Here is a 115,343-nt window from a genome sequence, read left to right on the forward strand (position 1 = left end):
AACCTTGGCTTATAAAGGCGAATATTTTGAAGGCTATATTGATCAGGTGGCCAACTTTTTTGATCCCGAAGAACGGGTGGTCAAAGCGCGTGTCAAGCTGCTCAACAAGGATTTAAGATTAAAACCGGGTATGAGCGTGGATGTATTGGTCGAGAAGGGAACCGCAGGGCAGAAGCAACACTTGCTGGCAATACCCAAAGATGCGGTTATCCTGCATAACAACCAGAATTATGTGGTGATCTATAGAAGCGACTGTGACCTGGCTGTAAAAGCTGTTGATATCGTTTCGGAAAACGAAACGTATGCTTTTGTCGAAACAGGGTTAGCGGCTGGAGACCGCGTGCTGACCGAAAATGAACTGATTGTATTTGATGAATTGATGAACAGATAGGGATGAAGAAAGTTGTACAAAATATCGTTTCATTTTCACTGAAACACTCTTTGCTGGTCCTGTTTTTTACGCTGGCCCTATTGTTCGGTGGAATTTACGCCTACCTGCATACACCGATTGAAGCTTTTCCGGACGTGACCAATACCCGCGTCCGGATCATTACGCAGTGGCCGGGGCGCAGTGCCGAAGAAATTGAGAAGTTTGTCACACTGCCGGTCACCAAGGAAATGAATACCATTCCGAAGAAGACCGACGTACGTTCCATCTCGCTTTTTGGGCTTTCTGTCGTAACGGTGCAGTTTGAGGAGGACGTGGAAGACTTCTATGCGCAGCAGTATGCGGGCAATAAGATGCGGTCCATTGATCTACCAGAGGGGGCCGAAAGTTCGATTGAACCGCCTTCGGGCGCTACAGGGGAAATCTTTCGCTATGTGGTCAAGAGCAATCTGCCCATTAAGGAGGTATCTGCCATTCAGGATTGGGTGATCGAACGGGAGCTGGTCGGGGTACCGGGGGTAGCGGATGTCGTGAGCTTTGGCGGTGAGGAAAAGATCTATGAAATCAAGATCAATCCAACGGAACTGGCCAATTATAACCTGTCTCCATTGGATGTATATGAGGCGGTATCGCGCTCAAATATCAATGTGGGTGGCGATGTAATACAAAAAGGAAATCAGGCCTATGTGGTACGTGGTGTGGGCTTGCTGGATAAAATAGAAGATATTGGCAATATTTTGATCAAAGTGGTGGGCAATACGCCCATCCTGGTCAAGCATGTGGCTGAGATCGAATTGGGGGCAAAACCACGGCTCGGACAGGTGGGGCTCAATCAGGAGGATGATCTGGTACAGGGTATCGTCATTATGCTCCGGGGTGAAAACCCATCGGCGGTAGTGACACGGCTGAAAGAAAAAATTGCGGAACTGAACGGTCGTATCTTGCCGGAAAATGTCAGGATCGAACCGGTAATTGACCGCACAAAATTGGTGAACAACACGGTGCATACGGTGTCGAAAAACCTGATTGAGGGTGTTATTCTGGTGTCAATCATCGTCTTTATCTTTTTGAACAACTGGAAGACAACTTTTATTGTCGCTTCGGTGATTCCATTGGCCTTTCTGTTTGCAATTATCTTATTGAAGATTCAAGGGCTGCCGGCAAATCTGATTTCCATGGGGGCATTGGACTTTGGTTTGCTGCTCGAAGGGACGCTGGTCATCGTGGAGACTGTTTTTGTCTCCTTGGAACGGGAGGCCCACCGGCTCGGAACAGCGCGTTTCAACAAGGTATCCAAACTCGGTATCATCAAAAAAAGTGCAGGTTCGGTAGCGGGATATATCTTTTTTGCGCTATTGATCCTGATTGTCGCACTGACACCTATTTTCTCTTTCCAAAAGGTGGAAGGGAAAATGTTTTCACCCTTGGCCTTTACCTTGGGCTACGCTTTATTGGGCTCCTTGATCCTGAGTCTGACCTACGTGCCGGCCATGTGTAAGTACCTGCTGAAAAAGAATATTAAAGAGGATGAAAATAAAATCACGAAAGTAAGCCGCAACGTTATTTTCAAAGGATTTAAAAAGGCCTTTGACCATCCAAAATGGACATTGGCAATTTTTGGATTGACCCTGATTGTTTGTATCGTGCGGTTTAGCCATTACGGTTCGGAATTTTTGCCCAAGCTCAACGAAGGTGCCATATACGTTCGTGCTACCTTACCCAATAGTGTCAACCTGGAGGAATCTGTTAAGTTGACAAAAACAATGAAAACAAAATTGATCGACCAATTTGATGAAATTGATTTTATTATGACGCAGACGGGCCGGCCCAATGACGGCACCGATCCCACTGGATTTTTCAATATTGAATTTAACATTGAGTTGAAACCTGAAGGGGCCTGGAAGCGGAAGATACCCAAGGAGAAATTGATCGCACAGATGCGGGATAGCCTGCAGACCTTTCCGGGGATCAATTTTGGTTTCAGCCAGCCGATCCAGGATAATGTGGAGGAGTATGTGGCCGGGGTGAAAAGCCCGCTGGTAATCAAGATTTTTGGTGAAAACCTGCAGGACCTGGAGAATAAAGCGAATAGTTTTGCGCAATCGCTCAAGAAGGTGGATGGCATCACGGATGTGAATGTATTTAAAAATATAGGCTTACCGGAACTACGGATTCAGCTGCACGATTCGAAGATGGCAAAATATGGTGTGTCCACCAAGGATGTTCAGTCGGTCATCGAGATGACCATAGGTGGGCAGTCTGTGACGCATTTTTACGACAATGAGCGGATCTTTGATGTGCGCCTACGCTTTCAGAAACAATATCGGGACAGCCCAGAAAAGATCGGAAACATCATTATTCCGACGATGAACGACCAGAAGGTGCCGCTGCGGGAAATTGCAACCATCGATTATCACACCGGACCGGCATTTATCTATCGCGACGGAAATTCACGTTACATCGGTGTTGGATTTAATATCGAAGGCCGGGATCTGGGGAGTACCATTGCGGATGCAAAAAAACAGATCGCAGCTGATGTTAAATTGCCTAAGTCCTACAAGGTTGTCTGGGCTGGTGAGTTCGAAAGTAAGGAAAGGGCCACCAAGCAGTTGATGAACGTGGTACCGGTGTCTCTGCTATTGATCTTGCTCTTGCTTTATGCCAATTTTGGTAACCTAAAAGATACCGCGATCTCCTCCCTGACGCTTGCGTTTGCATTTATCGGCGGGTTTGTCTCGCTATGGATTACGGGGACGACATTCGGCATTTCGGCGGGTATCGGTTTTATTATCCTCTTTGGCGTGGCCACGATCGACGGGATTGTTCTAATAGGTGTCATGAAAGAAAATCTGCTGCACAAAATGGGTTTGAAACCTGCTATTTATGAAGCCGTAAAAAGCCGGATCAGACCGATCTTAATGATTGCACTAATGGGGGCCATGGGTTTATTGCCTGCGGCTTTGTCCAATGGCATGGGCTCAGAAATTCAGAAACCGCTGGCCATTATGATTGTCGGTGGATTGATTATCTGTATGATCCTTTCCTTCTCCATTCTGCCCATCGTATTCTACTTGGCTTACAAAAAGGAAAATAAAGATTAAGCACCCATTTTTTATTCATTATATACTTGACAAAGGTTGCGGGCACGATTGTGCTGAGCAACCTTTGTTTTTGAATCGCTATTCGTTCAACTGGCTTTTTGTGCAGATTTAAAACTTTTTTCAATGCACTGGCGTTCTGTGAATATCAATCACCCCTGATCAGGGGTACTCATAAAATTAGGTAAAATGACAAGCAGCACGCTATGTTTCCCAGACTAGCGTGCTTTTTGTGCAAACTATTTACAGCTAGTTTTTGTTCTAAAGTTGATCCATTTTTAAGATAAGCTTCACGATAGGAGGTCGGTTTTTTCCCGACCTTTTTGCGTTTGTAAAAGCCCCGATGCAGATCGGGAATATATGTTAGCCATCAGACAGGAATGACTTGCGATGAAAAATTTTGCATGGGAACAAACCAAATGCAGACAGCCGACGTTTCTTTTATAAACTCAGCTATGGGTTACTTTTCATTTTTAGGTTAATATGACAAAGCATCCTAGACCCCTAATCTAGGATGCTTTCATGATGTATTATAATATTCTTTTTTCTTAGAACAGGATCCTCGCATAGTTGGCTTATGCATGTTATGCAATCAATCGAATCCCGCTGCGCTATTTAACTCCGTATTTCTCTTCGCATAAAGATATAATAGGACCAGGCAAAACAGATCATCATGGCGGCCGTGAGCCCGCTTACCTGCGGCCAGACCATTAAGAAACTTTCCCGAAACGAGAGCGGTGAAGGAATGGCACCTACCATCTGTTCCATGGCAATAGGACCAAGGCTGCGCACCGAAGGCATCAGTAGGGTCGTCGTGGCGTCGGTATAAAGTTGGCTTGGCGATAGCCGAAGAAGGTTTAGGATCAGCTCATTGTAAGCCAGGTACTCCTGCTCTGAGATATAATTTGGATTCGGTAAGAACGGTCGGATCGCCAGATTGACCAGGATCGGAAAAAATACAGTGAAAAATAGCCAGATCCCAATTGCCGTGAGTGCCGAAGTGGCCGGCTGACGAAAGCGGATCGACAACAGAATGGCCAGGCTCAGCCAGAAAGCTACATACAGTACACTAATTAAAGTGAATCCGAAGATCCGAAGCAGCTCCTGTGGCTCGATCCGTACGCCGGTGCCGAGCAGACCACCGCCGATCATCAGGAGCACGAGTGCAACAAATAAGGTGCCTACGACAATCAGTGGGGCCAAAAACTTGGCAAACAGCAGATTGTCGCGGTAGATGGGCTGGGCCATCAGGCGGGTGAGGGTACCATTGTTATACTCTGCATTGATGGCGTCAAAACCGAGTGCGATGCCCAGCAAAGGGGCCAGAAAATTCAGGAATACATGGAAAGGAGGAATCGAGTTGTCCGTTGTGGTCAGCAGCTTGAGGTACAGAAACGACTGGTCTGGATCACGCATATTGCTGACAGCGTCCTTCAGGCCCATGCTCGAAACGTATAAAGAGGCCCCAAAAGTGAGCACGATAAGCAGGATCAATATATTAAAACGCCAGCTGCGGATATGTGCGGCAATTTCTTTGCTGACCAATACCTGCATCGCGGCCGCGGGGTGGCTATTGATATCTTTTGAAGAAACCGTTGGATTTTTCATGTGCAGTGTTTGTTGTTATGCTATTCTCAAAATATGTATTATAGATATCGTCAAGCTTATAATCGTTACGGCTCACAGCGACGACATTGGCTCCGCTATTTACAAGCAGGCGCACAGCAGCAGCAGTGACATCGGCATCGGTTTGCAGCTCGATCGAATAGCCGGTTACGGTGAGCTTGCGGAATCCGGGCAGGGCTTTTAATGCTTCTTCAAAGCGTGCTGTATCGCCCAGGGGATCTTCCAGCGTGATCGCCGTGGTGACACCTTCCTGCTGCTGCAGGTTGTGAGCCAGGTGCTCGATCGATCCTTCGACCAGCAGCTTGCCGCCGACAAAGATGCCCACGCGGTCGCACACCCGTTGTACCTGATGGAGATGGTGTGAAGAGAGCAGTACCGTGAGATTATGCTCCTTGCTGAGCCGCTTGATAAGTTCGAGAAAATCGTCGACACCCTTGGGGTCGATACCGAGGGTAGGCTCGTCCAGAATGGCAACTTCGGGTGTTTTGATCAGCACTTCGGCCAAGCCTAGGCGCTGTTTCATCCCACGGGAAAAAGCACCTGTTTTTTTATGCATCTCCTGTTCGAGGCCGACGACATGCAGCATATCTTTGGCGCAGGCCTGTGCATAGGATTTTGTAAGCCCGTTTAACTCGGCAATAAAACAGAGGTTTTCCAATGCGGTCATTTCGGGATAGAAGCCCACACTGTCTGGCAGATAGCCTACTTTGCGTTTGACAGCTATCGGATTGCGGGTGGCATTATGGCCACAGACATAGGCCGTACCAGCCGTGGGTTCGGTCAGGCCAAGCATCATCAGAATGCTGGTCGTCTTGCCGGCACCATTGGGTCCGAGTAGGCCAAAGATTTCTCCGGGATAAATCTGCAGGTCCAACTTGTCTACGGCAGTTACTTTGCCATAGCTTTTGGTCAGACCCGTCAATTGAATGATAGGATCCTTCATAATGATAATCTTTTGTGTCCCCCTTATCTACGTCCGTATTTGCGGATGAGGTAATACACCAAACCAATGGCCAATACGATGACCAGCATGCCAATCCAACCCGATAACAGGGAAGTTTTGACGATCATGCGGAATGAAATGTCAGCATTGCTGTTGGAGGATTTGATCTCAAATTTAGCGGCATAGTCCCCTGCAATGGTTTTATCGGGAACCTTTAGGTTGACTTTGACGTCTACAGATTTGCCTGCTTCCAGCTGTTTGATGGTGCTGGGGCTGAAGGTGGCTTCCCATCTGCTGGGTAGCTGTGAACTGAGGTCCAATGCATTTAGGGGGAGTGTGCCTGTATTTTTAACTTTGAGCAGGATCTCCTTGCTGCCTCCGGATACCACTTCGTCGCTGAGCCTGCCGCTAGGCGTGGTCAGTTCAAGGGCATAAGAGCCTTTTACGACTGCCTCTAGATCGAGCTGCAGGGTATCTGTGGGCGAGATAGCCCGGACAGGAATTTTATATTTACTCGGTTTTGCGGTAAGGGGGCAGCTGATTTCAATACTGATCTCCTGGGCTTTATTTGGCTGCATCTGTAGTGAAGTCACCAATGAACCCTCTACCCGGTAGCTGATCTGCCAACCTTCGGGCAGCTGTGCATTGAGGCTGTAGTTGACTGTTTGTGCCGATCCATTTGTCAGGGTCGTGCTGTAACGAAAGGGCTCATTGCTGGGGGCTTCGATATTGATGAGCCTGGCCTCAAAATTGGATTTGAGGGGAGCAGCGGTTTGTCCCGATAAATAGAGACTGTTTGCCAGCACGATAAGTGCGATTAAAAATGGCCTGAAAGAAAAACGTCGTTCTGTGTTTGTAATTAGTAATTCTGTTAACATGATCCAATAACTAAAATTTATATTTAAATAGAATATTAGCTTTAAAAAATGTCGGTCTGGGTATCGCTACCTTGTTGAAAGCAAACCGCGCCCAAATTAAAAATCAATTTGATAAAAATCAAGAGTGAAATATAAAATGTATTGTAAAAAAAATGTTTTTCAAAGGTTATAAGGTGTTGCAATGGTTGTAAGGTGACCACTTGCTCCACGGAGGAGCAGGTTGGGTCAGTCGAAATTAACCGCCCTGAAAGTTTTCTTAATAATGATCTTCACGTTTTCTGCCAGCTCATCCAGTGTGCAATGAATTGATCTCAACTGTGTGTTTGATAAGCCTTGTTCACGAAGTAAAAGGTTGATGCGCAGTAACCGGTTGTCAGCAGGTTGGCTGCCGCCAACTAATTCGTCGAATAGTTCATGAACAATCTTTTCGCAGCTGCTCTGATCAAAATGAGCGATCGTCATGTAACGCTCCTGGCTGAACATCTGTATTTCAATATAATAATTTGACCGTTCCATAATACCAAGAATGAAAAATAGGTTAGCCTCCAATCGGAGTCTAACCCAGTTAAAGTTGCAATTTGGATCTTAAGATATCTCGATAAGCCGCGGTTCTTTTTGTTTGGCCTCTTCTTTTTTTGGTATGGTTAATCGTAGCATACCATTTTCATAACGCGCCTGAATGTTATCTTGATCGACGACATCTTTTTGAAGTTCAAAGCTACGTTGAAAAGATTGGTAGCTAAACTCGCGGCGTGTATAATTGTCTGTTTGCTCCTCATTTTTTTCTTCCTTAGCAGAAGAAATGGTCAACAGGTTGCCCTCAAGTGCTACCTTGAAATCGTCCTTTGCCATGCCGGGCGCTGCAACTTCAACTTCAAAGGTATCTCCGTTTTCCTTGATGTTGACCGCAGGGACGGTGGTGCTTGTTGATGAATAATTTTTGTTATCCCAGTTTAAAAGCTCGCGGTTAAAATTATCAAACATGGGCGAAAAAAGTGAAAAGTTGTTCCAATTTCTTTTTGCAAGTTTCATAGTAACCTCCTTTTAATGAAGTAAAACAATAATTTAAATCTATCAGCCGGCCGACTGTATTTAATATTGGACAAAAAGAATACCGAGCTGTAAAAACTGAAATTTTTGCACGAAAACTGCCAATTTTTACATGATAAATTGACAGGAAGCTGGAAGAGTTCAGTGAGACAGGGTCATTTTCAGTTTTTTCAAAACGATTTTCAAATAGGTTTTGTTTTTACAGTAATCCATATGATGGATAACTTAGTTATAAAAGGTCAGGGTGTTCAGATGTTCCTGACCTTTTCTTTTTTTGAAGGAAACTATCCGCTGTGATCTGTTGTTTATAAGATAGAAAAATGATCGCGATAGGTCTACATGCTTTCAGAGCTATCTGGGGATCTAAGCATGTTGATTGATTAGGTATTTAATTAAAAATTGATGTATGAGAAGGGAACAGATCGAAGAATGGATAGCACAAGGATATCATATCCTAGACCACAAAAAGCCGAAGGCCGTACAAGGAGATGTATGGGAATATTTAAATAAATGTGACGGACATGGTAGCGATGTGTATGCCTTGTCGGAGCTGGCAAAATGGTCGGATCGTGAACTTGCAGAATTGGAACTGCGTAAATATGCAAAGGAGTACGGACAACTGGGGGAGAAGCAATTCCTCCGCAATGAGGCTATCCGTACCAAAGATTTTGATAAATACGAAGCATTCTTAAGAATGTTTTATCCAGATCTCGTCGAAAAGGAGCTTGAGGAAGCTAACTTTTTGGCGCAACGGGTACAACGGCTCACCAAGGAAGAGATGGAACAATGGGTGGTGTCAAACAACATCAATGTGCTGTTGTCTGATTTGAATTGCCTCGAGGAAGGTGCTATCGTAACTGGGATGGTCATACCTTCTGATGAAGTAGTCAGCTATACCGATGGTGGCTTGCAGGATACGATGGACTGCCACGTAACGCCCATGGAATTTTTCAGCCATACGGATCACGTTGCTTACTGGATAGATCCAAAAATAAAAGCCTAGGTTTTGCACTGCCCCCAAAAAGTTGAACACTGTTTGGGGGCAGTCCATTTTTATGCTAGGCTTTTACATATAAATCCGCATTTTCACGGATTCTTAGGTCGAGTATCCGTAAATACCATGCGTCTACATCGTTTCTTACCAAACCTATTACCAATACTGTCAAAACATAGCTATGTCCGACTCCAGGTTGAGCTTGATTGCTTGACCTCGCTGGGTGTGCTTTTGCTTTTTGCTAAGGGTATCTTTCTGCGGATCTGGCTCCGCCAGTATTTTGCGCTGACTTTTACCGTTAAGGTTTAGAAGCCTGAAGTCAGCTATATTTTGCTGAACTCAGCGAATCGTAACTGGGCTCACACGGATATTAAAGCGGCCCTGCCTTGCGCAGCGTTATCCTTATCTTTATGGCAAAAGAGATTATAAAAGCGAAAATGAACAGAAAGATACTAAGGTTGCTGAGTCTGCTGATGTTGATATGCGGTACGGAGCATAGCCTATTTGCACAGAAATTCTATCCAAGAAATTTCATTCTTCTATATACAGATGAAGGGGTTCCGGAAAATAAAGTAGCTAAACTAAATGCGGCCTATCTGTTACCTACGGGATTCCAGCGGGTAAATGATAGCCTCTATATACATCCGCAGACGAAGGAAAGGCTGTCGCTGTCCACCAGACAGCAGGACAATAAGAATGAACTGCTGCTGACTTACCTTACCGCTGCTGATCTTAGCGTTTTTAGAGCGCGCTTGCTCGATTATGAGCCTAAGCTTGAGCAGATCGATGCGAATACCTATCAAGCTACATTTAACAATCCGGTGGTTAAGTATATGATCGCCGGGGATACCGTCATTGGCAATAAGCGGCTTCATACCATCCAATTTCAATTGATCTATGACAAAGGACAAAAATTTCCTTTTTCTTCGGACAACTATACCTTTCCGATTACAGAAACTTATCCGCTTCAGCAAACAACCTGGTATTTTACTGCCAAATACGAAAGATCGCCATCAAATTCGGAGTATAACGAGATGAGGCTAATATTTAGCAAAGAAAAGACGGACTACAAGATTAATTTTGTGGATGATATCAATTTTAAGATAACCTATACAGATCCGAAGAAAAAGACACATGTGTATCAGGGCGAATATCAGAACTACAACGCTGACATCTCTTTTTTTAACCGTCAGGGTGGATGGTCGGACAAGGATAAAACGGGAAGGGCGCTTGCAACCCCCGGCGAACAGTATATGGGTAAGGAGTCATTTTATGAAGATCCGAAAAAGTTTGCGGAGGCCGCAGGAACGGCCAGATACTTTCGATTTATCTTTTCAAATAACTACCAATCCATTTATCATCCTGATTTAGGTCTGATGGAATTGAGTAAACGGGAAGCTAAAGAGCAGGAAGACATTTTAAGTATGCCTAGGCAGGAGCGGTAAAATTGTAAAAATATGTATATTGAAGTCAATATTAATGTACATTATATAACCAAAATAGCAAATTATGAAAAGGATAGGTCTTTTAGTTTATGCCGCAGTAGCGGTATCCTGTCATCAGAATACAAGCACTGGAACCACTGAAACGTCAGCGACTGCATCTGAACCTACAGAGGAGGTAGCGGTGAATTTAGATTGGATCAACGGAAACTGGAAGCGGACAAATGATAATAAAGGAAAACAGACTTTTGAAAGCTGGAAAAAAATAAGCACAACCGAATATGCCGGCTTTTCCTTTACATTGCAAAAAGGGGATACCATAAGCCAGGAGCAGATGTCATTGATTGCACCGAATGGAAAGTGGAGTTTATTCGTTAAAACTCCGGATGAAAAAAGACCTATTGAATTTAAGCTGTCAGCGCTTAGAAGCAATGAGTTTGTTTTTACAAATGATTCGATAGATTTTCCGAAACAAATCCAGTATTGGACCGAAAGTGGAAAACTGAAAGCAAAAGTTTCTAATAAGGACATGGAAATTTCCTTTGAATTTGAGAAAATTCAATAATTTGGATTTTTATTAGGAATACGCCAAATGTGCCAGGTGATTCCAGATGATTGTATTTTTAAAATGAGAAGAGACAAACCTGCTGTTTAATGTATAATTGTATAAGTTTGGCATAATATCTGTTGCCATGGCAGCGTATATTAATATATTTAATCTTAAATCGAGAAAAGGACACGAACTAATGATGAAGAAGTTTTTTGCAGTTTTATTGCTTTGTATAGCGGCAGCATTTGTACAGGCTCAGTCAATGAAAATAACACCGAAGGATTTTGTCGATGCTGCTGACGAGTCAAAGAATTATGTCGTCTTGAATTTTGCAGGTAGATCGCAGCAAGATTTATATAAAGCTGCACTAAAGTATGTGAATTCCTATTATAATAATCCTGAGAAAGTAACGACGAAAATCGAAGGCGAGCAAATTGTGATCGATGCGATGGAGCAGAAGGCTGTTTATACGACCTACCTGGGTTCAAAAACGTACTATGATTTTTATTATAAGATTACCTTGGATTTCAAAGATTCGAAAATAAGGTTCGCACCGAATTACAAATATTTTGAGTCGCCGGGCGGAGCTGAATATCCGTTGAACGGCACCAATAATTTCATGTCAAAAAATGCGCTATATGGTAGCAATGGCAAAGTGGCCCGAAAAAGCTTGCAGGAAGGATTAGATGCATTCATTAATAAGTATATTGGTAATTTCTCCAAACATATCAATGATAGCAAGTCCAATGACAATTGGTAGAAAAAACCAGTTATCGCTGATGAAATACACGTATGAATTCGGGTATGCTGAATGCTAACGATTTGGGCACTGATCGTGCTATGTCCCAAATGCTTGTAGCTGAATTATACGATATGTCGCTGTTCCATAATGATGGTGGTGGCCTGTTGCAAATTGACAACTTCACCGATGACAATGATCGCCGGATGCCCGAGGCCATTCTCCCGACTAGCTCGCACAAGATCTTTTGCTTTACATAACACCTGCTTTTGTTGTGGTAGACTCGCGTGCTGTATAATGGCCGCGGGTGTATCTCCTTTGCCATAGAGCACATAAGTACGTGCAATCTCATCAAGTTTACGCATCCCCATATAAATCACCACAGTCGATTTGCTTTGGACAGCTAGTGGAAGGTCGGCTGATAGGCTGCCATCTTTTTTCATACCGGTCAATGCCCATACACCTTCGCTTACACCACGATGCGTGAGCGGGATGCTATTGAGCCCCGCACCTTGCATGCTGCTGATTCCTGGAATATAGATCGTATTGATATTTTGGTCTTTCACGGTAAGCCATTCTTCAAAACCACGTCCAAAAAGGTAGGGGTCACCGCCTTTCAAGCGCACCACATGGTCAAAATTTTGACAATAGTAAAGAATAAGGTCATTTATTTCTTCTTGTGGTACGTATTTGCCATATGGATGCTTGCCAACATAACGTTTTATACAGTTTTTGTCCGCTATACTGAGGATTTCCTCGTTGATTAAGTTGTCATATAGGATAACTTGCGCATTTTGTATCGCTTTATAGGCTTTAATGGTGAGTAATTCTGGGTCTCCTGGACCAGCTCCAACAATAAATAATGATTTTTCGGTTGATTTTTTCATGTTTTACCTGTTTTTACGCTGTTTATATATGTAAATGTATTAAAAATTATGATTAAAATCACAAAATATTCAATTGTTATAAGTTTTTCAATGAAAAAATATGATAAAAATCATCTTTTTGTTGATTATTTGATTTTTTATTTCATAAATTAGTGTTGTGAAATCATATAATTGATTTTTTAACAAAAAAAATAGACGCTATGGAAAGAAAAAATATTGTAATTATTGGAAATGGTATGGTGGGGAATAAGATTTGTGAAAAATTAAAACAAAAATCTTCCGATCTACAAATAACAGTGTTTGCAGAAGAGCCAATTCGTGCCTATGATCGTGTACATCTGACCGATTACTTTAAAATTTCATCGATTGATGAGCTTTTTCTTTCAAAAAACGACTGGTACGCTGAGAATAATATTAAAATTCATTTAAATGATCCCGTTGTTGATGTAGATTTAAGTAAAAAAGAGATTTGTTCATTAAAGGGCCAAGTTATTCATTATGACTACCTCATCTTTGCAACAGGCTCGGCTGCTTTCGTACCGCCAATTCCGGGGGTAGAAAAGCAAGGCGTATTTCTATACCGGACCATTGAAGATCTAGAATTGATCAAAGCTTATGCGGCGAAAGCTAAAAAAGGGACGGTTATGGGGGGGGGATTGCTGGGTTTGGAAGCGGCAAAAGCCCTCGTTGACTTGGGTATTGAAGAAACAGCAGTCATTGAATTTGCACCGCGATTGATGCCCAGGCAGATCGATGCAAGCGCGAGCGCCCTTTTAGAAGCTAAGTTGGCTGAATTGGGGTTAAGCTGCCTGTTACAAAAATCGACAAGCCAGCTACTCGGAGATGAACACCTTACCGGTATTGCTTTTAACGATGGTACGGTGCTCGAAACGGATATGCTGGTGATTTCTGCTGGTATCCGTCCGCGGGATGAGCTTGCAAAAAAAATTGGATTAGCAGTCGGAGAACGTGGCGGAATACTTGTCAATGCCCAGATGCAGACCTCCGACCCCACGGTGTATGCTATCGGGGAATGTGCGCTGGTCAATGAGATGATCTATGGTCTGGTTGCTCCAGGCTACGAAATGGCAGAAATTGCAGCTGCACACATCATCGGGGAAGAAAAGTCATTCAAAGGCTTTGATATGAGTACCAAATTAAAACTGATGGGGGTGGATGTGGCTAGCTTTGGTGACCCTTTTGTCAGCGAGCCTTATGCGCGGACGATCTTACTCGAAGATCGTAACAAGGGTATTTATAAGCGGTTGAATGTCAGTACGGACGGCACGCGCCTGCTCGGTGGAATTCTCGTGGGCGAGGCTACCAGTTACAACATGCTCCTGCAAATGGTCAACAATAGTATGCCTTTGGCTGAGCATCCCGAACTGCTGCTGTTTGGCGAACAGCGTGAGAGCAAATCGGCTTCTTCGGGATTGGAAGCCCTACCGGATCAGGCATTGATCTGCAGTTGTGAAGGAATTACCAAAGCGCAGATCTGTGATGCGGTGATCACACATAATTGCGAAAATGCGGAGGCTGTTAAAAAATGTACCAAAGCTGGTTCGGGTTGCGGTGGCTGTGTACCTATGGTAAAAGATCTGGTCAACTATACCATGAAACAACAGGGGAAATATATCCGTAATACAATATGTGAGCATTTTGACCTGAGCCGTCAGGAGCTGTACGACCTGATCAAAATTCACGAGCTAAAAAGTTATGATCACGTGCTGGATGCATTGGGTAGGGGACATGGTTGTGAAGTGTGCAAACCCCTGGTGTCTTCGTTAATCGCCAGTCTTTGGAATGAAATGATCTTGGGCAAGGGAAATGATGTGGCGCAGGATAGTAATGACCGCTACCTGGCCAATATTCAGAAAGGAGGGACGTATTCTGTCGTTCCGCGGATCCCAGGAGGTGAAATTACACCTGATAAATTGATCGTCATCGGTGAAGTGGCCAAAAAATATAATTTATATACAAAAATTACGGGGGGACAACGCATTGATTTGTTTGGTGCACACCTCAATGACCTCCCGTTTATTTGGGAGGAACTTATCGCAGCGGGTTTTGAGAGTGGACATGCTTATGGAAAGGCGCTGCGTACAGTGAAAAGCTGCGTGGGTAGTACCTGGTGCCGATTTGGTCTGCACGATAGTGTGTCCTTCGCGATACGGATAGAAGAGCGTTACCGCGGGTTACGTGCTCCGCATAAACTCAAGTCTGCCGTCAGTGGCTGTATCCGTGAGTGCGCCGAAGCACAGAGCAAGGACTTTGGTATCATCGCGACGGAAAAAGGCTGGAACCTCTATGTCTGTGGAAATGGTGGTAGCAAACCTCAGCATGCGCTACTTTTGGCGGCCGATGTTGATAGTGAAACCTGTATCCGGTATATTGACCGTTTTCTGATGTTCTATATCCGTACAGCGGACCCACTGACGCGTACTGCTCCTTGGCTCAATAAAATGGAAGGGGGGATTGACTATTTGCGGAATGTGGTGGTGGAGGATAGTCTCGGAATGGCAGAAGCTTGGGAACAGGATATGCAATTGCTTGTTGATAGCTACCGTTGTGAATGGAAGGCTGCAGTAGAGGATCCCAATATCCGGAAACGTTTTGTACATTTTGTAAACGCACCTGAGGAAAAGGACGATACGGTACAGTTTGACACGATGCGCGGACAGAAAAAAGCAGCCGACTGGAATCTAAAAACTATTTAAACATTATACAAAACCTTTTAAAGAGAATCATATGGAAACGCAACTAGACACACAATGGCTTCAAGCCTGTAAAATAGAAGATGCTATCGAGAATGGCGGGGTTTGTCTCAAGCTAAACAATCAACAGGTCGCGCTATTTTATTTTGCACGCCGCAATGAATGGTATGCTACCCAGAATGAATGTCCGCATAAACGGCAGATGATTTTAAGCAGGGGAATGTTGGGTTCGCTGGGGGATACGCCAAAGGTGGCTTGTCCATTCCATAAGAAAACCTTTGCGCTGGATACAGGGGAATGTCTCTCCGGTGATGAATGTGCAATTAAGACTTACCCTGTTAAAGTTGAAAACGGGAACGTGTATATCGGAATGATCGCTTAGGCCTTTCGCAGCTATTTAAATGGAAAACTTTTAACGTAAATAAATTATGGATTACATTAGCCCCAAAGAAGTGGCGGGAACAATGATGAATACCGCTGTCTACAAATCTTCCCTGCCGGTCCGGGATCTCCTGATCCGTGGTGCGCTTGCCGGTGCCTTATTGGCGATATCGGTGACGTTGGCCTTATTGGCGACTTCACAGACGGGCTTGAGCCTGATGGGTGCATTTGTCTTTCCGGTGGGATTTGTCATTATCGTCATCCTTGGATTGGAACTTGTGACGGGAAGTTTCTCCCTTGTGCCCTTGGCCTGGTTTGAAGGAAAAATTAGTTTTAGGGTGATGGCGAACAACCTGTTCTGGGTATTCTTGGGGAATCTCTTGGGAAGTGTCCTTTTTGCCCTGCTATTCTGGGCTGCAAGCACTGAAACCGGGCAGGTCAGCCAATTAGGTAATATTGAGCAGAGTCTGATCCTGATCAGTGAAAAGAAAACAATCGGCTATGGAGATCATGGGGCTGCGGGTTTATTTGCTGCTTTTGTCAAAGCGATTCTGTGTAATTGGATGGTCTGTATGGGGGTGGTGATGTCGATGACTTCCAAATCTACCTTGGGTAAGATTTTGGCTGCGGGCATTCCGATCTTTATATTCTTCGCGCTGGGCTATGAACATGCGGTGGTGAATATGTTTGTGATCCCTGCCGGAATGATGTTTGGTGCAAAAGTAAGCATCTCCGACTGGTGGCTTTACAATCAGCTTATCGTGACAGCTGGTAATATTGTTGGCGGTTTGTTGTTTACTGGAATGGCAATCTATTACACGTATAACAGAAAAGGACAAGTATCGACCTCGCAAAACTAAATAGTTATGGCTAAAATAAAACAAATCACAGCTGTGCTGATGCTGCATGTGCTCTCGTTGGCAGCCTACGGCCAACAAAACCCCGTAAAAGCCAGTTTGTTTGAGGGTATTTTAGTGGCGGGATATGCAGATCACGGTGCTTATATTAACTGTACAGGGCCTGCAGTGAAATATAATTTTGCTAAAAAGAGGGCTGTAATGCTCGGATTGCTACCTACGTTGAAATTAAAGGATGACAAGGTGGAAGAAGGGAAGCCAAAGAATTCTTGGATTACCCCCACGCTCGGGGTTGGTCTGACGCTGGTATCCGGACATATGGCCATCCAGTTGCCTGCTTTTTATAATGCAAAAACCAGTACTTCAGATGGGAAATGGAAATTGGGAATCGGAATGGGGTACAAATTTTAACGTTGACGTATAGATTGGGAAATATTTACGCCGGGGAGTACAAGATCATTCAAGTTGTTGGCTCCCCTTTTTTATACTCCTTGTTCAGAAGCTAATCTGTTTAGTTGCTGGAAATCTTTAATGAAAATTTTCTTTCCCTCAACCGTGATTGCCCCCATCTGTATAAGTTCGCCAAGCATCCGATAAAAGGTCTCATAGGTAGTCCCTACGTACGAAGCAAGGTCTTTTTTGCTCAGTGAAAGTCCTATATCTCCGTCCTCGGTCTCCCCACCAAAAATGCGGTGGAGCAGCAGTAGACTCCAGGCCAGCCGATTTTTGACAGAAAGTTGAGCCAGGTTAGCCATCTTTTGTTCTGAAAGATGTAATTCGTCGGCAAAAAATAACATCAAACGATAACTCAATTCCGGATTGATACGAAGCGTAGACAGGAAAAATGGTAATTCAACAAAACACACTTGGCTAACCTCAAGGGCAGTTGCCGAAACAGGATAAAAGGTCGGTTCTGAAGCGATGCCCCGATGTCCCACGATGTCGCCTTTTTTTGCAAAACGCACGATAGTTTCCTTATCTCCAAGATTGCGGTGCACTTTAACAAGCCCCGATTGCACAAAGTAGATACCCCGAACGGATTCTCCCTCAATAATAAACTGTTCCCCTTTTTTTAATTTAATATTTTTTCGTTGTAGGTCGATTTGCCCAAGCCAATCGCGTAAAACATAACGGCACATAAGGCAAGAGTGATCACAGGTATTTGCTTTCTTCAATTTCATCAAGGTCTGATTCGTATAGGGAACTGTCTACTGTTGTATGTTCAAAGGTATTATCTATTCCTTTAAATTCCTATTTGCTTGAAAGAAAAGCGTCTTAAATCGCAGTTTGCAGAAAAAAATCCTGTCGTATTACGTTATATCACGACAAAATAATACTGTTTTGTCGTTTAAACTGATTAACACGACATTTTTTTGTATTTTTGTCGTTTAAAAGTCGCGATATGGCAAAAAACTCAGGTAAGAAATACGAAATAGACCAACAGGTTTATCGCATTTTAGAAGTCCTTCGGCAATCACATAAAGGAGCTAGTCTAAATGAAATTAAGGCGGCCACTGGACTGGATTTGGAAACAAGGTCTTTGCAACGACGTTTGGAAAAACTCAAAGCGGAAGGAGCGGTCTACACATCCGGAAATGTGCGTTCAACATTGTACCATATCTCCTCGCTATTGGATAGGGGTAATACTGCAAACGAATCTTCAGTATATAAGAAACAACCCAATGAAATTCAGTTATCACCGGAAGGAAGGAAAATTGAATCTCTTGTGTCCCGGCCGGTGACTACTCGGATCCCTGTAGGGTACCAACCTGATTTTCTACTAAATTATCGCCCTAACATCGATATGTATTTAAGTGATGATGAAAAGCGTATGCTCGCTGAAATAGGTCAGACAAATACAAGCGACCAACCTGCAGGGACATACGCAAGATCGGTACTGGAAAGACTGCTGATAGATCTCTCTTGGAATTCAAGTCGGCTGGAAGGAAATACATATAGTCTTCTGGATACCCAATATTTAATCTCCCAAGGAAAGAAGGCTGACGATAAGAATGAGGCTGATACGCAAATGATCCTGAATCATAAAGAAGCAATAGAGTTTATTGTACAGGGGGCCGATGAGATCAATTTCAACAGCTATACCATCACCAATTTACATGCGCTTTTAGCTGATAATCTACTGCCTGACCCAGCTGCCGCTGGACGTCTGCGGACATTTGGTGTCGGTATTACCAATTCTGTGTTCACCCCCTTAGCCATGCCGCAGCTCATCGAAGATATGTTCAGAAGAATGCTTGATAAGCTGCTGGCTATTGCGGATCCTTTCGAACAGGCTTTCTTTATTATGGTACATTTGCCCTACTTGCAGCCCTTCGATGATGTGAACAAACGAGTTTCCCGCTTGGCAGCAAATATTCCTTTGAATAGACATAACCTATCCCCTATGGCATTTGTCGATGTACCGGAAGAGTTATATATCAAGGGATTGCTCGGGGTGTACGAACTGAATCGCATTGACTTATTGAAAGATGTTTTTCTCTGGTCTTATCGGCGTTCAGCACTCCGTTATGCTGCCATCAGGCAATCGTTGGGAGAGCCGGATACCTGGCGAATGCGCTATCGCGACGAAATCCGCCATATCGTTCGTGAGATTGTCGTTCAGACTATGAACCATCAGGAAGCATTAGCCGCCATTGGACAGTATTCTGAACGCATTGTTGGCAGCGACCGGCAAAAATTTATTGATGTCGTAGATATGGAACTACTGTCCCTGCATGAAGGGAACTTTGCGCGCTTCCGAATCAAACCATCCGAATTTAAAAGTTGGCATGAGCGCTGGAAAAATGCTTAAAGACTTCCCAATGGGACGTTCTGTGATATCATATTTTTGCTCCAATGCCACGAACTCCTCTGCTGAAAGAGCGCTTACAGATCCGTATGGCATGTTGATCTAAGGGCTATAATTCGCTAATGTCAATAGTTTGTGCGCATAGCGTTATATTTTTGATGCAACAATAACGTTAACAATATAACCGTGGGTTTTTACCAGCGAATTTTTACTTATATTTGAGCTACGTTTGATCAATTATAATAGCCTAGTGAAAGCGAGACAACTTATTCTTTTGTGCATTTTTGCATTAGCTTACTATACACCACTGCACGCGAACAAAGTAGATTCCTTATTGAAGGTACTGGATAAAGCAATCCATAATCGGGCTGTTTATTTAGCTGCCAAGATTCACCGGATTGACGCTATCAAAGGCCAATTGAAAAGCCACCCGGCAGCCATGAAACGGTACGAGATCCAGAATCAGCTAATTTTTGAATATCAGACGTTAAACTGTGACTCTTCATTGGCTTATATAGACGGCAATATTGCGATAGCCAACCAGCTTAACGATAAGATGCTCATGACAGAAAGCCAAGTCAAATTGGCTTTTGTTCTTTCCATCTCTGGATTGTTTACCCAGGCATGGGATGTACTGAAGCAAATCGATTATGATGGACTGCCTCAGCACCTGAAGGTCCTCTACCACTGGAGCACTATCCGTTATTATGAAAATTTGATCAAATACACTGACCACGATAATTACAATAGGGAATACGAAAGTGAAATTGCCAAATCCAGAAGCAGCCTTATGGGGCTGCTCGACCCAAACTCGGATATGTACCTCAAGGAAAAATCATTTAAGCTCAAAGCAGAGGGTATGTTCAAAGAGTCCGGGGATATCCAGCTGCATCTGTTCAAAAAGGAAAAAAGTGATACACATGGCTATGGGATGTCTGCAATGGGTATTGCGATGATCGCTAAAGAACTGGGAAAAGCGCAATTGACGGAAGAATATCTTATTATGGCCGCAATTACAGATGTCCGACTGGCGATTAAAGAAAACGAGTCATTATTGACCTTGGCGATTTACTTGAATAAAAAGGGTGATGTGAATAGAGCCTTTGCCTATATTCAGGCTGCTCTGGACGATGCCAACTATTACAATTCGCGCTTTCGCAATACTGTTATCGCACGCACACAACCTATTATTGAAGCGACCTATCTTGCCAAGATCGATCAACAGCGGAAAAATTTGCGTCTATATGCAATCGTAATCAGCATATTTGCGGTTATTTTAATCCTTACACTCTATTTCTTATTTAAGCAGATGAAGATCGTATCCCGTGCCCGAAAGAAACTCAATATGACTAACGGGCAGCTGATCCTCGTCAACCACAAATTGGACGAGGCTAATCTTGTACGTGAACGTTATATCGGCTATTACCTCAACCAATGTGCGGTATATCTGGAGAAACTGGATGATTTTAGAAAAAATGTGTACCGTAAGGTCAAAAGCCGCCAGCTGGATGACTTACAACAGCTGACTTCTTCCAATGAATCCCTGGAAAAATACGCGCAGGATCTTTACGCTGATTTTGATCGGACTTTTTTGGAGGTATATCCCAATTTTGTTGATGAATTTAACAACCTGCTCCGGCCGGATGAACAGTACCAGCTGAAAAAGGATAAACTCAATACCGAGCTCCGTATTTTTGCCCTGATTCGCCTTGGGATTTCTGATGTTAATCAGATTGCTATCTTTCTGCGCTATTCGATGCAAACCATCTATAATTATAAGAGCAAAGTAAAGAGTAAGGCTATTGATGATGCCCAGCATTTTGAAGAAAAAGTACGAAAATTGGGTGGAGTATCCACAAATCAATTCTAAATCATTTACCAAAACAGCTTACTTGATGTTTTGTAACTAATTGTCTGTTAGTTTATTGTTGTATTTTATTCGTTATAATCGTTTACTAAGAGCCCTACTCGCACATGCAAGTAGGGCTCTTGCGTTATACATTTGTTTTTAAGGAAATGCCGATAGAACCAATACCAATTTAATAAATCTATTTTTACGTTTTACCTATCGTCATCCTTGTACAACTTCAATCTTATGGGAAATTATTCTAGAAAAATCTTTTTGGCAGGATTTGCCGTTCTCCTGTCTTTGGGAACAGCTGTCCGGACTGTTGCGCAACAAATTTCACCTTTTAAGGATGGCGACCGCGTGGTCTTTTTGGGAAATAGTATTACGGATGGTGGGCATTATCATGCTTATATCTGGTTGTATTACCTGACGCGTTTTCCCGAAATGAAACTGAAGATGTTCAACGTGGGGATCGGTGGTGATCGGGTGGTCGATATGCTCAGAAGGTTGGATGGCGATGTGTTCAGCAAGCAGCCTACTGTATTGATCACTACTTTCGGTATGAACGATTCAGGCTATTTTGAATATAACGGTGATCAGCCAGAGGTTTTTGCTAATGCCAAGGTAAAAGAGTCATACGATGGCTATAAAGAAATGGAAAAACGATACAAAGGGTTGGTCGATACCCGCCTGGTATTGCTGGGAAGTACTCCTTATGATGAAAATGTGGTGATCAAGGATAATAAGCCCTTTAAAAATAAAAATAAGGCTATGAAACGTATTGTTGATTTTCAGCGTGAATCGGCCAAAAGCAATGGCTGGGAATTCTATGATTTCAATCAGCCGATCAGCGCAATCAATGCGAATTTTCAGCAAAAGGATCCGACCTTCACCATATCGGGAAGCGACCGCGTGCACCCAGATAATAACGGGCATATGGTCATGGCTTACTTATTTTTGAAAGCTCAGGGATTTGCCGGTCAGGGGGTAGCCACAGTGGGGATTGACGCGACAAAACAACGTGTGATAGAAGCAAAGAACTGTGGGGTTGAAAATGTCAAAAAGGCTGGAAATAACCTCAGTTTTGATTATCTCGCGGCGGCACTGCCTTATCCCATGGATACGGTCGCTAGAGGCTGGGGAGCTAAATATAGCCAGCACGATGCGGTTAATATTGTCCCTTTTATGGAAGAAATGAATCAGGAAATCTTGCAGGTAAAGGGACTTAAAGGAAACTACACCTTATGGATTGACGATCAGGAAATCGGTGTATGGTCTGCTGCGGATCTCGACAAAGGAATCAATCTGGCGAACCAGACACGGACACCCCAATATCAGCAGGCCTTGAAAGTGATGTTTCTCAATGAAGAACGCTGGGAGATTGAACGCCGTTTCCGGGATCTGGCCTGGGTGCAGTACAATTTTTTTCTCCCAAAAGGATTGTTGAATGCCGACAATCGCAAAGCCATCGAGGTCATGGACCAACATGTGGCCACAGATGGTTGGTTGCGCGCAAAAAGAGATCTCTATGCCAAAGCGATGTATCCTGAGGTTCGCGCGGCCTGGCAAAACCAGATTGATGATCTGCAGCAGCGGATGAATGAAGTTAATCAACCTATTAAACGGTCGGTGCGTCTTGTACAGCTGAAAAAATAACGGGATGGCGGGGTTGAAAAAAATAGCAATCATTTTGGGGCTTGCGTTGGTATCGGCCGCTGGACTGCAGGGGCAGCAGCAGGCTTATTTTGTCGATGGTTATCACGGCGGGGTTTACGGACACTACCCACTTTGGGTAACAACATTTATGCTCGACCAACTGGAAGGGGAGCCAAGCTGGCGAATTGGACTTGAGATCGAACCGGAGACCTGGGATACAGTCAAGGTTAAGGATCCTGCTGGCTATGCACGCATGAAGGAATGGGCGAAGGATCCACGCCTGGATTTCACAAATCCAACCTATGCGCAACCTTATCTGTATAATATCTCTGGTGAAAGTATCATTCGCCAATTTACTTATGGCATGGCGAAATATCAATCGCATTTTCCGGGTATTAATTTTACAACCTATGCTGTGGAAGAACCTTGTTTTACAAGCAGTCTACCCCAGGTCCTCCGGCAATTCGGATTTCAGTATGCGGTACTTAAATCTCCAAATACCTGCTGGGGAGGCTACATCAGGGCACATGGTGGTCAATTTCTGAATTGGGAAGGGCCCGATGGTACGGCAATACTTACGGTACCCCGTTATGCAAACGAGGCTTTTGAAAAAAACTCCACCTGGCAGACTACGGCCTGGGCCAATACAGTAGATTATTGGAAGAGTTGTTATGAAGCTGGAATTATGAATCCAGTCGGTATGTGCTATCAGGATGCCGGATGGAAAAATGGTCCGTGGATAGGAACGGGCGACCAGGTAAAAAATAATGTGCGTTACACCACCTGGACGGAATATTTTCGGTCGATCCCAGCTGGACGAGCTGTGCCAACCTGGAAAATGGGGCAGGAGGACATTTTGGTCAACTTAATGTGGGGTAGCCAAGTGCTGCAACGCATTGCACAACAGGTGCGCCAAGCGGAAAACAGGATACTGCAAGCTGAAAAAATCGGTGCCATGGCTTTTATGGATCATGGTTTTGTACCGGATGGTAAACGCCTTGACGAAGCCTGGCGAACGTTGATGATGGCCCAGCACCACGATTCCTGGATTGTACCTTACAATAAGTTGCATCAGGACCAGACTTGGGCGCAGGCGATCGAGAACTGGACCAACAATACCCTGAACATTGCGGATCAATTAATCCAGCAGGCAAATGCTTCTTATGCCACTTCCACGCGGAGTACTAATTCGGAATTGGGCTATATCCGGGTTTATAATACGCTAGCCCAACACCGAAAGGAATGGGTACAGGTGCGCTTACCTGAACATGTGGATGATGTCACCGTGTGGACTGGAAAACTGGAGAAATTGCCTGCACAGTGCTATCAAACCGATAAGGGTAAAGTCCTGGAATTTGAAGCAGAGGTGAATGGCTTTGGCTATGCTACCTATCAGCTTAGGGCAGCTCAGCCTATTAAGCTAGGGCAATCTAAATCGGATGAACCGAAAAAGATCGTTCGTTTTGACAACGAAGGCAACTGTATTCTCGAAAATGAATTGTACAAGATTGTGCTGGACAAAAAGCAGGGGGGAACAATCAAGAGTCTGATTGCCAAATATGCAAATCAAAAGGAATTTGCTACACAAGAGGAGGAGTATCGGATGGGGGAAATCGCAGGGCATTTTTATGAAGAGGGGAAATTTTATTCTTCAAAGGATAGCCCCGTAACGTTCACTGTCGTACAGGATGATGGGTTGAAAACAACGGTTAAAATAACAGGGAATATCAATGGGCATCCTTTTGTTCAGTTACTGTCGCTAGTGGCAGGACAGCAACGCATCGATATGGATCTGACGATAGACTGGAAAGGCAATGTTGGAATCGGTGAATATAAGCAACAACAGAAATGGACAGCTAATAGACGCGCTTTTACCGACGATCGCTATAAGTTGAAAGTCATGTTTCCATCAACTGTAAACAGGGGGAAAATAGCTAAAAATGCACCATTTGATGTCACAGAAAGTGGTCTGGAGGATACCTTTTTTGGTCAATGGGACCAGATTAAGAACAACGTTGTGTTGAACTGGGTAGACCTCTTTGACGAAAATAGCCAATATGGTCTCGCCGTACTGACCGACCATACGGGGTCCTATGTCCATGGCAAGGAATTTCCATTGAGTCTGACTGCACAATACTCCGGGTTGGGATTGTGGGGGATGGATTATAAGATTACGGGGCCATTACACATGCGCTATGCGTTGATACCTCATGAAAAAAACTGGAATATAGCGCGTATCGCAGACCGAAGCAATGCCTGGAACGAACCGCTATTAGCATCCTATCATCTCAATATCGAAGCCAGAGATCGACAGTTGATCGAACTCTCGGATGATAATTTGGAGATATCGGCCTTGCAGTTGGACCATGCACAACTTAACTTACGCCTGTTTAATACGGGTAATAAACAGGCTTCGTCAACTGTCACGATAAACTTCCCCGCGACTTCGCTACAGGAAGTCCTGCTGAATGGTGAGCACAAAGGGGATATTTCCTTTAGAAAGATGGCGAAGGATAGGAAAGCTTTTGTTGTGCAGCTGCCACAATTCGGAATCAGGACCTTTAAAGTCAATAAATAGAACCTTTAAAACGATAAATCAATATGAATAAATTATATGGACTGCTATCTTGTTTTGTTATCGCGCTAATCGTGTCTTCGACATCGTGTGCTAGTCGCCGATATCATCCTGTTCCCAGTCCAGCAGACTATGTCAATCCATTTATTGGTGCCAGTACAAGTGTTGGTGCCGCAGGTACTTATCATGGTTTGGGAAAGACTTTTCCGGGGGCAACGACACCCTATGGCATGGTGCAGGTGAGCCCTAACACGATTACAGGCGGTGACAACAGCCCAGGGTATAGTTACGAGCATCGCAGTATTGAAGGTTTTGCCTTCACGCAGATGAGTGGAGTAGGCTGGTACGGCGATCTCGGAAATTTTCTGGTGATGCCTACCATCGGTAAGTTGCATACCATTGCGGGTAAGGACGATGGTAGTGTGAGAGGCTACCGTTCGCCTTACAACAAGTCCAGTGAGGTCGCTCAGGCTGGATATTATGCAGTTGATCTTGAACGGTATCATATTCGCGTGGAGGCTACCGCTGCACCACATAGCGGTATGCTTCGTTTTACCTTTCCGCAAAGTAAGGAATCACGTATTCAGATTGACCTGGCGCGTCGCGTTGGCGGCACAGCGATACAGCAATATGTCCGAAAAGTAGATGACTATAGTATTCAGGGATGGATGCGCTGTACGCCTGAGGGGGGCGGCTGGGGCGATGGCGATGGTAAGGCGGATTATACGGTTTACTTTTATGCACGCTTCGATAAACCACTAAAAAAACATGGTATCTGGTCGGCAGAAATCCCTGACGACTGGAAGCGTAAGCGTGACGATGTACAGTCCATCGCTTACCAAAATCGGTTAGCTGAAGCGAAAGTGTGGCCCGGAAAAAATGAACTGGAAGGGAAACACCTTGGCGTGTTCTCCGAATTTGAAACCCGACAGGGCGAGCAGGTCAATCTACAGGTCGGAATTTCCTTCGTCGATATGCAGGGCGCCGAAAATAATTTTAAAAAGGAAATAGCAGGCAAAAATTTCGATCGTGTCCGTCGGGAAGCGAAAGAAATGTGGGATGCACAGCTATCAAAAATCGTTGTCAACGGCGGTACAAAGGATCAAAAAACGATCTTTTATACCTCAATGTACCATACCATGATTGATCCGCGCATTTTTACGGATGTCGATGGACGTTATACGGGCGGCGACAACAGGATCCGCCATAGTGAGGGCTTTACCAAACGGACAATTTTTAGCGGCTGGGATGTCTTCCGGTCACAATTTCCGTTACAAACTTTGATCAACCCCAGCTTAGTAAATGATGAGCTCAATTCATTGATCAGTCTGGCTGATGAATCTGGAAAGGGCTATTTTGAACGCTGGGAATTATTAAATGCGTATTCTGGCTGCATGATCGGTAATCCTGCGCTATCGGTATTGGCAGATGCTTATGCGAAAGGGATACGCAATTACGATGTATCCAAAGCATTAACCTACGCCATCAATACCTCCAAACGGTTTGGCAACGATTCGTTAGGATACACTCCGGGGGCATTGAGCATTTCGAATACGCTGGAATATGCATACACCGACTGGTGCATAGCACAACTGGCAAAAGGATTGAACAAGACGGAAACGGAACAAGTGTATTTGGACAAAAGTCAAGCTTACCGAAAGATATTTGATCCGGAAAAAGGCTGGTTCAGACCCCGGAAAAGTGACGGGTCATGGGAGGAATGGCCCGAGAATGCACGTACTAAAGAGTGGTATGGTACCATTGAAAGCAACCCCTATCAGCAGGGCTGGTTTGTGCCACATGATATTCCGGGCATGATCGAGTTGATGGGTGGGAAAGAAAAAACCTTAGCGGACCTAACAGATTTTTTTGAGAAGACGCCTGAAAATATGCTCTGGAACGACTATTATAATCATGCCAATGAGCCTGTACATTTAGTTCCGTTTTTGTTCAACCACCTGGATGCGGCCTACCTCACCCAAAAATGGACCCGTTACATCTGCGACAACGCGTATCGTAATGCCGTAGAGGGGATTGTGGGAAATGAGGATGTAGGACAGATGTCGGCTTGGTACGTGCTGGCTGCATCGGGAATACATCCCTCTTGTCCGGGCTCAACACGCTTTGAAATAACAAGCCCCATATTCCAGGAATTGTCTTTTCAGCTGGATCCTAATTATTTCTCGGGTAAAAGTTTTCGCATTGTCGCTCATGATAATTCGGCGGATAATATATATATCCAGCGGGCAGTCCTAAACGGAAAGCCCTATGCTAAAAATTACATTGACTTTAAAGATATGGTGGCCGGGGCAACTTTGGAGCTCTATATGGGGTCTAATCCAAACAAAGACTGGGGGATCGAATGAAAAAAAGACTGCTATATATGCTGCTATTCTTGCAGCTGGTACTTGTAGGTTATGGTCAAGTACGCGAGATTTCGCTCAATAGCGATAATCCTGCGATTCACTGGGAAATAAAGCCGCAATCGGATCTACCTTATTCGGGGCAGGAAATAGCACAACCCAATTTTCGGATCAAAGACTCCGTACGTGGTATTGTCCCAGGTGTCGTCTTTACGGCTTATGTGGATCAGGGACTTGTACCGGATCCCAATTTTGCAGACAACATCTACCGTGTGGATGAACAGTTATTCAACCGTCCGTTCTGGTACCGGACCTCTTTTCACCTGCCTGTAGACTATAAAAAAGGGCAGCGTGTATGGATTCATTTTGACAATACCAACCGCTATGCCGATTTTTTCTGCAATGGCGTGAAACTATCGGGTACAGCTGCCTCTACAAGAGATGTCAGTGGCCATATGTTGCGCAGCAAATTTGATATCACAGATCTCGTGCGTGTGGGGCAGGAAAATGCAATTGCGGTGTTGATTACCGATGCCGACCAGAAAAAAACACGTTCGGCAAAAGAACCTTTTGGCGTAACGGCAAGCCCAACGTATCTAGCGGCGGCTGGCTGGGACTGGATGCCTTATGTACCGGGACGCTTGGCTGGGATAACTGGCAATGTATCGTTACGCTTTGTTGGCGACGTCAGTATGGAAGACCCCTGGATGCGGTCCGAACTGGAAAGCAATGAGTTTGCCTACCTGGACTTTTCAACCGATCTAAGAAATGCGGGTGATCAACCCAAAGAAATAACGCTGGAAGGCATCATCAAGCCTGGAGATATCCGATTTTCTAAAAAAGTAAGGGTTGCCCCGCACAGTACACAAAAGGTATATATCACCCGCAAGGAGGTGAAGGAATTTTTGATCAAACAGCCTTTGCTCTGGTGGCCAAATGGTTATGGGGAGCCGAATTTGTACAGTTGTGCGCTTACCGCAAAAATTGGTGATGAGATCTCGGATCAGAAGCAGATCCAGTTTGGTATCCGTAAATACGAATACCATTATGTACGCAATAAAGCGGGATGGCCGGTGCTAAATTTCTATATCAACGGAAAAAAGATCTATCTCAAAGGGGGCAATTGGGGAATGAGTGAATACTTGCTCCGCTGCCAAGGGGAAGAGTACGGTCTCAAGGTCAAGTTGCATAAGGATATGAACTATAACATGATCCGCTTATGGACGGGCTCGATCACGGACGATGCTTTCTATGATTATTGCGATCGTTACGGGATGATGGTGTGGGACGATTTTTGGCTCTATGTGGCGTATAACGATGTGGCCAATGATGATGATTTTAAAGCAAATGCGCTCGATAAAATAAAACGATTGCGAAATCATGCCAGCATAGCGATCTGGTGCGGCGCCAATGAAACGCATCCAAAACCCGAACTGGATAATTATCTGCGTGCTATTGTGGCTTCGGAAGACCATAATGACCGGCTGTATAAGTCCAGCTCCAATCAGGATGGTCTTTCGGGAAGTGGATGGTGGGGTAACCAGCCGCCGCGGCACCATTTTGAAACTTCGGGAAGCAACCTGGCCTGGAACGATCCGCCTTACCCTTATAGCAGCGACTACGGTTATGGCCTACGTACGGAAATCGGAACGGCTACTTTCCCCAATTATGAAAGTATCGTGAAGTTTATCCCAAAGGACAAGCTCTGGCCATTGCCTACGGACGAACAGCTCAAATCGGAGGACGACAATGTGTGGAATAGGCATTTTTTTGGTAAGGAAGCTGCTAATGCCAGTCCTATACAGTATAAAGATGCGGTCAATAAACAGTATGGTGAATCGACGGATCTATCTGCATTTGCTGAAAAGGCGCAATACCTTAACCTTGAAGTGATGAAGGGCATGTATGAAGCCTGGAACGACAAGCTCTGGGACGACGCAGCAGGCATGCTGATCTGGATGAGCCAATCGGCCTACCCTTCATTTGTATGGCAGACATATGATTACTATTACGACGCAACGGGCGCCTATTGGGGAGCAAAAAAGGCCTGTGAGCCGGTACATATACAATGGAATGCATCCAACAACAGTGTCAAGGTCATCAATACAAGCTTAAAGAGCCTTGATTCGGTATGGATTTCGGCGCGGGTCTTTGATATGAGTGGCAAAGAGATCAAAAAATATAACCTGCAAACCAGCGCTACCGTACAGTCAAATGTGGCGGTGGAAGTCTTTCGGCTAAATTTTGATGGCGAACAAGGAGCTACAGCCTTGTCCGATCTACACTTCATCAAGCTTACCCTGAAGGATAGAAAGGGCGTTTTGCTGTCTGAAAATTTCTATTGGCGGAATGGTCGAAAAGAGCTGGATTATACCAGCCTGGCGAGTTTGCCGAAAGCCAAACTTGAATTTGACTATAAAAAAATAGGCAGTACCGACGGTGTTGTGCTCCGGGTTTTTAATCGTGGAACAACAGTATCATTTGGTAATCGCTTGCGTCTGGTCGATGCAGGAACAAATGAACGGATTTTGCCGCTCATGATCTCGGACAATTATTTTACCCTGATGCCGGGTGAGGAAAAGTTTCTTCGGCTTACGGAATCTCATGCACGGCAATTGAAGAATGCGAAGCTGCTATGGAAGCAATACGGTCATGCTGAAAAGGAAACATTGAAATTAAAGAATATCTTTTAAAGATGATACAAATTTAAATAGCTGTAATTATGAAACGAAGATTATGTATTTATCTGATCACGCTTTATGCGATATTAAATCAGGTGTATGCGCAGCAGGTAGACCTGGTAAAGTATGTGAATACCCTCCAAGGGACGGATTCTGAATGGAGCCTGTCTTATGGAAATACTTACCCTACGGTAGGATTGCCTTTTGCGGTACATTTCTTTTCGGCTCAAACGGGGAAAAATGGGGATGGCTGGAAATATCAATACAAAGCAAACAGCATACGGGGATTTCAGCAGGTTCACCAATGCAGCCCCTGGATGGGTGATTATATGGTTTTTTCGTTGATGCCGGGCCTTGGAAAACTGGAGGTCAATGAGGAGCGCCGGGCGCTCTCTTTTAAGCATGAAAATGAGATCGCCAAGCCACATTATTATGCGGTTAATTTTGATAATGGTATCAAGGCAGAATTGAGTCCAGTGGAAAGGGGGGCGCATATGCGCTTTAGCTTCCCGAAAAAGGAAAAAGCGTTCTTGGTATTGGATGGTTTTTTGGACGATAGCGAGATTAAGATCATACCCGAAGAACGCAAGATTGTCGGGTATGTACATAATGGTCGTTTTGTGCCCGAGCATATGAAAAATTATTTTGTGCTGACTTTCGATCAGGATTTTAAAGCTTACGGCACCTGGGAAAATGTGAAGGGCACAATCCAGGCTGGGCAGCAATATGATGCGGGGAAAGGTAAAGGGGGGTATTTGGAATTCCGCCCAGGGGCAAAAGTGGAAGTGAAAATCGCTTCATCCTATATCAGTCCGCAGCAGGCAAATCTTAATTTTAAACGCGAACTAGGTGGACACAATACTTTTGAGGTAAGTAAAAAGAAAGCCTTTGATACCTGGAATGCATTGCTGAATCGCGTGCGCGTTGAAGGGGGGACGGAAGCGGAGATGGCAACATTTTATTCCTGCATGTTCAGGGCCAATTTATTTTCACGTAAGTTCTATGAAATGGATCCGGAGGGAAATCCCTATTATTTCAGCCCATACGATGGGAAGATTCATAAGGGGTACATGTTTACGGATAATGGTTTTTGGGATACTTTTCGTGGGCAATTCCCCTTGAGCAATCTCTTGCATCCGGCCATGCAGGGGCGTTATATGCAGTCCTTGCTGGATGCGCAAAAGCAGGCCGGATTTTTTCCGACCTGGTCCAATCCTGGGATGTCGGGCGTGATGATCGGGAACCATGCGATCTCGCTATTGGCAGATGCCTGGGTGAAGGGGATCCGAACCTTCGATGCTGATAGTGCTTTGGCGGCCTATTACCATGAAGCGACCAATAAGGGAATGTGGGGTGGATCAAATGGGCGCGAAGGGTGGAAGGCGTATTTTACCAAAGGGTATGTCCCCTACGGCGATATTCACGAAAGTACGGCAAAAACATTGGAATATGCCTACGATGACTTCTGTGCTTATCAGCTGGCAAAGGCTACGGGCAATACATTCTATGAAAATATCTTTGCCCGGCAGATGTATAACTACAAAAACGTATTTGATCCGCAGGTAAACTTTATGCGCGGCCGGCTAGATAATGGGCAATGGCGTGAACCCTTTGATCCTGTAGAATGGGGTGGCCCTTTTACCGAAGCGAATGCCTGGCAATATACCTGGTCGGTGATGCACGACGTAAACGGCTTGATCAACCTGATCGGTGGGGTGGATAAGTTTAATGCAAAACTAGATACGTTCTTTTCCATGGATCAGCGCGTCAACTATGGTAGCTATAAACAGGAAATCCATGAAATGCGCGAAATGTTGTTGTCAAAAATGGGACAATATGCGCATGGCAATCAGCCTACGCAACATGTTCCATATTTGTATAATTTCAGTGGCCGACCCTGGAAAGCGCAAAAATATGCCCGTATGGTGACCTCGCGGCTGTATAACGCGACAGAAAAGGGGTATCCGGGTGATGAGGACCAGGGGCAAATGTCTTCCTGGTATGTCTTGAGCGCCATGGGGATCTACAGTGTCTGTCCCGGAACGGATGAATACGTATTTGGAAGTCCGGTATTCAAAAAGGTGACCATCAGTCTCGATAATGGGAAAACATTTACCATCAAGGCGGACAATAATAGTCCGCAGCATGTCTACATCCAATCAGCAGCGCTCAATGGAGCAGTCTACGACAAAAATTTTATTCGATATGAAGATCTGCTAAAAGGAGGGGAGCTTCATTTTGTCATGGGCGATAAGCCCAATTATAAAAGAGGAGTTTCGACGGATTCAAGGCCATTTTCCCTGAGTTCGATCGATTAGATTATTTAAAAATTTGATACCAGCGAGCTAGGCTCGCTGGTATAATGATAGCATAACCAATTATTTTACTGTTTTACAAAAAATTATGAACAAAAGCCAAATGACATTTTGCGTACTGGCCTTCCTGGCCTGTACGGCTTGTAGTAAACAGGGATTTTTAGATCAGACGCAATCATCAGATCTGAATGAAGAGGTCGTCTTTTCGGATAGTACCTATACCATCAACTTCCTGTCAGGCATATATGGTGATATCGGGTTTGCGACTTGGCCCAAACGCTTTGGTGGGGGTGGGCTTGATGCCAGCACAGACGAAGCGGAGGGAGCTGGACTGGGGAGCATCAATACCTTTATCCAGTTTGCTACAGGTACCGTCAACTCCAATATTATCACCAATGATGCTTGGGCAAAACCATATACCAATATTCGTAGGGCAAATATTATGCTTAAAAACCTGCATAGGGCACGCTTTGGTACGAATATTAAGGTGCGGGTGAAGGCAGAAACCCGATTTTTAAGAGCTTATTATTACTTTATTTTATTGGAACATTATGGTGGCGTGCCACTGATGGGAGACAGTGTTTACGTAGCAAGTGATGTTATCCCTGCCAAGCGTAATACCTTCGAGGAGTGTGTACGCTACATTGTGGCTGAATGCGATGCCGCAGCGCAGGATCTCCCCTGGGAGCATGCGGGCGAAGACTATGGACGGATCAATAAAGCGGCCTGTTACGGATTGAAATCCCGCTTACTGTTGTATGCTGCGAGCCCGTTGTTCAACGGTAGCCCTGTGACAACAGAAGGAGCGTTAAAGGACGTCGTCGCCTATCCCAATGCAGATGAAACGCGCTGGCAGCGGGCCGAAGCGGCAGCAGCGGAGGTCATTGAATCGGGACATTACAGTTTGTATGTCAACAATGAGCCTGAACCGGGATTTGGCTTTTATCAGCTGTTTCAATTGCGCAAAAACTCAGAATATATCCTCGCCAGAATGCAAGATTCCAACCGGGATCTTGAAGGTATCTGGAATCCGCCAACTTTTGGCGTAAGCAACCCCGGCGCTTATCCGTATCTGGAAACGGTGAATGCTTTTGGGATGCGTAATGGTTTGCCTATCAGCGATCCGAATGCTGGATACGACCCGAAAAACCCCTATAAAAACCGGGATCCCCGCTTGGCGAATACTGTAACCCGCGATCAGTCTCTGGTCTTCCACCGGGATGGATTGGCCCGGAGGCCAGTCAATATCTATATCGATAAGACCAATCCAAACAATGTGACTTCGGGGCAGGATGCCATTTACCGGGGCACGCCCACGGGGTATTATACCTATAAGATGGTCAATCGGGATGTAGCGGCGGATTGGTTTAATACCTATACGCCACGCTGTCTGCCAATCATCCGATATGCCGAAATCTTGTTGAACTATGCTGAAGCACGCAACGAATCGCTCGGGATCCCGGATCAGAAGGTCTATGCGGCGGTGGAGGCCATCCGAGAAAGGGCAGGATTGGATCCTTTTGTATTGCCGATTGGCCTAAACAAGGACGCTATGCGTGAGATTATCCGGAATGAGCGACAAAAAGAGCTGGCCTTTGAAGGACATCGTTTTTTTGACGTACGCCGTTGGAAGTTGGCTGAATCATTGGAAAATAAACAGCTGCATGGGACTGAACCCGTCCGTACAACAGCGGGAACAACCTACAATACCATCAACGTACGAAAACGTGTCTTTGACAAACGCATGTACCTATGGCCCATCCCCCAATCTGAAGTAGCGAAGTCCTTAGACTTGATTCAAAATCCAGGTTATTAAAAAAAATTAAACGGATGAAAATATACAAGATACTCTCATGGCCCTTGATGCTGGTCTTATGTTGGGGAATAAACTCCTGTAAGGATGAGCTGGGCAATATCCGCACGGAAGAGGCGGAAAAAGATATTACTGGAAATTGGAAAGTAACACAGCTGACCCGAAATGGAGAAAACCTGAGTAAGCGGTTGAAATTGGAAAATTTTAAGATCGATTTCAATGCGGACGGAACCTATACCATAGCTGATGATCTACCTTTTGTAGTCAGCGGCTCGGGAAAGTACCGTCTGGATGATCCACAGTATCCCTTTAGTGTTGTGCTCAGTCCAACGGAGGGTAAAGAGGAGGTGGTCCTCAAATTCCAATTCCCTGTGGTCAAAGGCAAACGGCAGCTCAGCTTAGTGATGAGCCTGGGTTGCAGCAGTAATACGTATCAATATGATTGTGAACGTTTAAACGGAGGAATATGAAAAAGAAGATACATTATTCGACATATGTCTACTGGGCAATGGGGCTATTTTTGGCCATATTCTTAGCGCAATGTGGCCTTAAAGCCATCTCAGTAGTTGTACCAAAATCTGCAAAGGCAAATCAGCGGGTGACTTTTACGATGCATTGCGGAGCCGAGCCCCGTATCCAGGGTGGAGGTAGTTATAGCACCCAGCTGGTCGCGGGTATCATGGTGCCCAAGGGATGGAATGCGCGCAAAAACCTGACCATGTCCTTTACCAGTCCAAAAGGAAATGGCACCATGCGTATCATTCCGGACAGTGAACTGGAACCTGTATCTGGGCTGAGCTGGCATCAGGCCGCCAAGAAGATGTTCGGGATCGGCCCCAATTTGGTGGACGATATGGAATGGATTGTCTTTAGGAGTACGCAGGCCTATTCCTTTGTCAATAACGAAGACATCGATTTTACGGTGAAGGCGGAATGTAACGTTGGCGCCGAAAATATGTTGGCGTCTTTGGGATTCTATATCGGTTCTTCCATCGAAAATCTGCGTCCAGAGGATACAGATTACAAAAAGTTTACGTTCTCAAATGCTTTCGAGGTAACCGATGGTGAGGGCGATCTGATCGATTTTATCAACCCACAGTTGGGTACGGTACAACCGGTCAAAAGTCTGGACAATGATATCATTACCTTGACTTTTGATGGCGGGGTTACCAATACGGTACTGGATCATGAGCCTGCCATCTACCTCCATGTCAGGGCAATGGATGAATCAGGAAAGCTAATTGCCGAAATCAGGAAACAGACAGCAGATACCAAATTGACGGACGTCGGTGGTAAAAAGTACCTTATTGATATCTGGCCACGTGGATTTTTTAAGGTCGATAAAGACGTACATATCGCTAGGCTGGAATACTTCTATACGGACATTACGGGAACCAAAAGTGTCGGTTATGGCAATACGGATGAGCCTTTTAAATATACCTTCCGCTGTGAGTGATTGCTAACCTTATAAACGAATGACAAATGTTTAACCATTATATAAAATTAAGTGTTGTCGGTGTACTGTTGGTGATTGCCGATAAACAGACCGCCCAAGCCAGCTGGTATCCACGGCTCCGCGAGACAGCCTCAGGGAATGAGGAGCGGGCGATAGGGAAATTTCCGAAAATTGTGGATGAATATGGTAAGCCGATTTCAGGTGCTAAGGTCTATGACGCCGGGCGGCAGCTTATCGGTGAGACCGATGAAAATGGAGATTTCTCCCCGTCAGGCCATGTTACGCATGAAGTCTTATGGGTGGAATATCCGGGATATTATAGAAAGAGGATAAAGGGAGGTGCCGAAAAACTGGTGTCTCTCGTGCCGGCCGTACTTCAAAGTGCAGACTCCTTGCGTATAGGCTATGAAAAAAAGAAAAGTTCGGAGTTCCTTGGATCCGTTTCGGTAGTCTATAACAGTCAGATCAAAGATGTACCGACATCCTTGTATTTGAATGCGCTTACAGGCCGGATGCCGGGGCTGTTTACCCAGGAGGTCAGCGGGTTTCGGTCACCGAGCATGACCGCAATCACCGCTAATGATCTGGCGGGATCTCTCCCTTCGGATGCCGTGAAATATCGTTCCAGCATCGGTGACAATACTGAAATTGGCTTCAACCTAAGGGGACAAAGTCCGGTGACTATGATCGACGGTGTACAGCGGGATATCTATTCCATAGATCCCGAAAACATCGAATCGGTGACCGTGATCAAAGATGCACTGTCCAGCATTTTATTGGGACAACGGAGTTCCAGAGGGATATTGCAGGTAACGACGAAAAAAGGACAGGCAGGACCACCAAGGATCAGCTTTACAGCACAAACAGGAATCCAGCAATCGTTGAAAATGCCGCAGCCCTTGAACGCTTATCAGTATGCCTATCTCTATAACGAAGCACTACTTAATGCGGGGCGGCAACCCGTGTATGGTTCGGACGATTTTAAAGCCTTTAGGGATGGAACCAATTCCTTGTTTTTCCCGGATGTCAACTGGTATAACGCAGTCGTACGGGACAATAACCCAATCACCAAATATAACCTTGGCGTGAAGGGCGGAATCAAAAATGCACGTTATGCCCTTTCGCTAAGCTACCTGAACCAATATGGTCTATTTAAATCGGATGATAAATTTGACTACGAGACCAATGTACAGAATAAACGTTATCTCATCAATAGTGCCATTGATGTGGATGTAACTGATGACTTAACGATTGGACTGCAGTTTTTTGGAAAAATACAGGATGGCAGACAGCCGGGGGCAAAAACAGGATCAATTTTATCGGCTTTGTACAATACACCGAACAACGCATATCCAATTTTTAATCCAGACCAATCTTATGGCGGTTCCTCAGTCTATCGAACCAATTTGTACCAGCTTGCGACGGGATCAGGTTATCTGTTGGATAATACGAGGGATCTGCTGGCTAATCTCGATTTTAATTATAAGCTTGACAAATTTGTTCCCGGGCTGTATGCAAAGGGTAAATTAAATGTTTCCTCGACTTCGTCGAGCCTCATTGACCGCAATCGCCAACAGCCGGTGTATGACCTAAGCTATAACGAGCAAAAAGAACTCGTGTATGTACGTTATGGAACAATAGCGGATCAGCCAAATTCATTTGCGACCACTTCCACCGCAAATTTTTTCTATTTCCAAGGGGCGCTGGGCTATGATAAACAAGTGAGTGAGAAACATCGTGTCGGAGCAAAACTGTTTATGGACAGGCAAACGGCCAATTATCAGTTTGACTTACCTGCCATCTATACCAACTTTGCGGCGACAGCAAACTATGCCTATCAGGATAAGTACTTTGCTGAAGTAGCCTTAAACTATTCTGGCTTCAATCGTTTTATGCCGGGAAAACAATACGGGCTATTTTATGCTTTTGGCTTGGGTTGGGATATGATGCAGGAAGACTTTCTGAAGGAGAAAACGGATTGGCTTTCTCAACTGAAATGGCGCGCCACTTTCGGGCGGACGGGCAATACCAACGAAGCAGCCCTAGGTTATTACAGCTGGCGTGCCTCATATGGACAGGATGGTGCGAACGGCTATGACTTTGGCTCGGAATACGCTTACACCAATAGCTTGATCGAAAAAGGACTTGCCAACATTGAGGGCACCTGGGAAAAAGGAAATAAATTCAACATCGGTTTGGATGCTGCATTCTGGCATTCAACACTGAAATTGACAGCCGACTATTTTAGAGATACTTATTTTGACCTATTGCAACAGCGCGGATCGACCATTGACTTGATCGGTATTGGATATCCGAATGAAAATATTGGTAAAAACCGTTATGAAGGGCAGGAAATCAGTTTGACCTATCAAAATAATTTCGGTGAGTTTAACTATTTCATTACCGCTAATGCATCACGTATGAAGACCCAAGTGCTGTATATGAACGAGGTTTTCCAGCAATACGATTGGAACCGGCGTACGGGAATGCCCGTGGGCCAGACATTTGGTTACCGTGCGGATGGGCTAATCCAGACGCAGGAAGAAGCCGATCATGCACCGTTGTTATCGGGGAATAAGGTGTATCCTGGTGATGTCAAACTGGTGGACCTGAATGGAGACGGTATCATCAACCAGTACGATCAAACGGCCATTGGCAATACAAAACCACTCGTTTATTTTGGCACTACCGTAGGATTCAATGTTGCGGGGTTTGATTTCAGCGTATTGCTTCAGGGGGTATTAAACCGTAGTTACCAACAGACGGATTATTCCTTCGGAAATACTGGCGACGGACAGGGATTTGATTATATGCTGGGACGTTGGACACCGGAAACCGGTACTGCTGCAACTTATCCAAGGCTGACGCTGGGACCCGATCCGACCAATACACAAAATATTTCGAGCTACTGGACCCGTTCGGGGGAATATCTTCGGGTCAGGAACCTGGATGTCGGCTATACATTGCCCTTCAATTGGACAAAGCGGGCGAAGCTATCCTCGGTACGCATTTTTGCAAACGCGCAAAACCTGTTCACTTTTACCCCCTATGGACGTCTGGATCCTGAAATCTCATCAGGTACAGCTTATCCAGCACAGCGGATCATAAGCTTTGGTGTAAACGTGAAATTATAAACCTTAGAAATCAACAATGATGAAATATTCCTATTCAAACCACATACATGCTGAGGAGCACGAAGTATCATGCAGATCGTCTGAAATAAAACCTATTCCTAAAATGGACCTGGGCTTCCGCATGGCCTTTAAATTACCAATCATTCGTATGAAATATGATCAGTTAAAATGGGTGCTTGTAGTCGGAGTTGCGATCGGGATCTTCTCCTGTAAAAGCGACCTAGAGGAAGAGCCTATCGAGCTGCAGACACTGGACCAGGTGTTTGACCGACGGGATTCGGCCGGCGTAAATGCAAACCGGTTTCTGACCGATTGCTACCGTTATCTGCCCAGCCTAGGGAATCGGGTCGGTGGAGATTTCCTTGACGCAGCCACGGATGATGCGGTTTCCTCCAATCCGACCAACACATCGGTACAGCAGTTGGCAACAGGTTCTTATACTTCGGATAATTATCAGGACAACCTCTGGGCATCTTGGTATCAGGGGATTCGAAAGACCAGCATTTTTATTCAAAATATTGATCGGGTACCAGTAAAAGGGAAGCTGGAAAATGGTACGCCCATGCCGCGTGTATGGAAAGCCGAAGCAAAATTTATGCGTGCCCTATTTTATTTTGAATTGGTCAAGCGATATGGCGGGGTACCCCTGATGGGCGATAAGGTATACCAGCTGAACGATGATATTGAGTTGCCGCGGGCAAGCTTCGAAGAATGCGTCAACTATATTGTGGGGGAATGTGACGCAATAAAAGATAGTTTACGTACTGATCCATTTAATCTGGCTTTTTATGGAAGGCCTACGGAGGCGGCGGCCATGGCGCTAAAATCCCGTGTGCTCCTGTATGCTGCCAGTCCATTGTTCAACGGTGGAAATAGCAATGGACAGAATATTCTTACGGGGTATACGGTATTTTCTGCTGCGCGATGGCAGTTGGCCGAGAATGCGGCCAAAGACTTGATGGACCTAAACCTGTTTAAGCTCGAACCGCAGTTTAAAGATGTCTTTATCACACGCAACAATGAACGAATCTTTTCCAAACAAGGTGGCAATAATACCAGTTTTGAAAATAACAATGGTCCCGTGGGTTATGCCAATGGAGTGAACAATGGTCGAACTAGTCCTACCCAGGAACTTGTAGACGCCTTTGGGATGAGTAACGGTCTGAAAATTACGGACGAAAATTCAGGCTATGATCCTAACGATCCTTATGTAGGGCGCGACAGCCGCTTCTACGCAACTGTTTTTTATAATGGCGCCCCCTGGTTAAATCGTCCTGTACAAACCTTTGAGGGGGGATCCGATAAACCAGGTGGATCCAAGCAACAGACAAAAACGGGCTATTACCTCCGCAAGTTTATGGGAAATTTTGAAGCCCTGGCAAACTATAGTAATGTAAACCATGACTTTATCCTGTTCCGTTATGCTGAAATATTGTTGAATTATGCTGAAGCACGAAATGAACGTTTGGAAAGACCTGATGTCAATGTCTATCGCGCTGTTGAACAAATACGACAACGGGCAGGGCTGATTCCCTATCAGCTTGCCGAAGGATTGACCAAAGCAGAAATGCGGGAGCTGATCTACCTCGAACGGCGAAAGGAACTGGCCTTTGAGGAGCATCGCTTTTACGATGTGCGAAGGTGGAAAATAGCCGAAGAGGAGTTTAATAAGGAGCTACACGCCACAGTCATTTATCAAACGGGAACCGGGGCGATCAGGCAGTCACTTCCTATTCTGAAAATGACATTTGATACGAAGATGTACTTGGCTCCCATTCCATTTTCGGAAGTGATCAAAAATCCAAAAATGGTACAGAACCCCGGCTGGTAATTGGCTTATTTACGTAAGCCGAAGAAGGCTGCGCGAATGGCTTTAATCATGAAAAAATAAAATATAAACGGATGAAAAAGAGCATATATCTGTTAACAATAATGGTTTTGACGCCATTTATACTATTGGCGCAATCCATGGTGAATGGTATTGTCAAAAATAGTTCTGGCCCCTTGGTGGGTGTATCGGTGCAGGAGAAAGGAGGGGGAGCCACACAAACAGATCAAAATGGACGGTTTAAATTGGCCTTACGAGGTACTAAGGTCTTAGTGTTTACAAGTGTAGGATATAATACCCAGCAACGAGACGTGAAGCAGGGTGAAAATATCGAAGTGATTATGCAATCCAGCAGCCAGGATATTGATGAGGTGGTGGTAGTGGGATTTGGTACGACGAAAAAGATCACTAGCACGGGCGCAGTCAGTTCAATAAAGGGGGCAGATATCCGTCAGGTACCAACGTCGAGCGTACAGAATGCACTGGCTGGAAGATTGCCCGGATTTGTGTCGGTACAACGTTCTGGCCAACCCGGTAAGGATGCTTCGGATTTTTATATCCGTGGTGTCAGTTCGCTAAACCCAGAAGGAAACCAGCCGCTGATCATTGTCGATGATATTGAATATACCTATGAACAATTGTCGCAGATCAATGTCAATGAGATCGAAAGTATTTCGATCTTAAAGGATGCATCGACGACAGCAGTCTTTGGTATAAAGGGAGCCAATGGTGTATTGGTTGTCAAAACACGGCGGGGTGAATCGGGAAGGCCAAAGATCAATGCGCGTGTCGAATCAGGTATGCAGAGCCCGGTCACAAAATTGAAGTTTTTGAATGCCTATGAAAGTGCGCTCTTATGGAATGAAGCGATAGCAAATACGGTGGGTGACAATTCCAATCAGCCTTTTAGTGAAGCAGATTTGGCACATTTCCGTTCGGGGGACGATCCTTATGGTCATCCCGATATCAATTGGTACGATCGGATCTTTAAACCATCGAGCCAACAATACAATACAAATATTGATATCACTGGCGGTGGTGAGAGTATTAAATATTTTGTGTCGGGTGGTGCTTTCTCCCAAAATGGAAACCTTTACAATTTTGAAAATGAGGGCGACAAGGTCAATAATAACTATTATTACCGTCGTTTCAACTTACGGTCGAATCTGGATGTACAGGCGACAAGGACACTCAAATTACGTTTGGATTTCCGGGCAAACTTCAATCGCATTAATTCGCCCAGAGCGGGAAATATCGTTGGTGAGGTGTTCAATTTTAATAAGATAAGACCTTGGTCAGCACCTTTTATCAATCCAAATGGTTCATTCACTTATGCCAGCGATACGCAGGAGTTGCTTCCGACCATCAATGCACGCCTGGCAGCAGCTGGTTATAGCTTGGATCGACGCAACGACATCAATATTTTATTTGGCGGGACGCAGGAACTCAACGCTTGGTTAAAAGGGCTTTCTTTTTCGACCCGTGTAGCCTATGCCAGCGTCGAGTCAAACGGCCGTGAGCAGGCCCGTGATGAAATCCCGGTCTATCGTTATGACCCAAGCTCGGGCAGTTACCAGCTGAAAGGTGGGGCACCTTATGTGCTGGGAAATTATACCCTGCGGGCGTATCAGGGGGATTATAACAGTCGGGTGAATGTGCAGGCCAACTTCAACTATGCGCGAACTTTTGGGGATCATGCGGTGACAGCACTCTTACTGTATAATCGGGAATCCTATAAAACAAAGGGGGATAAGAAAACCAACTGGATTCCACAGAATTTTGAGGGCTATACCTTTCGGGCAGGATACAACTTTAAAGAGAAGTTCTTGTTGGATGCGACGGCGGCATACAATGGGTCGGACCGTTTTCAGGCGGCACAGCGTTATGGTCTTTTTCCGGCGGTGTCAGCGGGTTATAATCTAGCTAAGGAATCGTTTTTCAAAGACGCCTTTAGCTTTGTGGAGCTCTTTAAATTGCGGGCTTCCTATGGAATCGTTGGTTCTGACAAGGTTGCCGGTGATCGTTACTTGTACCAACAAGTATACAATGAGGGTGGAAACTATTCGTTTGGTGAAACCCATCAGCCTTCACTGATTATCACGGAAGGAAATCTGGGAAATAATAATGTCACTTGGGAAAAACAGAAGTCATTTGATGTTGGGCTTGATGTCAATCTTTGGAAAAACAAGTTTTCCATGACCATTGACTATTTTAATAATTTACGGTATGATCAGCTCGTTACTTCACAGTCGCTTTTCCAACATATCGGTGTAGGCGTGTCGCCATCAAATATTGCGAAGGTACGCAATCGGGGAGTGGAATTGGAATTGAATGTAAACAACAATATCGGTGCGTTTAATTATAATATCAAAGGGGTATTGACGTATTTCAAAAATAAGATCTTGTTTCAGGATGAACCGGCACCAGCTTATCCTTGGCTGCGGCTGACAGGGCAGCAGATCAATCAACCATTGGGCTATCTGTACGATGGTTTCTATACCGATGAAAATATCGGTACAAGCCCAAAACCATCAGGAGGATATGCGGTGCAGCCTGGTGACCTGCGGTATAAGGACCTCAATAACGATGGTGTAATTGATGACTATGATCGAACGGTGATCGGTAAGCCCAATGTTCCGAATACCAGTTTTGGGCTTACCCTGGGGGGAAGCTACAAAGGTTTTAGTTTTAATGTGCTGTTGCAGGGAACTACCGGATACAGTTTCAGTGTTCAGGGAAGTGGTATTGAGCCTTTTCAAAGTCAGTTTCAACCTATACATCAAGAACGCTGGACTGCGCAAACAGCCTCTACAGCTAAATTTCCACGCTTAACGACCAATCCGACAACGATTAATAGCCCCTCAACCTATATGTCTGATTTCTGGCTTATTGATGCGACCTATTTACGTTTGAAGACAGTCGAACTGGGCTACCAGTTGCCAAATAAATGGTTACCATTTAAGATGAACAATGCGCGCTTATATCTGAGCGGATATAATCTGCTGACCTGGACGAATTATTCGTTATATCAACAGGATCCTGAGGTGACCTCCAACAGTGCTGGAGATGCCTATCAGAATCAACGTGTCGTCAATCTGGGTATACAGATCGGGCTTTAACAGTAAGTGATCAGGTTTAAATAATACGCTTACAGGTTTAAAAATAATAAGCGGGACCAAATAGTTTTGGTCCCGCTTATTATTTTGAGGCGACTTGGCGGATCCGGATTACCCGCTCAGTTTTTTTAGTAGTTGGATTAGTGGTGGTAATTGATTGTAACATCCTTCATCTCGAATCCTGCCGGCGCTTTTACAGTAGCAGTACTTCCGACTGGAAGGGTAATATCGAGCTTTAATTTATGCTTTTTGATGGACCAATCTACTTTAACCTCACCATAAGGAGTCTCAATTGCTGTTTTTGCCCAGGTAAGACCTTTGGGAATCTGTGGAGTGATGAGGATATGTTTATAGCCCGGCTGGTTTTCATCAACACGGATTCCACCGATAGCCTGGTAAAACCATGTTCCGATACCATTATAACAATTATGGATACGGCTACGCTCTCCGCTCCAATATTCCCAGGTGGTGGAAGCACCATGATCAAGCATAAAGAGGTAGCCGGGATAATCCCGCTGCTTGAGCATAGTATACATAAAGTCAACAGCATTGTTGTCTGTAGCCCATTGGGTTAGAATTGGAACGCCAACGAGCCCCACGGCAATATGGTTGTTGTATTTTTCGGCACTTTCCTTTAAAAGCTGTTGTTTTACTTTTGCATAAGAAGCTTTAGATGTAATTCCGAGCAGCATGGGGTAGCTCATGTCAAGTTGAGATCCTGTGGCATATTGGTTTGTTTCTTTATTAAAAAATACCTGATGGATCAAAGCATCCAATTTTTCTTTTCGTTTGGCAAAGTCCTGTGCCTCTTGTGGGAGTTGGAGAACTGTGGCTATTTTTTCCATGGTGGTCAGGCATTCGCTCACGACACAATTGTTGACTAGGTCGATCGAACGCGCAGCTCCTGCGTCTACACCGGCAGGGGCAAGCCAGTCTCCTAAATACCAGTCACGGTATTTGGTATCTGGCCAGCGTGTAAGGAGCCCATCTCTGCTATAGCGCTCTACATAAGAGAGCCATTGCTTCATGGCAGAATAGTGGCGTTGGATCAGCCGCGGATCTTGGTAGTTGACATACGTACGCCATGACGCCATAATGAAAAAGCTGCACCAATAAGGCCCGCCGCCACCTGCACCAGGATTGGGTGCTACATGTGGTAGGCTGCCTCCCTCGCGCATGCTATCCGACCAGGCCTGTAGCCAGTTGACAAAGAGTGGCGAACTTGCAAACATGGTTTGTAAGGTATTGGTGGATGAATTTCCGTCACCTCCATATCCGGCCCGTTCCAAATGTGGGCAGTCGACCATATATCCACTGAAAGAAAGACAACGCATGGTGTATTGGATCATCGTGTGGATGGCATTGAGGTCCGGATCCGAACAGATAAAAGAAGAGGTCTGGCGAAAGTCAGTATGGATTAAATGCGCTTTAACGTCTTTCTTTTTGGGGGGATGTCCGAGGTTGGAAATTTTGATGTATTGGAAAGCATGGTGATTGAACTTGTTGCGAAAAGTTTCGCGATGAAGTCCTAATGCCATGTAGCTATCCTGTTGTCCCTGAGGTATAAAATTACCAGCAGTGTCCAAGGCATCGCTATATTCGAAAACAACGGTCTGATTTTTTTTTAAACCAGTCATCTCCAGTTCGAACCATCCATTTAGTGCTTTTCCGATATCAATCAACCAGGTGCTATCACTAAGCCTGTTGATTGATGTGGGCCGGTAGGTGGCCTGAATGCGATTGGGCTCGGTCATTTGTGGACTGGCCTTTAGACCAGGAAGTGCGATCGTGGATACAGGCGACCAGGAGCGATGGTTTAAGGCAATAGCGTCCATATCTGTTGGATTTAGGCTCGCCTGGACACGCTCGCCTCCAAATTGCAGTGCCTGCCAGGGCCCTGTATCGGCGTATCCGGTTACTGAACCCTCCCAGGAGGAGTCGGAGACAAGCTTCGTTTGCCAGTGACCCTTGTTGCGAATGTCGAGCTGAGCCCGGACTAACGCGCCATCGAGAGCAACGTTGAAACCTGTGGTTTTCTTGTACCAGCCCGTGCCCAGCCAAAGTACTATACTGTTTTCACCCTTACGGAGATAGCTGCTGATGTCATAGGTATTGATCAATGAACGATTGTTCAAATGGGATACGGCAGGAGAAAGTACGTCTGAGCCCACCTTTTTCCCATTGATATATACTTCATAGTATCCGAGCGAATTGATATGCAAAAAAGAGAGTGCCATGGCATCCAGATGAAAGTTTTTTCGGAGCAAAGGACTCTGCACACCTTTTAATCCAATATACTCACCTTGCATAGGCTGATCCTTCAGAAGTCCAATGCCAAACCGTTGGATATCACTCCAGTCGGATTGCTCGCCTTGGTTGCTCCATATCCTCACTCGCCAATAGCAAAGGGACCGAGACGCAAGGGGCTTGCCTGCATAAGGCACCATGACAGATGCGTCGGAGGCGATCTTATTTGATTGCCAGAAATCTGCTTGATGATTTTCAAGTAAGGTTAAGCTATCGGATGCAACTTGAATTTCGTAAAACTGTTGGCTCATTTTTCCTCCGTGGGACTTTATTTTCCAACTGAAGTGGGGGCTTGTATTATCCAATGCATTTGGATTGATCAGGTTCTCACATCGAAGATCGTATAACTTGATGTTTTTGGATTTGCCGTAACCAACAGAGGTCAATATACTAAGTAGGCATAACGACAATAGGGCAAACGAATTGGTCATTGAGGTCTAGTATTTGGTTTCCATAAAGGTAGTGAGCAAAGTGAGTGTTTTTCAGTAGCGTAAATCTGTTGGTAAACTTTTTAAAACTTCTTGTTGGTTTATATTGTTGTTAGTTAGGGTTTTATAGGTGTTTTTGATTTTTGGTTTGGTAGATGTATGTATTCTTTTTTATGCTGAAAATAAAAACAAAATGCTGGATCTGTAAGGTTAATTCTTGTTGAAAAGTTTGGCTAAAAATTGTTGTCCATCAATTTTTAGCTATCTTTATAAGAGTACTAAGCTATTGGATCTTACGATTTAAGAAAGGATATGTTTTGAACGCTCAACGATGTAAACAATGAAAAAGATCGAATTTATTCCACTTGTAGGAATTCATATTGAAGACTTGGGGCGAGTACCCTTCGGCATGGACCAAGCGCAGGTACAGGAATTTCTGGGTGCGCCATCAGACGCCCTTGACGGCCAGTATTATTATGATGAGCTCGAATTAAGGTTGGATTTCAATGACCTGGGGCAGCTTGAATTTATCGAAAGCATTAATGGCCCTTATCCCCAAAAGACCGAAGTCAGCATCTACGGGGTTAACCCCTTTCAGGTGGAAGCCGACGAACTGCTCCATATATTGAGTGAAAAAAACAGTGGACCTGTCGATGATGCTGAGGCGGGGTATTGTTATGCCTTTTTGAACAGCTCAGTCGGTGTTTGGCGGCAAATGACCGTAGAGGATATCCAGGAGGATATTGAAGCGATAAAGGCCGAAGGGGAATACGAAGAGAATGTGGATATGCTGCTCGAAGACTTGGAGAAAGCTAAGTTTTTTTGGACGATCGGAATTGGTGTTGAAGGGTATTATGCCGATTAATGGTATCGCTAGAATAGCAAGGACCCACGGCTCTGACGGTCTATGGATTGGAGGAAATAGCCTAAGATCGATCGGTTTTTCAGATCATGCGGGCAAACTGGATACGGATGAACTCGACGTTTGCAGCGAGTAAGGTTACTGAAACGCCTGCCTAAATTCTACTGGGCTCTGTTGCGTGTTTTTCTTAAAGACCTTACTGAATGACTGTGGGTGTTCAAAGCCTAACTCGTATGCTATTTCGCTGATCGATAGTGAACTCGTGCTCAATCTTAGTTTGGCGTATTCAATCATTTTGTGTTGTATATGCTGCTGCGTATTTTGCTGCGTATAGATACGCAGTAGGCTACCGAGATAGTTGGGGGAAAGATTGAGCTGCTGGGCAAGCATGCTTACTGTTGGAACTCCTTTTGTGATCAGGCTGTCGTAGCTAAAATGTGCCGATAGTATATTTTCGAAACGGGTCACCAGCTCTTGGGTGGACTTTTTTCGTGTGATAAATTGACGTTCGTAATATCGTTCTGCATAGATGAGCAGCCGTTCGATCTGTTTGATAATCAGTTCGCGGCTGAATTTGTCGATGTTGGATTGATATTCTTTTTCGATATTCTGGAGAATGTCTACAATTACCGCCTCCTCCTTTTCGGAAAGAAAAAGTGCTTCGTTGACTTCATATTGGAAAAAATCGTAGTTATGGATATGCTTCGCCAGTTCGCTGTTCCACAAAAAATCGGGATGTATCAAGAGAATCCAGCCACTGGGTTGGGCGCGGACCTCTTGATTAATCTCTACTTTCAAGAACTGTAATGGTGATATAAAAGTCAGTACACCCGAATCAAAGTCATATTGTTGCTGTCCATAATTGAACCTGGCATTTACATTTCGCTTTAAACCAATCGAATAAAAATGCTGTATCCAACTTAATTTGCTGTCATTAATAGGATAGTGCACTTGACTATAATCAACCAAACTGATTAAGGGATGCTCTGGTTGGGGCAGCCCGCAAAAGCTATGGAACTCCGAAAGGGAATGAAAGCGAAATGTATTCTCCATAATTGTAAATTTAGTTATTTTCTTTTTTTTAATGTTGCTGATTTTTCCGCGCTGTCAGTTCTAACTTTAGGCTATTGTGCAGTCTGTTCAAAACCTGTGGATACGGTATAGCTCTTCCATTTTTCGATCTCGGCAGTCAACATGTTAATCTTGTTTTTGGCTAGTTCAAAGGCATCTTCACCCATTAGGAAATGGACTGGCGGATGTGTCAAAGTGCTGAGCTCGATCAATAAAGTAGCTGCTTTTTGCGGATCGTTTGTCTGATTGCCATGGATCTGGTGTAAGTGCGCTGCTTCATTTTCCCTTGCAGTGACATAAGCTTCGATGGGATTGGCTGCGGTTTGGATTGATCCATCGGATAAAAAATCTGTTCTAAAATAACCGGGATAAACCAGGGTCGTGTGAATACCAAAAGGCTGCATTTCAACAGCGAGCGCTTCCGTAAATCCGGATACAGCAAATTTTGTGGAACAATAGATTCCAAAACCCGGGTAATTTCCTGCAAGGCCACCAATGGATGCGATGTTAAAAATATGCCCCGATTGCTGACGTCGCATATGCGGTGCGATATGCCGGATAGCATTGAGTGATCCAAAGACATTCACGTCAAAATTGCGTCGGGCTTCGGAGTCGCTGAGTTCTTCGACACTGCCTGTCTGCCCGTACCCTGCATTGTTGACCAGGACGTCGATCCGCCCGAAGTAATCAATTGCCGACAGTGCTGCCCGTGCGACGTCCGCATCATTGGTGATGTCGACTTCAAGGGGAAGGAAATTTTCATTTTCACCGATTTCTTGCTCCAGGGCTCGTTTCGTACGCGAGGTCGCTACGACAAGATAATCTTGTGCTAAAAGTTCCTTGACCAAACTTAAACCCAGTCCTTTGGAGGCACCGGTAACAAACCATACTTTTTGTGATTTCATGTGTTTTAGTTTAAAAATAAATTGATGCTACAAAGTTGATGATTTGGTATTTTTGGGATGTAGGCAGATCGACGGATCTCGTAGCCAAATCGTGGGTTTGTTGTTTTTTTATAAAATTGTATTTTCGATAGGCAATCCCTACGACCTGTACCGATGAGAGAAAAGAAGGAAACCAGGAGTAAGCATGCCTGGTAGTATAAATGTAAACTTTTAACAAATAGTAACTATGGAAAATCAAGGCGCTTCTGTCGTTATAACACATCATATTTTAGATGACAAGCAATTGGAATACGATCAGTGGTTAGCGGAGATTGTTCCGCTTACCAAACATGCGAGAGGATTTATAGACTTACAGATCATTCGTCCTATTCCCAAATTAACGTTTGTCTATACGGTAATCATCAGGTTTGATACGGTGGACAACCTAAAAATCTGGATGGAGTCCGATACGCGCAAACAAATGATTGAACGGGCAAGCCTCTTATTTCGAAAGCAGGACCGTTATCAGATCAAGTCAGGCCTCGAGTTTCTTTTTGAAACCCCGGAGCAAGCTCATCAGGTGCCACGGCGCTGGAAACAATATCTTGTTACCTGGTCAGCAATTTACCCGCTGTCATTGCTTATACCGATTATTCTCCTGCCTGTTCTCCGGTATTTTCATATTCCTCAAAATCATTTTTCTGATGGCTTATTGATTTCCGGATGTATCGTTTTTTTGATGGTTTATCTGGTTATGCCCAATTACACGAGGGTGATCCGTAAATGGTTAAACAAGTAAGCGAAACAATGAAATACAGCTGAATTTAGGCGAAAATTTGAGCGGTCAACCTGTATTGTATTTATTTGGTCGCAAAGAAAATAAAACAATTTTTCCATTACAACGCTTTGTTTTAATAGGTAGGGCCCAATGCGATAAATAGCTAAACTGGATTGCGGCTCTGGGTAATGGTTAAATTTTAAATATCTTAATATGCTACAGAAAAATGATGTTGCGCCTGATTTTACCTTGTATGCGACTCCAGATCAGAAAATCAAATTGTCGGAATTTAAAGGCCGTAATGTAATCCTTGCTTTTTATCCTGCTGACTGGAGCCCGGTATGTAGTGATCAGATGGCACTTTACAATGAAATGCTGAAATATTTTAAGAAATATGATGCGGAGATATTGGGTATATCTGTGGATAGCAAATGGTGTCATCTAGCTTTTGCACAATCCCGAAAATTGCACTTTCCACTGCTCGCGGATTTTGAGGCAAAAGGTGAAGTCGCGAAAAAATATGGGGTGTATGATGAGGAGGAAGGAGAATGTAAACGTGCCCTTTTTGTGATCGATAAAGAGGGTGTTATTCAATGGAGCTACCTGTCGCCAACAGCGGTAAATCCAGGTGCAGATGGGATAATAGAAGCATTGGAAAATCTTAAATAGAAATTTATGTCATTAAAGCCAAGAGTAAACGATAAGGATCATATCCAAGGGAATGGCAATGCCGATGTAACAATTGTCGAATATGGGGATTATCAATGTCCACATTGTGGCGCTGCTCATCCCATATTGAAAAAGATGATGGCCGAATTAGGTAGTCAAATCAGGCTTGTATTTCGCAATTTCCCGCTGTCAGAGATGCACGAGTATGCGCGGCCGGCGGCACTTGCTGCTGAAGCAGCGGGGCAACAAGGTAAATTTTGGGAGATGCATGATGCAATCTATGAAAACCAGTCAAGCCTGAGTACAAGGTTGTTTATGGATCTCGCCGAACGACTCGGTCTCGATGTCGACACTTTTAAAAGCGCCATGCAAGACCAAAGCTTGGACGAAAAAGTAGAGGGTGATTTCGAAAGTGGTATGATGAGCGGGGTAAATGGTACACCTACATTTTTTGTCAACGGCGAGAAATTCGATGGCGGTGCAGAGGATCTTGTCCGGATGCTACGCGAAAATTGATAATTTAATTCTTGTCCGACTTAGGATTGGGCTGATAAGGCAGAGCCTGTCGCACGTGTTGGAAGGCTCGTGGACAACCGATCAATCCAATATGCAATTAACGATATTTCGTTGTTTTTAACGGGAATGGTATTGTTTTAAGTTTCTTAAAGACAATGGATTGCATCTTATGGTTAAGTTGTTGTATTATGCATATTGATAAATTAAACAATTAAAAATATAAATTATTCATCATGGCAACATTCAAAGTTCAAGACGGAACTGAAATTTATTACAAAGATTGGGGTACAGGGCAGCCTATCGTTTTCCATCATGGTTGGCCTTTGTCAAGCGACGACTGGGATGCACAGCTGATGTATTTCCTTGACAAAGGTTATCGCGTAATTGCGCATGACCGTCGTGGTCATGGACGCTCTACACAGACTGACCAAGGGAATGACATGGATACGTATGCTTCTGATGTCGCACAATTAGTAGCAGCATTGGATTTAAAAGATGCGATCCATATCGGCCATTCTACCGGTGGTGGGGAGGTAATCCGCTATATTACCAACCATGGGACCTCACGTGTCGCAAAAGCAGTATTAATCAGTGCCGTAACACCGACAATGGTTAAGAGCGAAACAAATCCTGACGGTGTACCCATGGACGTGTTCGATGAAATCCGATTGAATACAGCGACACGCAGACAACAATATTTTCAAGACTTTACCCTTGCTTTTTATGGCTATAACCGGGATGGAGCCAAGGTGCAGCAGGGGGTGATGGATAATTGGTGGCGACAAGGAATGATGGGGGGAATAAAAGCCCACTACGACTGTATCAAAGCATTTTCTGAAACAGATTTTACGGAAGAACTTAAGCAAGTAGCGGTTCCTGTCTTGGTCTTACACGGTGAGGATGACCAAATTGTACCGCTGGATATTACCGGTAGAAGAGCAGCACAATTGGTGAAAAATGGTACCCTGATCACTTATCCTGGATTCCCGCATGGAATGCCGACAACTGAAGCAGAAACAATCAATAAAGATATCCTGGCTTTTATCACAAAATAAAATGTACCCGGATCAAAAATAGTTTTTTAAATAGTAGTGGGGCTGTTCCAAAAAAAGAACAGCCTTTTTGTTTATTCTTTTAGGGATATGGAGATATTTCTTACTTATACCAAGTTTTTTCGTTTTGGATATGCTGACGATAAATAATATGCTTCTACAGGCTGTTATGAGGTTTAGACTATTTGTAAGTTAATTTTTTATTAAGTAAAAGTGTGTTGAACCTGTTTAGTAAGGGGTTGTATGGTTATTAATTAAATATTTCTTAATATTAAGGTAAATTATAAACCAAGTGAAAGCATCAACTTTGGTGCTGAATCCAAAACCCAGACTAAAAATGCAGAAAACATTACTAATCAGTATGGCATTGGGGCTCTCATATCCTACTTGGGCAAATGTAGAGCGTAATTATGCCAAATTGACGAAAGAGACGCAAGCTATTGCAGTCCAGTCTACCGTAAGAGGTGTGGTAAAAGACAAAAACGGCGCTGTCATGTCCGGTGTCACCATCACCAATTTATCTAACCAGAAAACGACATCTAGCAATGTCTCCGGCGTGTTCAACATCGATGCTGTTATTGGCCAAAAACTTAAACTGACCCTTGTTGGGTATAGCGAGCAGATCGTAATCGTGAATTCGAATCAACTAGAAATCGTAATGGAATCCAAGGACACCGAGCTGGAGGAAGTTATCGTCGTTGGGTATGGAACACAAAAGAAAGCGAACCTGACCGGAGCTGTAGATCAGGTCGGCTCAGAAGTTTTTGAAGGTCGTGTCCTTGCGAATGCTAGCCAAATGCTACAAGGCGTTGTTCCCAACCTGAACATCATTCCTGCGGATGGTAAACCAAACCGCAGCCCGAGCTTCAATATCCGTGGTACCACATCGATAGGACAGGGCGGTAGCGCCTTGATCCTAATTGATGGTGTTGAAGGCGATCCTGGTTCAATCAACCCCAACGATATTGAAAGTGTGTCGGTTCTTAAAGATGCTTCATCAGCAGCTATATATGGTTCAAGAGGTACCTTTGGCGTGGTACTGATTACGACAAAACGGGCAAAATCAGGTAAAACATCGGTCAATTATTCGGGAAGTGGATCCTTCCAAAAGCCTGTGACAATACCCAAATTTGTAACAGACGGCTATGTGTATGCTTCTCATTTCTTTGAGGCTTACAACGCTTGGAACAACTATACCTTAACACCGAGTAAACTGAATAAAACCCAGATCTTCACCAAAGAATGGCTCGAAGAATTCAAACGCAGGAAAGAACAGGGCATTACTGAAGAAACAACGGTTGACAAAGATGGTAATTATGTATATTATGGAAATGAAGATTATTATGGTACTTTAATCAAGGATAATACCTTTGTGCAAGATCACAATCTTTCAATCAGCGGGAACACCGAAAAATTAGATTATTATATCTCTGGACGCGCCTACGATTACAAAGGTATGTATCGTTACAATACCGATAAGTATCAAAATTACAATACACGGGCTAAAGCCGGGTTGCAGGTGACCGACTGGTTGCGTATTGCCAATAATATTGATTTTAGTTATGCCAAGTATTGGGATCCTTCTACCGCTGGTGAAGGCGGAAATATATGGCGCAATATTGCGGATGAAGGACATCCTTCATCGCCTATATTTAATCCCGATGGCTCATTAAGTTTCTCCGCTGCGTATACCGTAGGCGATTTTATCTATGGTAAGAATGGAACAAAAAGTGGTAATCAGGATTTGCGTAATACGACTTCTTTTGAGTCCAAGTTTTTTAACAATACATTTCGTGTAAAGGGAGATCTTACCTTTAGGAACCGTGATCTTAATTCGCTGCGGATTAGGGTACCGGTACCTTACAGTACAAAGGAAGGGGAAATCGTTAAACTGACGACAAATATGAACGACAACCTGTATCAGGTCAACGAAAACTGGCGCTATTTATTCGGAAATATTTATGGTGAATATGAAAGGACACTCGGCGATCATTATGTCAAAGGTTTACTTGGGTACAACTATGAACAACGAGCTTACAATGCAAGCTATATCACCAAAAATGGTCTGCTCAATGATAATGTGGAAAATATTAACCTTGCAGTAGGCCAAAGTACGACAGCGACAGCTAAATACAACAAGTATCGAAATGTGGGGGTATTTATGCGGGCCAACTATATTTTCAAGGATCGTTATCTTTTTGAATTTAACGGTCGTTATGACGGCTCCTCGAAATTTCCGATCAATCAACAGTGGGGATTTTTCCCTTCGGCTTCGGTAGGTTGGCGTGTATCTGAGGAACCATTCTTCCAGGTGGACAAGAAGTTCTTGTCTGACTTGAAACTACGTGCTTCCTATGGTTCTTTGGGTAATGGTAACGTGGATCCATATTCGTACCTGGATCTTTACGAGCTCAAGATTATGGACCGACTGCTGAATGGGGAAAAATCGACCTACACATCAGTACCTAAGGTTATTCCTGATAACCTGACCTGGGAAACAGCACGAACAGCAAATATTGGACTTGACTTTTCATCAGCCAACGGAAAGTTGACTTTTACGGGGGATATGTATCAGCGCAAGACCTTGAATATGTACACTTTGGGAATGGCGCTGCCGGAGATATTTGGCGCGGAATCACCGAAGGGAAACTATGCCGATATGACCACTAAGGGCTTTGAAGTCAGTTTAGCGTATAGAGATCACTTTGAACTGAGTGGAAGCCCATTTAATTGGTCTGTTAAAGCGACTTTGGCAGATTATAAATCGAAAATAGACCGTTATGATAATAAGGAAGGGGTGATTAAGGATGGATACTATTATCAAGGTCAACAAATTGGGGAAATTTGGGGTTATGTGACACAGGGACTTTTCCAGAACCAAGCTGAAATTGATGCTGCTCCTTCGCAAAACCTCATTAAATCTTCCAATAATAGAACTATCTATCCAGGAGATGTCCGGTTTGCGGATCTAAATGGCGATAAGGTGATTGACTATGGAAACAACACCATCTACAGTCATGGCGACCGCAAAGTTATTGGAAATTCCGAACCGCGCTATATCTACAGTTTTAATATCAATCTAGATTGGAAAAATGTATATTTTTCCACATTCTTCCAAGGGGTAGGCAAACAAAACTGGTATCCAAATAACGAGTCTCTTTTCTGGGGGCAATACAATAGGCCGTACAACAATCTACCGGAATGGCATCTGAATAATTATTGGACCGAGGAGAATCCGAATGCGTATTTCCCGCGTTATGCAGGTTATAATGAATCGCTAAAAACCACACCCCAAACGCGTTTTTTGCAGAATATCGGTTATCTCCGAATGAAGAATATTCAGATCGGCTACAATTTTCCAAAATCCGTAACCTCTAAATTGAAGATCCAGAATCTACGGGCCGGTCTTTCGGGAGAGAATTTATTGACCTGGTCGCCTTTTTATAAACATACCAGAGATCTGGATGTGGGTAATATCGGTAAATCGGATCCAAATGTCGAAACAGGTACCCGTGATGGATTTAATTATCCGATCATGAAAAGTGTAAGTTTTAATTTATCCATTGGCTTTTAATATTTGATAGCATGAAAAAAATATTTTATTTACCGGTTTTAGCGTTGTTGTTTGCCGCCTGCGAATTGAATGAATTACCGAAATCGGAGGCAACCGAAGAGGATATCTTCGGCACCGAAAAAGGGCTGAAGAATTACAGCAATTCCTTTTACCGGAATATTACTTCGGGCAACGATGCCTATAAAGGTGATGCAATGGCGGATTATGCTGCTGTTAACAGCTTAAATAATTTTATTACCGAAGGAGCTTATAACAAAGAAGTGGATGAATTAAAAAACCTCTGGACCTGGACCACATTGCGTAATATCAATCAGATGATAGCCAAATGTACAAGTCCTAATTTAAGCGATAAGGTTAAGAACAATTACATCGGTTTAGCTCGTTTTTTTAGAGCTTGGTTCTATTACGATAAGGTCGTACGTTTTGGTGATGTACCTTGGGTTGACCATCCCCTTGCTGTGGATGAGGTAGATATTTTAAAAGCACCTCGCGATTCCAGGGAACTGGTCATGAAACATATTATGGAAGATCTGGATTTTGCGTACGAGCATATAACAGATGCACCCGGTGATGGAACGACGGTAAACAAATGGACTGCATTGGGATTAAAAACACGGATCGCTTTATTTGAAGGTACTTTTCGTAAATATCAGGAACTGAATCTGCCAACAAAGCCCGAAACTTTTTTTCAATATGCTGTGGACGCTGGTAAGATCCTGATGGAAACGGGGCCTTATCGCCTGCATGTTGCCGCAGATCCAAAAATTTCACAACGTGAGCTTTTCATTAGTGAACAACCGATGAAAGACGAGGTGATGCTGGCTGTTGCATTTAGTAAAAATCAGGCTTTGATGAATGATGCAAACTGGTGGTGGACTTCGGCTACGTATGGTCCGCGGCTGAGCCTAGTACGCCCATTTATCAATACGATTTTGAATGCTGATGGATCATCTTATACCGATCGCCCAAATTATGAAAAGGAAGAGTTTTATGATGAATGTCAAAACCGGGATTTGCGTTTGGCCCAGTTGATCCGCACTCCAGGCTATAAACGGGGCGGTAAGGCTGCGCCACCCAATTTCGCAAGTTATACTTATACAGGCTATCAACCAATCAAATATGCGCTGGATGATCCTTATTATGACAATGGTGGATTCAATACGAATGCCTTACCATTGATGCGGTATGCAGAGGTGTTGCTGAATTATGCCGAAGCAAAAAAGGAGTTGGGGACATTTAACGATACAGACTGGGCTAAGACCGTCGGCGCGCTCCGTACACGCGCAGGGATCTCCGCTGGGGCCAATACACTCCCAACCAAAGTAGATACCTATCTGAAAAATACATTTTTCCCCAGTATCTCTGATCCGGTTCTATTAGAGATCCGCCGCGAAAGACAGGTCGAATTGGCATTGGAAGGATTTCGTTTTAATGATCTGAAACGATGGAAATCCGGTGAACTGATGGCTAACCTACAATGGACGGGTATTTATATACCTGCTTTGGAAAAACCAATGGACCTGGATCGTGACGGTACTCCTGATGTATTGTTTTATGATGCTAGTAAGCCCGAACCTACTGTACAGGGAGTCATCAAGGTCAAATTGGGTGGGGACAAAAACTCCCAGACGATAACGACGGATAACCACTTGCAATGGGGGAAAACCATGAGTCGAAAATGGTATGATAATGATAAACAGTATCTCTATCCCATTCCTTCTTCAGCGCTTGTCTTAAATGATAAGCTAGGACAAAATCCGGGCTGGGAATAGGATATAGCCTTAATCTATATACCGAAAAAGGGGACTGGAGTTTAGCTCGAGTCCCCTGTTCGTTTACCGCCTTTCTTGGTAAACACCCACTTCATGTAGGACGGCACGTTTATTTTTGGGTTGGATGCTGAAACGTAATTTTTGCCCCATCACCTCATCAAAACGAAAAATCTTGATGCGCCCCTGTACAACTGGTGTCGTCGAAAGCGTATACCATTTGCCATCTTTGAGATAAGTGACCGTATAGGTGGCAGGATTATCCTTGCCTTCGGTGATAACAATGGTATTAAATGTCTTACTGCGTTCAAAATCCAGTTCATACCAGACTTCGCCCATAGCCGAGGGATTGGATACCCAAGCGCTGCCGAAATTGTCATCATTGGCGAAATCCATAATACTCATATCTTCACTCCAACTGCTATTGGAAGGGACCTGGTTGGCGATATTGTGGTCTAGGATGGGGGCTTGGTAGCTTGGCAAAGCGTTGTAACTTGGTGTTTTCTTGTAAAGAGTACCAATGGTTTTTAGCGCTTCCAATGCGTTTTGATCCATTTGACCATCGCTGTTGGGGGCGACATTGAGCATGAAATTACAATAAGCATTGTTGTAAGGAATAACGAATTTTTCTACAAGTTCCTTCACATCTTTGACCGCTGTTGTGGGGAATGATTTTTTCCAGAACCAATTTTGCTGCAAGGGCAGACAGGCCATGGCTGGTAACTTGTTATGCTCTTTGGAAATAAACTGCCCTGCACCTTGTTCGTAAGATTTGATATCAGTGTAAAATAGCGCATCACCGGGATATTTTGCTGAGTTGAGATCCATCAATAGGCATTTGGGTTGCAGGGACTTGACCAGGTGATAAATGTCATCAAAGGGAACATCATCATAAGAGATCCGTGACCAAGGGGCATCCCAACCGTCGATCACCAGCGCATCGATCTCGCCATATTGTGTCAATAATTCTGTGAGCTGATCTTTGATCAATTGGATATGGGCTTTGGTAATCGTATGGGGACGTATCCCCTGGTGCATGTCAAGGATGGAATAATAGAGCATCACACGTAAGCCATTCTTGCGGAATGCTTCTGTAAATTCCTTGACCACATCGCGGTGCAATGGGGTGTTCATGACGTTGTAATCCGTCGTTTTGGTGTTCCAAATGGGGAAACCGCTATGATGTTTTGTTGTGAGACAGCCATAGCTCATATTGGCTGATTTAGCCGCCTTCGCCCATTGATCCGCATTGAGTTTAGGTGATTTGAATAATTCCAAAGGGGCATTGGGATCGGACCAGTCTTGTTCCATAAAGGTAGGCATGCCATAATGGATAAACATACCAAACCCTAGGTTGACAAAATCAAGCTGGCGCTGCTCAAGAGTTTCTTTGGAGAAATTGGGCTGTGCAAATAGGGCATTGTTCAGTAACAGGTAACCTAAACTGTAAAGTAGGAAAAGAGAAATTCTGGTCATGATCTGATAATTTGTTATCTGATAAAGGTACGATGTCAAAGACATCAATGTGCTTAATGGAAACCTAATGAATGCCTAATAAAAGCTTAATGCTTACCCCGAATACATAAATAGATGTTAATTTTAAACTATGAACAGCGCCGATAAAAATATGCACCCTTGGGCATTTGGAATAAGTTTTTTGATTTTGACGGTCGTGATCGGTTTCTTGATCTTCAAAACCTACCAGCTCGAAGATAAGAATTATCAGATCGGACAGCTCAATTTGATCCAGAATGCTTACGGTACCGCGATCATGGACGACAAAATCTTCCCGGGTGGGGATTCGGTATTTCAGACGGCATTAGTGCCTTATTTGCCTGCCTGGTTTAAGAAGGTAATGAATAAATCGCCGGAGGCAAAGCTGTATGGTGAACAACGTATGCACCTGTTTCTCGAACGCTTGCGCGAACAGCAATCGCTGGATCGTATCTTTCAGCAGATCGTCCGCCAGCAGCAGCTCGATCCGGCGTTGCTCTACTTGTTTCATTTTGATAAGCTGGAGCTCTACAATCCGGCGGATAGCACATGGAAGGTATTTTATGATAGCGCTGGTGATAATAAAATGGCGAACATCAGTGGCTCGCTCAAAAATCGCTCGCCCAACAATCGCGTGTTCCAATTGGCCGTCAGTGATAAGCTCCCGATCCCTTACCGCTTTACCTATAGTCTCTATGTGGATTATGAAAATCGGAACTGGCGGATCATCCAACAAATGGTACCGGTATTTTTGCTGTCCTTGACCTGCATTGCTGTTATTGTACTATTGAGCTACCGAACGTATAGAGATTGGATCAACCAACGCAGACTGATCGATCTGAAAACGAGCTTTCTGAATCACATGCGACATGAATTTAATACGCCCTTGACAACAATTCTAGTCAGTGCCCATAGCCTTATTGACCGGGATGATGACCCTGACAATAAAGAGGTGATTCAATTGGGACGCATTGTGGAACGTCAGGCTAAACGCCTTAAGGACTATTTTGAACAGGTAATGGGATCTGTCGCTTTACAGGAACAGCAGCCTGCAATCGTAGAGGTTCCTGTAGACTTATTCACCGAAGAGATATTGGAGGCACTACGCATGCGCTACCAAGGGGAAATTGAAATCTGCTATTCGCCACTTGGCAGGGATGTAACGCTGCGGTTGGACGAAGCGTATTATCTCTCTATTTTGGATAATCTAGTCTCCAACGCTATTAAATTTAATGGCCATACAGCAAAGACCGTTCGATTGACCTGGGAGCAGACCGTTGATCGACATTGCCTCAAAATTGAAGACAACGGTTATGGGATTGCTCCGTCGGAACGGGATGCGCTATTTACCGCATTTTACCGTGGACAGTCTTCGGAAGGCAAGCCAGGACTGGGATTGGGATTATATTATGTGAAATTGTGTTTGGATCGCTTAGATTGGAAAGTTCGCCTGGAAAACGGAGCAAGTGGTGGTACTATTTTTTATATTTACATTGACAATGGGTCTTTTAATAGCAAAGAACAGAATTGACATTCTGCTGATCGAAGACGAACCCGATCTAGGTGAGGTTTTCTCGCGCTATCTCCGCTACAAAGGATTTAGTGTCGTTTGGGCGTGCACAATGAAAGCTGGCTTGGAAGTTTTTGAAGAAAATGGGGCTAAACTGGTAATTGTTGACGTGCAATTGCCGGATGGAAATGGATTTGATCTTGCTCAGGAAATTTTGCAGCGTAAAGCCGGACAGCCCATTTTCTTTTTGACAGCGCTACACCAACGGAATGCGCGCCTCAAAGGTCTTTCTATGGGAGCGGTGGATTATATTGCCAAACCTTTTGATATGGATGAAATACTACTCAAGATCCGTAACTTATTGGCCGTAGCCGCAGCTTCTACACCTGATACAGTGCCCAATACCGGATTACGGATCGGCCAGCTGTCATTGGATATGGCGCGCTATAATCTGACCGATGGTCAAGGAGGAGCACAAAAGCTGACCGTTCGTGAAGCGGAACTGCTAGGGCATCTGATTCTAAATAAAAATCTGCTAGTCAAGAAGAAGGATCTCTTATTGCTATTCTGGGGAAATACAGATTTTTTTAATGGAAAAAGCTTGGAGGTTTTTATCTCGCGTATTCGTAAATTGCTCCAGGCCGATAATAAGCTCCATATAGAAAGTATCTATGGGCTGGGTTATATTTTACATGAAAATAGGTAGGTTTAATAAATAATATGATGTACGAAAATATCCTTAAAAATGTATCCAAGTGTATAACGCTGACGCAGGAAGAGACAGCGCAGTTCACCGAGTTACTGATGACGCGAAAAGTACCAAAGAAAACCTTGCTGTTGCAGGAAGGGGAAGTCTGCCAATTTGAAGGATACCTCCAAAAGGGATGTGTACGCATCTATTATCTTGATGAAAATGGATTTGAGGTCACGCTGGCCTTTGCGGTCGAAGATTGGTGGATCAGCGATATTGCCTCTTTCCATTACCATACTCCTTCGAGCCTGTATATGGAGACATTAGAAGAAAGCGAATTCCTTATGCTGACACCCGAGACCAAAGAAAAATTACTGGACACTGTCCCGAAATTTGAACGTGTCTTTCGCATGCTGGTGCAGCGTAGGCTCGCCGTGTTACAAAACCGCCTGATCCATACCATGGCGAAACCTGCGGCTGAACGGTACCTTGAATTTATCGACCTATACCCGACAATATCGCAACGGGTACCGCAGTATTATATCGCATCATATCTCGGTGTTTCGCCCGAATTTGTCAGCATTATACGTAAGCGGCTTGCAGCAAAAAAATAAATGTTAACCTTGCTAAAGAAAAAACGATGATGAAAATCGATGAAAAAGATTTTGGAAAAGCTTTCTTGTATTCCTGTTACGTGGAGAAAGTTTTTGGCCATGAACAGTTTATTCCTGAGCATGTAGTCCTGTTTCAGCTATCTGGAGAAACACATTTTGACTTGGAAAAGGGAAAGTTGACCACCAGAGCCGGACAGATACTGGTCGCACGCAGAAATCAATTGGCAAAAGCGTTTAAATATCCTTCGGAGAATCTGGCTTATCAGTCTATTTCAATCATGCTGCATGCGGATCGGCTGAAAAAGTACGCGCTGGACCATCAGCTCTCCGCGGATAGAAAGCAGCAGGCGGATACAAATATTCTCCTAGAAGGAGATGTCTTCATCAAAAGTTATTTTGAATCGCTGGCGCCTTATGCAGAGGCTGCGGACCGGGTCAGTCCGCAGATGGAAACCATCAAAATTTATGAATTGATTACTTTACTGCTGGAAAGATATCCCGCTCTGAAAGATCTTTTGTTTGATTTCTCCGAACCGCATAAGATAGATCTCGAGGAATTTATGCTAAAGAACTATAAATATAATGTCCCTTTAGAAAATTTTGCCAAATTATCCGGTCGTAGCTTGGCTAGTTTTAAGCGTGATTTTGAGAAGATGTTCCGCACCTCGCCCCGCAAATGGTTGAAGGAAAAGCGTCTTTCCGAAGCGTATTATCTGATCGAAAATAAACGGAAAAGACCTGCGGAAATCTACTTGGATCTTGGCTTTGAAAACCTTTCGCATTTCTATGCTTCCTTTAAAGAAAAGTTTGGGATAACCCCAGCGGCAATCAATTCCATCGCTTAATCAATTTTTCCACCAATAGCTGGGGTCGTTGTGGGCAAGGTCCAGATCGACAACCTCTCCGATACGTGGTGTGATCAATATCTGATGCTGCCTGGATGCTTCTTTTGAGATGCGCTCCAAGGGCTCGTACCAGGCATGGTTGGCAAGGACAAATTTGGAGGAGTGAACGGGTAATAGCTTTGCAGCCTGCAGATCTTTTGTAGCTTGAATGACTTCTTCGGGCATCATGTGGATGTATTTCCAACTGAGGTCATATTGACCATTCTCAAGAATGGCCAAATCAAACGGACCCAGTTTATCGCCAATTTCTTTAAAATGGGTATCATAACCACTGTCACCGCCAAGGTACAGCTTTTGGGTCGGTGTTTCTAAGGCATACGAAGCCCAAAGCGTATTGGCAGACCATATGCTGCGGCCTGAAAAATGCCTGGCCGGTGTGACCGTAACGTGGAATCCATCGCCTAGGTCTATTTGTTCCCACCAATCTTTTTCGATAATCTGATCATCTCGGTAGCCCCAATATTCCAGGTGTTCACCCACGCCAAGTCCAACGATAATCTTGCCGACTCGGGGTTGTAGTGTTTTGAGCGTTTTATAATCCATATGATCGTAATGATCATGTGAGATAAAAAGGTAGTCAATGGCTGGTAGGGCATCAGCTGTTGTGACCTCGGACCCGGCAAAGGCTTTACCACTGCCTGGTATGGGAGATATACTGCCACTTAGCACCGGGTCAACAAGGATTGTTTTGCCATCTGTACGCAACAGATAGGAGGAATGCCCCAGCCAGATCAGACCATGGGATTTGGCAAACAGGCTGTTCCAATTAACAGGAACAGAAGAAATCTTATTTTTAGGACTGGTCTCGGTAGATCTTCTACAGAAAAAATCTGTTAGGGCCACCCTCCAGCTTTGTGTCAATTGTGGCGTCGGGTTGCTGTTACGAAATTTTCCGTCCTTGAATTGTTTTGATTGTTCAATACGCTTAAGCCTTTCACCTGAAGGCCTCTTGCCAAATTGTGGATGCATCATATACAGGGAGATTAATCCGATGACAACAATAAGCACCAAGGCCGACCATTTCAGAAACCGCAAGAAACCTTTAACCTGGTGTTTTGTTTTCATCTTAAATTGTTTATAGGACAAAGATAGGCGGACGAGATAACGATTTTTTTTGTAAAAAGCTCAAAGTTTATGTTGTATACGGCTCAGGTAATGCAAGTGCGCCTTCGTGAGGTTATCAAATCAATACCGATGAAGGTAAATTTGAGCAAAAAAAATTAACTTTAAGGACGAAGCGGATATTTTGTCCTTAAACCATTAATCACTTAATCATTCAGCATGCAAAACAAAAAAATTAAATTGAAACCTAAAACCTTCTTACGGACCATATGCTGTTGTTCTTTTTTGACAATCTTTTTGCTAAAAGGTTTTTCTCAGACTAAAAACTTAGAAAACTTTGTCGATTATGTCAATCCCTATATGGGGAATATCAGCCATTTGTTGGTGCCAACATATCCAACCGTTCATTTACCAAATAGTATATTACGTGTCTACCCCGAAAGAGGGGATTTTACTTCTGACCGCCTGTATGGTCTTCCGCTTATCGTCACGAGCCATCGTGGATCGTCCGCTTTTAACCTGAGTCCAATGCTGCAATTGCCTACCGATCTTAAGCCAGTGCAGTTGTACAGCTATGATCAGGAGGAGATCAAACCTTATGGCTATTCCGTTGTGTTGGATCAGGAAGATATTCAGGTGTCATATGCTTTGTCGCATCAGTCGGGAATGTATGCCTTTACCTTTCCGAATGCAGGGACAAAATATTTGCAATTCAATTCCCGTGACGGAGCACTAAAGTGGGATGGACAGGCACTTTCTGGAATACAGGAAATTGGCAACGGCACACGGGTGTATATCTATGCTGTTCCGGAAATCAAACCTAGCGCTGTCAGCACGCTCCAGGGGCAACAGCTAGCAAAAGGTATGGACGCAAAAGGTAAAAATGCTTGTCTTGTGCTGCAATTTGAGCAGGCTGGGGTCAATTTAAAGATGAAGTACGGTGTTTCATTTATTGACGTCACACAGGCTAAAGCAAACCTGAACCGTGAGATTGTTGATTTTGATGAAAAGAAACTGGCAGAAAATGGCCGTAAAATCTGGAATCAAGCACTTGGAAAGATTGCTGTCGAAGGCGACAGTGAATCGGATAAACATGTTTTCTATACTTCCTTGTACCGCACCTATGAGCGTCCGGTCAATATCTCCGAAGATGGGCGGTATTTCAGTGCATTTGATGGCAAGGTTCATTCGGATGAAGGCAAACCCTTTTTTACAGATGATTGGATCTGGGACTCCTACCGCGCGCATCACCCACTACGCGTGTTATTGGAGCCGGCTGCTGAATCGAATATTCTCCATTCCTTTGTGCGGATGTCGGAGCAGATGGACAAACCTTGGTTACCGACTTTTCCGGAAATCACAGGAGATAGCCGAAGGATGAATTCAAACCACGGTGTTGCGACCTTACTGGATGCTTACCGCAAGGGGATCCGGGGCCTTGATATTCAAAAAGCCTATTTGGCTGCAAAAGCAGCGATTACCGAAAAAACCTTAGCACCATGGTCGGATAAGCCCGCTGGAAAAATGGATCAATTTTTTAAAGAAAAGGGCTATATACCGGCTTTGCACCCTGGAGAGCAAGAAGTTTATCCGGAAGTGCATGGCTTTGAAAAACGTCAGCCAGTAGCTGTTACGCTAGGCACCTCCTATGACCTGTGGTGTCTCGCGCAACTGGCCAACGAATTGGGTATAAAAGCGGATTATGATCTGTTTATGAAGCAGTCTTCCAATTACAGAAATTTATTCAATGAGCAAACCAAATTTTTCCATCCCAAAGATGAAAAAGGTAACTTTATCATGCCTTTTGACTATGTATTTGCGGGCGGGCAGGGAGCTAGGGAATATTATGGTGAAAACAACGCTTGGATCTACCGTTGGGATGTACAGCACAATATTCCGGATCTGATCAAATTAATGGGCGGAAACCAGCTTTTTGTACACTATCTGGATGAAATGTTCCAACAGCCGCTGGGACGTTCCAAATTTGATTTTTATGCACAGCTGCCGGATCATACGGGCAACGTTGGGCAGTTTTCTATGGCCAATGAGCCGGCGCTTCATATTCCCTATCTGTATAATTATGCAGGACAGCCCTGGATGACACAAAAACGTATCCATAAACTAATAGGCGAGTGGTTTAGAAACGACCTGATGGGGGTACCGGGTGATGAAGATGGTGGTGGAATGTCAGCTTTTGTCGTTTTTTCACAGATGGGTTTTTATCCTGTTACACCTGGACTGGCTTCTTATAGTATTGGATCACCATTTTTTAGGAAAACGACGATAAGCCTGCCAAACGGGAAGTCTTTTGTGGTTATCGGTAAGAATGCTTCGGCAAAAAATAAATATATCCAATCGGCCACGCTCAACGGGAAGCCGTTAAACAGTACGCAGCTGAACCATGCAGATATCCTTAAAGGTGGTACGCTTGAATTTGTGATGGGGGACAAAGCTCAAAAAAACTGGGGAAATTAAAATAAGCCGGTTTTGGCTCAATAATCAGGTGATACGGCATTGGTTTTTAAGACCATGATGTATTCTAATCCCTTTCTGCATCAAAAAAGGTTCGTTGGTCAATAGATCAACGGACCTTTTTTGCATCTTAGCACGATTTGATGGATTGCCTTAATGCTATAAGCCGTTGCACAGGCGGGCGTCATTTGCATAGTCAGGTTATTCGAAAACTCTCCGTGCGATCTTGGTAATACACAGGAGACCGAGTGACATAAGTTTCATTTTCCCGCATTAGACAATCGATTGCGCTGTTCACGCAATCGATTTCGTTTGTCCAATACTTTTTTTCCAAGGGATATCCCTCTAATTTAAGGGACTGAACTAGTCAATCTTAAACTGAAAAAACTGACTGACGCAATAATAACTAACTATTTAATTATGATTTCAAAATTTACAAGTAACCAAAAGTTAAGCTTGCTTGCTGCTGCTCTTCTTGTGGCATCTTCGCAAAGTACGTTTGCGATCGATAGGCCTGCCGTCTTTGAGAGTACAGCGAACCTAATTGAACAAAATCCGATTACGGGAAAGGTCACTTCGGATAATGGACCACTGGCAGGTGCTACCATTTCGGTGAAAGGTACCTCCATGTCGACATCGACTGATACAAAAGGTGCATTTTCAATCAAGGCCAAGACTGGTGATATTTTGGTTGTAAGTAGTGTGGGGTATAAACCCAAAGAAGTGACTGTAGCTGGTAGTACGATTTCTATTCAATTGGAAAGCGATAACGCGGCATTGGAGGAAGTCGTCGTGGTCGGTTTCGCTAAGCAAAAGAAAGTGAACCTAACTGGTGCCGTACAGGCAATTACGTCAAAAGACTTACAGGATCGCCCCGTGACGAACGTATCATCGGCTATTCAAGGTAAATTTTCCGGCGTAACTATTACACAGAATTCTGGTCAGCCTGGTAAAGACAATGGCACAATACGGATTCGCGGTCTGGGTACGATCAACAACGCCAATCCCTTAGTGATTGTGGACGGAATCGAAAGTTCGATGAATAATATCAACCCAAATGATATTGAAAGTGTATCGGTATTGAAAGATGGTCCGAGTGCGGCAATCTATGGTTCAAAGGCGGCAAACGGAGTCATTTTAATTACTACTAAAAAAGGTGGTAGTGGCAAACCGCAATTAAATTATACAGGATATGCCGGTATTCAGGACCCAACACGGCTTCCAGAATATATGAATTCTTATGATCATGCCGTGATCCTTAATGAAGCGCTCAAGAATGAAGGAAAAACGACTCGCTTTACAGCGCAAGATCTTGAGCTTTTTAAAAATGGTTCGGATCCAGATGGACATCCCAATACAGATTGGTTAGGGTTATTGTACAAGGGCTCGGGCTTCCAACAAGCGCACAACTTGCAAGTGACAGGTGGCACAGAAGATGTGCAATACATGGCTTCTGGTGGTTACTTGGGACAAAAAGGTGTGATTAAAGTAGCAAGTTCAGACCGATATAACTTGCGCACAAATGTAGGGGCAAAAGTATCGGAAAGATTACGCTTTGATCTGGGATTGGCCTACAATTATCAACGCATTACTGAGCCAGTAAACCCGTATACCGGTGATATGGCGCAGATCTTTAGACAAGTCAACCGGATTCCAAATTTTATTCCCTATAAATATAGCAACGGTGTGTACGGCCGTGGCAGCGATGGTAATCCCATTGCTTGGATGGACATGGAGTCTAAAGATAATATGACCTATAAACATACACAGGTAAATTTCTCGGGTGAATTTAAAATCTTGGAGGGATTGAAAGTGAAACAAGTGATTGGATTTCAGCCCATAGATAATATGTCGTCTAAGTTTGTTAAAGATATTCAATACTACAATCAAAATGGCGAACCTGGCGCTAAACAGGGGATAAATAACTTGACAGTCTATAACTTCCAATCAGAACGATTGACTTTTCAGACCTTATTGACCTACGATAAAAAGATTGGAAATCACCAGTTCAATGTTTTAGGTGGCTTTATGGATGAGACTTTTAGGGCTGACTATTCAAGCGCTTATGCGCAAGGTTTTTTAAATCATGATTTTCCGGAACTCAATTTAGGTAGCAGAGATGGCATGAAAGTAGACGGCGGTGCTAAAAAACTGATCTTACGTTCATTCTTTGGCCGGATCAACTATGCTTTTGCAGACAAATATCTTTTAGAAGCCAATGTAAGACGTGATGGGACTTCGCGTTTCTTGGGGAATAATCGCTGGAGTACTTTCCCTTCATTCTCTGCAGGATGGCGTATTTCGCAGGAAGATTTTTTCAAGGAATCCGCGTTGGCTGAAGGAATATCAGAATTGAAATTAAGAGGAGGATGGGGTAAATTGGGAAATCAGCAGTTGTCTGCAACATCAGACAACTTATATCCAACGGGAGATGCATTTTATCCAGGAATATTTACAATTGCTCCAGGATTTAATTATCCTTTTGAAAAAGATAAAGTGAGCTCTGGAGGAGCTACAGCACAATCGGCCAATCCATTACTGCGTTGGGAAGCGACCACAAGTACCAATATTGGTTTGGATCTGAACTTGAAGAATAACCTAGGTTTTGTATTTGAATATTTTGACCGTCGTACCGATGGTGTACTCCTGAAATTGCCTGTTTCAAACCTTTATGGTCTTCCGGCACCTTATCAGAATGCGGGGAAAGTACAGAATAATGGGGTAGAATTACAAATCAATTACCAAAATAGTATAGGGGATTTTAAATATAGCATAGCTGCCAATGGATCCTATATCAATAATCAGATTAAAAAATGGGCAAGCGATGAACCACAAGTGAATGGAACGTTTTATGTCTATGAACAAGGCAGACCCATTCGTTCATTCTACGGCTATGAGAGTATTGGGATCTACCGCTCTAATGAGGAATACACGAATAGTAAAATACAGGGTGTAAATGATAAGATCGGTGCTGGAGATCTGATCTATAAAGATCAAAATGGGGATAAGAAGATTGATGGCAACGATCGGGTATATTTAGGATCGCCAGATCCAAAATTCATCTTTGGCTTAACCTCAAATATGAGTTATAAAAACTTTGATTTGAGTCTATTTTTCCAGGGAGCAGCAAAGGTACAGGGATATCTATGGGGCGAAGCCATTGGCGGGATCTCCGGATCGGATAAACCAACTACCATCTACGCCGATCGATTTAATGCCGAAACCAATCCAAATGGATCGATGCCACGCGCATTAACGAGTTGGACACAAAATAGCCCTTCGGGTACCCCTTCGGACTTCTGGATTCAAAACGCTAGTTACGTACGCCTTAAAAATATCACTTTTGGCTATACGCTGCCAAAAACATTTACGGATCGAATTGGAATCAAGGGGGCCAAACTTTATTATAGCGGCCAAAATCTGTTGACATTCACTGGATTTGCTAAAGGATTTGATCCGGAGGCGCCAGCTGATTCACGCGGTAATTACTATCCGCAAGTAAAAACAAATGTCTTTGGTCTTAACGTAAACTTTTAATTGTAAATCATGAAACTTAAAAATATAACCATAGCACTAAGTGTTGCGACACTTTTATTTTCGTGTCAGAAACTGGATCAAGAACCTTTAGATGCCTATAATGCTGATAATTTTTGGAAAACAGAAGCGGAGGCGGACTTTGCTGTGACTGGATTGTATAGTGGAACAAGTGATGGGGACGGAAAAATGAACGAGGGTTCTGCCTGGGAAGATGGAACGCAAATCTTTTATATGGACTGTACCTCAGATAATTCCAATAGCGATTTTCCATGGGAGGGCTTTCAAGGTCTAGGAAACGGTACAGCAACACCAACAAATTCTGGAAATGCCGAAGCAAGGTATACCTATGAACATATTCGTCGTGCAAATTATATCTTGGAGAATATTGATAAAGCACCGATGGCTGTCGAAAAAAGAAAAAAGTTGATAGCCGAAGTTCGAGTGATCCGTGCTTACAGATACTTCGATATGGCAACCTTATTTGGAGCCGTGCCAATCATCACTAAAACATTAGCTAAAGAAGATGCTTACATTCCAGCGAATACCCAGAAAGAAGTGCTGGAATTTGTGGAAAAAGAATTAAAGGAAGCTGCTGCTGATTTGTCTTACGCAAGAGGCGGTGCGAGAATGTCCAAAGGTGCTGCCTTAGGGCTCTTGGCTCGTTGTTATGCCTTCCAGAAAAAACATCAGGAGGTAATCAATACTACCGAAGAAATCATTTCCGCAGGAACCTATAAACTTTTTGATGACTATGCTACTTTATTTGAGGAGGCAAATGAAAATAACAGTGAAGTGATGATGAACATTGAGTATATAGCCAATGTACAAGGGTATACCATGCTTGGCATTATGCTACCCAATTCCATGGGGGGATGGGGATCAATTGTGCCTACCCAAAGTCTGGTAGATGCATTTGAGACGGCAGATGGAAAAACCATTAGCGAATCGACAAATTATAATCCTGCAAATCCTTATGAAAATAGGGACCCGCGCCTGGGGGCAACTATTGTTTACCCTGGAGCCTCGTACAATGGCAAATATTTTGATCCGCTGAACCCAAAATCAGAAGATTACCCTTCCGGTCCCGATAATGCATCCAGTACTGCCTATAATTACAAGAAGTATATCCAAAACCCAGGCAGTTATGCTAACATATGGAATGTTGGAACCAATATTATTGTCATGCGTTATGCAGAGATGCTATTATTAAATGCAGAAGCAAAAATCGAACTGGGAAAGATTGATAACAGCGTATATGAAAATATAGATCTGGTACGCGAACGCGCCAAAATGCCAAAAGTTGACCAAGCTGTATATGCCGGTCAGGGCAAATTACGTGAATTGGTACGCCGAGAACTCCGCGTCGAACTGGCGGGTGAAGGACGCCGTCGTTTTGATATTGTCCGCTGGGGAATAGCGAAAGATGTGTTGAACGGTCCAGTGAATGGTGCTTTGTCACAAGGAACGGTTGATCCAAAAACAGGGAAAGTAACCTACACGTCTCTAACTGACCGCTTTTTCTCCGAAAACAGAACATTCAAAGCTGACAAAAATGAATTATGGCCAATCCCACAAGCTGTAATTGATAACAGTAAGGGGACACTGAAACAAAATCCAGGTTATTAATCGCACATTTAACATGATTTGGGAATACCTTTTGAGTGTGGCGACGAGTTGATTGAAAACGGTTAAGCACTAGTTGCTTAACCGTTTTTTTATTTGATTTTTTGTTCTATTATTTTCTGTCAAGCTCTTTTTTAAAAGTGCTTGGCGACTGTCCATATCTCTTTTTAAATGCTGAAGCAAAATAGGAAGCCGATGAAAAACCGACACTGCTAAAGATCTCATTGATATGGAGGCCATCTGCCATCAGGCTTTTGGCTTTTTTGAGCCTCCTTTCGACAATATATTCGCTGATGCTACAGTCGAGCAACTGTTTAACCTTTCGATAGAGCTGCACGCGCGATAAGTGGAGTTCGCTGGCAATATCGTCGACGCTCAGCCTTGAATCGGACAGCTTTGATTCGACAATGGTCGAAAAACTATTGAGAAAGCGTCTGTCGTTGTCGTTGATGCTGTCAGACTGTGAAGTATCAAATTGCTCCACAGTGCTGCTATATTTTTCTTTCAGCTGATGCCTCGATTGTAGGATATTGGCAATCCGCACCTTAAGGAGGGCTGCATTGAAAGGTTTGGTAATATAGTCATCTGCCTTTAAAAGGCTTCCCTCAAGGATAGTCTCTTCGTTGGCAAGTGCACTCAACAGAATGACTGGAATATGAGCGGTCTGATAGAAGGTTTTAACATCTTTGAGGATATCTAGGCCACTGCCGTCAGGTAGCATAATATCGGTGAGTACCAAATCGGGGAAGTGCGTTTTCATAAAATTATTGGCTTGACGCGAATCTCTGGCCAACAATAAATTGTAGTCGCTTTCTAAGATAGATCTTAGGTAGTCTCTGATTTCATCATTATCTTCGACAATCAGAATGCTTTTTGATTTATCAGAATGAAAGGAAAGATTCTTTTGGGGGGACTTGATCTCAGGCTCCAGATATTCTTGCTGCTTGAATATGGGTTTTATGCCAGATTCATCTTTTAGGAGCTCTTCTTGCTCGTAATGGGCATTGCCTATGGGCATCCGTAGTGTAAAGATCGAACCATGGCCTAATTTGCTGCTGGCCGTGATCTGGCCATGATGTAGCTCGACAATCTGTTTGGCGTAAGCAAGACCAATCCCAGAGCCATTCCTGCTACCTGTTCCTTGATAGAAAGGATCAAAAATATGCTCTATATCAATAGGGGCAATTCCTAAACCATTGTCCAATACGCGTAAGTAGAAGTAATCTTTGAAGCTATTTTCTTCCAATGAGATTTCAATTCTTCCACTGGCTGCGGTATGTTTTATGGCATTGGAAAGGAGGTTGGATAGCACCTGTTCCATCAGGTATTCGTCAATCCATACTTCTTTTAATATACTTTTGTTAACGTAGCTGACGGATATTCTGTTTTTTTTGAGCAGCGGCTTGAAGCTGTTGATTACCTGTTGTATAAAAGGGTCAATCTGTACTGCTGAAACTTGAAGCTTGATCTTTGCTTTGCTGATGCGATGGATATCGATGAGATCGCTTACCAGGCGTTGCAATTTTTTCGCACTTCGTTTGACACGTGACAATTGATCTTTGATATCGTCGGCAAGATCCTTCCGTGTTTCGAGATCCTCTATTGGCGCCAGGATAAGGGTGAGGGGAGTTTTGAACTCGTGGGAGATGTTGGTAAAAAAATTGTTTTTAATTTCCGCTGCCTGCTGAATCTGACTGTTCATCTCAACGATTTGTTGCTGCTGGGACAAGATTTCGCCATTTTTGATTTCGAGATGTTTGTTTTTCTCCCAATTGCTTTTGATGACAATGACGGAAACACCGCCAAAAACGACTGCGAGCACCAGACTGACAACAAGGACATTGAGTACAGACTTTTGATTCTGATAAATACGGTTCTGTTCGGTAATAAATTCCTGTCTTTTGTCGATATCTATTTGTTGCTGTTGGATCTTATGGGATTGCAGTGCGAGTAGTTCTGCATTTGTTTTGTCAATAACGGAGGTAGCAAGGATGTTCTCGCGTTTATAAGGCTGATTGTTGATAATCGCTAGCGCTATTCGGATTGCTTCAGTGCCGCCTGTGGGGTACAGCATGGAAGCGTACATATGGCCTTGCATAATCTGTTCCAAACCATTGCCTGGTCCGGGCAGCGCATCTACACCGATGATTTTAATATCTTTTTTGGACTGCGCTTCGTCCAGGGCTTTTTTTACGCCCATGGCCATTTGGTCATTGAAAGTAAAAATGACATCGCTTTGCGCCATCTGACTGATGTGCTTTCGCGTTTCGGCATAGGCAGTATTTTTTTCCCATCCCCCGTGGATAATACCGTTTATTTGCAGGCCAGATGCTGCTAAAATACTTTGTTTAAAGCCCTTTTCGCGCTCGATGGAAGCCGATGTCCCCGATAGTCCGGTCACTAATCCGACCTTGCCTTTGCCTTGAAGGACAGTTTGACTATATTGACCTGCAAGTTTACCAATAGCCAAGTTGTCTGCCCCTACGTATGCATTATATTGACCCGAAGAGGTTTTGCGGTCGGTTACGATCACAGGGATATGAAGCTGGTATATGGAATCAACAATGGGAGTAAGCGGCTCGGCCTCATTGGGTGAAACGATCAAAAGGTCGATATCTGCTTTGGCAAGTTCGCGTATCTGGTCAATTTGCAGCGCATTGTTGCCATGGGCATCCCGGTATAGGAATTCAATGTCGGGATTAAAAGAAAGTTCGCGTTTCATTTCCTCGAGCATAGTCTGTCTCCAGGCATCATTCCCAATGCATTGCGAAAAAGCGATGACCCGCTTCTTTTTTTGGCTTACTGATTGACAACCCAAAAAAAGGAATAGGATCAATAGGCCATAAACGGTGTGTCTCCCCATGATTTTTTTTCCCTTTACAATCCGAATATACATCATTTCACTTTTTTTAGATAATCAGTATATGGTTAGTGTATTTATTACACTAAAACAGATTGAGATAAATATGTATCATTTTCTATAGGATATGTCCAAAAACTAAAAGTTTGAAAAGATGAATTTACTATAAAATATTGATATATAAGTATTTAATGTATTTTTAAAAATGTTACATAAATACATGTTTTTGCTGTGTCCAAATTTAAGTTAGCATGAATCCTGAGTTAAATTTGAGTTAATCAATTATAGGGAAAACATGAACAAAAACACCGTATTAGCCTGGTCATTTGTAGTGGCGTTGGGCGGATTCTTATTTGGCTTTGATACAGCAGTGATTTCTGGGGCCGAAAAGGCAGTACAGGAGCATTGGCATTTGAGCGAGTTTCAGCATGGGCTTACAATGGCTATCGCTTTAATAGGTACTGTTGTCGGTGCTGCATTGGGGGCGTTGCCTTCGGATAAGCTTGGTCGGAAGAATACATTATTTGCTGTGGCGGCACTTTATTTTATTTCCGCCATTGGGAGCGCATTGGCGAATGACTGGACTGTATTTATTTTATTCCGTTTTTTGGGGGGAATCGGGGTCGGTGTGTCTTCGGTGACGGCGCCAATTTACATTTCGGAAATTTCCCCTGCGGCTTCAAGAGGCAAGTTGGTGGGCCTCTTTCAGTTTAATGTGGTATTGGGAATTCTGATTGCCTACTTATCCAACTATTTTATCGGACAATTGGGGGAAGAGTCCTGGCGCTGGATGCTGGGTGTGCAATGCTTTCCGTCGCTCTTGTTTTTTATATTGATCTTCTTTATTCCCGAAAGTCCGAGGTGGCTGTTATTACATAAAAATAATTTGTCCGAAGCAACGAAGATCATGAAAAGAATAAATTCTGAAGGTTACGAGCTTGAAATCGAGAAAATCCAGGAATCTAACGATAGGATGGCGGGCGAAGGTAAATTATTTATACGTGAAAATGCCAAACCGATTTTGTTAGCCCTCTGTTTTGCGTTATTCAACCAGCTTTCGGGTATCAATGCGATTATTTATTATGCGCCGCGTGTCTTTGAGATGGCTGGCCTCGGCTCGCAGAGTTCGCTGCTATCCACAGTCGGTATCGGTGTTATCAATTTTATTTTCACCTTGGTGGCGATCAATTTTATTGATAAGGTAGGACGCAAAAAATTGATGCTTGTGGGTTCTCTGGGTTTGATCGTATCGCTAGCATTGGTCTCGCAGGCTTTCTACACCGAACAGACAACAGGATTCGCCATTACCATTTACCTGATGAGTTTTATCGCTTTTTTCGCCTTCTCGCAGGGAGCAGTGATCTGGGTGTTTATTTCCGAAATTTTTCCAAATGATGTAAGGGCCAAAGGGCAGACATTTGGTAGCCTGACGCATTGGGTGATGGCAGCAATTATCACTTTTTGTTTTCCAGCACTGACGGAGATTCTTGGCGGTGGTGGCACCTTTCTGATGTTTGCCCTGTTTATGGTATTGCAGCTTATTTATGTAGTGAAATTTATGCCCGAGACAAAAGGACGGTCTTTGGAAGATATGGGGCAGACCATCAATCTGCATTAAATAGGTATTTGTAAGGGAAATTAAAATAATCAATTCGGTACACTGTTTTGGCACTCAGCCAAAGCGCTGTATAAAAAAGAGTAAATATGAGAAACGGAGATAAATCAATACAAGGTATTTGTTTTGGAGAGGTTCTTTGGGATAATCTACCTACTGGCAAAAAATTGGGTGGCGCTCCTTTGAATGTAGCGTATCACCTGAATAAATTGGGCGTTGTGACGCGTATGCTGACACGCATAGGGCGTGATGAAAATGGAAGCGAACTGCTTTCTGCGTGTGAGCAACTGGGAATTCCGACAACATTTTTTCAGTTTGACGACAGTTTACCCACCTCAACGGTCGAGGTTACGATTGATGCGGAACGCAATGTACAATACGAGATCGTTTACCCTGTTGCTTGGGATAGAATTGCGGTGGATACTGTTGTGCTGGAAGAGGTTGCAGCCGTAGATTTTTTGGTATACGGTAGTTTAGCCTGTCGGGATGAGGTAAGTTTTCAAAGCTTGTTGTTGTTACTGGAAAAAGCACGTTTCCGCGTGATGGATGTCAATTTGCGCGCTCCATATTTCGGTCCTGAAAAAATACATAGCCTTTTAAAATATGCTGATTTTGTGAAAATGAATGCCGAAGAACTGCACATTATTTCGGACTGGAATGGTGCTACAGCTACCTCTACTGATCAGCAGCGTGTAGATCTAATCATGGAACGTTTTGCAATTCAGGAAGCTATAGTAACGTATGGTGCAGACGGAGCAGTGTATCATTTTAAAAGAGACAATATAAGTTATCATTTTCCGGCATTGAAGGTTCAGGTAGAGGATACGATTGGAAGCGGGGATTCATTTTTGGCAGCTTTTCTGGCCAAGAGGTTTCAGATGCAGAATGGTGTTCAACTTGAGGAAGTACTGGAATTTGCGGCTACGCTCAGTGGTTTTGTGACGCAGAGCAGCGGTGCATGCCCCGCTTATAGTCCTGAAGATATCAACCGCTTCCATTGGCTGAATCCAATCTTTCGCGATAGTGACCTAAGCTGAAACAATAGCTGTTTATGACACGAAAAAAATAAAATAACCAACAGCAAGACAAATAATCTAATTAATAATCTACTTATAATAACCAATTATGTTTACAAGACAGCAAGTTATGTTGCTCCCGTCTTTGGCGCTCTTTTCGGTAGCTGCTTTCGCGCAGCAGACAGAAATTCGGGGGCGGATTTCGGACAGCGGAACAGCAGCTCCCATCGCTGGAGCGTCATTAGTGGTCAAGGGAACCACTCAGGCAACCAAATCGAATGAAAAAGGGGAATTTGTGTTGCAGGTATCGGGTAACAAAGGTACTTTGGAAATAACCTATGTAGGCTATGAACCTCAGACTATGCTATTGGGTGATCGGAAATTTCTGGATATCCGATTGATCAGCACCGAAAAGGGACTTGATGAAGTGGTTGTTACAGGCTACCAGACCGAGCGCAAGAAGGACCTGACTGGGGCGGTAAGCGTCGTCAATGTGACAGAAATGATGAAAGCGCCTGAAAACAATCCAATGAAAGCACTTCAGGGACGCGTAGCAGGTATGACGGTAACCTCTGACGGTAGTCCCAGCGGAGCTGCCACGGTACGGATGCGCGGTATCAGTTCGATCAACAGTAGTCAAGATCCGCTCTATGTCATCGATGGCGTACCTACACAGGGTGGAATGCATGAGCTTAATGCTAACGACATCGAGAGCATTCAAGTCCTGAAAGATGCCTCATCAGCAAGTATCTATGGATCACGCGCAGCAAATGGCGTTATTGTGATTACAACCAAAAGAGGAAAACCCGGCGCACCAAAACTTACGGTTGATGCCTATGCAACCAGCACACATTTTAACAACCGCATGAAGGTGCTGAATGCCCAGCAGTATGGACAGGCGCTATGGCAGGCTACGATTAATAGCGGTGGTAATCCGAACAGCAATAATATTGGTTATCAGTTTGAGTGGAACAATGACGCCAATGGTCTGCCACAGCTAAACAAGGTCGTTATACCACAATATATCGACCGCGAGCATACCATGTATGCCGCAGATACGGATTGGTTCGATGAAGTTTCCAAACCTGGTCTGCTCCAATCCTATAATGCCACTTTGAGTTCGGCAACGGATAGGTCGAGTTCATACTTCTCCTTGGGTTATCTGCGTAATAACGGAACTCTTCGTTATACGGATTTCCAGCGCATATCAGCTCGGATGAATGCCGATTACAAACTTTTTGATGGTAAGCTGGTTGTCGGGGAGAATTTTACGGTGAACAATACAGGCGAAGTACAGGTACCCGGAGATGTGCTTGATCTATCCCTGAAAGCATTGCCTATCATACCGGTACATACTGTTGACGGCATTGGTTGGGGCGGTCCAGCGCTGGGAATGAACGATCGCCATAATCCGGTACGCCTGCTGCATGACAACAGAAATAATAAATACAACTATTGGCGGTTATTTGGAAATGCCTATGCCGATTTGCAGCTTATTAAAGATTTGCATCTCCGGACAAGCTATGGGATAGATTATGGTAATTATTATAAACGTAACCTGCAAGTTTCCTACCGTTCGGGTTTTATGAACAGCGATAGAAGTGCTGTCAATATGGAACAGTCACATGGAATGAAATGGACTTGGTCGAATACGGCAACCTACCGAAAAGAGATTGCTAATCATACGATAGACCTATTGGCTGGTGTTGAAATGAATCGTCAGAATGATATTAATTTTAACGCTTATACCGGTGGTGATGGGGCTTTTTCTATCGAAACACCTGAGTATATGTGGCCTGGCGTAAGTACTGGTATTGCTGCCGTCGGTGGTACCTCGACAGGCTTTTCACTCCTGTCATATTTTGGAAAAGCAAACTATTCTTTTGATGACCGTTATTTGGCTTCCTTTACAGTGAGACACGACGGCTCTTCCCGTTTTGGCAAAAATAACCGCTTTGCAACCTTTCCGGCTGTAACAGCAGGCTGGCGGATTTCATCCGAACGTTTTATGGCGAATACCAAAGATTATATTTCTGATCTTAAATTACGTGTGGGCTGGGGGCAGACTGGTAATCAAGGGATTGGTAATCTAGCGACTTATGCACTTTTTGTGCCTGAGTATGGAGTCGGTGACCCAACATGGAATATCATCGACGGTACGGCTTATGATCTTTCGGGTTCGGGAACTGGAATCTTACCTTCGGGATACCGGAAAATTCAGACAGAAAACAACGACCTAAAGTGGGAAACTACGACGCAGACCAATATCGGTTTGGACTTCACGCTGTTTGGCCAAAGTCTTTACGGGTCGGTTGATTGGTATGTCAAAGCAACAAAAGATATGCTGATTAATCCCGCCTATATTGGTGTTGTAGGTGAGGGGGGGTATCGCTGGGCCAATGGGGCTTCGATGGAAAACAAAGGCCTGGATTTTACTTTGGGATACCGCAATAAGACCGCTTTTGGTTTGGAGTATGATGTGACCGCTGTCTTATCGTCGTATAAAAACAAGGTAACGCACTTGCCTGTAGCCGTGGAAAACTCCTACGGTGGACGCCAGGGGGATAATATTATTGGTAGGCCGTTGGGTTCGTTTTATGGTTATGTAACCGATGGGATCTTTCAAAATCAGATGGATGTTGACAATCATGTCAACCAAACGGGGAAAGGGATCGGGCGATTGCGCTACGTAAATGTATACGATGCAGATCAGCAAATTACAGACATGGACCGTACCTGGATTGGAAACCCACACCCTGATTTTTCCTATAGTTTGAATATCGCACTGAAATATAAGGGCTTCGACCTTTCAGCCTATTTTCAGGGGGTGCAGGGGATAGATGTTGAAAATTGGCTAAAAAAACAGACTGATTTTTGGAGTGTAGATGATGTAAACTCCAACAAGGGTGTGCGCCTGCTCAATGCTTGGACACCGCAGAATCCAACTTCGACAATTCCAGCATTGCAGACGACAAACAATAATGATGAAGGCCGACTGTCTAATTATTTTATTGAAAATGGATCCTATATGAAACTTCGAAACCTGTCCATTGGATACACGTTACCCACCGCAACCGCTTCTCGTTTGCGGATGAGCCGATTACGCGTCTACCTTACTGGACAGAATCTGTTTACTGTCAAATCGAAGAATTTTACAGGTGTAGATCCGGAGAATGTAGGCTGGGGCTATCCTATCCCTACGACATGGACCGCGGGAGTAAATATTGGCTTTTAGCAAAAAGAAACCGGGAATCCTTAAATAATGGACAAAATAACCAAAAGAATCATCCATCCATATGGAGCATGTTAATAAATAGAATTCCAATGAAAAAAATAACCAATAAACTAGCGATAATAATGATGCTGTCAACCGGTCTACTGTCCGGATGTACTAAGTTTCTGGAGCAGACCCCGAATGCTGTACTCAGCTCCGACCAGGTAAAGGAACCTGAAAGATTACTGACGGCTACGTATGCTGCTTTGGGCAATGACCATTATGATGTACCTTTTAGCCTCTGGCCTTATGGTACAGTAAGGTCTGATGATGCGTACAAAGGTGGTTCGGGGCCGCAGGATATACAAACGTTCCATTTTTTGGAGGTATCCAGCAATATTACGACCAATTTTGCGGAGTTGGATAAACTATGGTTTCAGCTGTATGTAGCCATTTCACGTGCCAATACGACGATCAAAACGATTCAGGAAATGAATGGTTTTGAAGGAAAGGAGGAAAAATTGGCCGAAGCAAGGTTCCTGCGGGGGCACTTCTATTTTATGCTTAAGACGCTCTTTAAGTATGTACCCTATATCGATGAAAATGTGCCGATAGACAATTATGAAACGGTATCAAATCGAGCGTTGAGCAACGATGCGCTCTGGCAAAAAATTGTCGACGACTTTCAGTACGGGGTAGATCATTTGCCGACCGCGCAAACGGAAATTGGCCGTGCCAACCGAATTGCAGCTGCTGCCTATCTTGCGAAAACATACTTGTATAAAGCTTATCGTCAGGACAATGCCGAACGACATGCCGTAACAGGAATTAACTCGGACGATCTGAATAAAGTGTTGGAAAATACAGACATTGTACTTGCCTCAAATCATGCACTTGAAGCGGACTTCGCTTTCAACTTTTTGCCCGGGAAATATGAGAACGGTACAGAAGCAATTTTTTCAGTTCAATTTTCAAAAGATGATGGAACTAAGTTTGGCCGTGTGAATTTCTCGGATGTGCTCTCTGTGCCAATGGGTGTGGGCTGCTGCGATTTTAATAAACCTAGTCAGAGCTTGGTGAATGCATTTCGCACGACAGGAAAGGGTGTACCTCTTGATATCTACAATACGTTAAATACGTTCAACGCTTCGGAAAAATATGACCCAAGGTTATTTCACACCGTAGCGATTCCGGGACTGCCTTATAAATACAATACCAAACGCACCTATCAAGAGAGCTGGAATCGTAATCCGGCGGACTATTCGGTCTATGCTTCGTTAAAAGAGAACGTTGATCCTGATTGTGATTGTTTTGTACCAATGGCTCCCTTTTTTGCGAATACGAAAAACCGTATTGTGCTGCGTGTGGCCGATGTCTTGCTGATGCGTGCCGAAGCACTAATAGAATCGCATCGTTCGGCCGAAGCTTTACCCCTGATCAACCAAGTACGTCTGCGTGCAAAAAATAGTGCCACAATGACGGGGTATGCTACAGATAAAATGTTGATCGAAACGTATAAAAATGGTGACAATATCATATGGAATGAGGAAAATGCACGGAAGGCTTTACGTTGGGAACGTCGTTTGGAATTGGCGATGGAAAATGGCCGGTTCTTCGATCTGGTACGCTGGGGAACTGCGGATCAAACGATGAATGCGTATTATGAAACGGAGAAATCGCGGCGTTCTTATTATGCTGTAGCTCATTTTACGGCAGATAAGAATGAGTATTTGCCTATTCCCGAAGCACAGATCAGATTGAGCAAGTACCTCTATAAACAAAACCCAGGATATTAAAACACTGTAGGAATGGCAGAACAATATGTAATTAATGGTTTTATTGAGATCCTAAATGAGAACAAAATTATATTTAATTCCGGTGCTATGCGTGATGGCGTTGCTGACAAATTGTAAAAGTGTTGATCAAAGCTTGCCTCTCGATAAGCCGAGTGATCCAGTAGCCGTAGATCAGTCTACTTCCTGTACTTCGGTACAGGAAGCCGGTCTGTTTCAGACTTTTTATAAGCCACAAGAAGGATTTGTCGGAGATCCCATGCCGTATTACAATGCCGATGATAAAAATTATTATTTGTTTTATCTCTACGAAAATGCCAATCGCCATCCGATTCAGGTGACCAAAACCAGCGATTACGCCACATTTGATGGTTTTACAGAAGTATTGCCTGCTGGGGTTATGGGAAGTCAGGATGAATGGATAGGAACAGGCAGCTTTATTAAAAAGGATCAGACCTATTTTTGTTTTTATACGGGGCATAATGGCAACCTGAATCCGGCCGAAAAAGTGATGATCGCGACTTCGACAGATTTACTGAACTGGACAAAGCAGTCCGCCTGGACGATACAGGCCGCTCCGGGTTATGACCAAAACAATTTTCGGGATCCTCATGTCTATTGGGACGAAACTCGCGGCAGTTATGTGATGTTGGTGACGACGCGTAAGGATGGTAAAGGTGCTATTGCACGATATATATCTGTAGATCTGAACAATTGGTCTAGTATAACACCCGTCGTAGCGACAGATGCACAAGCTGTAGGGATGTATCAGATTGAAACGGATGCAGAAATATTGGAGTGTCCAGATCTATTTAAAATGGGTGACAAATGGTATTTAACATTCTCCCGGATCAACCGGGACGCACATCGCAAGACTTTTTACCGCATTGCTGATTCACCCGATGGCCCCTGGAAAATATGTAGAGATGAAAACGGCCATCATGAAACTTTTGACGGCTTGTACCTGTATGCTGGCAAGACAGCCAGTGATGGAACAGCACGCTACCTATCGGGCTGGTGCTCTACCGGGCAGACCATCAACAGCAATAATGAACTGCCCTGGTCTGGAAGTTTAATTACACACAGGCTGCTGCAGGGGCCGACAGGGAGGTTATATCCGGTTATTCCAGCTGCTGTGGACAATAAGTTTAATAAGGAACTGCTGTTTGAAAAACTGAATGCCGTTGGAAATGTTTCGGAAAATAATAAAACATATCGTATAACAGCGCAGTCCAATGGGAGGAGCTATGCACAATTCAACCGGAACAAAACCGCTGTTAAAATATCAATGACGATAGATGCTTCACAATCTGACCACTTTGGTTTCACTTTTGGTGCTTGTGACAATCCTTCTGAGTTGTATAGTATTGCCTTCGACCTAACTTCTGCAAATCGCTGGGGCATGCCTTCGCTCTTTATGAATCGGGAAGTCAGTCTGGGGGGAACAGCTGGAAAAACAGAACTTAACTTTACGCCGTTGATCATACCTGCCGATAAACGTTTTGATGTAAAAATTGTCATCGAAAAATCTATCTGTGTGGTCTATGTTAATAAGAATGTCGCTTTTACCAATCGTATTTATAAAATGGACCAGAATCCATGGACGATTTATGCTGATCAGGGTACTATTCAAGTCAATACGATGAAAGTCGAGAAATCATAAGAATTATCGTTATTTTATAGACAGACATAAATAACCTAAAATGATATAAACTAAATAAGCTATGAATAAAATAAAGAAATATGGAACTATGCTGCTTCTTGCAGGTATAGCAAGTACAGCATTCGCGCAAGTTGGTTCGAAAGAAATAAAAGATCCTGAGGAAAAATACCGTCCGATCTACCATTTTACGCCCAAGCAGGGCTGGATGAACGATCCGAATGGCATGGTGTATATCAACGGAAATTATCACCTCTTTTTTCAGCATAACCCCGAGAAACCAGTCTGGGGACCTATGCATTGGGGGCATGCGACCAGCAAAGATCTGCTTCATTGGGATGAAAAAAAGATTGCCTTATACCCGGACAGTTTAGGAACTATTTTCTCGGGAAGTGCTGTAATTGATCAGGATAATACAGCCGGTTTTGGAAAAGGTGCGATGGTCGCTATTTTTACCCATCATAATCATCAGGAAGAGGATCGGAAAACAGGATTACATGAAAACCAAAGTTTGGCGTATAGTCTGGATGAGGGTGCTACCTGGACAAAGTATAAGGGGAATCCAGTGCTGCCTAATCCGGGAATATGGGATTTCAGAGATCCAAAGGTGATGTGGCATGCGCATAGTCAACGCTGGATCATGACTTTAGCAACCAAGGATTGCATTACTTTCTATTCATCTAAAAACTTAAAGGAATGGAATAAGGAAAGCGAATTTGGTAAGGAGGTGGGTGCACATGGCGGAGTCTGGGAATGTCCTGACCTTATCCCAATGAAATACAAAGGCGAGACGAAATGGGCTCTATTGGTGAGCATAAATCCGGGAGGACCAAATGGTGGCTCGGTAACGCAATATTTTGTCGGTGATTTTGATGGAAAGCAATTTAAAGCTGATGATACTGCAGTTAAATGGTTAGACTGGGGACCGGATAACTATGCTGGCGTAACCTGGAGTAATCTAGGCGATAGACATCTAATGATTGGTTGGATGAGCAATTGGGAATATGCTAATGTGGTACCCACGACAGGGTGGCGTTCCTCATCAACTATACCCCGTGTTTTATCCTTGGAAAAAGTTGGACAGTCTTTCTACGTCACGAGTACTGCGCCCAAAGAAATTGAAACTGCATTTCGGCCTTTAAAAAAATACCATGGCGGCGGAGCGAAGGAAGTCTCATTCGAGGAACAGCTCCCACAAGCGTACCGTTTGGACCTCAAGAAGTTGGAACAGCAGGCATTTAAAGTGATCTTATCGAATGAATCTGGTGATGAATTGGTCATTGGTTATCGTGAAGACCAAAATGCATATTACATCGATCGTTCTAAGTCCGGCGAAGTGTCTTTCAATGCGGAATTCGCTAAAACCGCTTTGGCGCAACGCCTACTGAATAATGGAACATTGTCTTTCAGCTTGTATGTTGATGTGAGCTCTGTGGAGCTTTTTGCAGATGGAGGACTGACGGTAATGACCAGCTTATTTTTTCCGAATAAGCCAATAACCAAGATTCGTATCGTCGGGGATAAAAAGCTGGAATTTCAAGAGTTAAGCATTGCTGAGTTTAAAAAATAAGCGCTGGTTTTGTGCAATTAAAGCGATCCTTTGTCATGACAGGGATCGCTTTATTCCATGCGTTACTTGGTCGTATTGTCCGAATGCAAGTGTGCCGGCATTAGTGTCGGGAAGGTCCACGCAAAATGATTTTTTTTGTAGACCATTGGACGATAAATCGAGAGGTACGAATCAAATTGAGATGTATGATAAATATCCTTCATGGCTTCAAATAGATTGGAAGGCCAGACTCCTGCTGTCCTGTCCGGAATGTCGACATCAGGGTTCTTAAACCAAGGCCATTCTCTCGGGTGTTGATTGTAATAATATAAGTAGTCTATGGCCTGCTTGATCGATTTTCCATCCTTCTTGGCTGCAAACAAGTTTTCTCCGGTGGCATTGTATATGCACCACATAGAGGCTGTCAATGGAGCCAAAGAAAAGTACGTATACCATAAACCTTTCTCACCCCGTTTTACTTCTTCAATAAGATGGCCATCCGCTGCGATCTTTTCAAAAAGATCAGCCTTGATTAAGGCTACTGTAAAAGAAAGCTCTTTTTTGTCATCAAGAAAATTTGCCGAAAGTAGATTAGCAAATCTTGCCCAATCCGCAATATTATTTGGTCTTTCGCGCAAGAAATGTGTCGCTTTTTGATAGACCTTGACAGTCCAGGTTTTGAAATGATCATGGTCGTTCTTCGTCCAAAGAGGATCGTTTTTAAGTAATTCAGCCGCGATCATTAATCCGGCACCAGCATAAGAAAGTACAACGGGTCCGTCAAAATCAGAATATTTTTTATTGATTGTGGCCCAGGAGTTGATGAAATATAGGGCCTTGGATGCATATTTCTGCTCACCGTTTATTGTATAGGCTAAGGCGGTACAATAGGCCGCAAAAGCATCCGCATGGAGTTTTTTTGCCATGGCACGCTGGCCTTCTTTATCGCTGTAGAAACCAGGTACGCTAAAATCTTCGACAGCATGATGGTCGGTCAATAAAAGGGAGTCGGCCAGCATAATCAACTGCTTGTATGCAGTATACACTGGTTCGGACTTTTTGCTGATTTGGGATTTGACATCATTGATCTGGGTAATTGGATGCATTAAGGATTGGGCATGCCCATGTGAAGGTGAGATAAACAGGCCCGCTAGGAACAAAGTCAATCCTATTTTTAAAAATTGGGCAGTTCGGGCATAGAGGCCAGGAAATAAATAGATGAAATTTTGCATGGTTTTAAAATCGATACGTTTATGGATTGATTACGCAGCTATGGGGGGATTAGCTGCTGCAAATTAAGGAAAAAATACCACAAGTTTACTGGGATTCAGAAATTTGATTTGAATTATTGCAGCGAAGTAATTAACTTCATGCCTAGAATAATCAATTATGGACATCGATCAAAATCTGCTTGAGAAGGAACTCTTGTGCCAACTCCATCATGGAGATATGCAGGCCTTTGATATTTTGTATCATCGCTATAGCCAGATTATTTACGCCAATATTCTTAAGTTTCTAAAAGATGAAACTAGCGCTGAAGATTTACTTCAGGATGTTTTTCTACGTATTTGGGAAAATAGGTCAAAGATAGATCCTGAGCAATCTTTCGCAGCATTTCTGTTTACCTGTTCGCGTAATATTACTTTTAATTTCAAACGACGGCTGAAATTGGAGATGGAATCTGAGATCCAGCTCGCCTATGGGGCATCGGAATCCGAGAATACCATTGATAAAGTGCTGGATTCAAAGGAGGCCATGGCCTTGGTAGAAGACTTGTTGAGCAGATTGCCCAAACAACGCCAAAAAATATTCAGGCTATCTAAGCTGGAAGGTAAAAGCTATCAGGAGATTGCGGAAGAAATGGGTATTTCTATTGCTACTGTTCGTGACCATATTGTCAAGGCAAATAAGTTTATCCGAAGTGGTGCGCTGCAGGATAATGGCTTCTCAGCCTTGTTACTGATTCTGCTTCTCCATTCTGCGCAGTAAAAAAAATTTTTTTTAGAGCAGACCTTAATTCCCCGTAATGTGTATTTACTTTAAAAATACACATAGCGTGGAGACCAATAAATCTAAAATAGACCAATTACTTCAAAAATATAAAGAAGGGAACTGTTCGCTTGAGGAGATCGAATGGCTACAGCATGCGCTTTCTACTGCTGATATCCATGATCAGGATGCCATCGACCAAGCCATAGTCGCTAATTTACTTCAGCCTTCTTCTGTAGAGAAAATGAGCCAATCCAGGCAGAAAATAATGCTTGAAAACATCAAAGAGCAAATTCAACGGGGGACCGAAGATAGCGATGAGATAACGGATATGGGTGCAGAAAGTATGGTGCCGATGCAAAAGAAAACCATATTTTCTATACGATGGCCCTACTGGACTGCTGCGGCTTGTCTACTGCTCTTTGTTTTTTCAATGGTATTCCAGCGGCAGCAGAGGAGTCCTGTTCAGGTGGATAGCAACCTGGCTGGGATACAGGATACAAGGAAGGATATCGTACAGCCTGGCGGAAACCGTGCAACACTTCGTTTGGCGGACGGTACACTTCTGGAGCTCGATAAACATGCATCTGGGATTGTTATGGGCGAAAGTATTACTTACGAAAATGGGAAATCTATTGCTGCCGTCACATTAGGTAAACAGGGGATGACAGTAGATCCGAGCAAGGTTATGTTGGAGTTAACCACACCGCTGGGCGGGATGTACCAGATTACTTTACCTGACGGTACAAAAGTGTGGCTCAATGCGGCCTCTTCTTTAAAATACCCGATGAGCTTTGCCAAAAATGAACGAAAAGTTATCCTGCTGGGCGAAGCTTTTTTTGAGGTGACCAAGGATAATTCACGACCTTTCAAAGTGCTGAGTAAAGGACAGGAAATTGAGGTGCTTGGGACTGCGTTTAATGTAAATGCTTATCCTGAAAATACGATGATCAAGACGACCTTAATCACAGGGAAGGTTAAGTTATCAAACGATAATCATGCCACGCTGCCGATATACTTGAAGCCGGGCCAGCAATCGGCCAATACCAATAGCGGGAATATACGAGTTGCAAATGTGGATACAGCACCCTTCACTGCTTGGAAAGATGGCCTGTTTTATTTTGACGAAACACCGCTGCCGGACGCATTGCAGCAGATCGGTCGCTGGTATAATGTCGAAGTAAGATACAAAGCCGAAGTGCCGCAAACGCATTTCTATGGTCGTATAAAACGGAGCAAGCCACTCCGGGAAGTACTCGAAGTATTGGAAGAAGGTGGACTGCATTTTGAGCTGAGCAAAAGCCAGGAAAAGAACATCTTATTTGTGATACCATTACAATAATAACCTTAAATAATGATGAAAAAAGAAATGATCATGGATTCTACCTAAGCTGGAGAAGGGTATAGGTAAGACAAAAAAGGGCAGTGCTGGGGGGCACTGCCTTGAATTGGATGCATATACTTACAAGTATTGCCCGAGGGCAAATTTTTGATAACCATTTATAAATAAATACAAACCGTACAAACATATGATTTTTTATCCATTTGTTAGGCTACACCCGTGGAGTTTAACTTTACGAAGTATACTGATTATGAAATTGATCGTACTCATTTCCTTGCTGACCACCATGCAACTGTTTGCAGAAGGAAATGCGCAGACCATAAACTTAACCGCTAAGCATGTGACCTTAAACCAGGTGATGCGCAATATCCAAAAACAGAGTGGCGTCAATTTTTTCTTAAATGGCAAGTCCTTGGCCCAGACTCGTTTGTCTGTCAATATACAACATGCCAAATTGGAAGATGCGTTAAACGCCATTGTAACGCCACTGAATCTGGAGTGGGTCAAAAAAGACGAGGTAATCGTGATAAAACCCAAAAGAAATCTGCTAAATCCCGACCGAAAGGAAGTCCTACAGCGGAACATTGGCGGTAAAGTCGTCAATGGCAAGGGACAGGCTGTTATAGGAACAACCATTATGGTGAAAGGAACCAATGTCTCCACGGTCACGGACCAAGAGGGAAGATTCACGATTCAGTTGCCTGCCGCGAATGGCACCTTGATATTTTCGAATGTTGGCTACCAACGCTTGGAAAAAAGTGTCGCCGCTGGAAATGACGAATTAACGATCGTACTTCAGGAGGAGGTAAGTGGCCTGGATGAGGTGGTTGTTGTGGGATACGGAAGCCAAAAGCGCGCAAATGTGATTGGCGCTGTATCCACAGTGAACGGAAGTTCAGTGGAAAACCGTTCAACGTCTACGCTTACGTCTTCCTTGGCTGGACTCGCGGCCGGCGTGAATGTACAGACCACAACCGGAAAACCGGGGGCAGACGGCGCTAATATCCTTATTCGTGGAAAGGGAACATTAAACAATACCTCACCCTTGGTGGTGATCGATGGTATTGTGGGATCCATGGATGCTGTCAATCCCAACGATGTGGAATCGATTTCGATTTTAAAAGACGCGGCGACGGCAGCAATTTATGGATCCTTGGGTTCGAATGGCGTTATTTTAATTACGACAAAAAAAGGTGCCAAAGGGAAAAATAATGTGTCCTATACGGGTATGGTTTCGATGCTACGGCCAAATAATGTACCCGAATTTATCACCGATTATGCGCAGCATATGCGCCTTGTCAATGAAGGCTTCAAGAATTTGGAACAGGCTGCTGTTTATACGGATGCCACGATCAATCTCTGGGAAGAAGCGAAGAGAAATCCGACGGGGTTAACCGAATTTGGTATTCCCAATGAAGTTGCTTATCCAAATACCAAGTGGGGCGATGTGCTTTTTGGACAACGTAAACTTTTACAAAACCACAACCTTTCCTTAAACGGTGGAAGCGAGAATACGCAATACCTCTTTTCAGTAGGTTATTTCAACAACCCGGGGACGATGCCCGAAACTGGGGCAGACAAGATACGTATGCGTATAAACTTACAGTCCAAAGTCGCCAAGTTTTTAACTGTGGGTACCCAGACCTTTGGCGATATGCAGAATTTGAGTGTGGCCGATGTGGTTACTGCATATTCCTACCTGACCCAAACTGTGCCCGGGGTGTATCCTTACTACAATGGTGTCTATGGTTTCCCGGCTGCTGCCGAAGAATCTGCGACCGCAAACAATGCCTTGGCTTTTCTAAATGGGATGGGTGGAAAGAACCAGGTCAATCGATTCAATACCACAATATTTGCGAAATTAAATCTAATGAAAGGGCTGGAGTTTGAATCAAAGGTAAATTATAACCATACGTACACCGAAACCAATTCCCATCAGGTTCCTTATGAAAAATGGAATTTTGCAACCAACAAATTGAGTACAGCGGCGCTATCGTCAGGACAAATAACAACGCAATATGGCATGACTAAGAGCTACAACGTCATCATTGATAATGTATTGCGTTATTCAGGATCATTTGGTAAACACGATGTGGGGGGGATCTTGGGGTATAATGAACAGTATTTTAACCAATATAATATTGGTGCGGCCAAACTGGGACTTGTGCATCCCGACTTGACGACATTTAATTCGGCGACAACAATGAGTTCCATTACAGGCGATGAGCTTGATTACGGTTTGCGGTCCTTTTTTGGCCGTGCCAATTATGCATACGATAATAAATACCTCGCTGAAGCGGTGGTACGGTACGATGGGTCATCGCGATTCGGAACCGCCAAACGTTGGGGCTTTTTCCCGGCCTTCTCCGCGGGGTGGCGTATTTCGGAGGAATCTTTTATGAGTCCGCTCAAATCCTTTCTGAATGATTTGCGGCTAAGAGCTTCATGGGGGAAAACCGGAAATAATGCATCTCCGGGTAATTACGATCATCTTCCGTCATATGGTACTGTAAATTACTCATTCAATAATCAGGCTGTCCGTGGTTTGGCGCAGACTAAATTAGGAAATGACCTGCTGCACTGGGAAACGACCACCACGACAAATGTTGGCTTTACAGCGACAGCATTGAAAAATAAATTGACAGTCGAGTTTGATGCCTATCGCGCTTACACGGATGGAATTTTATACGTCCCGACTATTCCTGCGACAACAGGGACGGCTACAGCAGCAACGATGAATATTGCCGAGGTCAGCAAACGGGGGATTGAATTGACTTTGGGGTATCAAGATAAAATCAGCGATTTTAAATATGGAATATCAGCCAACTTCGCCTATAATACCAATCAGGTAGAAAAATATAAAGGGGCATTGTCGGAGGGCTATGTCACTGATGCCGCAGGTAATCGGGTTTATCAGTCAAATATCGGTATGGTTTCCAACGGGGTAAACCAGCGGATTCTGGAAGGGCACGAAATCAATGAATTCTATTTGTATAATGTGTACCGTGGATCAGGAAACCATTTTCTAACGGATGGTTCCGTTGATAAAAATGGCGGGCCGCGCGATGGTATGATCCGCACCGAGCAGGATATGGCCTGGTTAAAGGCCATGGTCGCAGCAGGCTATTTGTTTCAGCCTGCCGATGGCATAGACCCTACCAAGATCTGGTATGGTGACCTGATTTATTCGGATATGAACGGGGATGGAATTTATGGAAATGTGTATGACCAAAAGTTTATGGGCAAAAGAGCAACACCGGCATTCAATTATGGTCTTACTATCAACATGGCCTATAAAGGATTTGATGCGTCTATGATCTGGTCCGCTTCTTCAGGCATGTCGTATTATTGGAATGAACTTTATCTCAATTCATCCATCGTCGCGCAGGGTAAATCGGTACCGGCATTGGTCGCTAACGACCATTATTATTATAATCTTACGAATCCCGCGGATCCCAACAATCGGATCGATGGTTATTATCCACGCTTAAAAGGTGTGACTGATGCACAGAATGGACGTACCAGCGATTATTACTTGTATAATGCTTCTTTTGTGAAGCTGAGAAACCTTCAGTTAGGCTACACCCTTCCTGAAAGCTTAGCAAGCCGTTTCTCGATCGCTAAACTCCGGATTTATCTAGCTGGCGAAAACTTGCTGACATGGACCAAGTTCCCGGGACTGGATCCGGAAATTGGGCCGGCAAGCAACGACCCCTCGTTGATCAACTCTTCTGTTGTAAACTATCCAACGATGCGCCAATATTCACTGGGTCTAAATCTTACCTTTTAATCCGAATGAGAACAATGAAAAAGATGAAAAAAATTCTGGCGATTGTATTGCTAACAAGTATAGTGGGGTGTAAAAAAGATCTTTTGGATACCTCTCCGTATTCATCGGTCTCCACGGCAACGATGTGGACAACCGATAATTTAACAGATTTGGGCGTTGCGGGAATCTATAGTTCCTTTCGACTCTTAATGGGGCATAGCGGACTGATTTCGCCTTATGAGCTCTATCAATTTGACCGTTTCTCCTATACTGGGCAAGCACGTTTTGATGAGCCCTTATTGACAGGGACCATCACTGCTGGAGATCCCTTATTTATGAATGTCTGGAAGATCCAATACGAAGGTATTCAGCGGGCAAACGACGCCTTGAAGAATATTCCCATAAAGTCGCCTTCAACAGGAGAAAAGAAAGCTAAATATATAGCCGAAGCTAAATTTCTACGTGCTTACTTTTACTTTCGACTCAATCAACTCTACAAAGGCGTACCTATTTACCTTGAACCTTTTACGGCGGTCGAGGCCATCAAAGGACGTAGTTCGGAAGATGAGGTCTGGAATCAAATATTGGCTGACTTGAACGATTGTATTGCGGAAACTAATTTTCCGGATCGTTATCCCGCGGGCAATGCGAATTATGGACATGCAACAAAGGCGGCTGCTTATGCCTTACGGGGTAAAGTGTATCTCTATCGAAAAGATTGGGCAAAGGCTGCAGCTGATTTTCAAAAAGTAAAAGATGCTGGACATACACTCTTCGCTGATTATAAAGCTTTGTTTAAGGAAGCCAATGAGCAATGTCCTGAGATGATTTTTTCCATTCAGCATCGGAGTGAGTCAGGCTATGGAAATAACATGCAATTGTTTTGCGGTTGGCCCTCAGTCTATTCGCGGGGCTGGAATTATTACATGCCTTCGCCACATTTGGTCGATCTCTATGAAAATAATGACGGTTCTAAATTTGATTGGGATAAAATCATTCCCGGATACAATAGTTTAACGGAAAATGAAAGGGAGGTCTTTTTTCTACGCAACAACCTCACGGAGGCCGAGAAAGCGGCTGCGGCATTGAGAGGAGCAAAGATGAGCCTATATCTGCCGCAAGGTAATGAAGAGCGTATCAAAAAAGCCTATGAAAACCGTGATCCTCGTTTGCAGGCCAATGTCGTGACGCCTTATTCGACTTTTAGGGGCGCCTATAATTTTACCAATGTGGAAAGCCTTCAATTTATGCGCTGGCCATTTCGTGGACAGGCGCAGGCAGATGGCGATATTCAGAGTGATACACAGATCAATTTCTTTTATTTCTACCGAAAATTTGTTGCGGAAGGAGTCAATGAGATTGTCGATCGCAATTATGGCCCTATCGATTTTCCGATTTTCCGTTATGCTGATGTCTTATTGATGTGGGCTGAGGCGTTAAATGAAGATGGGCAATTGAATGAGGCCATTGCAAAAGTCAACGAAGTACGGCAACGAGCTGGCGTCGCGCTGTTAAATTCAAATGTTGCAACGGCTGTTGGGGGGAAGGATGACTTACGCCTGCGTATTCGCAATGAACGTCGTGTCGAGTTTCCGAATGAAGGAATCAATTATTTCGATGAATTGCGCTGGGGAACCTGGAAAACGACCGTATTTCAGACAGGCAATGGACGTAAGCAGGTCTGGGGGACAAATGTCGGAAATTATAGCTATAAAGGCGACTTCTTGAACGTATGGCCTATTCCGACCTCAGAAATACAGATGAACGTGAACCTGGTGCAAAATCCGGGCTGGATCGACTAGTTTTTTGTATAATAAGACCGGGGAAAGCGCTATCTAGGCTTTTCTCGGTTCGATATAAACTGAACCTAATATGATTGTTTTTAGATATAGCCTATACGTTATTTATTTTTTGAGCTTTTTTTCTCCATTTCTTCTGCGTGCGGATACAAGTGATATCGTAAAAAAAGGATTTGATTTAGCCGAACGACAGTATGCATTACTGTATCAAGATCATAATGACCTGAGTAAATATCCGCGATCGGCAGATCGCAATGGGAAAACAACTTTTACGGATATTCGGGATTGGACCGGCGGTTTTTGGCCGGGCTGTCTCTGGTTTGTTTTTGACTATACCGGTGACGATAATTGGCGGAACGCAGCATTAAAATGGACGAATTCATTACGTCAAAATCAATTCAATACCAATCACCACGATATTGGTTTTGTCATGAATTGCAGTTATGGCAATGCCTATCGGCTTACTGGTGATACAACGTTCAAAGCGATTTTAATCCAGAGTGCTAAATCCTTGCTGACACGGTTCAATCCCAAGGTAGGTGCTATTAAATCATGGGACGTATTTCCTTCCTGGGACGGTAAACATACCTATGAGTTTCCGGTCATTATTGACAATATGATGAATCTGGAGCTGCTTTTTCTGGCTTCGAAACTTTCTGGCGATCCAATCTATCGTAATGTTGCGATCAGACATGCCGAGACTACCCTGAAAAATCAGTATCGTCCGGATTTTAGTTCGTATCATGTAGTCAACTATGATCCGGACAACGGCCGAGTATTGAGTCGGGAAACAGCGCAGGGTTTTTCGGACAATTCTGCTTGGGCACGAGGTCAGGCATGGGGACTGTATGGTTTTACGGTGATGTACCGCGAAACGAAAGACCAAAAATATTTGGAGGCCGCAGTAAAGATGGCAGATTTTTATCGCAACCATCCGCGACTACCTGCCGATAAAATACCCTTTTGGGATTTTGATGTCAATCAGCCTGGCTTTATGCCGCAGTGGGATTATCGAAAAGCTGATTTTCAGACCATACCGCGTGATGCCTCTGCAGCTGCAATAACAGCTTCGGCACTGCTTGAACTGGTGGATTATGTACAGCCACAACAGCAGCATACTTACTTGGCGCTGGCCGAAACGATCCTGCAGTCGCTAGGCTCTGCGAAGTATTCCAGCAAGGTCGGAGAAAATGGTTTTTTCATTTTAAAACACAGTGTTGGCAGCATCCCGCATAAAGGGGAGATCGATGTGCCGTTGGTATATGCAGATTATTATTACCTGGAAGCAATGATGCGCTGGCGCAAACATGTTGATGAATCAAAACAGCGGATGATGCAGGAATGGAAAGCGATGAATGTACAGAAGGCCGCAGCCCTAGCCGATTTTCGACATCAAAAATTCGGCATGTTTATCCATTGGGGACTCTATGCAATTCCGGGAGGCGTTTGGGAGGGGCAAAAAATAGAAACCTTGGGAAGTCCGAGTGTGGCCGAGTGGATCCAGTTGGTGGCCAAAATTCCACGGTCCACTTACGCGGATCTAGCGAAGCAATTTAATCCGGGATCATTTGATGCCGACGAAATTGTGAAGATGGCAAAAAATGCAGGAATGAAATATTTGGTGGTCACGAGTAAGCACCACGATGGTTTTACCATGTATGACTCCCGGATCAGTACCTTTAACGTTGTGCAGGCCACGCCGTTCAAAAGAGATGTGATTCAGGAACTGTATGATGCCTGTATACGACATGAGATCGACTTTGGCCTATACTATTCCCATAATATTGATTGGAAAGACGGTAGTGACGCACAGTATGCTGTAACGAAAGCACAGCATGATATGCTAGACAAAAAAACTGATGCTTTTGGGGCAAACCTTTGGGACCCCAGTGCCAATTCCTTTGCTTCCTACTTGAATGAAAAGGCTATTCCACAGGTTCAGGAAATCTTACAACGTTTCAAAAAATTAAAATATATCTGGTTTGACATGCCTGGATTGATGACCGAGGAACAGAGTTTTCGTTTTTACAAAACGGTCTATGACATCAATCCAAAGGTCATCGTCTCCGAACGAATTGGCAATGGTATGGGAGATTATGCCATTCCGGGTGATAATCGTATTCCAGTGGATAACAAAGCGTTCAGCAGTCCCTGGGAAGCCATCGGTACATTCAACCATTCCTGGGGCTATAAATCCTACGATCAAGATTGGAAGTCGATTGATGAGCTGCGGTATTGGCTCTTGGAGATCTGCAGTAAAGGAGGAAATTACATGCTTAATATTGGACCTGATGCAAAGGGGGAGATCGCTGAACAGGTTAAGCAAAATCTTAGTATATTGGGAGACTGGCTTCAAACCAATAAGGAAGCTGTATTCAACAGCACAACTTGGGTAATACAGCGTGAAGGACCTACAACAATCCAGATTACAGATACCGAACAGCGGGAAAGGGAAGGATTTAAAGCTGCTTTCACAGCGTCCGACTTTTGGTTTACCCAAAAAAAGGGTGTTGTATATGCATTTGCGATGGTAGCGCCTCGTGATGGAAAAGTAAGGGTACGTAGTTTAAACCGAAATAAAGCTAAGATCCGATCTGTCGAGATCTTAGGGGCAGGCAAAGTCAATTTTCGTCAGGATAAAGAAGGACTGCATCTCAGCCTGCCGAAAAAATTGCATGGCAGCGCCTTGGGATATACCCTGAAAATTAAATTAACTTGAATGAGGATGTTCACTATATGACATGATAAACTTAATGCGGATACAATTTATTTTCTTTTTGCTACTAGGCCTTTTGAGCATAAGCTATTTGTCCGTGCGGGGACAAGTTCGCCACAAACCAGAAATATGGGATGCTGCTGGCCCCATACTTTTTTTAGGAAATAGTATTACGTATTCTGGTCAGTATGTGGCGATGACGGAGAGTCTGCTATTGACTAGCCATCCTAAAAAGAGCCCTATGTTTTGTAATCTAGGCTTGCCCAGTGAAACTGTATCAGGTTTGAGCGAACCGAATCATGCGGACGGTAAGTTTCCCCGGCCCTGTCTCTTTGACCGGCTTGATCATGTATTGGACAAAATCAAGCCTGAGGTGGTGTTTGTCTGTTATGGTATGAACGATGGGATTTATCTTCCTTTTGATTCTAGCCGCTTTGAGGCATATAAAGTTGGGATTTTACGCTTGCACGAAAGGTTGCAAAAAGCGGAGATAAAACGTATTATTTGGTTGACACCACCCGTACACGATGATCTCAGGCTGCGGACCGCTGGATACAATCAGGTATTGGACCGTTATGCCGATTGGTTGATGGCTGAGGCTGTTAAAAACAGCTGGGAAATAATAGACCTGCATTTTCCGATGAAAGGATACCTGGAGCAACAGATAAAGGTGGACAGTACATTCAAATTGGCTACAGATGGTGTCCATCCCGGTACCTTGGGGCATTGGTTGATGGCCAAGGCTATCATCGCCCACCTGCTCCCTAAAATGGTGCTTGAGCCTACTTGGGACGAGCAGTTAAGTCGCTATGCAAAGCTAGAACGACTTTATCCTTTGGTGCTGAAACGCCAGACCATCATGAAAGATGCCTGGCTGACGCATACGGGGCATAAGCGGCCTGGTATGACGAAAGGGCTTCCGATGGCACAAGCGTATAGGTTATATCAGGAGATAAAAAGTAAAATTGCTGATCTCTGATCCATTCCAACTGAACTTTTATGTACAAAAAATAAAATGATGAAAATTAACTTTATTAAATGGAAATGCGCGGCAGCACTGGGAATGTTGCTGTACATGACCGAGGGATCATTTGCCCAAACCAAGTCAATACCTTATGAAGGTGTATCCGGATGGGCTGAAAGCCAGGACAAACGCATGGCATGGTTTAAAGAAGCACGTTTCGGACTCTTTATTCACTGGGGTTTATATAGCGCTGCCGGTGGTAGCTTTGAAGGAAAACGATATCCACAGCACTATGCCGAGTGGATACAAACCTGGGGTAAAATTCCTAGCAAACATTATGCGGAAGTGTTAAAGCCAAAATTTACATTACGTTCTTTTGATCCGAAGTACTGGGCTCGCCTGGCTAAAAAAACAGGAATGAAATATATGGTATTGACTTCGAGGCATCATGAAGGCTTTAGCCTATTTAATAGCCAGCAACCCTATGCGCTGAATAATGACATTACAGGCAGCGCTAATCTGTCACCCAAGGGAAGGGATTTATATAAAGAGATCATGACAGCATTCCGTCAGGAAGGACTGAAAGTGGGGGCCTATTATTCGCTGTTGGATTGGCAGCATCCAGATTCCTATGAAGCTTTTAGTTTGAACCCTAATCCTGAGCATCATCAACCGGATCATAACCGCTACAAGGATTACCTCTATGGACAGATTAAAGAATTAGCACAAAATTACGGGAGATTGGATGTGCTCTGGCCAGACTTTAGCAGCAAAAAGCATCAGGGAGAGTCGTGGGGAACCAAACGCATCTTGACTGACCTGATCAAATGGCAACCCGATATCATTATCAACAACAGGTTTTGGGAAGGGTTGGAGAACAAAAACGGAGATATCGGAACGCCGGAAAAATATATTCCACCGACAGGCTTGCCCGGTATGTACTGGGAGGTGAGCCATACCATGAACGAAAGTTATGGCTATAGTGCGCATGATCAAAACTGGAAAAGCTTCCCTAAAATCATGCAGTTATTTGTGGAAACAGTCAGCAAAGGCGGTAATTTTCTCCTAAATGTAGGTCCTGACGGCGATGGTGCTATCCCGGAGCCGGCAATTAAAATTATGGAGCGCATAGGAGATTGGATGCAGATCAACAAGGATGCCATTTATGGGTCGACGGCAAGCCCGTTTCAGGCGTTGGATTGGGGCTATTGTACACAAAAAGAAGGTAAATTATACATGCTTATATTTGATCGGCCAGCCAGCGGAAATATAGATCTGCCAATCAAAAATAAAGTCATCGCTGCTTATGCATTGGCCACGCCCAAAGCTAAATTGAAGGTTGTAACGAATAGCGGAAAGCCCGTGATTCCGGTAGATACTTTTGCTATTGAAAAGGGACCAAAGGTCATTGTTGTTGAAATACAAGGAAAACCAATTGTCGAGGAAAGTTTAACGCAGACTCAGGCAGATGGGCGCATCGTGATGAACGCAAATAATGCAAAATTGCAGGAAGGCAAGAGCCTGAAAATTATTGGCGCACATACCCATGACCCAAATCGCCCCAATGCCATAGGTCAGTGGAAAGACCTTGTGGACAAAGTTTTTTGGGATATCAAAATTCAAAAACCAGGTAAATATCGTGTGCTTGTCAATTATCTGCCGAATGCAAAACAAAGCGGGAAGGTAGTGCTTTCCATACTTGGGCAGAAGCTTCCATTTATTTTGGCTGCAGAAAATGGAACAGGATTTAAAGAAGCTGAAATGGGAACGGTAGAAGTATCGCAGCAGGTTATCGGCGAACCGAGTACTCGGGTTATTTTACAGGCAACTACAATTGAAGGCGATGCATTGCCTGAAATTGCATCCATTAACTTGGTCCCAATAAAAGAGTGATTACTCAATATGAGCACCCCAACAACTAATATTAGATCATCTCAGGATCGTCCTTATATAAAATTTTTGGCTATTTACCTAGTTAAAGTATTAAATAGGGGAGACGCCTGACCAATAAGAAAAAATGTTAACATATGAAAAGAAGAGAATTTATTGCTAAAGGAATTGTATCTTCCTTGGCTTTTACCATTGTTCCGCGCGTCGTGTTGGGCGGGAATGGATTCCTTGCGCCAAGTGACCGTATTAATCTGGGCTTTATTGGAGTTGGAAAACAGTCTTACACCTTGATGCATGGCCTTAATAATTGTAGGGAAATCAATACATTGGCAGCCTGTGATGTAGACCGGAAAAAATTGCAGGCATTTATTGCAGGGACAGCAAAAAAACAGATTGAATTGGGCCGATCGCAAAGTACGGTGACCGCCTATCACCATTATCGGGAACTCTTGCAACGGAAGGACATCGATGCGGTTGTCATTGCAACACCAGATCATTGGCACGCCCAGATTGCTGTGGACGCTGCAAAGGCAGGAAAGGATATTTACTGTGAAAAACCCCTGGCACTCACAATTGCTGAAGGGCGTGCCATGGTGGATGCGACCCGCAAATACAAACGCGTATTCCAAACAGGAAGTATGCAGCGTTCATCTTTCAATTTTAGGCAGGCAGCAGAATTGGTTTCCAATGGATATATTGGAAAAATAAAAGAGATTAACGTTGCTGTAGGTGAGCCGGTCAGACAATGTGATTTGCCTTCAATGCCAGCACCGGAATATTTGGATTGGGATATGTGGGTTGGCCCTTCGCCTTATAGAGGATATAACCCTATTCTGAGCCCGCCGATCGAGGATGATAAATGGGCGTGGTGGCGTGGCTATCGGGATTTCGGTGGTGGCTATATCACCGATTGGGGGGCACATATGTTTGATATCGTGCAATGGGCATTGCGAATGGATAATTCAGGACCAACGCAATTTATTCCTCCCAAACAAGCCAATAGTAACAGTGGGCTTTCGTTTATCTATGCCAATGGGGTTAAAGTCAACCATGTTGCTTGGGGGGTACATAATGCTATTCAGTTTATCGGTGAAAAAGGTAAGATTGAAGTAAGCAGAGAATTTATCCGTTCGAACCCGGAAAATTTGGCGAATCTTAAATTGACATCTGCAGATCGTCGTCTGTATTACAGTGATAATCATTATCAGGATTTTGTGGATGCCATTAAGAAAAGAAGCAAACCGATCTGCGATGTGGAAATCGGCCATCGTACAAGTTCTGTGTGCAACGCTATAAATATCGCGTACGAGCTCCAGAAAGATCTCAAGTGGAATCCGCACAAAGAAGAATTTGATAATGAATATGCCAACCTAATGCGCAGCCGTCCGTATCGAGGGGAGTGGGATTTTCATAAGTTTTAAATAAACGGATAATATAAGCTTTCGAAAACAAACGGGTAAACAGCCTCGTTTTGATTCACAGCCTCAGTAAGAAAACTACTGAGGCTGTTTTGGTTGCTGAAAAACATAACATATGACCGATAACCATCGTTTTGAGTTTATTGAAAATAGATGATAAATGAACGTACAGGAAAAAAGAAAATTTGTTATTGTGGAAAGATAATTGCTTTATTTGCATAAAGCAATTATTAAGTGCAGCAAAGGAAACCACCGTTATGTCTCAATTAACAATCGTCGATCTGGCCAAAAAATTAGGCTTATCAAAATCAACCGTTTCCCGGGCATTTCGGGACAATGTGGACATTAACCCTGCGACCAAAGCCCGCATCTTGGCAATGGCTGAAGAAATAGGCTTTTCCCCAAATGTGTATGCAAGCAGTCTCAAGGCCAACAAAAGTCTAACGATAGCGATTATCATTCCTGAATTTGGAAATAAGTTTTTCTCACAGGCGATCAAGGGCATAGAAGCTGTAGCGCGATCCAAGGGCTATCATACCCTGATTTATGTGACCGATCATCAGGTGCAAAATGAAGCTTCTATTGTGCGTTCGCTGGCCAATGGGCGGGTGGATGGTGTTATCATTTCGGCTTCGGGTGAGGGAAAAGACCATTCTCATTTGCAGCTTTTGGCAGAACGGGGAATACCTGTTATGTTTTTTGACCGTGCTTACGACGACTGGAAGGGGGGATACGTTACGGGCAATGATTTTGATTCTGCTTACCTGGCAACCAGGCATTTGATCCATAATGGTTGCAAACGGATTGCTTACTTAGCGATTAATCCGAATGTTTCCATTGGTAAGGTACGTAAAGATGGGTATGAGAAAGCTCTAAAAGAAGCTGGGATACCAATCCATCCAGAACTTATCTTGGACACAGTCAACGACGCGGAACAAAATATGCAGGATATTGCCACTTTGATCAAAACAGAAAAACCAGATGCAATATTCGCCTCCGTTGAGCGTTTAGCGATTTCCAGTATCCGCGTCGCTAAGCAGCTGGGGATCCGAATTCCGGAAGATCTCAAGATCATTTGTTTTTCTTGTCTGGATATTGCCGATCTGATTGATCCAGCACTCAGTGTGGTAAAGCAACCTGCTTATGAAATGGGCGAATTAGTAACAAAATACCTCTTGGATAAGATGGATGATCCTAATAATGCTAAGTTTGCTAATTCGGTTTACCTTGATTCCCAGCTTATTTTTCAAAAATCTAGTCTTAAATAAGAAAAAAAATATTTGTTTTTTGTTATCCCATTATTTAGCTTTGGTTACTTTTCGGGAACATTCCCGAAAAGTATTTAAATAATCAATTTGTATATAATATTGGATAGGGAATCCAGAAAATCGCAAAGGCGATTTCTTTTTTCTTTGATTTCGGGAACGTTCCCAATTCAATATCCAATGAAAGCTAATTATCGATGGGGAAGCATATCACGCGTTTAATAGGGTATCTCTGGATGGTTGTCCTATTATCATCATGTGCAAATAAAAAAGATATCGTTGATACTGAACAGCCGTCTGTAATTGAGCAGCAAGGGACTGGTCTCGTCAATCTGTCTTCTCCATTTCTCTTCTGGGACAGGGAAATTACCCTGCAATTTGATCTTTCAAAAGGAAACGCCGCATTAAAAGGCAGTACAGCAGATCTGTACCTACACGCCGGATTGATCGCTGTCAATGGTAGCGAATGGCAACATGTAGTGACAGACTGGTCAAAGAATGATATCGCTTACAAATTAAAATTTATAGCTTCCGGACTGTACTCGTTCACATTTACACCCGCCAAATTTCTCAACCTGAGCAACGCTGAGGGCTTTGGTCAGCTAGCATTTTTGCTGCGCAATGGTGATGGATCATTGGTTCAACGAAATCAGAATAATTCGGATTTATTTCTACCCCTGGTGGCAGACAATGCGCAAGCAATTCGTTTTGTGTCGCCTATGCTGCAGCCCACAGATCCAATTACGACGGAGCAGATGTATGCCGTTGGCGATAATCTAAAATTGGGCGTTCAAGCAACCCAGTCCGGAAAAATCAGTATCTGGGACAATGGCCTGGAAATCGCTGAGTCCAGTGCTGCAAAGTCGTTAGAAAAATCTATTAGCCTTCAAAGCGATGGTCTACATGAATTTGAGGCACGCTTTGAAGCGAACGGGAAGGTAGCTACAACTAAAATAGCTTTATTTGTACAGACTAAACCAGCAATTGCAGCGCTTCCAATAGGAGTTAATCCTAATGGTACGACGATCAATAAGGAAAAAGGACAGGTTAGTTTTGCGTTGACTGCGCCCTTTAAAAACAGTGTGTATCTATTGGGTGATTTTAATGGTTATAAAGCACTGCCGGCCCATGCAATGAGTCAGACTCCGGATGGTAAAACCTGGTGGGTGACTATATCCAATTTAGATTTCTCCAAAAAATATACCTACCAGTTTTTGGTCGACGGTCAGCTTTATATTGCAGATCCTTATGCCGAACTGATTCTCGATCCGCAAAACGATTCGGCTTTGGGCCGGACAAGTACTATGTTGCCCGCCTATCCCGAAGCAGCACACGGAATTGTGGGGATATTGGACCTCGCAGCGAAGCCGTATTCCTGGAAGATCGACTCGTTTACCAAACCCGCACAAGGTGATTTGGTGATTTATGAACTTTTGGTGCGTGATTTTGTCAAACAGCATCAGTATACCACACTCAAAGATTCGTTAACTTATTTAAAACGCTTAGGGATTAATGCGGTTGAACTGATGCCCATTCAGGAATCGGAGGGGAATTCAACCTGGGGATATAATCCTTCTTTCCATCGCGCTCTGGATAAATATTATGGATTGAAAAATGACCTGAAAGCCTACGTAGACGCTTGTCACGAAAACGGTATTGCTGTTATTCTGGATGTCGTTTTTAATCATGCTTTTGGTCAGTCTCCACTTGTGCAGCTTTATGTTGAACAGGGAAATGTCGCCGGCAATAGCCCTTGGTTCAATACCGTTGCCAAGCATCCGTTCAATGTGGGCTTCGACTTTAACCATGAAAGTGGCTACACCCAAACTTTTGTCAAGGATGTGCTGACCTATTGGATGCAAGAATATAAAATTGATGGTTTTCGGTTTGACCTATCCAAAGGGTTTACGCAGAAAAATTCAGGGACTTCAGAAAATGACTTAAGCGCCTGGAATGCATACGATGCATCCCGTGTAGCCATTTTGAAGCAATACCAGCAGCATATCCGTGGCATAGATCCCTCTTGTTATATTATTCTTGAACATCTCGGTGGAGATCAGGAAGAAATGGAGCTAGCACAATCAGGCATGCTGCTCTGGAATAATATGAATGTTGTCTTCAATGAAGCTGCAATGGGATGGAATGCAAATAATGGATCGGATCTAGGTAGATTGTTTGCCTCAAACCACGGTATGGCACAGCCCTCTTTTGTGTCGTATATGGAAAGCCATGACGAACAACGACTGTTGTTCAAATGCCTGAATTATGGGAACTCATCGGATAGCTATACGATCAAGAACTTGAGTACAGCGCTCAAACGTATGGAATTGGCGGCCCTGTTTTTATTGGCTTCGCCCGGTCCCAAGATGATTTGGCAGTTTGGTGAATATGGCTATGATGTGTCTATCGACGAAAATGGCCGAACCGGAGAAAAACCGCTTTTATGGAGTTATTTGCAACAAGACGACCGTAGGCAGCTCTTTGAGACCTATGCGAAACTCATACGCTTTAAAACACGAAATAACATCTTTCAAAATGGAAATATCATTGTCACAGGGGTAAAAGACGCGATGAAGTATTTTCTATTGGAAAAGGATGGGCAACAAGTAGGGGTACTTGGTAATTTTGGGGTGGAAAATGCAACGTTTACATTACCACAAGCACTACAGGGGCAGTGGGTGGACAATTTTACGGGGAAAGAGCTCAACTGGTCCAGTCAGTCGACATTGAGCCTTTTGCCGGGACAATACCAATTGATAAGCAAAACAAAACTAAATAAATAAACAGTTATTTTATGAACAAACAGCTATTACGTCCATTTTGGGCTCTGAACATGCTACTCGGGGTGAGCGCTTCGGCATTTGCCCAACAGGCTATGCTTCAAGGGCGAGTAATGGACCAGAAAGGAAGTTCCTTGGTCGGTGCCACAGTGCGCTTCGAGGATATTCAAAAATCGCTGTCTACCAATGCGAATGGGGATTTTAGCTTGGATAGACTGCAATCTGGAAAATTGCGTCTGAAAGTAAGCATGGTCGGCTATGCGAGCTTGGATACGTTGATCCAAGTGAAGAATGGGCAAAATCCGTTAACCTTATACCTGAAATCCAATACAAGTGCATTGGAAGAAGTTGTTGTCATTGGTTATGGTACGCAAAAGAGAAGTGAGCTGACGGGATCGATCAGTACGGTGACTTCCAAGGACTTTCAGAAGGGGCAAATTTCATCTCCAGAACAGCTTATTGTCGGTAAAGTCCCTGGTGTGCAAATTACCACCAACGGCGGACAACCGGGTGCCGGAAGTACAATCCGTATCCGTGCTGGAGCTTCGTTGAATGCCAGCAATGATCCACTGATCGTTGTTGATGGCATTCCATTGGCGGGCGGATCGGTATCCGGCGTAGCAAACCCACTGAGTTTGATTAATCCCAGTGATATCGAAACGTTTACCATTTTAAAAGATGCCAATGCGACGGCAATCTACGGTTCAAGGGCTTCGAATGGGGTGATTCTGATTACCACAAAAAAAGGTAGCCGTTCAGGAACACAGATCAATTTTTCGACACAAAACTCACTCGCCACTGTAGCCAATAAAGTGAAGTTGCTCAACGCAGATCAAATCCGTGAATACGTCAACACCAACGGCAGCGATGCCATGAAAAAATTGTTGGGAACAGCCAATACCGATTGGCAGGATGTGATCTATGGCAATGCATTTACCACAGACAACAACGTTAACATCGCTTCTAAAGCGGGTAATATGCCTTACCGGATTTCGGCTGGATATATGAACCAGGATGGCGTGCTGAAAAATGATAACCTAAAACGGACAACAGCTGCATTGGCTTTGACCCCAAAATTTCTGGACAATCACCTATCCTTAGATGTGAATGTGCGTGGTACTTGGTCAAAATCTAAGTTCGCAACACAGGATGCGATTGGATCGGCTATTCAATTTGATCCGACACAGCCCGTTTATGTGGAGGATAAGAACAGCTTTGGGGGCTACTATGAGTGGATTCAAGGCGGGAAACCTAATCCGAATGCACCACGCAATCCACTGGCACTGCTGGATCTGCGCAAAGATAACGGAGATGTTTTCAGAAGCATTGGAAATGCAAAGGTTGATTATAGTTTCCATTTTCTCCCTGAGTTGCACGCCAACTTAAATGTGGGATATGACTTGGCCCGCTCAAAAGGGAACACATTCACACCGGCAATAGCTGCGCGTAACTTCAATGAAGGTGGTGAAAGAACCCAGTATAAAACAGATATCAACAACAAAACGCTTGAGTTTTACCTAAAATACGATAAGGAATTACCTGCAATAAAAAGTAATATAGACGCAACATTAGGATATGGTTACTATAAAAACAGTAGTAAGGTCTACAATTTCAACCGGACCAACGCTGAGGGAGATAAGATCCTAAATGAACCTACGCGGGCTTTCGACAGACCCGAAAACTTGCTGATATCGTATTATGGTCGTTTGATCTATACGTATGATAACCGTTATGTGCTTTCTGGAACATTGCGTAGCGATGGCTCATCACGTTTTAGTCCAGATAACCGTTGGGGATATTTTCCATCTGTCGGATTTACCTGGAGAGCAAAAAATGAAGGCTTTTTAAAGGAAGTAGCAGCTGTATCGGAATTAAAACTTCGTTTAAGTTATGGAAAAACAGGACAACAGGATGGTATTGCCAACTATTCTTACTTGCCTAATTATACCATCAGTGGCAATGAATCCATGTATCGCTTCGGAGATGAGTATTATTACCTGAATTCGCCAGTGGCCTATGATAAAGATATTCGCTGGGAGAGCACGACAACCTACAATGCCGGAGTTGATTTTGGCTTCGCCAACAATCTATTCTATGGTAGCATAGACTATTACTCGAAGAAGACTAAAGATCTGCTCAGTACCATTCCAGTTCCTGTAGGATCCAACTTTAGCAACTTTTTGCTGACCAATGTCGGTAATATGGAAAACCAGGGATTGGAGTTTAACCTACACTACGTTCCTGTAAAAACAGAGAATTCATCGTTGGATCTCGGATTCAATTTGACGTATAACAGAAGCAAAGTGACCAATCTGACGCAAAGTGATGATCCAAATTTTATCGTCGAGACAGGTGGTATCCGTGGCGGAACAGGTGGAAATATCCAGGCGCATAAGGTGAATTTCATGCCCAATAGTTTCAATGTTTTCCAACAGGTGTATGATGAGCAGGGGCATCCGGTTGAAGGTGTCTACGTCGATCGTAATGGGGATGGTGTGATCAGCGATAACGATCGTTATTTGTATAAATCACCTTTACCGAAGTATCTTTTGGGCTTTACAGCGGCGTATAGTTATAAAAAATGGTCCGCAACAACCGTATTGCGTGCCAACTTGGATAATTATGTGTACGACAATGTCTCTTCCAACCTAGGCAGTGGTGCAAATGTCAACGATCAGGCGGTTATGGTTATCAACAATGCGCCGGTGGACTTTTTGAATACTAATTTTCTACTCAAACAGTTACAAAGTGATTATTACATCAAGAACGCCTCATTTTTGAAAATGGATAATGTCAATCTGAGTTATAACCTTGGAAAATTTATCCGTAATAGTAATGCCTCGATGTCTATTTCTGCAACCGTTCAAAATGTGTTTACCATCACCAAGTATAAAGGGGTTGATCCGGAAATATCCAATGGCATAGATGACCGGTTCTATCCTAGACCAAGAACCTATGTATTGGGTGTAAATGTGAGTTTTTAAACGATATAACGATGAAAAAATTAAATAAATATATAAGTGTTTGCTTGCTCGCCATCGCATTGAGCAGCTGCCACAAGGATTTGGATCTAAAACCGACCAACGATGTCACAGCAGATGTCGCCTATAAAGATTTTAAGGGTTATACATCGTCTTTTGCACGCTTGTATGGGTCGTTGACCTTGACGAGCACTTCAGGACCGAACAACTCCGACCTAGGAGGTCTGGATGCGGGTACTTCTGATTTTTTACGCCTTTTTTGGAATGCACAAGAACTGACCACAGATGAAGCGGCCTGTGCATGGCTAAATGACCCGGGGATCAGTGGATTGGATTATCTCAATTTTGACGACAGCAATCCGATGCTGAGGGGGCTCTATACACGTTGTGTCTATAGCGCTACTCTTGTCAATGAATTCTTAAGGGAGAGTACAGATGCTAAGTTGGCCGAAAGGGGCATCTCAGAAGCCGATAAAGCAGAGATCGCCTATTATCGTGCCGAAGCAAGATTCTTACGCGCTTATAACTATTGGGTACTCCTTGATTTGTTTGGAAATCCCCCATTTGTAACCGAAGAAACTCCTGTCGGGAAAGTTTCTCCGCCGCAGATTAAAAGGCCTGAGCTTTTTACTTATGTAGAGAAAGAACTGTTGGAAGTGGCTGGTCAGCTAAAAGGTCCCAAACAGAATGTATATGGTCGTGTGGATCAAGTTGCCGCCTGGGGATTGTTGGCTCGCTTATACCTCAATGCCGAAGTATACTTGGGCGCAGGCAATAAGAAATATGCCGAAGCGATTACTTATGCAGAAAAAGTATTGAATTCGAGCTATAGCCTTGGAGCAAATTACAGGGAGCTCTTCTATGCAGACAATAATATGAACAACCCTGAATTTATTTTTTACCTACCCTACGATGGGACTAAAACGCAGAGCAAGGGGGGAACAACATACCTGATCAATGCGGCGATTGACGCCACAATGGATCCGACATCCTTCGGCGTACCCGGAGGAGGTTGGGCGGGTAATAGAACACGCGACAATATTGCGACGATTTTTGGCGACTATTCCGGACAGACAGATAAACGTGCCATGTTTCATTTAAATACAAGTGTTAAGATCGAGGATATCGCTGTTTATAAGCAGGGACTTGCGGTTACTAAATTCCGTAACGTAAATAAAGATGGTAAGACCGCTCCACCGGCGGCAGAAGGCTTTGTCGCATCGGTTGACTTTCCGCTGATTCGTCTGGCAGAGATGAACCTGATCTATGCCGAAGCGACTTTACGGGGCGGAGCTGGCGGTACCCAGGCGAAGGCCTTGGACTACGTCAATAAGTTACGCGTACGTGCTTATGGTAATAATAGTGGGAACTTGACCAATCTGTCGTTGGATGGTATTCTCAACGAGCGTGTGAAAGAGCTGTACTGGGAAGGATTTAGACGCTCGGATTTAATCCGCTACGGCAAATTTACGGGTGACAATTACCTCTGGCCTTTTAAAGGTGGTGTCTTGGGCGGTCAGGCGGTTGCAGCCTACAGAACTTTATTCCCACTTCCGGCATCGGATATTATTGCGAATTCAAATCTTGTGCAGAACCCCGGGTATAATTAGTCGATATTGAAAATGAAGAGCTTACCCTACTAAAAAAGGTTATTCCGGTCTTGTATGCCAGAGCCGGCTTTTGACAGGTGAGCTCTTTGCTGATCGATATAATGAACCGGTAGTAGACAATGATTGAACAGCTGAAACACGGGAGCGTTCATCAGCTATTGAAACGAGATCATTTATACCGATGGGCCTAAACACTTATAAATATTAAATAGATGAAAATTAGACACTATATCGGATTGATGCTGCTATTTATAGTCGCCTTCCAGAGTTGTAAAAAAGACGAAACGCAAGCAAGATTGGCTAGTAATGATGCCGTAAAACCGGCAGTATTTAACCTTGATAAGACCAACTTAAGCTTGTCGAAAGATAATGCGAATGATACAGTATTACACCTCAACATAATCCAGCCTGACTTTGGTTTTCAAGCTGCGGTAACCAATGTGCTACAGTTTGGCCTTAAAGGGGACAATTTTAAAACGGTAAAGGAAGTAGTTATTCCGAGTGGCCGTAGCGCCATGGGTTTTACGGGGTATGAACTGAATAGCTACTTACTTGCCTTAGGTGTGCCAACTGGGAAAGCCTCTGAATTTGATGTTCGCCTCAAGTCAAGTATCAACACGAAAATTGCGGCCGTATTTTCTGCTTCAGCAAGTCTTAAAGCAAGTCCATACGCGTCCACTAGCTATTTGTATGCCATAGGCGCGTACGAAGATTGGGTTGAGGCTAATGCCGAATCGTTGATTTCGCCGACGAGCGATGGAATCTACACGGGAATAATCAATTTTCCAGAAGGAAAATTGACATTTAAACTGACACCTGAACGGAATTGGAGTAATTCGTATGGAGAGACAGAGCCGGGTAAAATAGTTTACAATGGCGGTCAAGACATTAAGGCTCCGCGCACAGGAAATCTCGAACTTCAGGTCAATACCAACACAAATACCATCTCATACAAAGACCATAGCTGGGGCGTAATTGGTAGTGCGACGCCAAAAGGCTGGGATGCAGATACCGACATGAAATACGATAATGCGAACCAGGTCTGGAAGCTCACCGTCAACCTAACTGCTGGCGCGATCAAGTTCCGCAAGAATCACGACTGGGGGACCAATTTTGGTGGTGCAAATGGAAGTTTAGTTGCAGGTGGTGGCGATATCGCAGTAGCAAGTGCAGGTACCTATGATATTGTCGTTGACCTGAATGCGAATACCTACACTTTAACTAAGAAATAATGCCGATTATGCTGAAAAAAACAATAACGCTTACCACAATTGTTGTGGCACTAACAACCCTTGGATGGAGCCCCTTATTGGGGCAATCCATTCAGCGCGTAGAACCATTAAATTGGTGGGTAGGAATGGAAGATCCGACTGTGCAGCTTGTCGTCTATGGACCTCAGATTGGAAAAAGTGAGGTACAGGTAGAGGATAAAGGGATAGAGCTGATGAAAATCAATCGTGTAGAAAATCCCAACTACCTGTTTTTGGATGTCAAAGTTACTGCTTCGGCTCAACCGGGCTGGTCAACCTTTACCTTTAGCCAGGGAAAGAAAAAGCTAACTTACCGCTATGAATTAAAACAAAGAGACCAAAGGGTAAAAGCGCAAGGGGTAAATAGTACGGACTTGATCTACCTGATTATGCCTGATCGTTTTGCAAATGGCAATAAGGCAAATGACCAAGTAAAGGGCATGCTGGATATGAGCTTAAACCGGGATTCGATGTACCTGCGTCACGGTGGTGATCTGGATGGGATCATCGGTAAGCTGGATTACTTACAAGATCTTGGCGTGACATCGTTGTGGTTAACACCCGTGTTGACCAACGATATGCCGCAAGCGTCCTATCACGGCTATGCCAATACCGAAACCTATCATATCGATCCTCGATTTGGCAGCAACGATACCTATGTGCAATTGGGCGAACAGCTGCATAAGCGTCAGATGAAATTGATTTTTGATGTGGTACCTAACCATATCGGTAGCTATCATTGGACGGTGAAAGACAAACCAATGTCCGATTGGCTCAATGAATGGCCAAGCTATACACAGACGTCCTACAAAGATCAGACTGTTTTCGATCCGTATGCATCGGCAGACGACAAAAAGAAAATGGTCAAAGGCTGGTTTGTCCCCACTATGCCAGATATGAACGAGCAGAACCCTTATGTTCAAAACTATTTGACCCAAAGTCACATCTGGTGGATAGAGACTGCGGCAATTGATGGATTTCGTATCGATACCTACCCCTATAATGATCTTGATTTTATGGCTAAATGGACCGATCGAATCCAGCAGGAGTACCCTAATTTCACTTTTTTTGGCGAAACCTGGGTGCATGGCGTCGCTAACCAAGCTTATTTTCTTGGCGGAAAACGCTTAGGTCAGGATGTGGATTCTAAGTTGATGGGCGTCACGGATTTTCAGCTGAATTACGCGATCGGTGATGCGCTCAATCAAAAGACCGAATGGACCGCAGGCGCGAATAAATTGTATTCTACCTTGGCCTCAGACTATCAGTACCCGACACCTGAGCGCAATGTACTGTTTTTGGATAACCACGATAAAGATCGTTTTTTCTCCGTTGTGGGCGAAAATGTACAGAAATACAAATCGGCCATGGCCTGGCTAATGACGACAAGGGGTATCCCGCAATTGTACTATGGTGCGGAGATTCTGATGAAAAATTTCTCCAATCCCGACGGCTTATTACGGGAAGATTTTCAAGGCGGTTTTGCGGGTGACAAATTGGATAAGTTTAGCCCTAAAGGGAGAACAAAAGCGGAGCAGGACATGTGGAGCTATGTGCAGACCTTGGCCAATTATCGAAAACAACATGCCGTTTTACAAACCGGTAAAACGATGCAGTATGTACCCGAAGATGGGATTTATGTTTATTTCCGTTATAACGAGCAGCATACGGTCATGGTGGTCATGAACTGTAATGATACAACGAAGGAGCTCAAATTGGATCGCTTTAAAGAGAGAAACAATAATGCAAAATCCTATTTCGACATTATCCAAAAACAAGAGACTAGTCCAGCTGACAATACCTTGAAGTTGGAAGCTTATGAGACTAAAGTCCTTGAGCTTAAATTTTAACACGAATTAAAATTCTATATAGTTCATTTTTCAATGATTAATTATAATACTGTAAAAGCCGTAATATTTGATTTGGACGGTGTGTTGGTTGATACGGCAATCTACCATTTTCAAGCTTGGCATAGATTAGCGGAAGGCTTGGGCTATTCGTTCAGCATTGTCGACAACGAACAGCTGAAAGGTGTTAGTCGCATTGAATCCCTGGAGTTGATTTTGAAATGGGCAGGACTGGAAAAATCCAAAACGGAAAAAGAAGAGTTGCTGCGGCAGAAAAACCTATGGTACTTGGAGCTGATCGAGCAGCTTAGTCCAGCACATTTGCTTTCAGGAAGTCTGGACCTGCTAGAAAAGCTGCGGGAAAAGGGAATTAAAATTGCACTTGGCTCGGCAAGTAAGAATGCATTGGGCATCCTTGAAAAGACGGGAATTGTCGGTTATTTCGACGCCCTGATTGATGGAAATGCGGTTCAGTTGTCAAAACCCAACCCCGAGGTTTTTCTAAAAGGAGCCGAAGCATTGGGGACAGCAGCAGCATACTGTCTCGTTCTGGAAGATGCCCAGGCCGGAATAGATGCTGCCAGGGCAGCAGGCATGCAAGTAATCGGGGTAGGACAAGCCGAGAACCTAAAAGGAGCCGATTTGGTGGTGGCTGATTTAGGGACCTTAGTAGATAAATTTTAACGTATAGTAGCAATTTAGTTGATGATACTGCGATGTAAATGATATTGGATTGGCATACAATACATTATCATTTATACAGGGCTCTCATTAGGTATTGAAAAAAGTAAATCAATGAAAACATATATTAAACATAACCCTTGGCAAATAATTGAGGATACATTTCGTCCCGAGCATAATGAGTTTTCGGAAAGTATTTTTGCCATAGGCAATGGTCGCATGGGGCAGAGAGCCAATTTTGAAGAATATTTTAGCGGCAAGAGCCTTCAAGGCTCTTATCTCGCAGGTATCTATTATCCGGATAAAACGCGCGTGGGCTGGTGGAAAAATGGTTACCCGGAGTATTTTGCAAAAGTCATCAATTCCTTCAATTGGATCGGTCTGGATATTGCGATCAATGGTCAACGATTAGACTTGGCACAGGTAACCGTCCTATCGTTTGAACGTCGGTTGGATATGCAGCGTGGTGTGCTGCAGCGTAGTTTTGTGGTACGGATGCATGATGGGGTCGAAGTTAAAGTAGAAGCAAGCCGTATGTACCATCTTTTTGCGTCTGAAACAGCCTCCTTGCAATATCAAGTACAGGCACTCACAGCAGATGTCACAATTGAGTTGACCTCTTTTTTGGATGCAGAGGTGGTCAATCGAGATAGCAACTACGATGAGAAATTCTGGGAGCCATTGGAACAGGGACAGCAAGGGCAAAATCTTTTTGTCTCCTCGCGGACGAAAAAGACAGGCTTTGAGGTATGTGCCGAACTGGAAACGCGCGTCACAGGAACCGATGGAGTTATCGAGGCCGGTGAGATCGTTTCAAAAGACGGCTATATGGCCCAACGTTATACGGCAACAGTCGCTAAATCACATACACTTTGTGTAGAAAAAAGAGTAGCGATCATTACTTCCGAAAACCATGTCGCTGAAAAATTGAGGACGGTAGCTACAGGACGATTGACGGACCTAAGGGCATTTCATTTTGACCAACTGAAGGAAAAGCAGGCAAAGGCTTGGCAGGCAATCTGGGACGAAAGTGATATCGAGATTTTTGGCGATGTAGCTGCACAACAAGCCATTCGCTACAATATCTTCCAACTCAATCAAACGTATACGGGGGAGGATGCCCGACTGAATATCGGTCCAAAAGGATTCACGGGAGAGAAGTATGGCGGAGTGACCTACTGGGATACAGAAGCTTATTGTATTCCATTCTATCTGGCCACACAAACACCTGAAATTGCGCGCAATCTACTTTTGTATCGCTATCAGCAGCTTGATAAGGCGATTGAAAATGCAGGAAAATTAGGTTTCAGTAATGGAGCAGCCCTTTTTCCGATGGTCACTATTAACGGGGAGGAATGTCACAATGAGTGGGAGA

73 protein-coding genes (2 of these 73 only partly in view) are annotated in these 115,343 nt (G+C 43.8%); 59 read left to right on the top strand and 14 right to left on the bottom strand.

The window, feature by feature from the left end; translation table 11 throughout:
* Together HPC41_RS18385 and HPC41_RS18390 are read left to right on the top strand one after the other, a co-directional pair.
* On the top strand, nt 1–391 hold the final stretch of the coding sequence (locus tag HPC41_RS18385) for an efflux RND transporter periplasmic adaptor subunit (RefSeq protein ID WP_172395483.1). It extends 716 nt beyond the left edge of the window; the window shows 391 of its 1,107 coding nt (coding positions 717–1,107); the start codon falls outside the window, past its left edge; its stop codon occupies nt 389–391.
* 2 nt (nt 392–393) lie between these two features.
* Nucleotides 394–3,489, top strand: coding sequence for an efflux RND transporter permease subunit (locus HPC41_RS18390; protein WP_172395484.1), 3,096 nt, complete (start codon nt 394–396; stop codon nt 3,487–3,489).
* 612 nt (nt 3,490–4,101) lie between these two features.
* Here HPC41_RS18390 and HPC41_RS18395 read toward each other — a convergent pair.
* The 5 genes from HPC41_RS18395 to HPC41_RS18415 form a co-directional block, all read right to left on the bottom strand.
* Nucleotides 4,102–5,094 carry an ABC transporter permease gene (locus HPC41_RS18395; protein ID WP_172395485.1) on the bottom strand — a complete coding sequence of 331 codons (993 nt, stop codon included), beginning with the start codon at nt 5,092–5,094 and terminating at the stop codon, nt 4,102–4,104.
* Entirely contained in the window at nt 5,057–6,055 is a 999-nt protein-coding gene (locus tag HPC41_RS18400) for an ABC transporter ATP-binding protein (protein ID WP_172395486.1), read from the bottom strand. Before HPC41_RS18400 ends, HPC41_RS18395 begins: the two co-directional genes overlap by 38 nt.
* A gap of 23 nt (nt 6,056–6,078) precedes the next feature.
* The gene (locus HPC41_RS18405) at nt 6,079–6,933 is read right to left on the bottom strand and encodes a COG1470 family protein (RefSeq protein WP_172395487.1); all 855 of its coding nucleotides are present in this window, start codon (nt 6,931–6,933) and stop codon (nt 6,079–6,081) included.
* Nucleotides 6,934–7,158: 225 nt separating this feature from the next.
* Nucleotides 7,159–7,449 carry a hypothetical protein gene (locus tag HPC41_RS18410; RefSeq protein WP_172395488.1) on the bottom strand — a complete coding sequence of 97 codons (291 nt, stop codon included), beginning with the start codon at nt 7,447–7,449 and terminating at the stop codon, nt 7,159–7,161.
* A gap of 69 nt (nt 7,450–7,518) precedes the next feature.
* A complete protein-coding gene (locus HPC41_RS18415) occupies nt 7,519–7,965 on the bottom strand; it encodes an Hsp20/alpha crystallin family protein (RefSeq protein ID WP_172395489.1) in 447 nt (148 codons plus the stop codon).
* A gap of 424 nt (nt 7,966–8,389) precedes the next feature.
* Between HPC41_RS18415 and HPC41_RS18420 the strand changes: the two genes are divergently transcribed.
* From HPC41_RS18420 to HPC41_RS18435, 4 genes are all read left to right on the top strand, one after another.
* Complete coding sequence (locus HPC41_RS18420; protein ID WP_172395490.1) at nt 8,390–8,986, top strand: hypothetical protein; 597 nt, start codon at nt 8,390–8,392, stop codon at nt 8,984–8,986.
* A gap of 401 nt (nt 8,987–9,387) precedes the next feature.
* Entirely contained in the window at nt 9,388–10,422 is a 1,035-nt protein-coding gene (locus tag HPC41_RS18425) for a hypothetical protein (RefSeq protein ID WP_216660823.1), read from the top strand.
* A gap of 64 nt (nt 10,423–10,486) precedes the next feature.
* Nucleotides 10,487–10,984 carry a DUF6265 family protein gene (locus HPC41_RS18430; protein WP_172395492.1) on the top strand — a complete coding sequence of 166 codons (498 nt, stop codon included), beginning with the start codon at nt 10,487–10,489 and terminating at the stop codon, nt 10,982–10,984.
* 127 nt (nt 10,985–11,111) lie between these two features.
* Nucleotides 11,112–11,729 carry a DUF4468 domain-containing protein gene (locus HPC41_RS18435; RefSeq protein ID WP_172395493.1) on the top strand — a complete coding sequence of 206 codons (618 nt, stop codon included), beginning with the start codon at nt 11,112–11,114 and terminating at the stop codon, nt 11,727–11,729.
* A 104-nt stretch (nt 11,730–11,833) separates the two neighbouring features.
* Here HPC41_RS18435 and cobA read toward each other — a convergent pair whose 3' ends face one another.
* On the bottom strand, nt 11,834–12,595 hold the full coding sequence (gene cobA / locus HPC41_RS18440; RefSeq protein ID WP_172395494.1) for a uroporphyrinogen-III C-methyltransferase: 762 nt from the start codon (nt 12,593–12,595) through the stop codon (nt 11,834–11,836).
* Between the two features lie 200 nt (nt 12,596–12,795).
* Between cobA and nirB the strand changes: the two genes are divergently transcribed.
* From nirB to HPC41_RS18460, 4 genes are read left to right on the top strand one after another with little or no spacing between them, the layout of a single operon-like run.
* Nucleotides 12,796–15,312, top strand: a complete 2,517-nt coding sequence (nirB, locus tag HPC41_RS18445; protein WP_172395495.1) for a nitrite reductase large subunit NirB — start codon at nt 12,796–12,798, stop codon at nt 15,310–15,312.
* Between the two features lie 31 nt (nt 15,313–15,343).
* Nucleotides 15,344–15,691 (top strand): nitrite reductase small subunit NirD, encoded by a 348-nt coding sequence (gene nirD, locus HPC41_RS18450; protein WP_108635626.1) that lies wholly within the window; start codon nt 15,344–15,346, stop codon nt 15,689–15,691.
* Nucleotides 15,692–15,737: 46 nt separating this feature from the next.
* Entirely contained in the window at nt 15,738–16,550 is an 813-nt protein-coding gene (locus tag HPC41_RS18455) for a formate/nitrite transporter family protein (protein ID WP_172395496.1), read from the top strand.
* 6 nt (nt 16,551–16,556) lie between these two features.
* Nucleotides 16,557–16,958, top strand: a complete 402-nt coding sequence (locus tag HPC41_RS18460; protein ID WP_246250862.1) for a hypothetical protein — start codon at nt 16,557–16,559, stop codon at nt 16,956–16,958.
* A gap of 71 nt (nt 16,959–17,029) precedes the next feature.
* On the opposite strand, the gene HPC41_RS18465 is transcribed toward HPC41_RS18460, so the two are convergent.
* On the bottom strand, nt 17,030–17,728 hold the full coding sequence (locus tag HPC41_RS18465) for a Crp/Fnr family transcriptional regulator (RefSeq protein ID WP_172395497.1): 699 nt from the start codon (nt 17,726–17,728) through the stop codon (nt 17,030–17,032).
* Between the two features lie 221 nt (nt 17,729–17,949).
* On the opposite strand from HPC41_RS18465, the gene HPC41_RS18470 reads away from it, so the two are divergent.
* From HPC41_RS18470 to HPC41_RS18530, 13 genes are all read left to right on the top strand, one after another.
* Complete coding sequence (locus tag HPC41_RS18470; RefSeq protein ID WP_172395498.1) at nt 17,950–19,359, top strand: Fic family protein; 1,410 nt, start codon at nt 17,950–17,952, stop codon at nt 19,357–19,359.
* A 247-nt stretch (nt 19,360–19,606) separates the two neighbouring features.
* The gene (locus tag HPC41_RS25715) at nt 19,607–21,226 is read left to right on the top strand and encodes a DUF6377 domain-containing protein (protein ID WP_216660824.1); all 1,620 of its coding nucleotides are present in this window, start codon (nt 19,607–19,609) and stop codon (nt 21,224–21,226) included.
* 225 nt (nt 21,227–21,451) lie between these two features.
* Nucleotides 21,452–22,861, top strand: coding sequence for an SGNH/GDSL hydrolase family protein (locus tag HPC41_RS18480; RefSeq protein WP_172395499.1), 1,410 nt, complete (start codon nt 21,452–21,454; stop codon nt 22,859–22,861).
* Between the two features lie 4 nt (nt 22,862–22,865).
* On the top strand, nt 22,866–25,439 hold the full coding sequence (locus HPC41_RS18485) for a glycoside hydrolase family 38 N-terminal domain-containing protein (protein WP_172395500.1): 2,574 nt from the start codon (nt 22,866–22,868) through the stop codon (nt 25,437–25,439).
* 23 nt (nt 25,440–25,462) lie between these two features.
* Complete coding sequence (locus tag HPC41_RS18490) at nt 25,463–27,802, top strand: GH92 family glycosyl hydrolase (RefSeq protein WP_172395501.1); 2,340 nt, start codon at nt 25,463–25,465, stop codon at nt 27,800–27,802.
* Nucleotides 27,799–30,492, top strand: coding sequence for a glycoside hydrolase family 2 protein (locus HPC41_RS18495; protein WP_172395502.1), 2,694 nt, complete (start codon nt 27,799–27,801; stop codon nt 30,490–30,492). Before HPC41_RS18490 ends, HPC41_RS18495 begins: the two co-directional genes overlap by 4 nt.
* A gap of 29 nt (nt 30,493–30,521) precedes the next feature.
* A complete protein-coding gene (locus HPC41_RS18500) occupies nt 30,522–32,798 on the top strand; it encodes a GH92 family glycosyl hydrolase (protein ID WP_172395503.1) in 2,277 nt (758 codons plus the stop codon).
* A gap of 85 nt (nt 32,799–32,883) precedes the next feature.
* Nucleotides 32,884–34,611 (top strand): RagB/SusD family nutrient uptake outer membrane protein, encoded by a 1,728-nt coding sequence (locus HPC41_RS18505; protein WP_172395504.1) that lies wholly within the window; start codon nt 32,884–32,886, stop codon nt 34,609–34,611.
* Nucleotides 34,612–34,625: 14 nt separating this feature from the next.
* Nucleotides 34,626–35,078 carry a DUF5004 domain-containing protein gene (locus tag HPC41_RS18510; RefSeq protein WP_172395505.1) on the top strand — a complete coding sequence of 151 codons (453 nt, stop codon included), beginning with the start codon at nt 34,626–34,628 and terminating at the stop codon, nt 35,076–35,078.
* Nucleotides 35,075–36,064: a DUF4961 domain-containing protein gene (locus tag HPC41_RS18515; protein ID WP_172395506.1), complete on the top strand. Its 990-nt coding sequence runs from the start codon at nt 35,075–35,077 to the stop codon at nt 36,062–36,064. The genes HPC41_RS18510 and HPC41_RS18515 overlap by 4 nt, the downstream gene beginning before the upstream one ends.
* Before the next feature lie 26 nt (nt 36,065–36,090).
* Nucleotides 36,091–39,198 carry a SusC/RagA family TonB-linked outer membrane protein gene (locus HPC41_RS18520; protein ID WP_172395507.1) on the top strand — a complete coding sequence of 1,036 codons (3,108 nt, stop codon included), beginning with the start codon at nt 36,091–36,093 and terminating at the stop codon, nt 39,196–39,198.
* Nucleotides 39,199–39,214: 16 nt separating this feature from the next.
* Nucleotides 39,215–41,029, top strand: coding sequence for a RagB/SusD family nutrient uptake outer membrane protein (locus tag HPC41_RS18525; protein ID WP_246250864.1), 1,815 nt, complete (start codon nt 39,215–39,217; stop codon nt 41,027–41,029).
* Between the two features lie 71 nt (nt 41,030–41,100).
* Nucleotides 41,101–44,145: a SusC/RagA family TonB-linked outer membrane protein gene (locus HPC41_RS18530; RefSeq protein ID WP_172395508.1), complete on the top strand. Its 3,045-nt coding sequence runs from the start codon at nt 41,101–41,103 to the stop codon at nt 44,143–44,145.
* Between the two features lie 137 nt (nt 44,146–44,282).
* Here HPC41_RS18530 and HPC41_RS18535 read toward each other — a convergent pair whose 3' ends face one another.
* The gene (locus tag HPC41_RS18535; protein ID WP_172395509.1) at nt 44,283–46,880 is read right to left on the bottom strand and encodes a family 78 glycoside hydrolase catalytic domain; all 2,598 of its coding nucleotides are present in this window, start codon (nt 46,878–46,880) and stop codon (nt 44,283–44,285) included.
* Between the two features lie 337 nt (nt 46,881–47,217).
* Between HPC41_RS18535 and HPC41_RS18540 the strand changes: the two genes are divergently transcribed.
* The gene (locus tag HPC41_RS18540) at nt 47,218–47,742 is read left to right on the top strand and encodes a hypothetical protein (RefSeq protein WP_172395510.1); all 525 of its coding nucleotides are present in this window, start codon (nt 47,218–47,220) and stop codon (nt 47,740–47,742) included.
* Between the two features lie 135 nt (nt 47,743–47,877).
* Here the strand turns inward: HPC41_RS18540 and HPC41_RS18545 are convergent, their stop codons facing one another.
* Together HPC41_RS18545 and HPC41_RS18550 are read right to left on the bottom strand one after the other, a co-directional pair.
* Nucleotides 47,878–48,792: a helix-turn-helix domain-containing protein gene (locus HPC41_RS18545; protein WP_172395511.1), complete on the bottom strand. Its 915-nt coding sequence runs from the start codon at nt 48,790–48,792 to the stop codon at nt 47,878–47,880.
* Between the two features lie 71 nt (nt 48,793–48,863).
* Nucleotides 48,864–49,715, bottom strand: coding sequence for an SDR family NAD(P)-dependent oxidoreductase (locus tag HPC41_RS18550; protein ID WP_172395512.1), 852 nt, complete (start codon nt 49,713–49,715; stop codon nt 48,864–48,866).
* 226 nt (nt 49,716–49,941) lie between these two features.
* Here HPC41_RS18550 and HPC41_RS18555 point away from each other — a divergent pair, with 226 nt between their 5' ends.
* From HPC41_RS18555 to HPC41_RS18580, 6 genes are all read left to right on the top strand, one after another.
* Entirely contained in the window at nt 49,942–50,493 is a 552-nt protein-coding gene (locus tag HPC41_RS18555) for a putative antibiotic biosynthesis monooxygenase (protein ID WP_172395513.1), read from the top strand.
* A 192-nt stretch (nt 50,494–50,685) separates the two neighbouring features.
* On the top strand, nt 50,686–51,141 hold the full coding sequence (locus HPC41_RS18560) for a redoxin domain-containing protein (RefSeq protein WP_172395514.1): 456 nt from the start codon (nt 50,686–50,688) through the stop codon (nt 51,139–51,141).
* Nucleotides 51,142–51,147: 6 nt separating this feature from the next.
* Nucleotides 51,148–51,657 (top strand): DsbA family protein, encoded by a 510-nt coding sequence (locus tag HPC41_RS18565; RefSeq protein ID WP_172395515.1) that lies wholly within the window; start codon nt 51,148–51,150, stop codon nt 51,655–51,657.
* Nucleotides 51,658–51,890: 233 nt separating this feature from the next.
* Nucleotides 51,891–52,712, top strand: coding sequence for an alpha/beta fold hydrolase (locus HPC41_RS18570; protein WP_172395516.1), 822 nt, complete (start codon nt 51,891–51,893; stop codon nt 52,710–52,712).
* A 334-nt stretch (nt 52,713–53,046) separates the two neighbouring features.
* Complete coding sequence (locus HPC41_RS18575; RefSeq protein WP_172395517.1) at nt 53,047–56,283, top strand: SusC/RagA family TonB-linked outer membrane protein; 3,237 nt, start codon at nt 53,047–53,049, stop codon at nt 56,281–56,283.
* Nucleotides 56,284–56,294: 11 nt separating this feature from the next.
* Nucleotides 56,295–58,055 carry a RagB/SusD family nutrient uptake outer membrane protein gene (locus HPC41_RS18580; protein WP_172395518.1) on the top strand — a complete coding sequence of 587 codons (1,761 nt, stop codon included), beginning with the start codon at nt 56,295–56,297 and terminating at the stop codon, nt 58,053–58,055.
* A gap of 63 nt (nt 58,056–58,118) precedes the next feature.
* On the opposite strand, the gene HPC41_RS18585 is transcribed toward HPC41_RS18580, so the two are convergent.
* Nucleotides 58,119–59,528: an alpha-L-fucosidase gene (locus HPC41_RS18585; protein ID WP_172395519.1), complete on the bottom strand. Its 1,410-nt coding sequence runs from the start codon at nt 59,526–59,528 to the stop codon at nt 58,119–58,121.
* 130 nt (nt 59,529–59,658) lie between these two features.
* Here HPC41_RS18585 and HPC41_RS18590 point away from each other — a divergent pair, with 130 nt between their 5' ends.
* From HPC41_RS18590 to HPC41_RS18605, 4 genes are read left to right on the top strand one after another with little or no spacing between them, the layout of a single operon-like run.
* The gene (locus HPC41_RS18590) at nt 59,659–61,077 is read left to right on the top strand and encodes a sensor histidine kinase (protein ID WP_172395520.1); all 1,419 of its coding nucleotides are present in this window, start codon (nt 59,659–59,661) and stop codon (nt 61,075–61,077) included.
* Complete coding sequence (locus tag HPC41_RS18595; protein ID WP_172395521.1) at nt 61,046–61,762, top strand: response regulator transcription factor; 717 nt, start codon at nt 61,046–61,048, stop codon at nt 61,760–61,762. Before HPC41_RS18590 ends, HPC41_RS18595 begins: the two co-directional genes overlap by 32 nt.
* Before the next feature lie 14 nt (nt 61,763–61,776).
* Entirely contained in the window at nt 61,777–62,361 is a 585-nt protein-coding gene (locus tag HPC41_RS18600) for a Crp/Fnr family transcriptional regulator (protein ID WP_216660825.1), read from the top strand.
* A 26-nt stretch (nt 62,362–62,387) separates the two neighbouring features.
* Nucleotides 62,388–63,206, top strand: a complete 819-nt coding sequence (locus tag HPC41_RS18605) for a helix-turn-helix domain-containing protein (RefSeq protein ID WP_216660826.1) — start codon at nt 62,388–62,390, stop codon at nt 63,204–63,206.
* Here HPC41_RS18605 and HPC41_RS18610 read toward each other — a convergent pair whose 3' ends face one another.
* Nucleotides 63,207–64,331: an MBL fold metallo-hydrolase gene (locus tag HPC41_RS18610; RefSeq protein ID WP_172395522.1), complete on the bottom strand. Its 1,125-nt coding sequence runs from the start codon at nt 64,329–64,331 to the stop codon at nt 63,207–63,209.
* 216 nt (nt 64,332–64,547) lie between these two features.
* On the opposite strand from HPC41_RS18610, the gene HPC41_RS18615 reads away from it, so the two are divergent.
* The 3 genes from HPC41_RS18615 to HPC41_RS18625 all read left to right on the top strand — a co-directional run bounded on the left by HPC41_RS18615 (nt 64,548) and on the right by HPC41_RS18625 (nt 71,963).
* Complete coding sequence (locus tag HPC41_RS18615; RefSeq protein WP_172395523.1) at nt 64,548–66,803, top strand: GH92 family glycosyl hydrolase; 2,256 nt, start codon at nt 64,548–64,550, stop codon at nt 66,801–66,803.
* Between the two features lie 417 nt (nt 66,804–67,220).
* A complete protein-coding gene (locus HPC41_RS18620; protein ID WP_172395524.1) occupies nt 67,221–70,337 on the top strand; it encodes a SusC/RagA family TonB-linked outer membrane protein in 3,117 nt (1,038 codons plus the stop codon).
* Nucleotides 70,338–70,346: 9 nt separating this feature from the next.
* Nucleotides 70,347–71,963, top strand: a complete 1,617-nt coding sequence (locus tag HPC41_RS18625) for a RagB/SusD family nutrient uptake outer membrane protein (protein ID WP_172395525.1) — start codon at nt 70,347–70,349, stop codon at nt 71,961–71,963.
* Nucleotides 71,964–72,072: 109 nt separating this feature from the next.
* Here HPC41_RS18625 and HPC41_RS18630 read toward each other — a convergent pair whose 3' ends face one another.
* Nucleotides 72,073–74,823, bottom strand: coding sequence for a substrate-binding domain-containing protein (locus tag HPC41_RS18630; RefSeq protein ID WP_172395526.1), 2,751 nt, complete (start codon nt 74,821–74,823; stop codon nt 72,073–72,075).
* A 292-nt stretch (nt 74,824–75,115) separates the two neighbouring features.
* On the opposite strand from HPC41_RS18630, the gene HPC41_RS18635 reads away from it, so the two are divergent.
* The 6 genes from HPC41_RS18635 to HPC41_RS18660 all read left to right on the top strand — a co-directional run bounded on the left by HPC41_RS18635 (nt 75,116) and on the right by HPC41_RS18660 (nt 85,688).
* Complete coding sequence (locus tag HPC41_RS18635; protein ID WP_172395527.1) at nt 75,116–76,438, top strand: sugar porter family MFS transporter; 1,323 nt, start codon at nt 75,116–75,118, stop codon at nt 76,436–76,438.
* A gap of 86 nt (nt 76,439–76,524) precedes the next feature.
* Entirely contained in the window at nt 76,525–77,472 is a 948-nt protein-coding gene (locus HPC41_RS18640; protein WP_172395528.1) for a carbohydrate kinase family protein, read from the top strand.
* Between the two features lie 88 nt (nt 77,473–77,560).
* Nucleotides 77,561–80,686 carry a SusC/RagA family TonB-linked outer membrane protein gene (locus tag HPC41_RS18645; RefSeq protein WP_172395529.1) on the top strand — a complete coding sequence of 1,042 codons (3,126 nt, stop codon included), beginning with the start codon at nt 77,561–77,563 and terminating at the stop codon, nt 80,684–80,686.
* Nucleotides 80,687–80,775: 89 nt separating this feature from the next.
* Nucleotides 80,776–82,461, top strand: coding sequence for a RagB/SusD family nutrient uptake outer membrane protein (locus HPC41_RS18650; RefSeq protein WP_172395530.1), 1,686 nt, complete (start codon nt 80,776–80,778; stop codon nt 82,459–82,461).
* 55 nt (nt 82,462–82,516) lie between these two features.
* Nucleotides 82,517–84,121: a glycoside hydrolase family 32 protein gene (locus tag HPC41_RS18655; RefSeq protein WP_172395531.1), complete on the top strand. Its 1,605-nt coding sequence runs from the start codon at nt 82,517–82,519 to the stop codon at nt 84,119–84,121.
* Nucleotides 84,122–84,182: 61 nt separating this feature from the next.
* Entirely contained in the window at nt 84,183–85,688 is a 1,506-nt protein-coding gene (locus HPC41_RS18660) for a glycoside hydrolase family 32 protein (protein ID WP_216660827.1), read from the top strand.
* Nucleotides 85,689–85,750: 62 nt separating this feature from the next.
* Here the strand turns inward: HPC41_RS18660 and HPC41_RS18665 are convergent, their stop codons facing one another.
* Complete coding sequence (locus HPC41_RS18665) at nt 85,751–86,899, bottom strand: alginate lyase family protein (RefSeq protein ID WP_172395532.1); 1,149 nt, start codon at nt 86,897–86,899, stop codon at nt 85,751–85,753.
* A 157-nt stretch (nt 86,900–87,056) separates the two neighbouring features.
* Here HPC41_RS18665 and HPC41_RS18670 point away from each other — a divergent pair, with 157 nt between their 5' ends.
* The 16 genes from HPC41_RS18670 to HPC41_RS18745 all read left to right on the top strand — a co-directional run.
* Nucleotides 87,057–87,656: an RNA polymerase sigma-70 factor gene (locus HPC41_RS18670; RefSeq protein ID WP_172395533.1), complete on the top strand. Its 600-nt coding sequence runs from the start codon at nt 87,057–87,059 to the stop codon at nt 87,654–87,656.
* A gap of 67 nt (nt 87,657–87,723) precedes the next feature.
* Nucleotides 87,724–88,998 (top strand): FecR domain-containing protein, encoded by a 1,275-nt coding sequence (locus tag HPC41_RS25720; RefSeq protein ID WP_172395534.1) that lies wholly within the window; start codon nt 87,724–87,726, stop codon nt 88,996–88,998.
* Between the two features lie 250 nt (nt 88,999–89,248).
* Nucleotides 89,249–92,788, top strand: a complete 3,540-nt coding sequence (locus HPC41_RS18680; protein ID WP_172395535.1) for a SusC/RagA family TonB-linked outer membrane protein — start codon at nt 89,249–89,251, stop codon at nt 92,786–92,788.
* A gap of 23 nt (nt 92,789–92,811) precedes the next feature.
* On the top strand, nt 92,812–94,569 hold the full coding sequence (locus tag HPC41_RS18685; protein WP_172395536.1) for a RagB/SusD family nutrient uptake outer membrane protein: 1,758 nt from the start codon (nt 92,812–92,814) through the stop codon (nt 94,567–94,569).
* 70 nt (nt 94,570–94,639) lie between these two features.
* Complete coding sequence (locus HPC41_RS18690; RefSeq protein ID WP_172395537.1) at nt 94,640–97,285, top strand: alpha-L-fucosidase; 2,646 nt, start codon at nt 94,640–94,642, stop codon at nt 97,283–97,285.
* A 94-nt stretch (nt 97,286–97,379) separates the two neighbouring features.
* Nucleotides 97,380–98,261: an SGNH/GDSL hydrolase family protein gene (locus tag HPC41_RS18695; protein ID WP_343043851.1), complete on the top strand. Its 882-nt coding sequence runs from the start codon at nt 97,380–97,382 to the stop codon at nt 98,259–98,261.
* 36 nt (nt 98,262–98,297) lie between these two features.
* Nucleotides 98,298–100,139 (top strand): alpha-L-fucosidase, encoded by a 1,842-nt coding sequence (locus HPC41_RS18700; RefSeq protein ID WP_172395539.1) that lies wholly within the window; start codon nt 98,298–98,300, stop codon nt 100,137–100,139.
* 134 nt (nt 100,140–100,273) lie between these two features.
* Nucleotides 100,274–101,557, top strand: coding sequence for a Gfo/Idh/MocA family protein (locus tag HPC41_RS18705; RefSeq protein ID WP_172395540.1), 1,284 nt, complete (start codon nt 100,274–100,276; stop codon nt 101,555–101,557).
* A gap of 254 nt (nt 101,558–101,811) precedes the next feature.
* Nucleotides 101,812–102,822 carry a LacI family DNA-binding transcriptional regulator gene (locus tag HPC41_RS18710; RefSeq protein WP_172395541.1) on the top strand — a complete coding sequence of 337 codons (1,011 nt, stop codon included), beginning with the start codon at nt 101,812–101,814 and terminating at the stop codon, nt 102,820–102,822.
* A 194-nt stretch (nt 102,823–103,016) separates the two neighbouring features.
* On the top strand, nt 103,017–105,602 hold the full coding sequence (locus HPC41_RS18715) for an alpha-amylase family glycosyl hydrolase (RefSeq protein WP_172395542.1): 2,586 nt from the start codon (nt 103,017–103,019) through the stop codon (nt 105,600–105,602).
* Nucleotides 105,603–105,613: 11 nt separating this feature from the next.
* Nucleotides 105,614–108,583, top strand: coding sequence for a SusC/RagA family TonB-linked outer membrane protein (locus HPC41_RS18720; protein WP_172395543.1), 2,970 nt, complete (start codon nt 105,614–105,616; stop codon nt 108,581–108,583).
* 11 nt (nt 108,584–108,594) lie between these two features.
* Nucleotides 108,595–110,190, top strand: coding sequence for a RagB/SusD family nutrient uptake outer membrane protein (locus HPC41_RS18725; protein WP_172395544.1), 1,596 nt, complete (start codon nt 108,595–108,597; stop codon nt 110,188–110,190).
* 212 nt (nt 110,191–110,402) lie between these two features.
* Complete coding sequence (locus HPC41_RS18730) at nt 110,403–111,422, top strand: SusE domain-containing protein (RefSeq protein ID WP_172395545.1); 1,020 nt, start codon at nt 110,403–110,405, stop codon at nt 111,420–111,422.
* Nucleotides 111,423–111,430: 8 nt separating this feature from the next.
* A complete protein-coding gene (locus HPC41_RS18735; protein WP_172395546.1) occupies nt 111,431–113,290 on the top strand; it encodes a glycoside hydrolase family 13 protein in 1,860 nt (619 codons plus the stop codon).
* Between the two features lie 33 nt (nt 113,291–113,323).
* Nucleotides 113,324–113,971, top strand: coding sequence for a beta-phosphoglucomutase (gene pgmB, locus HPC41_RS18740; RefSeq protein WP_172395547.1), 648 nt, complete (start codon nt 113,324–113,326; stop codon nt 113,969–113,971).
* A gap of 111 nt (nt 113,972–114,082) precedes the next feature.
* A protein-coding gene (locus tag HPC41_RS18745) for a family 65 glycosyl hydrolase domain-containing protein (protein ID WP_172395548.1) crosses the window boundary here: on the top strand, nt 114,083–115,343 show its 5' portion. Its footprint extends 1,049 nt past the window's final position; the window shows 1,261 of its 2,310 coding nt (coding positions 1–1,261); its start codon is at nt 114,083–114,085; its stop codon lies off the right edge, out of view.

Source organism: Sphingobacterium prati (assembly GCF_013167215.1).
GTDB classification, from domain to species: domain Bacteria; phylum Bacteroidota; class Bacteroidia; order Sphingobacteriales; family Sphingobacteriaceae; genus Sphingobacterium; species Sphingobacterium prati.

Bases quoted from the DNA above. Each gene is read 5' to 3' on its own strand.
- HPC41_RS18390 (WP_172395484.1), top strand. From the start codon at position 394: ATGAAGAAAGTTGTACAAAATATCGTTTCATTTTCACTGAAACACTCT.
- HPC41_RS18395 (WP_172395485.1), bottom strand. From the start codon at position 5,094: ATGAAAAATCCAACGGTTTCTTCAAAAGATATCAATAGCCACCCCGCG.
- HPC41_RS18400 (WP_172395486.1), bottom strand. From the start codon at position 6,055: ATGAAGGATCCTATCATTCAATTGACGGGTCTGACCAAAAGCTATGGC.
- HPC41_RS18405 (WP_172395487.1), bottom strand. From the start codon at position 6,933: ATGTTAACAGAATTACTAATTACAAACACAGAACGACGTTTTTCTTTC.
- HPC41_RS18410 (WP_172395488.1), bottom strand. From the start codon at position 7,449: ATGGAACGGTCAAATTATTATATTGAAATACAGATGTTCAGCCAGGAG.
- HPC41_RS18415 (WP_172395489.1), bottom strand. From the start codon at position 7,965: ATGAAACTTGCAAAAAGAAATTGGAACAACTTTTCACTTTTTTCGCCC.
- HPC41_RS18420 (WP_172395490.1), top strand. From the start codon at position 8,390: ATGAGAAGGGAACAGATCGAAGAATGGATAGCACAAGGATATCATATC.
- HPC41_RS18425 (WP_216660823.1), top strand. From the start codon at position 9,388: ATGGCAAAAGAGATTATAAAAGCGAAAATGAACAGAAAGATACTAAGG.
- HPC41_RS18430 (WP_172395492.1), top strand. From the start codon at position 10,487: ATGAAAAGGATAGGTCTTTTAGTTTATGCCGCAGTAGCGGTATCCTGT.
- HPC41_RS18435 (WP_172395493.1), top strand. From the start codon at position 11,112: ATGGCAGCGTATATTAATATATTTAATCTTAAATCGAGAAAAGGACAC.
- cobA (WP_172395494.1), bottom strand. From the start codon at position 12,595: ATGAAAAAATCAACCGAAAAATCATTATTTATTGTTGGAGCTGGTCCA.
- nirB (WP_172395495.1), top strand. From the start codon at position 12,796: ATGGAAAGAAAAAATATTGTAATTATTGGAAATGGTATGGTGGGGAAT.
- nirD (WP_108635626.1), top strand. From the start codon at position 15,344: ATGGAAACGCAACTAGACACACAATGGCTTCAAGCCTGTAAAATAGAA.
- HPC41_RS18455 (WP_172395496.1), top strand. From the start codon at position 15,738: ATGGATTACATTAGCCCCAAAGAAGTGGCGGGAACAATGATGAATACC.
- HPC41_RS18460 (WP_246250862.1), top strand. From the start codon at position 16,557: ATGGCTAAAATAAAACAAATCACAGCTGTGCTGATGCTGCATGTGCTC.
- HPC41_RS18465 (WP_172395497.1), bottom strand. From the start codon at position 17,728: ATGAAATTGAAGAAAGCAAATACCTGTGATCACTCTTGCCTTATGTGC.
- HPC41_RS18470 (WP_172395498.1), top strand. From the start codon at position 17,950: ATGGCAAAAAACTCAGGTAAGAAATACGAAATAGACCAACAGGTTTAT.
- HPC41_RS18480 (WP_172395499.1), top strand. From the start codon at position 21,452: ATGGGAAATTATTCTAGAAAAATCTTTTTGGCAGGATTTGCCGTTCTC.
- HPC41_RS18485 (WP_172395500.1), top strand. From the start codon at position 22,866: ATGGCGGGGTTGAAAAAAATAGCAATCATTTTGGGGCTTGCGTTGGTA.
- HPC41_RS18490 (WP_172395501.1), top strand. From the start codon at position 25,463: ATGAATAAATTATATGGACTGCTATCTTGTTTTGTTATCGCGCTAATC.
- HPC41_RS18495 (WP_172395502.1), top strand. From the start codon at position 27,799: ATGAAAAAAAGACTGCTATATATGCTGCTATTCTTGCAGCTGGTACTT.
- HPC41_RS18500 (WP_172395503.1), top strand. From the start codon at position 30,522: ATGAAACGAAGATTATGTATTTATCTGATCACGCTTTATGCGATATTA.
- HPC41_RS18505 (WP_172395504.1), top strand. From the start codon at position 32,884: ATGAACAAAAGCCAAATGACATTTTGCGTACTGGCCTTCCTGGCCTGT.
- HPC41_RS18510 (WP_172395505.1), top strand. From the start codon at position 34,626: ATGAAAATATACAAGATACTCTCATGGCCCTTGATGCTGGTCTTATGT.
- HPC41_RS18515 (WP_172395506.1), top strand. From the start codon at position 35,075: ATGAAAAAGAAGATACATTATTCGACATATGTCTACTGGGCAATGGGG.
- HPC41_RS18520 (WP_172395507.1), top strand. From the start codon at position 36,091: ATGTTTAACCATTATATAAAATTAAGTGTTGTCGGTGTACTGTTGGTG.
- HPC41_RS18525 (WP_246250864.1), top strand. From the start codon at position 39,215: ATGATGAAATATTCCTATTCAAACCACATACATGCTGAGGAGCACGAA.
- HPC41_RS18530 (WP_172395508.1), top strand. From the start codon at position 41,101: ATGAAAAAGAGCATATATCTGTTAACAATAATGGTTTTGACGCCATTT.
- HPC41_RS18535 (WP_172395509.1), bottom strand. From the start codon at position 46,880: ATGACCAATTCGTTTGCCCTATTGTCGTTATGCCTACTTAGTATATTG.
- HPC41_RS18540 (WP_172395510.1), top strand. From the start codon at position 47,218: ATGAAAAAGATCGAATTTATTCCACTTGTAGGAATTCATATTGAAGAC.
- HPC41_RS18545 (WP_172395511.1), bottom strand. From the start codon at position 48,792: ATGGAGAATACATTTCGCTTTCATTCCCTTTCGGAGTTCCATAGCTTT.
- HPC41_RS18550 (WP_172395512.1), bottom strand. From the start codon at position 49,715: ATGAAATCACAAAAAGTATGGTTTGTTACCGGTGCCTCCAAAGGACTG.
- HPC41_RS18555 (WP_172395513.1), top strand. From the start codon at position 49,942: ATGGAAAATCAAGGCGCTTCTGTCGTTATAACACATCATATTTTAGAT.
- HPC41_RS18560 (WP_172395514.1), top strand. From the start codon at position 50,686: ATGCTACAGAAAAATGATGTTGCGCCTGATTTTACCTTGTATGCGACT.
- HPC41_RS18565 (WP_172395515.1), top strand. From the start codon at position 51,148: ATGTCATTAAAGCCAAGAGTAAACGATAAGGATCATATCCAAGGGAAT.
- HPC41_RS18570 (WP_172395516.1), top strand. From the start codon at position 51,891: ATGGCAACATTCAAAGTTCAAGACGGAACTGAAATTTATTACAAAGAT.
- HPC41_RS18575 (WP_172395517.1), top strand. From the start codon at position 53,047: ATGCAGAAAACATTACTAATCAGTATGGCATTGGGGCTCTCATATCCT.
- HPC41_RS18580 (WP_172395518.1), top strand. From the start codon at position 56,295: ATGAAAAAAATATTTTATTTACCGGTTTTAGCGTTGTTGTTTGCCGCC.
- HPC41_RS18585 (WP_172395519.1), bottom strand. From the start codon at position 59,528: ATGACCAGAATTTCTCTTTTCCTACTTTACAGTTTAGGTTACCTGTTA.
- HPC41_RS18590 (WP_172395520.1), top strand. From the start codon at position 59,659: ATGAACAGCGCCGATAAAAATATGCACCCTTGGGCATTTGGAATAAGT.
- HPC41_RS18595 (WP_172395521.1), top strand. From the start codon at position 61,046: ATGGGTCTTTTAATAGCAAAGAACAGAATTGACATTCTGCTGATCGAA.
- HPC41_RS18600 (WP_216660825.1), top strand. From the start codon at position 61,777: ATGATGTACGAAAATATCCTTAAAAATGTATCCAAGTGTATAACGCTG.
- HPC41_RS18605 (WP_216660826.1), top strand. From the start codon at position 62,388: ATGATGAAAATCGATGAAAAAGATTTTGGAAAAGCTTTCTTGTATTCC.
- HPC41_RS18610 (WP_172395522.1), bottom strand. From the start codon at position 64,331: ATGAAAACAAAACACCAGGTTAAAGGTTTCTTGCGGTTTCTGAAATGG.
- HPC41_RS18615 (WP_172395523.1), top strand. From the start codon at position 64,548: ATGCAAAACAAAAAAATTAAATTGAAACCTAAAACCTTCTTACGGACC.
- HPC41_RS18620 (WP_172395524.1), top strand. From the start codon at position 67,221: ATGATTTCAAAATTTACAAGTAACCAAAAGTTAAGCTTGCTTGCTGCT.
- HPC41_RS18625 (WP_172395525.1), top strand. From the start codon at position 70,347: ATGAAACTTAAAAATATAACCATAGCACTAAGTGTTGCGACACTTTTA.
- HPC41_RS18630 (WP_172395526.1), bottom strand. From the start codon at position 74,823: ATGGGGAGACACACCGTTTATGGCCTATTGATCCTATTCCTTTTTTTG.
- HPC41_RS18635 (WP_172395527.1), top strand. From the start codon at position 75,116: ATGAACAAAAACACCGTATTAGCCTGGTCATTTGTAGTGGCGTTGGGC.
- HPC41_RS18640 (WP_172395528.1), top strand. From the start codon at position 76,525: ATGAGAAACGGAGATAAATCAATACAAGGTATTTGTTTTGGAGAGGTT.
- HPC41_RS18645 (WP_172395529.1), top strand. From the start codon at position 77,561: ATGTTTACAAGACAGCAAGTTATGTTGCTCCCGTCTTTGGCGCTCTTT.
- HPC41_RS18650 (WP_172395530.1), top strand. From the start codon at position 80,776: ATGAAAAAAATAACCAATAAACTAGCGATAATAATGATGCTGTCAACC.
- HPC41_RS18655 (WP_172395531.1), top strand. From the start codon at position 82,517: ATGAGAACAAAATTATATTTAATTCCGGTGCTATGCGTGATGGCGTTG.
- HPC41_RS18660 (WP_216660827.1), top strand. From the start codon at position 84,183: ATGAATAAAATAAAGAAATATGGAACTATGCTGCTTCTTGCAGGTATA.
- HPC41_RS18665 (WP_172395532.1), bottom strand. From the start codon at position 86,899: ATGCAAAATTTCATCTATTTATTTCCTGGCCTCTATGCCCGAACTGCC.
- HPC41_RS18670 (WP_172395533.1), top strand. From the start codon at position 87,057: ATGGACATCGATCAAAATCTGCTTGAGAAGGAACTCTTGTGCCAACTC.
- HPC41_RS18680 (WP_172395535.1), top strand. From the start codon at position 89,249: ATGAAATTGATCGTACTCATTTCCTTGCTGACCACCATGCAACTGTTT.
- HPC41_RS18685 (WP_172395536.1), top strand. From the start codon at position 92,812: ATGAAAAAAATTCTGGCGATTGTATTGCTAACAAGTATAGTGGGGTGT.
- HPC41_RS18690 (WP_172395537.1), top strand. From the start codon at position 94,640: ATGATTGTTTTTAGATATAGCCTATACGTTATTTATTTTTTGAGCTTT.
- HPC41_RS18700 (WP_172395539.1), top strand. From the start codon at position 98,298: ATGATGAAAATTAACTTTATTAAATGGAAATGCGCGGCAGCACTGGGA.
- HPC41_RS18705 (WP_172395540.1), top strand. From the start codon at position 100,274: ATGAAAAGAAGAGAATTTATTGCTAAAGGAATTGTATCTTCCTTGGCT.
- HPC41_RS18710 (WP_172395541.1), top strand. From the start codon at position 101,812: ATGTCTCAATTAACAATCGTCGATCTGGCCAAAAAATTAGGCTTATCA.
- HPC41_RS18715 (WP_172395542.1), top strand. From the start codon at position 103,017: ATGGGGAAGCATATCACGCGTTTAATAGGGTATCTCTGGATGGTTGTC.
- HPC41_RS18720 (WP_172395543.1), top strand. From the start codon at position 105,614: ATGAACAAACAGCTATTACGTCCATTTTGGGCTCTGAACATGCTACTC.
- HPC41_RS18725 (WP_172395544.1), top strand. From the start codon at position 108,595: ATGAAAAAATTAAATAAATATATAAGTGTTTGCTTGCTCGCCATCGCA.
- HPC41_RS18730 (WP_172395545.1), top strand. From the start codon at position 110,403: ATGAAAATTAGACACTATATCGGATTGATGCTGCTATTTATAGTCGCC.
- HPC41_RS18735 (WP_172395546.1), top strand. From the start codon at position 111,431: ATGCTGAAAAAAACAATAACGCTTACCACAATTGTTGTGGCACTAACA.
- pgmB (WP_172395547.1), top strand. From the start codon at position 113,324: ATGATTAATTATAATACTGTAAAAGCCGTAATATTTGATTTGGACGGT.